This window comes from Mesorhizobium sp. M0030 (genome assembly GCF_040323695.1).
Lineage (GTDB): Bacteria > Pseudomonadota > Alphaproteobacteria > Rhizobiales > Rhizobiaceae > Mesorhizobium.
The window spans coordinates 1-110487 of sequence record NZ_JAMYVE010000013.1; the positions used below are offsets into that span (position 1 = coordinate 1).

The 110487-nt window shown below is 63.6% G+C and carries 113 protein-coding genes (1 of these 113 only partly in view); 48 read left to right on the plus strand and 65 right to left on the minus strand.

Features of this window, described 5'->3' with window-relative positions; translation table 11 throughout:
* Positions 1-201: 201 nt before the first annotated feature.
* The 12 genes from NKJ80_RS23505 to NKJ80_RS23560 form a co-directional block, all read right to left on the minus strand.
* Positions 202-477 (minus strand): sarcosine oxidase subunit delta, encoded by a 276-nt coding sequence (locus NKJ80_RS23505; protein WP_023732171.1) that lies wholly within the window; start codon positions 475-477, stop codon positions 202-204.
* A gap of 10 nt (positions 478-487) precedes the next feature.
* Positions 488-1741: a sarcosine oxidase subunit beta family protein gene (locus tag NKJ80_RS23510; protein ID WP_023732170.1), complete on the minus strand. Its 1254-nt coding sequence runs from the start codon at positions 1739-1741 to the stop codon at positions 488-490.
* 36 nt (positions 1742-1777) lie between these two features.
* Positions 1778-3085: a type III glutamate--ammonia ligase gene (glnT, locus tag NKJ80_RS23515; protein ID WP_023696631.1), complete on the minus strand. Its 1308-nt coding sequence runs from the start codon at positions 3083-3085 to the stop codon at positions 1778-1780.
* A gap of 32 nt (positions 3086-3117) precedes the next feature.
* Positions 3118-4446 (minus strand): FMN-binding glutamate synthase family protein, encoded by a 1329-nt coding sequence (locus NKJ80_RS23520; RefSeq protein ID WP_352498396.1) that lies wholly within the window; start codon positions 4444-4446, stop codon positions 3118-3120.
* 6 nt (positions 4447-4452) lie between these two features.
* The gene (locus NKJ80_RS23525) at positions 4453-5181 is read right to left on the minus strand and encodes a GltB/FmdC/FwdC-like GXGXG domain-containing protein (protein ID WP_352498397.1); all 729 of its coding nucleotides are present in this window, start codon (positions 5179-5181) and stop codon (positions 4453-4455) included.
* Positions 5182-5185: 4 nt separating this feature from the next.
* Positions 5186-6082 carry a class II glutamine amidotransferase gene (locus tag NKJ80_RS23530; protein ID WP_023668550.1) on the minus strand — a complete coding sequence of 299 codons (897 nt, stop codon included), beginning with the start codon at positions 6080-6082 and terminating at the stop codon, positions 5186-5188.
* Between the two features lie 84 nt (positions 6083-6166).
* Positions 6167-6490, minus strand: a complete 324-nt coding sequence (locus NKJ80_RS23535) for a hypothetical protein (protein WP_352498398.1) — start codon at positions 6488-6490, stop codon at positions 6167-6169.
* Positions 6487-7176 (minus strand): hypothetical protein, encoded by a 690-nt coding sequence (locus NKJ80_RS23540; protein WP_023704841.1) that lies wholly within the window; start codon positions 7174-7176, stop codon positions 6487-6489. Before NKJ80_RS23540 ends, NKJ80_RS23535 begins: the two co-directional genes overlap by 4 nt.
* Before the next feature lie 42 nt (positions 7177-7218).
* Positions 7219-8613, minus strand: coding sequence for an APC family permease (locus tag NKJ80_RS23545; RefSeq protein ID WP_023815207.1), 1395 nt, complete (start codon positions 8611-8613; stop codon positions 7219-7221).
* Positions 8614-8627: 14 nt separating this feature from the next.
* Complete coding sequence (locus tag NKJ80_RS23550; protein ID WP_023668546.1) at positions 8628-8789, minus strand: hypothetical protein; 162 nt, start codon at positions 8787-8789, stop codon at positions 8628-8630.
* A gap of 27 nt (positions 8790-8816) precedes the next feature.
* Complete coding sequence (locus tag NKJ80_RS23555) at positions 8817-9194, minus strand: hypothetical protein (protein WP_023668545.1); 378 nt, start codon at positions 9192-9194, stop codon at positions 8817-8819.
* A 28-nt stretch (positions 9195-9222) separates the two neighbouring features.
* Positions 9223-9510, minus strand: coding sequence for a hypothetical protein (locus NKJ80_RS23560; protein WP_023668544.1), 288 nt, complete (start codon positions 9508-9510; stop codon positions 9223-9225).
* A 283-nt stretch (positions 9511-9793) separates the two neighbouring features.
* On the opposite strand from NKJ80_RS23560, the gene NKJ80_RS23565 reads away from it, so the two are divergent.
* Genes NKJ80_RS23565 through NKJ80_RS23580 form a run of 4 tightly spaced genes read left to right on the plus strand, consistent with a single transcriptional unit; the run spans position 9794 to position 13578 of the window.
* Entirely contained in the window at positions 9794-10927 is a 1134-nt protein-coding gene (locus tag NKJ80_RS23565; RefSeq protein WP_023815208.1) for an aminomethyl transferase family protein, read from the plus strand.
* Between the two features lie 42 nt (positions 10928-10969).
* Positions 10970-11566, plus strand: coding sequence for a dimethylamine monooxygenase subunit DmmA family protein (locus NKJ80_RS23570; RefSeq protein ID WP_023668542.1), 597 nt, complete (start codon positions 10970-10972; stop codon positions 11564-11566).
* Positions 11563-12528, plus strand: a complete 966-nt coding sequence (locus tag NKJ80_RS23575; RefSeq protein ID WP_023815209.1) for a PDR/VanB family oxidoreductase — start codon at positions 11563-11565, stop codon at positions 12526-12528. The genes NKJ80_RS23570 and NKJ80_RS23575 overlap by 4 nt, the downstream gene beginning before the upstream one ends.
* 9 nt (positions 12529-12537) lie before the next feature.
* Complete coding sequence (locus tag NKJ80_RS23580) at positions 12538-13578, plus strand: heme-dependent oxidative N-demethylase family protein (RefSeq protein ID WP_023735617.1); 1041 nt, start codon at positions 12538-12540, stop codon at positions 13576-13578.
* A gap of 165 nt (positions 13579-13743) precedes the next feature.
* Here NKJ80_RS23580 and NKJ80_RS23585 read toward each other — a convergent pair whose 3' ends face one another.
* Positions 13744-14454 (minus strand): helix-turn-helix domain-containing protein, encoded by a 711-nt coding sequence (locus tag NKJ80_RS23585; RefSeq protein WP_023687066.1) that lies wholly within the window; start codon positions 14452-14454, stop codon positions 13744-13746.
* A 267-nt stretch (positions 14455-14721) separates the two neighbouring features.
* Between NKJ80_RS23585 and NKJ80_RS23590 the strand changes: the two genes are divergently transcribed.
* Positions 14722-16080 carry a trimethylamine monooxygenase gene (locus NKJ80_RS23590; protein WP_352498399.1) on the plus strand — a complete coding sequence of 453 codons (1359 nt, stop codon included), beginning with the start codon at positions 14722-14724 and terminating at the stop codon, positions 16078-16080.
* A gap of 41 nt (positions 16081-16121) precedes the next feature.
* Here NKJ80_RS23590 and NKJ80_RS23595 read toward each other — a convergent pair whose 3' ends face one another.
* The 11 genes from NKJ80_RS23595 to NKJ80_RS23645 all read right to left on the minus strand — a co-directional run bounded on the left by NKJ80_RS23595 (position 16122) and on the right by NKJ80_RS23645 (position 27801).
* Positions 16122-16916 (minus strand): hypothetical protein, encoded by a 795-nt coding sequence (locus tag NKJ80_RS23595; RefSeq protein ID WP_023754056.1) that lies wholly within the window; start codon positions 16914-16916, stop codon positions 16122-16124.
* A gap of 154 nt (positions 16917-17070) precedes the next feature.
* Positions 17071-17208 carry a hypothetical protein gene (locus tag NKJ80_RS23600; RefSeq protein ID WP_023726364.1) on the minus strand — a complete coding sequence of 46 codons (138 nt, stop codon included), beginning with the start codon at positions 17206-17208 and terminating at the stop codon, positions 17071-17073.
* 4 nt (positions 17209-17212) lie between these two features.
* Complete coding sequence (locus tag NKJ80_RS23605; protein ID WP_023738438.1) at positions 17213-18013, minus strand: hypothetical protein; 801 nt, start codon at positions 18011-18013, stop codon at positions 17213-17215.
* A gap of 7 nt (positions 18014-18020) precedes the next feature.
* The gene (locus NKJ80_RS23610; RefSeq protein WP_023735615.1) at positions 18021-20000 is read right to left on the minus strand and encodes an ABC transporter permease; all 1980 of its coding nucleotides are present in this window, start codon (positions 19998-20000) and stop codon (positions 18021-18023) included.
* Positions 19997-21076 carry a quaternary amine ABC transporter ATP-binding protein gene (locus NKJ80_RS23615; protein ID WP_023668534.1) on the minus strand — a complete coding sequence of 360 codons (1080 nt, stop codon included), beginning with the start codon at positions 21074-21076 and terminating at the stop codon, positions 19997-19999. The genes NKJ80_RS23610 and NKJ80_RS23615 overlap by 4 nt, the downstream gene beginning before the upstream one ends.
* 70 nt (positions 21077-21146) lie before the next feature.
* Positions 21147-22121 carry an ABC transporter substrate-binding protein gene (locus tag NKJ80_RS23620; RefSeq protein ID WP_023709181.1) on the minus strand — a complete coding sequence of 325 codons (975 nt, stop codon included), beginning with the start codon at positions 22119-22121 and terminating at the stop codon, positions 21147-21149.
* A 424-nt stretch (positions 22122-22545) separates the two neighbouring features.
* Positions 22546-23331, minus strand: a complete 786-nt coding sequence (locus NKJ80_RS23625) for a glucose 1-dehydrogenase (RefSeq protein ID WP_023696617.1) — start codon at positions 23329-23331, stop codon at positions 22546-22548.
* Between the two features lie 9 nt (positions 23332-23340).
* Entirely contained in the window at positions 23341-24105 is a 765-nt protein-coding gene (locus NKJ80_RS23630; RefSeq protein ID WP_023684416.1) for an SDR family oxidoreductase, read from the minus strand.
* Positions 24106-24211: 106 nt separating this feature from the next.
* Positions 24212-25720, minus strand: coding sequence for a sugar ABC transporter ATP-binding protein (locus NKJ80_RS23635; RefSeq protein ID WP_352498400.1), 1509 nt, complete (start codon positions 25718-25720; stop codon positions 24212-24214).
* Between the two features lie 29 nt (positions 25721-25749).
* Complete coding sequence (locus NKJ80_RS23640) at positions 25750-26688, minus strand: sugar ABC transporter substrate-binding protein (RefSeq protein ID WP_023684414.1); 939 nt, start codon at positions 26686-26688, stop codon at positions 25750-25752.
* A gap of 129 nt (positions 26689-26817) precedes the next feature.
* A complete protein-coding gene (locus tag NKJ80_RS23645; RefSeq protein WP_050588086.1) occupies positions 26818-27801 on the minus strand; it encodes an ABC transporter permease in 984 nt (327 codons plus the stop codon).
* Positions 27802-28085: 284 nt separating this feature from the next.
* Here NKJ80_RS23645 and NKJ80_RS23650 point away from each other — a divergent pair, with 284 nt between their 5' ends.
* Complete coding sequence (locus tag NKJ80_RS23650) at positions 28086-29048, plus strand: sugar-binding transcriptional regulator (RefSeq protein WP_352498401.1); 963 nt, start codon at positions 28086-28088, stop codon at positions 29046-29048.
* A 16-nt stretch (positions 29049-29064) separates the two neighbouring features.
* Here NKJ80_RS23650 and NKJ80_RS23655 read toward each other — a convergent pair whose 3' ends face one another.
* From NKJ80_RS23655 to NKJ80_RS23690, 8 genes are all read right to left on the minus strand, one after another.
* Entirely contained in the window at positions 29065-29658 is a 594-nt protein-coding gene (locus NKJ80_RS23655) for a hypothetical protein (protein WP_352498402.1), read from the minus strand.
* A gap of 97 nt (positions 29659-29755) precedes the next feature.
* The gene (locus tag NKJ80_RS23660) at positions 29756-31243 is read right to left on the minus strand and encodes a xylulokinase (protein WP_352498403.1); all 1488 of its coding nucleotides are present in this window, start codon (positions 31241-31243) and stop codon (positions 29756-29758) included.
* A gap of 20 nt (positions 31244-31263) precedes the next feature.
* The gene (locus NKJ80_RS23665; protein ID WP_023668524.1) at positions 31264-32586 is read right to left on the minus strand and encodes an NAD(P)H-dependent oxidoreductase; all 1323 of its coding nucleotides are present in this window, start codon (positions 32584-32586) and stop codon (positions 31264-31266) included.
* Positions 32587-32747: 161 nt separating this feature from the next.
* Complete coding sequence (locus NKJ80_RS23670; RefSeq protein ID WP_023726373.1) at positions 32748-33851, minus strand: mandelate racemase/muconate lactonizing enzyme family protein; 1104 nt, start codon at positions 33849-33851, stop codon at positions 32748-32750.
* Positions 33852-33868: 17 nt separating this feature from the next.
* Positions 33869-34576 carry a GntR family transcriptional regulator gene (locus tag NKJ80_RS23675; RefSeq protein WP_023687078.1) on the minus strand — a complete coding sequence of 236 codons (708 nt, stop codon included), beginning with the start codon at positions 34574-34576 and terminating at the stop codon, positions 33869-33871.
* 179 nt (positions 34577-34755) lie between these two features.
* Complete coding sequence (locus tag NKJ80_RS23680; protein WP_023740662.1) at positions 34756-35910, minus strand: efflux RND transporter periplasmic adaptor subunit; 1155 nt, start codon at positions 35908-35910, stop codon at positions 34756-34758.
* 14 nt (positions 35911-35924) lie between these two features.
* The gene (locus NKJ80_RS23685) at positions 35925-39113 is read right to left on the minus strand and encodes an efflux RND transporter permease subunit (RefSeq protein WP_023740663.1); all 3189 of its coding nucleotides are present in this window, start codon (positions 39111-39113) and stop codon (positions 35925-35927) included.
* Positions 39107-39367: a hypothetical protein gene (locus NKJ80_RS23690; protein WP_352498404.1), complete on the minus strand. Its 261-nt coding sequence runs from the start codon at positions 39365-39367 to the stop codon at positions 39107-39109. The genes NKJ80_RS23685 and NKJ80_RS23690 overlap by 7 nt, the downstream gene beginning before the upstream one ends.
* A 242-nt stretch (positions 39368-39609) precedes the next feature.
* Here NKJ80_RS23690 and NKJ80_RS23695 point away from each other — a divergent pair, with 242 nt between their 5' ends.
* Positions 39610-40191 carry a TetR/AcrR family transcriptional regulator gene (locus tag NKJ80_RS23695; RefSeq protein WP_023668517.1) on the plus strand — a complete coding sequence of 194 codons (582 nt, stop codon included), beginning with the start codon at positions 39610-39612 and terminating at the stop codon, positions 40189-40191.
* A gap of 440 nt (positions 40192-40631) precedes the next feature.
* Here the strand turns inward: NKJ80_RS23695 and NKJ80_RS23700 are convergent, their stop codons facing one another.
* The 7 genes from NKJ80_RS23700 to NKJ80_RS23730 form a co-directional block, all read right to left on the minus strand.
* Positions 40632-41654, minus strand: coding sequence for a LacI family DNA-binding transcriptional regulator (locus tag NKJ80_RS23700; RefSeq protein ID WP_023668516.1), 1023 nt, complete (start codon positions 41652-41654; stop codon positions 40632-40634).
* A gap of 136 nt (positions 41655-41790) precedes the next feature.
* Positions 41791-42585, minus strand: coding sequence for an ATP-binding cassette domain-containing protein (locus NKJ80_RS23705; RefSeq protein ID WP_023668515.1), 795 nt, complete (start codon positions 42583-42585; stop codon positions 41791-41793).
* A gap of 4 nt (positions 42586-42589) precedes the next feature.
* Entirely contained in the window at positions 42590-43576 is a 987-nt protein-coding gene (locus NKJ80_RS23710) for an ABC transporter permease (protein WP_023668514.1), read from the minus strand.
* A gap of 109 nt (positions 43577-43685) precedes the next feature.
* On the minus strand, positions 43686-44618 hold the full coding sequence (locus NKJ80_RS23715; protein WP_023687083.1) for a substrate-binding domain-containing protein: 933 nt from the start codon (positions 44616-44618) through the stop codon (positions 43686-43688).
* Positions 44619-44914: 296 nt separating this feature from the next.
* Positions 44915-45943: an ABC transporter permease gene (locus NKJ80_RS23720; RefSeq protein ID WP_196813737.1), complete on the minus strand. Its 1029-nt coding sequence runs from the start codon at positions 45941-45943 to the stop codon at positions 44915-44917.
* Entirely contained in the window at positions 45940-47484 is a 1545-nt protein-coding gene (locus tag NKJ80_RS23725) for a sugar ABC transporter ATP-binding protein (RefSeq protein ID WP_352498405.1), read from the minus strand. The genes NKJ80_RS23720 and NKJ80_RS23725 overlap by 4 nt, the downstream gene beginning before the upstream one ends.
* A gap of 137 nt (positions 47485-47621) precedes the next feature.
* On the minus strand, positions 47622-48779 hold the full coding sequence (locus NKJ80_RS23730) for a fumarylacetoacetate hydrolase family protein (RefSeq protein ID WP_023684401.1): 1158 nt from the start codon (positions 48777-48779) through the stop codon (positions 47622-47624).
* A 176-nt stretch (positions 48780-48955) separates the two neighbouring features.
* On the opposite strand from NKJ80_RS23730, the gene NKJ80_RS23735 reads away from it, so the two are divergent.
* The 6 genes from NKJ80_RS23735 to NKJ80_RS23760 all read left to right on the plus strand — a co-directional run bounded on the left by NKJ80_RS23735 (position 48956) and on the right by NKJ80_RS23760 (position 55131).
* Positions 48956-50233: an NAD(P)/FAD-dependent oxidoreductase gene (locus tag NKJ80_RS23735; protein ID WP_023747935.1), complete on the plus strand. Its 1278-nt coding sequence runs from the start codon at positions 48956-48958 to the stop codon at positions 50231-50233.
* A gap of 96 nt (positions 50234-50329) precedes the next feature.
* A complete protein-coding gene (locus NKJ80_RS23740; RefSeq protein WP_352498406.1) occupies positions 50330-51211 on the plus strand; it encodes an ABC transporter permease in 882 nt (293 codons plus the stop codon).
* Positions 51208-52041, plus strand: coding sequence for an ABC transporter permease (locus NKJ80_RS23745; protein WP_352498407.1), 834 nt, complete (start codon positions 51208-51210; stop codon positions 52039-52041). The genes NKJ80_RS23740 and NKJ80_RS23745 overlap by 4 nt, the downstream gene beginning before the upstream one ends.
* Before the next feature lie 23 nt (positions 52042-52064).
* Positions 52065-53171: an ABC transporter substrate-binding protein gene (locus NKJ80_RS23750; protein ID WP_352498408.1), complete on the plus strand. Its 1107-nt coding sequence runs from the start codon at positions 52065-52067 to the stop codon at positions 53169-53171.
* Positions 53172-53453: 282 nt separating this feature from the next.
* Positions 53454-54056: a helix-turn-helix domain-containing protein gene (locus NKJ80_RS23755; protein WP_352498409.1), complete on the plus strand. Its 603-nt coding sequence runs from the start codon at positions 53454-53456 to the stop codon at positions 54054-54056.
* Positions 54046-55131, plus strand: coding sequence for an ABC transporter ATP-binding protein (locus tag NKJ80_RS23760; protein WP_023687090.1), 1086 nt, complete (start codon positions 54046-54048; stop codon positions 55129-55131). Before NKJ80_RS23755 ends, NKJ80_RS23760 begins: the two co-directional genes overlap by 11 nt.
* A 440-nt stretch (positions 55132-55571) precedes the next feature.
* Here the strand turns inward: NKJ80_RS23760 and NKJ80_RS23765 are convergent, their stop codons facing one another.
* The gene (locus NKJ80_RS23765; RefSeq protein WP_023684394.1) at positions 55572-56276 is read right to left on the minus strand and encodes an SOS response-associated peptidase; all 705 of its coding nucleotides are present in this window, start codon (positions 56274-56276) and stop codon (positions 55572-55574) included.
* 186 nt (positions 56277-56462) lie between these two features.
* Between NKJ80_RS23765 and NKJ80_RS23770 the strand changes: the two genes are divergently transcribed.
* Positions 56463-56816, plus strand: coding sequence for a nuclear transport factor 2 family protein (locus NKJ80_RS23770; RefSeq protein ID WP_023684393.1), 354 nt, complete (start codon positions 56463-56465; stop codon positions 56814-56816).
* Positions 56817-56905: 89 nt separating this feature from the next.
* Here the strand turns inward: NKJ80_RS23770 and NKJ80_RS23775 are convergent, their stop codons facing one another.
* A complete protein-coding gene (locus NKJ80_RS23775; protein ID WP_023668501.1) occupies positions 56906-57385 on the minus strand; it encodes an SRPBCC family protein in 480 nt (159 codons plus the stop codon).
* Complete coding sequence (locus NKJ80_RS23780) at positions 57382-57738, minus strand: ArsR/SmtB family transcription factor (protein ID WP_023684392.1); 357 nt, start codon at positions 57736-57738, stop codon at positions 57382-57384. Before NKJ80_RS23780 ends, NKJ80_RS23775 begins: the two co-directional genes overlap by 4 nt.
* A gap of 165 nt (positions 57739-57903) precedes the next feature.
* Here NKJ80_RS23780 and NKJ80_RS23785 point away from each other — a divergent pair, with 165 nt between their 5' ends.
* On the plus strand, positions 57904-58251 hold the full coding sequence (locus tag NKJ80_RS23785) for an ArsC family reductase (RefSeq protein ID WP_023687095.1): 348 nt from the start codon (positions 57904-57906) through the stop codon (positions 58249-58251).
* Positions 58252-58389: 138 nt separating this feature from the next.
* Here NKJ80_RS23785 and NKJ80_RS23790 read toward each other — a convergent pair whose 3' ends face one another.
* The 3 genes from NKJ80_RS23790 to NKJ80_RS23800 form a co-directional block, all read right to left on the minus strand.
* Positions 58390-58746: a DUF488 domain-containing protein gene (locus NKJ80_RS23790; protein ID WP_023834820.1), complete on the minus strand. Its 357-nt coding sequence runs from the start codon at positions 58744-58746 to the stop codon at positions 58390-58392.
* Positions 58747-58761: 15 nt separating this feature from the next.
* Positions 58762-60018 (minus strand): aminopeptidase, encoded by a 1257-nt coding sequence (locus NKJ80_RS23795; protein ID WP_352498410.1) that lies wholly within the window; start codon positions 60016-60018, stop codon positions 58762-58764.
* An 86-nt stretch (positions 60019-60104) separates the two neighbouring features.
* Complete coding sequence (locus tag NKJ80_RS23800) at positions 60105-61019, minus strand: LysR substrate-binding domain-containing protein (RefSeq protein WP_023828028.1); 915 nt, start codon at positions 61017-61019, stop codon at positions 60105-60107.
* A 106-nt stretch (positions 61020-61125) separates the two neighbouring features.
* Between NKJ80_RS23800 and NKJ80_RS23805 the strand changes: the two genes are divergently transcribed.
* From NKJ80_RS23805 to sbmA, 3 genes are all read left to right on the plus strand, one after another.
* A complete protein-coding gene (locus tag NKJ80_RS23805) occupies positions 61126-61335 on the plus strand; it encodes a hypothetical protein (protein WP_023732136.1) in 210 nt (69 codons plus the stop codon).
* An 83-nt stretch (positions 61336-61418) separates the two neighbouring features.
* Positions 61419-62576: a YbfB/YjiJ family MFS transporter gene (locus NKJ80_RS23810; RefSeq protein ID WP_352498411.1), complete on the plus strand. Its 1158-nt coding sequence runs from the start codon at positions 61419-61421 to the stop codon at positions 62574-62576.
* A 115-nt stretch (positions 62577-62691) separates the two neighbouring features.
* Complete coding sequence (gene sbmA, locus NKJ80_RS23815) at positions 62692-63948, plus strand: peptide antibiotic transporter SbmA (protein WP_023668493.1); 1257 nt, start codon at positions 62692-62694, stop codon at positions 63946-63948.
* A 26-nt stretch (positions 63949-63974) separates the two neighbouring features.
* Here sbmA and NKJ80_RS23820 read toward each other — a convergent pair whose 3' ends face one another.
* Positions 63975-64979 carry a polysaccharide deacetylase family protein gene (locus NKJ80_RS23820; protein ID WP_352498412.1) on the minus strand — a complete coding sequence of 335 codons (1005 nt, stop codon included), beginning with the start codon at positions 64977-64979 and terminating at the stop codon, positions 63975-63977.
* Positions 64980-65172: 193 nt separating this feature from the next.
* On the opposite strand from NKJ80_RS23820, the gene NKJ80_RS23825 reads away from it, so the two are divergent.
* Positions 65173-65835 carry a tetratricopeptide repeat protein gene (locus NKJ80_RS23825; RefSeq protein WP_023729304.1) on the plus strand — a complete coding sequence of 221 codons (663 nt, stop codon included), beginning with the start codon at positions 65173-65175 and terminating at the stop codon, positions 65833-65835.
* 76 nt (positions 65836-65911) lie between these two features.
* Positions 65912-67342, plus strand: a complete 1431-nt coding sequence (der, locus tag NKJ80_RS23830; RefSeq protein WP_023692116.1) for a ribosome biogenesis GTPase Der — start codon at positions 65912-65914, stop codon at positions 67340-67342.
* A 221-nt stretch (positions 67343-67563) separates the two neighbouring features.
* Here the strand turns inward: der and NKJ80_RS23835 are convergent, their stop codons facing one another.
* A complete protein-coding gene (locus NKJ80_RS23835) occupies positions 67564-68472 on the minus strand; it encodes a LysR substrate-binding domain-containing protein (protein ID WP_352498413.1) in 909 nt (302 codons plus the stop codon).
* 117 nt (positions 68473-68589) lie between these two features.
* Here NKJ80_RS23835 and NKJ80_RS23840 point away from each other — a divergent pair, with 117 nt between their 5' ends.
* From NKJ80_RS23840 to NKJ80_RS23870, 7 genes are all read left to right on the plus strand, one after another.
* The gene (locus tag NKJ80_RS23840) at positions 68590-69885 is read left to right on the plus strand and encodes an MFS transporter (protein WP_023830309.1); all 1296 of its coding nucleotides are present in this window, start codon (positions 68590-68592) and stop codon (positions 69883-69885) included.
* 137 nt (positions 69886-70022) lie between these two features.
* The gene (locus NKJ80_RS23845) at positions 70023-71207 is read left to right on the plus strand and encodes a cell wall hydrolase (RefSeq protein ID WP_023668487.1); all 1185 of its coding nucleotides are present in this window, start codon (positions 70023-70025) and stop codon (positions 71205-71207) included.
* 265 nt (positions 71208-71472) lie between these two features.
* Positions 71473-71865 carry an AtpZ/AtpI family protein gene (locus tag NKJ80_RS23850; protein ID WP_352498414.1) on the plus strand — a complete coding sequence of 131 codons (393 nt, stop codon included), beginning with the start codon at positions 71473-71475 and terminating at the stop codon, positions 71863-71865.
* Positions 71866-71930: 65 nt separating this feature from the next.
* On the plus strand, positions 71931-72689 hold the full coding sequence (locus tag NKJ80_RS23855; protein ID WP_023696586.1) for a F0F1 ATP synthase subunit A: 759 nt from the start codon (positions 71931-71933) through the stop codon (positions 72687-72689).
* 65 nt (positions 72690-72754) lie between these two features.
* Positions 72755-72979 (plus strand): F0F1 ATP synthase subunit C, encoded by a 225-nt coding sequence (locus NKJ80_RS23860; protein ID WP_006206606.1) that lies wholly within the window; start codon positions 72755-72757, stop codon positions 72977-72979.
* 92 nt (positions 72980-73071) lie between these two features.
* Positions 73072-73671, plus strand: coding sequence for a F0F1 ATP synthase subunit B (locus NKJ80_RS23865; protein WP_023668484.1), 600 nt, complete (start codon positions 73072-73074; stop codon positions 73669-73671).
* Positions 73672-73681: 10 nt separating this feature from the next.
* Positions 73682-74173, plus strand: a complete 492-nt coding sequence (locus tag NKJ80_RS23870) for a F0F1 ATP synthase subunit B (protein ID WP_023668483.1) — start codon at positions 73682-73684, stop codon at positions 74171-74173.
* 221 nt (positions 74174-74394) lie between these two features.
* Here NKJ80_RS23870 and rnhB read toward each other — a convergent pair whose 3' ends face one another.
* Together rnhB and NKJ80_RS23880 are read right to left on the minus strand one after the other, a co-directional pair.
* Positions 74395-75090 (minus strand): ribonuclease HII, encoded by a 696-nt coding sequence (rnhB, locus tag NKJ80_RS23875; RefSeq protein WP_023745503.1) that lies wholly within the window; start codon positions 75088-75090, stop codon positions 74395-74397.
* 154 nt (positions 75091-75244) lie between these two features.
* Positions 75245-76399: a PA0069 family radical SAM protein gene (locus tag NKJ80_RS23880; RefSeq protein ID WP_023684378.1), complete on the minus strand. Its 1155-nt coding sequence runs from the start codon at positions 76397-76399 to the stop codon at positions 75245-75247.
* Between the two features lie 150 nt (positions 76400-76549).
* On the opposite strand from NKJ80_RS23880, the gene NKJ80_RS23885 reads away from it, so the two are divergent.
* Together NKJ80_RS23885 and NKJ80_RS23890 are read left to right on the plus strand one after the other, a co-directional pair.
* Complete coding sequence (locus tag NKJ80_RS23885) at positions 76550-77053, plus strand: glycosyltransferase (RefSeq protein ID WP_352498415.1); 504 nt, start codon at positions 76550-76552, stop codon at positions 77051-77053.
* A gap of 253 nt (positions 77054-77306) precedes the next feature.
* Positions 77307-78281: a hypothetical protein gene (locus tag NKJ80_RS23890; protein ID WP_023726392.1), complete on the plus strand. Its 975-nt coding sequence runs from the start codon at positions 77307-77309 to the stop codon at positions 78279-78281.
* Here NKJ80_RS23890 and NKJ80_RS23895 read toward each other — a convergent pair.
* The 7 genes from NKJ80_RS23895 to NKJ80_RS23925 form a co-directional block, all read right to left on the minus strand.
* Entirely contained in the window at positions 78271-78702 is a 432-nt protein-coding gene (locus NKJ80_RS23895; protein WP_352498416.1) for a GFA family protein, read from the minus strand. The genes NKJ80_RS23890 and NKJ80_RS23895 overlap by 11 nt on opposite strands.
* 126 nt (positions 78703-78828) lie before the next feature.
* Entirely contained in the window at positions 78829-79383 is a 555-nt protein-coding gene (gene moaB / locus NKJ80_RS23900) for a molybdenum cofactor biosynthesis protein B (protein WP_023726394.1), read from the minus strand.
* Positions 79370-80263 carry a 4-(cytidine 5'-diphospho)-2-C-methyl-D-erythritol kinase gene (locus NKJ80_RS23905; protein WP_023709896.1) on the minus strand — a complete coding sequence of 298 codons (894 nt, stop codon included), beginning with the start codon at positions 80261-80263 and terminating at the stop codon, positions 79370-79372. Before NKJ80_RS23905 ends, moaB begins: the two co-directional genes overlap by 14 nt.
* Positions 80264-80289: 26 nt before the next feature.
* Positions 80290-80475: a membrane protein gene (locus NKJ80_RS23910; RefSeq protein ID WP_023668475.1), complete on the minus strand. Its 186-nt coding sequence runs from the start codon at positions 80473-80475 to the stop codon at positions 80290-80292.
* 72 nt (positions 80476-80547) lie between these two features.
* Complete coding sequence (locus tag NKJ80_RS23915) at positions 80548-81405, minus strand: S49 family peptidase (protein ID WP_023668474.1); 858 nt, start codon at positions 81403-81405, stop codon at positions 80548-80550.
* 120 nt (positions 81406-81525) lie between these two features.
* A complete protein-coding gene (locus NKJ80_RS23920; RefSeq protein WP_023807504.1) occupies positions 81526-82320 on the minus strand; it encodes a tRNA1(Val) (adenine(37)-N6)-methyltransferase in 795 nt (264 codons plus the stop codon).
* Entirely contained in the window at positions 82320-82544 is a 225-nt protein-coding gene (locus tag NKJ80_RS23925) for a putative signal transducing protein (RefSeq protein WP_352498417.1), read from the minus strand. Before NKJ80_RS23925 ends, NKJ80_RS23920 begins: the two co-directional genes overlap by 1 nt.
* Positions 82545-82765: 221 nt before the next feature.
* Here NKJ80_RS23925 and NKJ80_RS23930 point away from each other — a divergent pair, with 221 nt between their 5' ends.
* The 5 genes from NKJ80_RS23930 to NKJ80_RS23950 all read left to right on the plus strand — a co-directional run bounded on the left by NKJ80_RS23930 (position 82766) and on the right by NKJ80_RS23950 (position 87979).
* Positions 82766-83782, plus strand: coding sequence for a polyprenyl synthetase family protein (locus tag NKJ80_RS23930; RefSeq protein WP_023668471.1), 1017 nt, complete (start codon positions 82766-82768; stop codon positions 83780-83782).
* A gap of 87 nt (positions 83783-83869) precedes the next feature.
* Positions 83870-84538 (plus strand): GntR family transcriptional regulator, encoded by a 669-nt coding sequence (locus NKJ80_RS23935; protein WP_023702055.1) that lies wholly within the window; start codon positions 83870-83872, stop codon positions 84536-84538.
* A 353-nt stretch (positions 84539-84891) separates the two neighbouring features.
* Positions 84892-85485, plus strand: a complete 594-nt coding sequence (locus NKJ80_RS23940; protein ID WP_352498418.1) for a biotin transporter BioY — start codon at positions 84892-84894, stop codon at positions 85483-85485.
* Between the two features lie 110 nt (positions 85486-85595).
* On the plus strand, positions 85596-86012 hold the full coding sequence (locus tag NKJ80_RS23945) for a DUF1284 domain-containing protein (RefSeq protein WP_023684368.1): 417 nt from the start codon (positions 85596-85598) through the stop codon (positions 86010-86012).
* Positions 86013-86203: 191 nt separating this feature from the next.
* The gene (locus tag NKJ80_RS23950; protein ID WP_352498454.1) at positions 86204-87979 is read left to right on the plus strand and encodes a tetratricopeptide repeat protein; all 1776 of its coding nucleotides are present in this window, start codon (positions 86204-86206) and stop codon (positions 87977-87979) included.
* A gap of 205 nt (positions 87980-88184) precedes the next feature.
* Here NKJ80_RS23950 and NKJ80_RS23955 read toward each other — a convergent pair whose 3' ends face one another.
* On the minus strand, positions 88185-88646 hold the full coding sequence (locus NKJ80_RS23955) for a GNAT family N-acetyltransferase (RefSeq protein WP_023687114.1): 462 nt from the start codon (positions 88644-88646) through the stop codon (positions 88185-88187).
* Positions 88647-88822: 176 nt separating this feature from the next.
* Between NKJ80_RS23955 and NKJ80_RS23960 the strand changes: the two genes are divergently transcribed.
* Positions 88823-89767 (plus strand): glycine--tRNA ligase subunit alpha, encoded by a 945-nt coding sequence (locus tag NKJ80_RS23960; protein ID WP_023687115.1) that lies wholly within the window; start codon positions 88823-88825, stop codon positions 89765-89767.
* Between the two features lie 3 nt (positions 89768-89770).
* Here NKJ80_RS23960 and NKJ80_RS23965 read toward each other — a convergent pair whose 3' ends face one another.
* Positions 89771-89941 carry a hypothetical protein gene (locus NKJ80_RS23965; protein ID WP_023702047.1) on the minus strand — a complete coding sequence of 57 codons (171 nt, stop codon included), beginning with the start codon at positions 89939-89941 and terminating at the stop codon, positions 89771-89773.
* Positions 89942-90164: 223 nt separating this feature from the next.
* On the opposite strand from NKJ80_RS23965, the gene NKJ80_RS23970 reads away from it, so the two are divergent.
* Positions 90165-90566 carry an endonuclease domain-containing protein gene (locus tag NKJ80_RS23970; protein WP_023692101.1) on the plus strand — a complete coding sequence of 134 codons (402 nt, stop codon included), beginning with the start codon at positions 90165-90167 and terminating at the stop codon, positions 90564-90566.
* A gap of 68 nt (positions 90567-90634) precedes the next feature.
* On the plus strand, positions 90635-92986 hold the full coding sequence (gene glyS / locus NKJ80_RS23975; protein WP_352498419.1) for a glycine--tRNA ligase subunit beta: 2352 nt from the start codon (positions 90635-90637) through the stop codon (positions 92984-92986).
* A 99-nt stretch (positions 92987-93085) separates the two neighbouring features.
* Here glyS and NKJ80_RS23980 read toward each other — a convergent pair whose 3' ends face one another.
* Positions 93086-93475 (minus strand): hypothetical protein, encoded by a 390-nt coding sequence (locus tag NKJ80_RS23980; protein ID WP_023754087.1) that lies wholly within the window; start codon positions 93473-93475, stop codon positions 93086-93088.
* 159 nt (positions 93476-93634) lie between these two features.
* Positions 93635-94093 (minus strand): hypothetical protein, encoded by a 459-nt coding sequence (locus tag NKJ80_RS23985; RefSeq protein ID WP_352498420.1) that lies wholly within the window; start codon positions 94091-94093, stop codon positions 93635-93637.
* A 372-nt stretch (positions 94094-94465) separates the two neighbouring features.
* Between NKJ80_RS23985 and NKJ80_RS23990 the strand changes: the two genes are divergently transcribed.
* The 3 genes from NKJ80_RS23990 (at position 94466) to NKJ80_RS24000 (ending at position 97631) form a co-directional block, all read left to right on the plus strand.
* Positions 94466-95431: an L-threonylcarbamoyladenylate synthase gene (locus tag NKJ80_RS23990; RefSeq protein ID WP_352498421.1), complete on the plus strand. Its 966-nt coding sequence runs from the start codon at positions 94466-94468 to the stop codon at positions 95429-95431.
* Positions 95432-95449: 18 nt separating this feature from the next.
* A complete protein-coding gene (locus NKJ80_RS23995) occupies positions 95450-96880 on the plus strand; it encodes an FAD-binding oxidoreductase (RefSeq protein WP_352498422.1) in 1431 nt (476 codons plus the stop codon).
* Between the two features lie 184 nt (positions 96881-97064).
* Positions 97065-97631 carry a DUF6101 family protein gene (locus NKJ80_RS24000; RefSeq protein ID WP_352498423.1) on the plus strand — a complete coding sequence of 189 codons (567 nt, stop codon included), beginning with the start codon at positions 97065-97067 and terminating at the stop codon, positions 97629-97631.
* A 173-nt stretch (positions 97632-97804) separates the two neighbouring features.
* On the opposite strand, the gene ubiA is transcribed toward NKJ80_RS24000, so the two are convergent.
* Both ubiA and NKJ80_RS24010 read right to left on the minus strand, forming a co-directional pair.
* The gene (ubiA, locus tag NKJ80_RS24005; protein WP_023692096.1) at positions 97805-98788 is read right to left on the minus strand and encodes a 4-hydroxybenzoate octaprenyltransferase; all 984 of its coding nucleotides are present in this window, start codon (positions 98786-98788) and stop codon (positions 97805-97807) included.
* Positions 98789-98839: 51 nt separating this feature from the next.
* Positions 98840-99751, minus strand: a complete 912-nt coding sequence (locus tag NKJ80_RS24010) for a LysR family transcriptional regulator (protein WP_023687123.1) — start codon at positions 99749-99751, stop codon at positions 98840-98842.
* Positions 99752-99842: 91 nt separating this feature from the next.
* Here NKJ80_RS24010 and NKJ80_RS24015 point away from each other — a divergent pair, with 91 nt between their 5' ends.
* Together NKJ80_RS24015 and purD are read left to right on the plus strand one after the other, a co-directional pair.
* Positions 99843-100637 (plus strand): phytanoyl-CoA dioxygenase family protein, encoded by a 795-nt coding sequence (locus tag NKJ80_RS24015; protein ID WP_023706642.1) that lies wholly within the window; start codon positions 99843-99845, stop codon positions 100635-100637.
* Positions 100638-100770: 133 nt separating this feature from the next.
* On the plus strand, positions 100771-102057 hold the full coding sequence (purD, locus tag NKJ80_RS24020) for a phosphoribosylamine--glycine ligase (protein ID WP_023735585.1): 1287 nt from the start codon (positions 100771-100773) through the stop codon (positions 102055-102057).
* 3 nt (positions 102058-102060) lie between these two features.
* On the opposite strand, the gene NKJ80_RS24025 is transcribed toward purD, so the two are convergent.
* Positions 102061-103173 (minus strand): glycoside hydrolase family 25 protein, encoded by a 1113-nt coding sequence (locus NKJ80_RS24025; protein WP_023806746.1) that lies wholly within the window; start codon positions 103171-103173, stop codon positions 102061-102063.
* Positions 103174-103621: 448 nt separating this feature from the next.
* Here NKJ80_RS24025 and NKJ80_RS24030 point away from each other — a divergent pair, with 448 nt between their 5' ends.
* Positions 103622-105391, plus strand: a complete 1770-nt coding sequence (locus NKJ80_RS24030) for an acyl-CoA dehydrogenase family protein (protein WP_286456335.1) — start codon at positions 103622-103624, stop codon at positions 105389-105391.
* A gap of 31 nt (positions 105392-105422) precedes the next feature.
* Positions 105423-106175 carry a crotonase/enoyl-CoA hydratase family protein gene (locus NKJ80_RS24035; protein WP_023738480.1) on the plus strand — a complete coding sequence of 251 codons (753 nt, stop codon included), beginning with the start codon at positions 105423-105425 and terminating at the stop codon, positions 106173-106175.
* 8 nt (positions 106176-106183) lie between these two features.
* Here NKJ80_RS24035 and pdxH read toward each other — a convergent pair whose 3' ends face one another.
* Positions 106184-106813 carry a pyridoxamine 5'-phosphate oxidase gene (pdxH, locus tag NKJ80_RS24040; RefSeq protein WP_081725434.1) on the minus strand — a complete coding sequence of 210 codons (630 nt, stop codon included), beginning with the start codon at positions 106811-106813 and terminating at the stop codon, positions 106184-106186.
* 28 nt (positions 106814-106841) lie between these two features.
* Between pdxH and NKJ80_RS24045 the strand changes: the two genes are divergently transcribed.
* Together NKJ80_RS24045 and NKJ80_RS24050 are read left to right on the plus strand one after the other, a co-directional pair.
* A complete protein-coding gene (locus tag NKJ80_RS24045; protein ID WP_023698503.1) occupies positions 106842-107303 on the plus strand; it encodes an RT0821/Lpp0805 family surface protein in 462 nt (153 codons plus the stop codon).
* 124 nt (positions 107304-107427) lie between these two features.
* Complete coding sequence (locus tag NKJ80_RS24050; RefSeq protein WP_023702031.1) at positions 107428-108357, plus strand: DnaJ C-terminal domain-containing protein; 930 nt, start codon at positions 107428-107430, stop codon at positions 108355-108357.
* A 19-nt stretch (positions 108358-108376) separates the two neighbouring features.
* Here NKJ80_RS24050 and NKJ80_RS24055 read toward each other — a convergent pair whose 3' ends face one another.
* Positions 108377-109012: a TetR/AcrR family transcriptional regulator gene (locus NKJ80_RS24055; protein ID WP_023692089.1), complete on the minus strand. Its 636-nt coding sequence runs from the start codon at positions 109010-109012 to the stop codon at positions 108377-108379.
* A gap of 186 nt (positions 109013-109198) precedes the next feature.
* Here NKJ80_RS24055 and mddA point away from each other — a divergent pair, with 186 nt between their 5' ends.
* Together mddA and fabI are read left to right on the plus strand one after the other, a co-directional pair.
* Positions 109199-109933 carry a methanethiol S-methyltransferase gene (gene mddA / locus NKJ80_RS24060; protein WP_023698505.1) on the plus strand — a complete coding sequence of 245 codons (735 nt, stop codon included), beginning with the start codon at positions 109199-109201 and terminating at the stop codon, positions 109931-109933.
* Between the two features lie 224 nt (positions 109934-110157).
* Positions 110158-110487 carry the 5' portion of an enoyl-ACP reductase FabI gene (gene fabI / locus NKJ80_RS24065; RefSeq protein ID WP_023727494.1) on the plus strand. It continues 492 nt past the right edge of the window, so 330 of the gene's 822 nt are visible here — the first part of the coding sequence; it begins with the start codon at positions 110158-110160; the stop codon falls past the right edge of the window.

Consider the following 110487-nt stretch of genomic DNA (forward strand, 5'->3'; position numbering starts at 1 on the left):
CCCCCCCCCACCTACCCATTTGGGCGTCCGCCCCCGCCCCCCCCCCCCCCCCACCCCCCCCCGTGGGGGGCGGCCCCGCGCCGCCGCGGGGGGGGGGGCCCGCGGCACCGACCCCCACCCGGACCTGCGGTCCGACCTCCCCACAAGGGGGAGGTAGGGGGCTGGCGCTTTTCGCGACGGCTACGATTTCGACAGGATAGCTCATTTCGCCACCTGCCTCGCCCCGGCGCCCGCCGCCGGCTCCACCGCCGAGATCTCGTGCGTCAGCGTGTTGCGGGTGACCTTCAGCCAGGCCCGGCAGCCACCGCCGTGATACCAGTTCTCTGCCATCACGCCGGCGATGTTGTCGCGCAGATAGACATAGTCGTAGACGGCATCTTCGCCGGCATCCGCCGCCGGCCGTACAGGCTTGGCGTCGCCGAGATAGCTGAACTCGCCGAGTTCGCGTTCGCCGCAGAAGGGACAGACAATACGCATCTCGCCAGCCTCAGTGCAGGTTCGGTTGGGCGCCCTGGCCCTTTTCGTCGATCATGGCGCCAGTCCGGAAGCGGTCGAGGCGGAAACGAGCCGCCTCCTTGTGCGTTTCGTCACGCGCCAGCAGATGGGCAAAGACCAAGCCCGACCCCGGCGTCGCCTTGAAGCCGCCATAGCACCAGCCGGCATTGAGATAGAGTCCGTCGACCGGCGTCTTGTCGATGATCGGCGAGCCGTCCATCGACATGTCCATGATGCCGCCCCATTGGCGCAACAGCCGCACGCGACCGATCATCGGGATCAGCGCCATGCCGCCCTCGCAGACATCCTCCATGACAGGCAGATTGCCGCGCTGGGCATAGGAATTGTAGCCGTCGATGTCGCCGCCGAAGACCAGCCCGCCCTTGTCCGACTGGCTGACATAGAAATGGCCGGCGCCGAAGGTCATGACGCCGGGAATGAGCGGCTTGATCGCCTCCGAGACGAAGGCTTGCAGCACATGGCTTTCGATCGGGAGGCGCAGGCCAGCCATTGCGGCGACGCGCGAGGAGGAACCCGCAACCGCCATGCCGACCTTGCCGGCGCCGATCTTGCCGCGCGAGGTCTCGACACCGGCCACCTTGCCGTTGCCATCCCGGACAAAGCCGGTGACCTCGCAGTTCTGGATAATGTCGACGCCGAGTTCGCTCGCCGCATGGGCATAGCCCCAGACCACCGCGTCGTGGCGCGCCGTACCGCCGCGGCGCTGCAGGAGGCCGCCCTGCACGGGAAAGCGCGCATGGTCGAAATTCAGGAACGGCAGCATCTTCTTCAGCGCCGCCTGGTCGAGCAGTTCGGCATCTATGCCATTGATGCGCATGGTGTTGCCGCGCCGCGCATAAGCGTCGCGCTGCGCATCGGAATGATAGAGGTTGAGGACGCCGCGCTGGCTGACCATGGCGTTATAGTTGAGGTCCTGCTCCATCCGCTCCCAAAGCTTCATCGAAAGCTCGTAGAAGCCGGTATTGCCGGGCAGGCCGTAATTGGAACGGATGATGGTGGTGTTGCGGCCGGCATTGCCGGAGCCGATCCAGCCCTTTTCCAGCACGGCGACGTTTCTGATGCCGAACTCGCAGGCGAGGAACCAGGCGGTGGCGAGCCCATGGCCGCCGCCGCCGATGATCACCACATCGTAGTGGTCCTTGGGCGGCGCATCGCGCCAGGTGCGCTGCCAGTTCTTGTGGCCGGAAAGGGCAGCACGGGCGAGCGAGAAGATCGAATATTTCATCAGGTCATTCCGAGGTCGCTCGCACAGCTGGGACGATTATATGTCCAGCGTGTGGTCGCGCTCCCATTGCGTGAAGTGCGAAGCATAGGAATTCCATTCCTGGTGCTTCAGCTTTAGATAAGCCGACGAGAATTCCTCACCCAGCGCCGCCTTGAGCGATTTGTCCTTGTCGTATTCGCGAAGCGCGTCGAGCAGATTGAGCGGCAGCTTCGGCGCGCCTTTCACCGTGTGGCCGTTCTGGTACATGTCGATGTCGTAGCGCTTGCCGGGATCGGCCTTGGAGCGGATGCCGTCGAGACCGGCGGCAATGATGACGGCCTGCAGCAGATAAGGGTTTGCGGCGCCGTCCGGCAACCGCAGCTCGAAGCGGCCGGGGCCGGGCACGCGCACCATGTGGGTGCGGTTGTTTCCGGTCCAGGTCACCGTGTTCGGAGCCCAGGTGGCGCCCGAAATGGTGCGCGGCGCGTTGATGCGTTTGTAGGAGTTCACCGTCGGGTTGGTGATGGCGGCCAGCGCCGAGGCATGTTTCATGATGCCGCCAAGGAAATTCTTGCCCTTAGCCGACAGGCCGAGCTCCATCGCATTGTCGGCAAAGACGTTGACCTTGCCGGCCTTGTCCCACACCGAAATATGGGCGTGGCAGCCATTGCCGGTCAGGCCCTGGAAGGGCTTAGGCATGAAGGTCGCGCGCAGGCCGTGCTTTTCCGCCACCGACTTGACCATGAACTTGAAGAACGAGTGCTTGTCGGCGGTCGCCAGCACATCGTCGAAGGCCCAGTTCATCTCGAACTGGCCGTTGGCGTCCTCATGGTCGTTCTGGTAGGGGCTCCAGCCCAGCGCCAGCATGTGGTCGCAGATCTCGGCGATGACATCGTAGCGGCGCATCACTGCTTGCTGGTCGTAGCAGGGTTTTGAAGCCGTGTCGTATTTGTCGGAGATGACGCTGCCGTCCGGCGAGATCAGGAAGAACTCAGCCTCGACGCCGGTCTTGACATGCATACCGTCAGTGGCGGCTTCCGCAATCAGCCGGCGCAGCGTGTTGCGTGGCGCCTGCTCGACTTCCTTGTCGTCCATGATGCAGTTGGCGGCGACCCACGCGACATCGCGCTTCCACGGCAGCTGGATCACCGAATCCGGATCCGGCACCGCCAGCATATCAGGATGCGCCGGCGTCAGGTCGAGCCAAGTGGCGAAACCGGCGAAGCCGGCGCCGTCCTTCTGCATGTCGGCGATCGCCTGCGCCGGCACCAGCTTGGCGCGCTGGCCGCCGAACAGGTCGGTGTAGGAAATCATGAAATATTTGACGCCGTTCTCTTTGGCGAATGCGGCGAGATCGTTCCCCATTATAGCTCCTCGCTTATTTTGATGTGATTTTGTTAGAAGCCGTTTTTCCCCGGTATCCAGTTGGTGCCGGCCAGCGGCACGCCTGCCATGGCGGCGGCTTCGATGGTGAGGGCTACGAGATCCTCGGGCTCGAGATTGTGCAGGCTGTTCTTGCCGCAGGCACGCGCAATGGTCTGCGCCTCCAGCGTCATCACCTTGAGGTAGTTCGCCAGCCGCCGTCCGGCGGCGATCGGATCGACCCGCTTCATCAGTTCCGGGTCCTGCGTGGTGATGCCCGCGGGGTCGCGACCCTCGTGCCAGTCGTCATAGGCGCCGGCGGTGGTGCCGAGCGCATTGTACTCCGCCTCCCAGCGCGGATCGTTGTCGCCGAGTGCGACCAACGCTGCCGTGCCGATCGACACCGCGTCAACGCCGAGCGCCAGCGCCTTGGCGACGTCGGCGCCGTTGCGGATGCCTCCGGAGACGATCAGCTGCACCTTGCGGTGCATGCCGAGATCCTGCAGCGCCTGCACTGCCGGCCTGATGCAGGCAAGCGTCGGCTGGCCGACATTTTCGATGAATACTTCCTGGGTGGCCGCCGTGCCGCCCTGCATGCCGTCGACCACGACGACATCGGCGCCGGCCTTCACCGCAAGTGCTGTGTCATAATAGGGGCGGGCGCCGCCGACCTTGACGTAGATCGGCTTTTCCCAGTCGGTGATCTCGCGCAGTTCGAGGATCTTGATCTCGAGATCGTCCGGCCCGGTCCAGTCGGGATGGCGCGAGGCCGAGCGCTGGTCGATGCCCTTCGGCAGCGTACGCATCTCAGCGACGCGGTCGGAAATCTTTTGTCCCAGCAGCATGCCGCCACCGCCGGGCTTGGCGCCTTGGCCGACGACCACTTCGATGGCGTCGGCGCGGCGCAAATCCCTGGGGTTCATGCCGTAGCGCGACGGCAGGTACTGGTAGACCAGTTGCTTGGAATGGCCGCGCTCTTCCTCGGTCATGCCGCCGTCGCCGGTGGTGGTCGACGTGCCTGAGAGTGTGGCGCCACGGCCGAGCGCTTCCTTGGCCGGGCCGGACAGCGAACCGAAGCTCATGCCGGCAACGGTGATCGGGATCTTCAGCTCGATCGGCTTCCTGGCGTAACGCGAGCCGAGCACGACGCTGGTGTCGCAACGTTCGCGATAGCCTTCCAGCGGGTAGCGCGAAATCGACGCGCCGAGGAACAGCAGGTCATCGAAATGCGGCAGCTTGCGCTTGGCCCCGGCGCCCCTGATGTCATAGATGCCGGTCGCCGCGGCGCGGCGGATTTCGGAAAGCGTGTAGTCGTCGAAGGTCGCGGATTTGCGCGGCGTCGTCGGCGGGTTCTTGTAGGTCATGCTGCCTCAATACGCGTCGGCGTTGTCGATATTGAAATTGTAGAGCGTGCGCGCCGAGCCGTAGCGCTTGAATTCCGACGGCTTGACGCCGGTGACGCCGGCGCGGTCGAGCAGTCCCTGCAGCAGTTCGATATGCTCGGGCCGCATCTCCTTGGCGATGCAGTCGGCGCCCAGGCTTTCGACCTTGCCGCGCACGAACAGCCGCGCTTCGTAGATGGAATCGCCAAGTGCGTCGCCGGCATCGCCCAGCACCACCAGATTGCCGGACTGCGCCATGAAGGCCGACATGTGGCCGATATTGCCGTGCACGACGATGTCGATGCCCTTCATCGAGATGCCGCAGCGCGACGAGGCGTTGCCCTCGATGACGAGCAGCCCGCCCTTGCCGGTGGCGCCGGCATACTGGCTGGCGTCGCCCTTGATGACGACCGAGCCCGACATCATGTTTTCGCCGACGCCAGGTCCGGCCGAGCCGTGCACGGTGATGGCAGCGCCGTCATTCATCCCGGCGCAGTAGTAGCCGACGCTGCCGCGCACATCGATGCTGACAGGCTGGTCGACGCCGACGGCAACCGAATGGCTGCCCTTCGGGTGCAGCACTTCCCACGCCGTCTCGTTGGAACCAGGCGTCAGATTGTGAAGCGCCTGGTTGAGCTCACGCAGCGACGACACATCGAGATCGAAGACCCGGGACGCCTGGTCTTGCGCCGCCTTCGAAAGTTTGGTTGCCGGCATGGGCTCAATGCTCCCAGAAATAGACGGTTGCGGGTTCCGGTTCCCAGACCCTCGCATTGTCTATGCCGGGCAGTTTGGTCAGCGCGCGATATTCCGAGCCGAAGGCGACATACTGGTCGGTCTCGGCCATGACGGCGGGCTTGCAGGCGATCGGATCGCGCACCACGCCGAAACCGTTCTTGGTGCCGACGACGAAGGTGAAGAAGCCGTCGAGGTCGGACAGCGTGCCTTCCAGCGCCTCACCGAGGTTCTTGCCATGCGCCATCTGCGACGAGAGATAGGCGGCGGCGACCTCGGTGTCGTTCTCGGTCTCGAATTTCATGCCCTCCCGCACCAGCTCACGCCGCACATTATTGTGGTTGGACAGCGACCCATTGTGCACCAGGCACTGGTCGGCGCCGGTCGAGAACGGATGCGCGCCCATAGTGGTGACGGCCGATTCCGTCGCCATGCGGGTATGGCCGATGCCATGCGTGCCGGTCATCGAGCGGACGTCGAAGCGGTCGACGACCGCTTCCGGCAGACCGACTTCCTTGTAGATTTCCACCGCTTCGCCGGCGCCCATGATGCGCACGTCGGGGCGGATTGACTGCAGCGCTTCGCGCGCGGCATCGACCTTGTCGGGCGCGGTTCTCAACACTGCATGGGTGGACTTCACCGCTATGCTCACCGGCGCGCCGATGGCCTTTGCGAGTTCGGCGTCGAGGCCGCGGAAATCGCGCTCGGGCTTCGCGGACTGGATGGTGATCTTGGCTTCATTCCTGGAAGGCGCGCCATAGATGGCAATGCCGGCGCTGTCGGGGCCGCGATCGCTGAGCGATATCAGCATCTGCGACAGCATCGAGCCGAGCTGCGGCTCAAGCGACTTGTCTTTCAGAAAAAGTCCGACGATTCCACACATGTCAGCCTCCCGACGTTACCACTAGACGATGATGTATCGAATGCGTCGTGCGAATTCAATCGTATGAAAAAAATATTCCTGTAGTTACGTATCCAGCTCGATGCGGCCTTGTGAACTATCGCCGCCGTCGCGGGCGCTGTGAATCCATGTGGCGGTGCGGATGCGGGCTATTCTGTAGGCATCGAGGATCGACAGCGCATAGATCAGGAAGCCGCCGGCGTGGCGGCCGACGAAGCTGGCATCGGCCGGCGCGATCTTGGCCGTCACCCAGGCGAGGATCACCATGAAGAACAGGAACTGCAGGCCGCGCACGGGCACGCCCAGAATGACGTGGCCGCTGGCCGGTAAGACGATGGCAGCGCCGAGCACCAGATACGGGTTTGTTGGAGCGGGAGAGGGAGCGCTCATGCGACCTGCCTTTCCTGTCGGTTGATGGCATCGCGCAGCACTGAGGCCGAGGTCAGCAGTCTCTCGACCAGCGTTGGATCCAGCCTTGCGCCGCCGAATGCGGCCTGCCGGAACACGCCGTAGCGCGCCCGCTCGGCCTCGGCCAGCAGCCAGACGATGCGCACGCCGTTCGGGGTGATCAAGAGTTCCTTGGCGCGGCCTTCGGCAAAGATGTCGAGATGGCTGGCGATCAGGTTCTGCGGAAAGCGCGCCGCCCTGAGGTCGGTTCGCAGCACGGCTTCAGCCGGAAATCCCGGAGCCTTCGGCAGCGTATGCTGAAGATGATCGAAATTGGAGAAGGTCGTCGGCGAGCCCGGCCGCATCATCATGTCGAAGGTCGCCGGCACCGCAACCGGCTCTGTGATCGTGACACTCAACCATCGCGCCGGCAGCTTTCGCGTTGCCAGCGTGTCGACGATGGTGCGCAGCTGCACGCGCTGTCCGTTCCATGTGCCGGCCCAGGTGACAACGCCGGCTGTGCCATCGGAGACATCAACGGCATCTGTGATGACGGTCCGGATGCTGGCTGCCTCGGCTGCAAGATCAGCCTTGGCCTTTTTGCGGCTGGCGCGCGTATGCCAGGCGAGGTGCAGGACGAGAGCCACGGCGACCGCCCCGGCCAGCAATGCTGTCGTCACGTCAGACACCTCGTCACGCCATGCCCGCCCAGACCGGCAGGCCCTCTCCTGTCAATAGCCCTGCGGCTTCGGCCACGGCATGGTGAACTGGTCGCCGCGGCGCACATAGCGGTAACGGTAGAAGTGGAACCACAGCGAGATCAGGAAGTAGAAGGCGACCATGGCGATCAGCTGCGTGCCGTAGCCGAGGAAGATCGCAAAGAAGGTCACCACGCAGAGGCAAAACAGCACGATCGCCGGGATCGGGTGGAACGGGTGCGTATAGCCGCGGCGGATCGTGCCCAGCGGCCACTTTTTGCGGAACATCATGATGTTTATGCTCATGAAGGTGTATTGCAGCACGCCCGACAGGATTGAGAAGGTGATCGCCTGGTTGAGGTCGGCGATGAAGGCGAAGGCGAGCGCGATCGGCAACAGGAACAGGATCGAGCGATAGGGCGTGCGGTATTTCGGGTGCACGGCCGAGAACCATGTCGGCAGATAGCGGTCGCGTCCAAGCGAGAACCACGCGCGGGCCGCATCGTTGATACAGCCATTGGCCGACGCCAGTGCCGCGAGCAGCGTGGCGACGAACAACAGGTTTTCCAGCAGCGGGCTGCCGGTCAGCTTGCCGGCGTCCCACAAGGGATAATAGGTGATACCGAGGTACTCCCAGGGCATCAGCGAGGCGCAGACATACCAGGTCATGGCGGCGGCGATCAAAAGCGTGATCATGCCGGCCATGGTGCCGTAAGGCAGCGAACGCGCCGGCGAGCGCACTTCCTCGGCGGCCTGCGTGGTGCCTTCGATGCCGAGATAGTACCAGATGCCGAACTGGAAGGCCGCGATGACGCCGATCCAGCCATAGGGCAGCGCATTGGCGGGGGTGACCAGTTCGTTGAGCTTCAGCACAGCACCCTGCGTCCAGGGGCTGACCGAGAAGAACAGGATAACGATCGAGACATAGGCTATCGCCGTGATGACGAAGTTGACGTTGAGCGTCATCAGCACGCCGCGATAGTTCAGCCATGCCAGCACGACGATGGTGGCGGCAATGAAGGAGTTGTGGGTGAGCCCTTCGACGCCGGCCTTGGCGACGATGGTGTCGCCGAGCAGGATGGCGTCCGAAACCTCCAGCATGGTGTAGGCAAAGACCAGGAACAGCGCGACGTTGAAGGCCATCAGCGGCCCGACAATGTGCTTGGCCTGCGCGTATTGGCCGCCGGCGGCGGCAACCGTCGATGTCACCTCGGAGTCGATCATGGCGACCGAAGTGTACAAGAGCCCGACCACCCAGCAGACGATCAGCGCCGCCAGTGCGCCGCCCTTGTCGGCCGAGAAATTCCAGCCGGTGAATTCGCCGACCAGCACGATGCCGACGCCAAGCGCCCAGACATGGGCCGGGCCGAGCACGCGTAGCAGTGAAACCCTGTCGCCGTGTATTGCCGGTTCAAGCGTGATCGTCATTGTTCAATCCCCACTCAGATCCGGTGTTTTTCGGAAGCGGCTTCAAGCTCGCCTTCGCGCGAGGAAGTCAGCACCTCCTCGGAATAGGTCGTGTCGATCTTGAACCAGTCGTAGAGCATCCACAGCGCAAGCACGACCGAGATGCCCCACGATGCGTAAGAGAGTGCGACCCACATGAGCGTGCTTCCCCAAAATCTCTGGCGTTACTTGTCGTCGAACTTTTCGTTGATGACGTCGCGATATTCGCGGTCGGAGGCGCGGAACAGGAAGACGAAATAGCCGATCAGCACCGCCGCCATGATGATCAGCGTCGGCCAGTCGATGATGTAGTGGAAGCGGTTCTGGATGATGTCGTGCGCGGTCTCCGGCGTATAGCCGAGCTTTTCCCAGATCGAGGCCATGGTCGGGTTCTGTCCCAACGCTTCCCAGGTTTTGGCATCGAGCGCGTCGATGGATTTCGCCGCACCCGCCAGGCCGAGTTTCAATGGCAGCCACAGCGCCACGAAAATGGCGACCACGACGACCACGATATCGAAAATCTGCCCGGCCTTGCCTTGTTCCGGCGGCGTGTAGCGCGACATGACTTCTACCCCTCAGGACGTTCTGTTTTCAGGACTTGCGGTTGCGGGCCGCGTCGGCGTTCTTGATGTCGAGACCGTAGATGAAGTCCTTGTCTTCCTTGTAGTGATTGACCATCGCCAGGATGGCGGCCGTATTGAAGATCAGCACGGCGGCGGCAGCGATAGCGACGACGATCTTGATCCCGGTGTCCGGGATGTAGGGCCATGTCATGACAAGCACGAAGAGGATCGTCGCCCAAAGGCAGATGATCAGGAGCGCGGATCCGCGCAGGTCGGAACGGTACAGCGCTTCGATGCGCTGCTGCAGGTCTGACATCGGTTTCCCCTTTTCCAGCGTCCGACCCCGAATTGGCCGCCCGCTGCCCTCTTTCAACAGAGTGAAATTTTTTTCATAAATTCGGGCCGAATCCAGCAATTGTCAAGCCGATTTTACGTTGGGTTAACCGTTTGTCCCCAGCCGCGAATTTTGCCTGACAATGAAATTATTTGCTTCCGGGTATTGCGGCATCAGGACGTTTGCGATCAATATTCGACCAAATGCTCCCGCCTCGCGCAGGGAGCCGGGAACACAATAGAATTTTCGAACGGAGGATTTGCGGATGACGGCATCCTGGAGATTTTCGACCCTGGCGGATCGCCATCGCGCGTTAGGCTCGAAGCTCGAAGACTGGAGCGGCATGGGCACCGCCTGGACCTACGACAAGGACGCCGACGAGGAATACACCGCCATCCGCACCAGGGCCGGGCTGATGGATGTGTCGGGCCTGAAGAAGGTTCACATCACCGGGCCGCACGCCTCACACCTCATCGACCTGGCAACGACGCGCGACGTGGAGAAGATCTATCCCGGCAAGTCGGCCTATGCCTGCATGCTGAACGAGGCCGGAAAATTCACCGACGACTGCATCCTCTACCGCACCGGGCCGAACGCCTGGATGGTGGTGCACGGCTCCGGCACCGGCCATGAGGAATTGCAGCGCGCTTCCGTCGGCCGCGACGTATCGCTGCGCTTCGACGACAATCTGCACGACCTGTCGCTGCAGGGACCGACCGCGGTCGACTATCTCTCAAAGCATGTGCCGGGCATTCGCGACCTCAACTATTTCCATCATATGCAGACGCAGCTGTTCGGCTTTCCCGTCATGATCTCGCGCACCGGCTATACCGGCGAGCGCGGCTACGAGATATTCTGCCGCGGCCAGGACGCCGGCACGATCTGGGACAGGATCCTCGACGAGGGCAAGAGCGCCGGCATCATTCCGTGCCGCTTCACCACGCTCGATATGCTGCGCGTCGAAAGTTATTTGCTGTTTTATCCCTATGACAACTCGCAGAAATATCCGTTCGAGAACGAAGGCCCCGGCGACACGCTGTGGGAGCTCGGCCTCGACTTCACCGTCAGCCCCGGCAAGACCGGCTTTCGCGGCGCCGAACAGCATTACCGCCTCAAGGGCAAGGAGCGCTTCAAGATCTACGGCGTGCTGCTCGACGGCAAGCAACCCGCGGATGAGGGCGCGCCGGTCTATCGCGACGGCAAAAAGGTGGGCGTGGTCACCTGCGCCATGTATTCGCCGCTGGTCGAGAAATCGATGGGCATCGCCCGCCTCGACGTCGACTGCGCGGTCAAGGACACCAAGCTCGAGATCCGCAACAAGAGCGGTTCGATCAGGGCGACGGCGCAGCCTCTGCCCTTCGACGATCCCAAAAAGACCAAGCGCACGGCGAAAGGCTGAGGCACAATCGACAGCGAGGGGTTTCGAGGTACGAAGTAGAGAATGGCAGCCAAAACGATCATCAGCCGGCCCATTTACGGAACCCTGTCCCCGCAGCCCGGCAAGCATCATCTTTTCGTGGCGGATGCGGAAGGCGCGCTGGCGATCGTCGATATGGCAAGGACGGCGCCCCCCGGCTTCTTCGACGGCGCCGAAATCGTCTTCATTCCCGGGGCCGACGGCAAGCACGTTGCCGCTCTTGAGGCACTGAAGTCCGCGCAATTTCATGTCGCGCCAACCTTCGCCAGCCTGCTGCCCCGGCTGAAGCAGACGCTTGCCAACGCGCATATGGGCCTGCGCCTCTATCTCGCCGGCACCGAAGGGCTGATCGGCCAGGCCATGCAGGTGGCGCTCGAAGCCGGCATCGATCATACCTCCATGCAGACCGAGCATCGCGGCTCATTGGCGCGGCGCATGCAGTGCGTGCATTGCAAAGGCATCACCGAAAATGTGACGACGCAGCCGGCCACCTGCGCGCATTGCGGCCTGCTGCTTCTGGTGCGCGATCATTATTCGCGACGGCTGGCAGCATTCCAGGGCGTCTGCATAAATGCCGAGGATCGCTCGGAGATCCCTCCCATAGAGGAGGTCTTCCCATGAGCACCGGCACCACCAAGCTCGATGTCGTCGTCAGCGACGTCGTCCCGGTCAACGAACTGGTGACGCGCTTCCATTTCCGCCGCCGTGACGGTGAGCTTTTGCCGACCTTTTCCGGCGGCGCCCATGTCGTGGTCGAGATGCGCGATGGCGACCGCACAAGGCTCAATCCCTATTCGCTGATGGGATCGCCGCTCGACACCCGCGAATACACCATCTCGGTGCGCCGCGACGATGTCGGCCGCGGCGGCTCGTTGTTCATGCACCGGAGCGTCAAGCCTGGCCTGGAGATGGTGGTCAGCTACCCCGTCAATCTGTTCTCGCTCGACCTCAGGGCAAAGAAGCATCTGATGCTTGCCGGCGGCATCGGGATCACGCCGTTCATGGCGCAGACCGCGCAGCTCGCCGGGTCCGGCGGCAATTTCGAGCTGCACTACACCTGCCGCACCGCCTCGCTCGGCACCTATGCCGATGTGCTGCAGGAGCGCTATGGCCGTCGCGTCCGGCTCTATCACGACGACCGCGACGAGCGCATCGAACTCGACCGTCTGTTGTCCTCGCAGCCGCTCGGCACCCATCTCTATGTCTGCGGCCCGGCCGGCATGATCAACTGGGTACGCGACCGCGCGGCCGCTTTGGGCTGGCCGGCGGAGACCGTGCACTACGAGCATTTCGCGGCACCCCAGCCCGGCCTGCCGTTCGACGTCACACTTGCCGTCAGCGCCAAGACCATCCGCGTCGGCGAGCAGCAGAGCCTGCTCGAAGCCATCGAGGCCGCCGGCGTCGATCCGCCCTATCTCTGCCGCGGCGGTGTCTGCGGCCAGTGCGAGACCAACGTCGTCTCGTATGACGGCAAGTTCATCCACAACGACCACTGGCTGAGTGAGGAAGACCACCGTTCCGGCTGCAAGATCATGCCCTGCGTGTCGCGCTTCGAAGGCGAGTCGCTGGTCCTGGAAAGATAGGAGGCGAGCTTGGGCATCACCTTTCGCAAGGAAACGTTTCGCGACGATTTCACCTTCAGGAACAGCCCGGAGCACATCAGGCGGTTTCCGTTCCCGTTCCACGAAGACGCCTACATGTATGCCGTCAACATCGAGCCGCATGTCGTCGGTCCCAAGGGCAGCGTTCTGGAAAACCTGATCGACGTCGACGAGCACTATGTCGCCGAGATGCAGGACCGTGCACTGGTGCTGGCCGACGATCCGCTGCGCTGCCAGTCGCTGCCGCATATGACGCTGGCCGGCTGGGACCTGCTCGAACTTTTGATGGAGCAACAGGCACTTGGCTATCCCGAGCATTTCACCCTGACCCGCGACGGCGACCGCTGGCGCTGGATCAACCGGCCGCTCGGCATCGACGACACCTTCACCTTCGGCGACACCTCGACACTGCCTTACGGGCCGATGGAGTACATCACCCGCCAGAGCCAGGGTGATTTCTGCATTCTCGATCAGCGCGACGGCAATCTTTGGATGGACGCCGGCATGGTCACCACTCAGGCCGACTGGTCGCTCGATTTCGACATCGGCATGAATTTCTTCGAATGGCACGCGCCGGTGCCGTTGGCGCATGAAAAGGGCATTTTCGTCAGGGCGCTGAAGTTCCTCACCAACATCCAGCAGGGCAAGCCGGCGCGGCGGCTGAACTGGACGATGACCATAAACCCGCGCCTCGACACCAGTCCGGAGAATTACCACAAATGGGGCCCGGACCGCGCGACGGTAACGCCCGAAAATGTCGCCGACAAGGTGCATCTGCGCGTCGAACTGCAAAGCTTCTGGCGGCTGCCGCGCTCGAACGGCATCGTCTTCCCGATCCGCTGCTATCTCATCAAGATGGACGAACTGGTGACACAGCCGAAATGGGCAAGGCGACTGCACCGGGTGATCCGGGATTTGCCGGAAGAGCTGGCCACCTACAAGGGCCTGACGCGGTATCGGCCGACATTGGTGGAATGGCTGTCGAAGCTGGATGATGGCAGTGCGACGTCACCGGGGTTCGGGCCGGACTAAAGGCCCCCTCATCCGGCCGCTGCGCGGCCACCTTCTCCCCGAGCGGAGAAGAGATCGCCAGCGCCGACGCCAGACTCCTCTCCCCTCGGGGAGAGGTCGGATTGCCCCGAATTGCTCTTGCAATTCGGCCTTGGCAATCCGGGTGAGGGGGCTGCGGCGGTCCGACTACCCCGCGCTCTGCGGATAGCAAATAATCGACAGATACCGCATCGGAAGTTTCGTCAGTTGCTCCGGCCCGTGCGGCGCGTCGGCGTCGAAGAACAGGCTGTCGCCCGGCTTCATCGGATAGAGGTTGCTGCCGTGCCGGTACACCACCTCGCCCTCCAGCATATAGAGGAATTCCATGCCCTCATGCTGGAAGGTCGGGAACACATCCGAATCCTCGGTCAGCGTAATCAGATACGGCTCGACGACGACGCCGCTGGTGTTGGAGCCGATATGGCCGAGCAGATTGTATTGATGGCCGGCGCGGGTGCCGCGGCGTTCGACATCTAGCCCTTCGCCGGCCTTGACGAAGACGGCGCTGCGCTCTTCCTCGAATCGGCGGAAGAAGGCGGTGACGGGAACGCCGAGCGCCCTCGACAGCGCCTGCAGTGTGGTCAGCGACGGCGAGGTGATGCCGTTCTCGATCTTCGACAGCATGCCCAGCGAAATATCGGTGGCGACGGCGAGATCGGCGACGGTGATGCCGAGCTTCTTGCGGAAGGCGCGCACCTCGCGCCCGATCGCCACCTCCAGCACTTTTTCGCGGGTGTCGCGAATGGCATGCGGGTTCTGCGTCAGCGGCGCGCGGATGGTTTTTCCGTCCACGGAGGCCTTTGCCGGTGGCTTTGCCCTTGTCGAAGCAGTCTTGGAGTCGGAACTTGTCTTCGCCATCTCGCCTCCGAATCCCCCTGATTATTTCACTCCAGGTGAACATATTCGGTGCCGATACAGAAACGCAACCGCGCAGCAAGCCCCTTAAGTCGAATGGTGTCCGAACAGGATTTACGCCGTCATCCGTTTTTCCGGAAATCCGCTGGGGCGAAACGCGGTTTCTCCACTAGGCCTGTTGACAGCATCCAAGAGGCAATTACTGTCCTGTGAGTGAAATTTGTTTCGTAAGAGCAATTCCAAAAATCGAATGACACCGGGAGGCCTGCCATGAAAACGCGCGTTGCCGTCATTGGAGCGGGGCCATCCGGTCTGGCCCAGCTCAGGGCCTTCAAGTCGGCTGCCGACAAGGGCGCCGAGATCCCCGAAATCGTCTGCTTCGAAAAGCAGTCGGACTGGGGCGGCCTGTGGAACTACACCTGGCGCACCGGCCTCGACGAGCATGGCGACCCCGTCCACGGCTCGATGTACCGCTACCTCTGGTCGAACGGACCGAAGGAATGCCTGGAATTCGCCGACTATACGTTCGAGGAGCATTTCGGCCGCCCGATCGGATCCTACCCGCCGCGCGCCGTTTTGTGGGATTACATCAAGGGTCGCGTCGAGAAATCAGGCCTGCGCAAATGGGTGCGCTTCAACAGCCCGGTGCGCATGGTCACCTTCTCGGACGAGAGCAGGAAATTCACTGTCACCGCGCATGACCGCACCAACGACGTCACCTACTCCGAAGAGTTCGACAATGTCGTCGTCGCTTCCGGGCATTTCTCGGTTCCCAACGTTCCCTATTTCGAAGGCTTTTCGACCTTCAACGGCCGTATCCTGCACAGCCATGATTTTCGCGACGCCATGGAGTTCAAGGGCAAGGACATACTGATCATCGGCCGCTCCTATTCTGCCGAGGACATCGGCTCGCAATGCTACAAATACGGCGCCAGATCGATCACCTCCAGCTACCGCTCCAAGCCGATGGGGTTCAAATGGCCGGAGAACTGGAAGGAAGTGCCGCTGCTGCAGAAGGTCGTCGGCAAGACGGCGCACTTCAAGGACGGCACCACAAAAGATGTCGACGCCATCATCCTGTGCACCGGCTATCTGCATTCCTTCCCGTTCCTCACGGAAGAGCTGAAGCTGAAGACCGCCAACCGCATGTGGCCGGACGGGCTCTATGAGGGCGTCGTGTGGGAGAAGAACCCGAAACTGTCCTATATCGGCATGCAGGACCAGTTCTACACTTTCAACATGTTCGACGCCCAGGCCTGGTTCGCCCGTGACGTCATCATGGGCCGCATCAAGCTGCCGTCGGGACAGGCGATGGCCGAGCACGGCGCCAAGTGGCGGGCACGCGAAGAGACGCTGGAAGACGCCGAGCAGATGATCTGGTTCCAGGGCGACTACACCAAGGAACTGATGGACCAGACCGACTATCCCGGCTTCGACGTCGAGGCGGTCAACCAGACCTTCATGGAATGGGAGCACCACAAGTCGGAAGACATTATGAGCTTTCGCGACCACGCCTACCGCTCGCTGATGACCGGCACCATGGCGCCATTGCACCATACGCCCTGGCTGCAGGCGCTGGACGACTCGATGGAAAGCTATCTCCAGGTGAAGGGCGTGGCGGCGGAATAGGTCGGCGTGATGCAAAACAATGCGCCGGCACCGGCCCAGTTTCAATTCAGAGGGTAGTCGGGAGCCGCATCGGTCTCCGTCACCTTGACCCACACCAATTCGCTATAATAGGCACCCTCCGGGCCGGTGCCGTACATAGACAGCCTGTCAGCCATCAGCAGATGTGTCATGTCGTTGAGTGCCCGGCCGGTCGGCTCCTCGGGCCAGGCGAAGACGCCGTCGGTTTTGGCGCCGAACCTCACATCGGTGCATCCGAAATCGATCTCGACCTTCCACGACAGCAACGGCCTGATATCGCTGAGCGGCGGGCGCGGCGGATCGGGCTGCTCGAAGTGATGGTCGACCGAGACTCTCGTCGGCACTGCCGGCGTGATGCCTTTGGCTTTGAAGGAGGCGATGGCGTCGTCGCCAAATCGTGCGAGCAGGCCAGCGTGCCATAACCGGTAGGTCGCGCGGAAAAAGCCGCTGACCCGGATAGATTTGCCATCGTTGTTGAAGACGTTCACAGCGGCGTAGAAACGGCGCAGTCGTGGCGCCAGCGCCCGCCAGTCGCATTCGGCCGGTGTCCCCGGCGTCGCGATGAAATCGTCAAGCAGATCGCTGCCGCGCACATTGGCGTTCAGCACCGTGCAATCCTCACCATGGATATGCCAGTGCCGCCGGAGCTCGGCTGCTGCGATGCCAGGCTTGCGCAGCTCTTCCACCGAGGCGCGAACCCGAGCAATCGCGTAGGACGTAGCCGCATCCAACGTCTCAAACCCCGAAACCACATGCTCGCCGGTTTTGGCCATGTCGAAGACGACGACAGTAAAAGGCGGTTTGCGCTGATCGGGCATTCGGCAGCAAGCTCAGGCTGGTCGAGGATGAAGCAGCTTTCCGCGCGAAAATGCGTCAAAGTCAAGAGCTGGAGCGCGGCCTGCCATTTCCAGAAGAGGCGAACTCCAGAAGAGGCGAAACCGTCTATCCGAGCCGTGCTTGAGCTTTCGCGGCTCAGGGGTCGAAGACCGACCGCGATGATGTCGATGGCAGGTTGTTGCCAGCCCGCGACAATGCCGCGACTTTGGACAGTGCGACCAACACTTCCTGGCCGAGATCGCGTGTGCCGGCCACGGGGCAGGTGATGATCATCACTTCAATCCAGCGGATAGTCGGGAGGCGCCTCCGTCTCGGTCACCTTGGCGGTTAGTATCTCGCAGTCGTTGGCCCAGTCGGGGCCATCGCCGCGCATGGCCATCATGTCGGCCATCAGCAGGAACTGCATGGTTCTGAGCGCCCAGTCGGTGGGCTCTTGCGGCCAGGCGAAGATTCCGGCGGCGTCGCCGCCGAACTTCACGTCATGGCAGACAAAACCGACCTCGACCTTCCAGGATCGCAGCGTCACGCCTGGCGGCGGGTAGGGCGGGTCGGGAAGCTCGAAGTAATTGGCGACCATGAGCTTCGTCGGCTCCGCCGGCTCGATCCCCTTGGCCTTGAAGGCGGCAATGGCGTCGTCGCCAAAGCGCTCGAGGAGGCCGTCTCGCGTCAGCCTGTAGGTCGAGCGAAAGAAGCCGCCCGCCCAGACGGATTCGTTGTTGCCGTTGGAGATCAGCAGCGAGGCGCGGAAGCGGCGCAGCCTTGGCGCGAGAACTTGCCAGTTGCATTCGGCCGGCATCGACGGCGTCGCAATGAAATCGTCGAGTAGATCGCTGCCGCGCCCTCCGGCGTTCAGCACCGAACAGTCTTCGCCATAGAGGTGCCAGAGCTGGCGAAGCTCAGCAGTGGCGATGCCGGGCTTGCGCAACTCCTCCACCGAGGCGCGAACCCGCGCAATGGCGTAGGACGTCGCCGCCTCCAGCGTCTCAAACCCCGAAACTACGTGCTCCCCGTCCGGCTCGCCGGTCTTGGCCATGTCGAAGACGAGTACGGCAAAAGGCGGTTCGCCGGGATTGGACATTCAACAATTATCCTAGTCTTGCCCGCGCCTTCGCCGTCCAGGCATTGAACAGCCGGTCTGCGACGATGCCGATGAAAGCGATGGCGAGACCCGCGACAATGCCGCGTCCGGAATCGGCCTTGGACAGCGCGATGAAGACTTCCTGGCCGAGGTCGCGTGTGCCGACCATGGCGCAGATGATGATCATCGCCAGCGCCATCAGGATCGTCTGGTTGACGCCCAGCATGATTTCGGGAAGCGCCAGCGGCAATTGCACGCGAAAGAAGGTCTGGCGCGGCGTGCAGCCGGAAACCTTCGCCGCCTCGATCAGCGCCGGCGGCACTTGCCGGATGCCGTGATTGGTGTAGCGGATCGCTGGCACCACGGCGAACGCGACCGTTGCGATCATGGCGGTGACGTCGCCGACCCGGAACAGCATCACCACGGGAATGATGAAGCAGAAGGACGGCAGCACCTGCAGCGTGTCGATGATGGGCGTGACGATCTTTTCGAAGCGGTCGCTGCGGGCGGCCGCGAGACCGATCGGAATGCCGATCAGGCAGGCGATGAAGGCCGAGATGCCGCAGAGATAGACTGTGGCCATAGTCTTTTCCCAAAGGCCGGTGACGGCGCAGAAGGCGGTCAGCGCCGCGACAAGGGCGGCCAAACGCAGGCCACTGAGCTGATAGCCGGCGAGGCCGAGCAGGGCCACCGCGCCGAGCCACGGAAAGCCTTCGCAGAAGGCGCGCAGCGGGTTCAGTACATTGAGGATGAGCGCCACGCGAAACGCTTCGATCACGTCGAAGAAGTTGATCGTCACCCAGCTCACCGCCGCCTTCCACAGTGGCGCGGTGGTGAAGGTGATCTCCTTCGGCACCGCTGCGAAGGCCGGTACGAACAGGCCGAGCAGCGTCGTCACGACCAGGATGGCGATGGCCAGCGACAGATTGGGATAGCGCCGCCAAACGCTCTGGTTCGCCTGCCGTTGAACGTGGCCTTTTGCCTGCTTATGCGCGATCGCCTGGCTCAGCCGGTCGAGCGCGATTGCGAGCGCCACAATGGCGAGCCCGGCTTCCATCGCTTCGCCGACCTTCAGCGCACGCAGCGCCAGCAGCACATCATAGCCGAGGCCGCCGGCGCCGATCATCGAGGCGATGATCACCATGTTCAGCGCCAGCATGATCACCTGGTTGACGCCGATCATCAGTGTCGGCCGCGCCGACGGCAGCTGCACGCGCCACAATTTCTGCCGCGCCGTGCAGCCGGCCATCTCTGAGAAATCGTCGATCTCGGAGGGCACCCGCGACAGACCCAGCATCGTTGCCCGCACCATGGGCGGCGTGGCGAAGATGGCGGTGGCGATCATCGCCGAGACCGGGCTGTTGCCGAACAGGAGCAGCATCGGGATGAGATAGGCGAAGGTCGGGATGGTCTGCATCAAATCGAGGGCAGGGGAGATGATCAGCCGCTCGGCCCATGGCTTGCGCCACGCCCAGATGCCGGCGAACAGGCCGGTGACGATGCAGAACGGCACCGCGATGGAAATCAGTGCCAGTGTCAGCATGGCGCTGGTCCACTGGCCGAACAGCGCGGTGTAGAGGAAGCAGCCGCCGACCAGCATGCCGAGTTTTCTACCGCCCACGGCGTGCCCGGCGATGAAGGCGGCTACGCAGACGCCGATCCAGGACAGGCGCGGCAGGACATAGGCATCGGCACCGTGACCAATCTTGAAATTCTTGGCCAGCAGGTCGAGCGCGAAATCGAGGGGAACGCCGAGCACCGCGGTGATCGAGCGGGTCAGCCAGGACAAGTTCGACTTGATCCAGCGCATCAGCGCACTGACCCAGTCGGCGACGGGAACGACCGCATCGGCCGGATAGTCGACCGCCCATGGCAGCCTCTCCTGCAGCAGGAATACCACCAGCACGGCGGCCAGCGCCAGCGCCCAGATCAGCAGCCAGCGCTGAACCGGTGGCCTCGTTTGGCTGGCGCTTGCAGTCACCGTCATGCGCCGGCTCTTTGCTTGTCGATGCCGGCCAGCAGTCCGATCACGGCTTGCGGCGTCACCTCGCCGATCGACTTGCCGCTGCCGTTGACCACCGCGAACGGTTTTCCCGAAGCGACGATGCTGGCCGAGAAGCTGGCGATCCTGGCGTCGGGCGAAACCGTGCCGCCATGCTCGGAGCCATCCAGGGCACGCATCAGGCTGCGCGCCGAAATCACCTTGGCGCGGTCGACATCCCGGGTGAATTCGGCGACATAGTCGGTCGCCGGATTGACCACCAGTTGCTCCGGTGTGCCGATCTGGATGACCTCGCCGTCCTTCATGATGGCGATGCGGTCGGCCAGCCTGATCGCCTCGTCGAAATCATGGGTGATGAAAACGATGGTCTTGTGCAGCATGGTCTGCAGCCGCATCAGCTCGTCCTGCATCTCGCGGCGGATCAATGGGTCAAGCGCCGAGAACGGCTCGTCGAGGAACCAGATCTCCGGCTTGGTCGCGAGGCTGCGGGCAATGCCGACGCGCTGCTGCTGGCCGCCGGAGAGTTCGCGCGGATAGAAATGCTCGCGGCCGCGTAAGCCCACGAGATCGATCACCTCCCGCGCTCTCGCTTCGCGCGTCGGCCGGTCTTGGCCCTGGATACTCAGCGGGAAGGCAATGTTCTCCAGCACGTTCAGATGCGGCAGCAGCGCGAAATTCTGGAACACCATGCCCATGCGATGGCGCCGCAGTTCGATCAGCGCCGAATCGGAAATCTTGAGCAGATCGTTGCCTTCGAATTCGACCTTGCCGTGGGTCGGCTCGACCAGCCGCGACATGCAGCGCACCAGCGTCGACTTGCCGGAGCCGGACAGCCCCATAATGATGAAAATCTCGCCCTGGCGGATTTCGAGATCGACGGCGCGCACCGCGCCGACCAGTCCGGCCGCGGCGATGTCGGCCATGCTGGCCTTGCCGTCACGCTCGCGGATGAAGCTGGCCGCGTTCGATCCGAACAGTTTCCAGACATTACGGCAGGCAAGCTTTATCGGCCGCACATCCTCCGGCGTGCCAGTTGCCTGCGGTTCAGTCGCTTCCGTCATCCAATGGTCCTTCTGGAAAATGGAGATAAGACCCGGCCGCTAGGGCCGGGTCTGGCTTCCAGTCAGGCGATCACTGCGCCCAGGCTTTCCAGTCTGCTTCGTGGGCGGCGATCCAGGCGGCGGCGACATCTTCGGGCGTCTTGCCGCCGAGGTCGATCTCGCCGCTCATCTTGTTGAGCTCATCGGTGTCGATCGTGTACGCCTTGGCCACCTTGTAGGCGACCGGCCATTTGTCCTTCATGCCGGACCAGGAGTATTTCCAGATTTCGCCATGCGGTTTGCCGCAATCATATTTGGCATCCGGGTTGGTGCCCCATTTCGGGTCGGTGTAGCACTCGGGCGTATACTCCGGGAATTCGACCCACTCGCCCTTGTACTTGGCCGGCGCCCAATGCGGCGAATAGATCCACAGCATGATCGGCGCCTTGCGCTGATAGGCCGAGTCCAACTCGGCGAACATCGCCGCGTCGGTGCCGGCATGGATGACGGTGAAGGGCAGCTTCAGCGCCTCGACGCGCTCGTCGTCAAAGCCTTCCCAGGTTACCGGGCCGCCGAGATAGCGGCCCTTCGGCGCCGTCTCCGCTGTCGAGAACGCCTCGGCGCATTTCGGGTCCTTCAGCGCTTCCCAATTGGGCAGGCCGGGGCATTTCTCCTTCATATATTCGGGAAACCACCATTCCTCCTTGGCCTTCGGCCCGAGCTTGCCGAGCCGCTCGGTCTGGCCGGTGGCGTCTGAAGCCTTCATCGCTTCGCCGGCCGTCGTGTCCCAGAACTCCAGGCCGACATCAAGGTCGCCATTGGTGAGGCCGGTGGTCAGGCTGGAGAGGTAGTCGGCTGTCGGATATTCGACGGTATAGCCGAGCTTTTCGAGGATACCGCCAAGGATCTTGGCGTTGAGGTTGACGCTGGTCCAGTCGAACAGCGCGATCTTGATCGGGTCGTTGGATTCAGGTGCTGCTGCGTGGACCGGTGATGTAAGCGCACTTGCGGCGGCAAGCGCCAAGGCTCCCATTGATAGGTTCGAAATCACACTGCGAAATGACATGCTTGTTCTCCTGTCAAACCATGTGGAAATTTCTTGATCGTTCCCTTCTTGCGTCTTTTCTTGATTGTGTTGGAAAGGCGGGTCGTTACGCAAGCTCGTTCGCACCAAGCCAGTGCCGCGGCCGCAACTTGCGCAGGCGAAATGGTTGCTCGACTTGGTGTTTATGTGATGCCGGGCGGGCCCGCGTCATGGCATCGGATGGATTGCTGCGTGAGCAATCGTCAACAGATCGATCGCCGCTCCAGCGGCGCTCTCAGACGTGCGAGCCATCAAGGTCCCATGGTCTCGGCCGGCGAGCCCCATCCCGCCAAGGCCGTTTCATGAGATGAAATTATATATACCAACGTTCATGCGGCGCAACGGCTGATGCCCTGTGCACTGCGGAATTTCAGACTGGTCGATTGCCAACCGCCAGAGCTGACGTTCACGACATGATCAGGCCGCCATCGACATTGATGGTTTGGCCGGTGATGTAGGTGGCGTCGTCGCTGGCGAGAAAGCTGACCAGGCCGGACACGTCCTCGCCGCTGCCGGCGCGGCCCATCGGGATGTTCTTCACCCATTCGGCCATCAGCTCGCCGGGCTTGTAGTCACCCATCAGCTTGCCCCACGCTGCGTCATTATAGGCCCACATGTCGGTGTCGATAATGCCGGGGCAGATGGCGTTGACGGTGATCTTTTCCTTGGCCACTTCCTTGGCCAGGCTCTGGGTAATGCCGACGACGCCGAACTTCGACGCCGCATAATGCGGCGTGTAGATGAAACCCTGCCGCGCCTGGCCCGATGCCGTGTTGATCAGCCGGCCGCCATCGCCATGCTTGCGGATGCGGGCGATCGCTTCCTGACAGCACAGGAACACGCCCTTGGTGTTGACCGCCATCACCTTGTCCCACTCGGCCTCGGTCATCGCCTCGATCCGGGCGATGGTGATGACGCCGGCATTCTGCACCGAAATGTCGACACGGCCGAATTCCTTCTCGGCGAGGTCGTAAAGCGCGGTGACCTCATCCTTCCTGGTAACGTCCATGCGCATCGACGCGACCTTGGCGCCTGCCGCTTTCAGGCCGGCGGCGACGTCCTCGACGCGGGTATCGATGGCGCTGACCACCACCGCGGCACCTTCCTCGGCGAAGCGCTTCGCCATCGCCGCGCCGATGCCACCGCTCGCGCCGGTGATGACCGCAGTCTTGCCTTCAAAACGCTTCTGCATCTTTTCTCCTTACCAGCAGACAAAACCGCCATCGACGATCAGGTCGATGCCGGTGACGTAACTCGCGGCGCGGCTGGCCAGGAACACGGTCGGGCCGACCATCTCTTCCGGCGTCGCCATGCGCCCCATGGGCGTGTCGCGTTCGAAGATCTTGATCTGTTCGGCGACCTCCGGCCGCTTGTTCATCGGCGTCAGCGTGTAGCCTGGGCTCACCACATTGACGCGCAGGCCGCGATCGGCCCATTCCATGGCGAGGCTTTTCGACATGTGGATGACCGCCGCCTTCGACGAATTGTAATGCGCCTGGGTCAGGCCGCGATTGACGATCGAACCCGACATGGAGGCGATGTTGATGATCGAGCCCTTGCGCCGCGTCAGCATGGCGCGCGCTTCGGCCTGGCAGGACAGGAACACGCCGCTGACATTCACGTCGTAGATTTTCTGCCACTTCTCCAGCGACAGCGTCTCGGCGGCCTCGGCTCCTGCAATGCCGGCATTGTTGACGGCGATGGTCAGCGCGCCGAGCTCCTTTTCCGTGCGCTCGACTGCGGTCGCTAGGTCGGCCTCCGACGTCACCGTCCCGGTCAGCACCACCGCCTTGCGGCCAAGCGCGGCGATCCTGTGCGCGGTCTCATCCAGCCCGCCTTTCGAGGCATGGCCGAAACAGGCTATGTCGGCGCCGGCTTCGGCGAGCCCGATGGCAATGGCCTGGCCAATGCCGCTGCCGGCGCCTGTTACCAGCGCTACGTCGCCGCTGAGATCGAATAGTTTCATGTTGTTCCCCCTCCTGAAATGAAGGGGCGCCAGTCTTTGCTGGCGCCCCGCGCGGTCCGGTCCTTGGGAGGATACCACCTGCTGCGCTTTGTTCCGACTCCTGTCCTCAGCTCGTGGCGAGTTCCATCACCGCGACATTGCTGGCCTCGCTGCGGCCGAGAATGCCGCGCTGGCGGCCGCGGCTCAGCACCAGCACCCGGTGCGACAGACCCAGCACCTCCTCGAGGTCGGAGCTCACCACCACCACCGCCATGCCGGAACGGGCGAGGTCGGCAATGACGTCGTAGATTGCCGCACGCGCACCGACATCGATGCCGCGCGTCGGCTCATCGAGGATGAACACCTTCGGCGGTCGCGACACCCATTTGGCGATGATCACCTTCTGCTGGTTGCCGCCGGAAAGCTTGCTGACCGCCTGGCCAGGTTTGCCCTTGACCCCGAGCCTTGCGATGCCGGCTTCGGCGAATTTCTGCACCGCTTTCGGAAACACCCAGCCTTTCGGCGCGACATGGTCGAAATTGCCGAACGCCAAATTCTCGCCGATGGTCTGGTCGAGAACGACGCCTTGCGCCTTGCGGTCTTCCGGCACCAGCACGACGCCGGCCTTGATGGCTGCCGCTGGCCCGCTGAGATGCACCGGTTTGCCGGCAACGCGCACCGAGCCCGACGAGATCGGATCGGCGCCGGCGATCGCCCGCACCAGTTCGGTGCGGCCGGCGCCGATCAACCCGGCAATGCCGAGGATCTCGCCTGCTTTGACCGAGAAGGAAACGTTGTTGAAGCTCTTCTCCGGCGAGGACAGGTTGTCGACCTCGAGCAGCGTCTCCTCGCGCGGCGGCGACAGATGCGGGAACATCCGTTCGACCGAGCGGCCGACCATCTGCTCCACCACTGTGCGCACGGGAATATCGGCGCGCTCGTGGCGGGCGACGATGCGTCCGTCGCGCATCACAATCACGCGGTCGGCAATCTGCGCGATCTCGTCGAGACGATGGCTGATGTAGATGAAGGACATGCCCTCCGCCTTGAGCTTGCGGATCTGCTGGAACAAAAGCTCCGTTTCCTCGCCGCCGAGCGCTGCGGTGGGTTCGTCGAAGATCAGCAATTCGGCATTGAGCGTCAACGCCTTGGCGATCTCGACCTGTTGCTGGGCGGCGATGCGCAGCGTGCCCACCTTGCGCTCGGGCGAGACGTCGAGGCCAAGCCGCTTCAACTGCGCCGAGGCCTTGGCGTTCATCTCGGCGCGGTCGATGCGGCCGCCGCGCATCGGCAGGCGCCCGACATAGACGTTTTCCGCCACCGACAGATCCGGCAGCAGCTTCAGTTCCTGATGGATCATGCCCACACCGGCATCGATTGCCGCGGCAGGCGAGGCGGGGGAATAGGGCTTCCCCCGCCAGATGATGGTGCCCGCGTCGGGCCGGGTCGAGCCGGCGATGATATTGGACACCGTCGACTTGCCGGCGCCGTTTTCGCCGAGCAGCGCCACAACCTCGCCCGGCCGCACCTCAAAGCTTGCATCGGCCAGGACCTGGACCGGTCCGTAGCTCTTGCAAAGGCCGTTGACGAAGAGCCCGTTGTGCGGGCTTTCGCTGTGGCGAGGATCAGGAGACATCGTGGTGCTCTCTTAAGCGGTGCCGGTCGTTACGGATGCTTGGCGATGAACTGCTCGACATTGTCCTTGGTGGTCAGCGTCGCATCCTGCAGCTGCTCGGCCGGAACGCTTTCGCCGGCCACCAGCTTGATCGCCGCATCGACGGCGAGACGGCCCATGCCTTGCGTCTGCTGCGTCGCGGTGACGTCGAACACGCCGTCCTTCAGCGCCTTGAGCGCGGCCACGTCGCCATCGAAGCCGGCAACCCAGACCTTGTGGCCGGGATTGGCGACCTTGACCGCCTGCGCCGCACCCAGCGCCAGCGCATCGGCCTGGCCGATGACGATGGAGACATCGGGATGCGACTGCAGCAGGTCCTGCGTCAGCTTGAAGCCTTCGTCCTGGTGCCAGCCTTCGCTCCACAATTCGCCGACCACCTTGATATCGGGATAGGCCTTGAGCGCTTCGCCGCAGCCCTTCGAGCGATCCACTTCCGGCGTGGTGCCCTTCTGGCCGTGGATGATGATCAGTTCGCCTTTGCCGCCGGCCTGCTTGGCGATGTAGTCGCACACCGCCTGCGCCGAGGCGACGCTGTTGGTGGCGATGAAGGTGTCGCCGGGCGCGCCGTCGGCGTTGCGGTCGACATTGACCACCGGAATGCCGGCGGCCTTGGCGGTCTTGGTCGGCACGGTGGCGGCTGTGGCGCCGGCCGGAATGTAGATCAGCGCGTCGATGTTCTGCGTGATCAAATCCTGTACCTGGCTGACCTGCGTTGCCGAATCGCCCTTGGCGTCGACGGTGACGATCTCGATGCCCTTCTCCTTGCCGTAGGCTTCGACCGACTGCTTGATCTGGTTGAAGAAGTCGGCCTGCAAATTGGCCACCGCGAGGCCGAGTTTCTTGGCCTCCTTGGCCGAGGCCATGTCGGTCAGGCCGAGCAGGGGAATGATTGCGGCAGCGGCGAGCAGCAGTGAACGTTTGGTGAGCATGTGTTTCCTCCGTTGATAGTCAAACTGTCCCGCCAGCGCATCGCGCCCCTTGGAACATCCCAGTTTCGGATCGACCGATCCGTCTATCGCCCGGACGTTCCGGGCGAATTCTCAATTGTGCCCCGCTCTCTATCGCGCCCTGCGCCGCCAGGTGTCGCTGGCGACGGCCAGCGCGATCACCACGCCGATCACCACCTGCTGGATGAAGGGCGAGACGCCGAGCAGATTGAGGCCGTTGCGCAGCACGCCGATGATGAGCACGCCGACCGCTGTGCCGCCGATCGAACCGACGCCGCCCGAGAGGCTGGCGCCGCCGATCACCACCGCCGCGATGGTGTCGAGCTCATAGCCGAGGCCGGAACTCGGCTGCACCGAATCCAGCCGCGCGGCAAGCACAATGCCTGCAAGACCCGCAAGCACGCCGCAGATGGCATAGACCCAGTTGGTCAGCGACTTCACCGGAATGCCGGAGAGCCGCGCCACCTCGGCGCTGCCGCCGATGGCGTAAAGGCTGCGGCCGGTGGCGCGGTAGTTGAGGAAGATGGCGAAGACGATCGCCAGCACCATCATCACCCCGACTGTGACCGACAGGAAGCCGAAATGGCGGATGATCGACAGGCTGGTGAACCAGTCGGGAAAGCCGACGATCTGCGAGCCGTCGGTGATCATGTTGGCAAGGCCGCGCGCCACCGACATCATCGCCAGCGTCGCGATGAACGGCGGCAGCCGGGTGACGGTCACCAGCAGGCCGGACACCAGTCCGCAAAGGCCGGCGACGACCAGTGCTGCAACGACGCCGGCCGCAAGGCCGAGATTGAGATAGTCGGGATGGGAGACAAAGCCCATCACCATGGCGGCCAGCGCCAGCACCGAGCCGACCGAGAGATCGATGCCGCCGATCAGGATCACCAGCGTCATGCCGATTGCCATGATGCCGAGCACGGTGATCTGGTCGAGCACGTTGAGGATGTTGCGCACGGTGAGGAACGTGTCGGTGGTCAGTGTCAGCGCCAGGCAGAGCAGCAGCAGTCCGATCAGCGGTCCCATGGTTCCGGCAAACAGTGCCGAAAGCTTCGCGGCCGTCGCACCTTGAGTGCCGGGCGCGGCTTTCAACTCGCCAGCCTTCGACTCGCTTGCATCATTACTCACGGCCACTTCGTCTCCTCCGTCAGCGAAACGGCGATGGCCTGCCGTCCGCTCTTGTTCACCAGGCACCTTGTGAACAATTTATCTTTGATATGCAATTTTGTTCAGCTAAACTGTTCATTAGAAAATTGTCAAGAGCCGTTGCGCCATTCGGCGGTGGTTTGCGCCACCGGGCGGTTTGTCCTAGGGAAGGCCAGGGGGCGGCGCTTTGCGGAAAAGATTTCCGAAATCTGCCGCGGGAGAGCACGAGCATGGCGACCGTCGAAAATGAGAAGGCCTCGCGCTTCCCCGATGCCGAGCTGAAGGCCCGCGCTGCCTGGCATTACTATGTCGAGGGCCTGACGCAGGAGCGCATCTCCGAGATTCTTGGCGTCGGCCGCATCAAGGTGCACCGGATCCTGTCGGCTGCCCGCGAGGAAGGCATCGTGCAGTTCCGCATTCGCGACAGTGTCGTCGAATGTGTGCAACTCGAGGAGAGCCTGAAGCAGCGCTTTGGGCTAAGCCAGGCGGTCGTGGTGCCGTCGGCCGCCGACCGCAGCAACGCGCCGCTGATGATCGGCCACGCGGCTGCCGCCTATCTCGCCGACAACGTCAATGCCGGCGACGTCATTGCGCTGGGCTGGGGCCGGACGCTGAAATTCGCCATCAACGAATTGCCGAGGCGGCCGATTGCCAGGACGACGGTCGTCTCGATGCTCGGCGGCCTCACCCACGCGCAGCCGCTCAACCCGACCGAAAGCGCCTGGGAGTTCGCCGAAAAGATCGGCGCTGAATGTTTCCTGCTGCCGGTGCCGGTCTATGCCGACAAGCCGGAACAGCGCGATGCCTTCATGAGCCAGCGCAGCGTTCAGGATGTCGTCTTCCGCGCGCGCCGCGCCAACATCGCCGTGCTCAGCGTCGGCTCGTTTTCCAAGGACAGCCCGATCGCCAATTACGGCTTCATCAAACCGAGCGAACTAGAGGAATTGCAGGCGGCCGGCGCGATCGGCGACCTCTTGTGCCATTTCATCGACGCCGAGGGCCACTCTGTCGACCATGAGGTCAACCGCCGCGTCTGCGCCTATCCGCTGCAGGATCTGTCCGATATTCCGAGCATCATCCTGGTGTCAGGCGGTCAGGAGAAGGTCGCCGTCATGCGCGCCGCGCTCGCCAACACCAGGATTTCGGTGCTCATTACCGATGAGGATGCGGCCAAGGGCCTGCTCAACCGTTGAGCGCTGTCGGCGTCGGTCAGAATTCGCAGGGCTCCGGACGACTGTCGTCCGACCAGTCGGCCAGTGCGATCGGCACGAATTTTCCCGCGACCGGTTTGCCGTCGTCCAGGTCCTTTGAAGCGGTGCCTTTGCCGGTGAGAAAATTGATGTCGCAGCCGCCCAGCGTCGTCTCGACCGAGCCGTCGGCTTTCTGCACATTCCAGTCCCAGTCGCGACTGTAGCCGGCGACAAGGAATTTACCGCCGCGCCAGACGATGGTCAGCGTTGTATCCCATGATTTGTTGGCGCCGCAGCCGAAGCACGAGGTGACGACAAGCGATCCCTTGCCCTTGCTTTCGAGCCCGAGAATACGGTCCTGCGTCAGCGCCTTTTTGACAAAGTCAGGCTTGCGCGAAGGATCGAGCTTTCCTTCGCCGGCAGCCAGATAGATCGAGAGATCCGCCAGCCCGCTGTCGGAATCCGCCGCGATCGCGGCCCGATCCATCCTGCCGTCATTGTCCATGTCGAGCGTGACCTCGAAGGGCGGCTCGTCCTGCGCACGCGCCGTCATCGGAGCTGCCGCAAGCGCGACAATCCAGGGCAGGGCGGCAAGGTGAAATACTGCTTTCATGAGCCCGATGAGTCTAGCATTGGCCGGGCAGGACGCAAAATCGGCAAGCTGGGCAGGTTGGGCATGGGAGCCTCACGCAGGCAAGCTGCGCTTGAACTCAGATCGCACCGAGCCGCGCGTGGATGTCGCGTGTCGCGTGATAGAGGTCGCGGTAGATCGCCTTGCGCGCCCGGTAAGCCGGCACCAGCGTCATATCCGGATCGACACGCCTGGCCGGCGCCGCCGCCATTGCCTTGGCGGCGTCTTCCGCCGAGGCGAACCAGCCGATCGCCGAAGCCGCCAGCATGGCCGCGCCAAGGGCCGCCGCCTCGTTGACCGGCGACACGAACAGCGGCCGCTCCAGCACGCTGGCCATGATCTTCATCAGCAGCGCCGAATTGGTGCCGCCGCCGGCGGCAATCATCTCTCCCGGCTTGCCGCCGCTTTCGGCCTCCATCGCCTCGCTGGCGATGGCCTGCTCCAAAGCGATGCCTTCCAGCGTGGCGCGGAAGAGATGCCTGGGCTCATGGTCGAGCGACAGGCCAACAACGGCGCCGCGCGCCGCGCCATCCCAATAGGGGCTCATGACGCCGGCCCAATAGGGCATGACCAAAAGACCGTCGCCGCCGGCCGCAACATCGACCGCACCCTTCTCCAGTTCTGCCGCGGAAGACGCGCCGGTGGTGCGCACGATCCAGTCGACCAGTTGCATGCCCGAGCGCAGCACGGTTTCCAGCATGAAGCCGGAGCCGGTCGGCGAGACCAGCGTGCGAAACGCGTCCGATGTGGTGACCGTGCCGGAATAGCAGCCGCTGACGACGCCGGAGCCGAGCGAGAGATAGCTCCTGCCGGCACCATAGACGCCCATGCCGAGACCCATAGCCTGGCCATCGCCGGCGCCGGCGACAATTGGCGTGCCCGCTTTGAGGCCAGTCAGCTGGGCAATGCTTTCGGCAAGGCCGCCGCAGATTTCGCCTGGGCCGATCAGCGCCGGCAACTGCCCTGGCTGCAGCCCTGCAGCCGCGACAAGCTCAGGGTGCCATTCGCCTGTCGCGACATCGAGCAAGCCGAGCGGGTCGGCACTTGCCGTGCTGGTAACCAGCCGTGCGGTCAGCCGGTGAACGAAGAAGCCATGAACATCGACCAGGGCGGCGGCGTTGGCCAGCACCTGCGGCTGGTGTTCGGCCAGCCAGGCGATGGCATAGAGCGCCGGCGTCGGATCCGGCGGCTTGCCGCTCCAGTCGCGGATCGTCTCGCGGCCAAGCTCGGCCGACAGCCTGGCGACTTGAGGCCGGGCGCGCTCGTCAAGCCACAGGATCGCCGGGATGAGCGGCGTGCCGGCCTGATCGATCAGGGTGAAGGTCTCGCGCTGATGGGCTATGGCAATTGCCGCCACGCGCGCGGCGCCGACCTTGTCGGCAACCTGCTTCAGCGCACTGATAAGGGCTGCCCACCAATGTTCGGCATCCTGCTCGAAATGGCCGGGCTTAGGATTGGCCAGTGGATAGGCCTCGCGCGCCTGGAACAGGTCCGCGCCGTCGCGGGTGAAGGCGATTGCCTTCACCGCCGTCGTCGAGGCATCGATCCCGATAACGACATCGTCCATCACAGGGAGATCCCGAAGGTTCAGGCGGCGTTGGTCACAAACTGTCCGTCCGACTGGTCGAGACGGCGGCGGATCTGCGTTATCACCATCGAATCGTCGGGTACACAATTTTCATAGGTGAGGAAGTCGCCGGTCTTGACCGGCTTGACCACCTTGGCGCGTTCGGCAATCCCGAGCGGCAGCGCGCCCTTGGCGCGGGCGTCCTCCCAGGTCATGGCGAAGCCGCGATAGTCGTTCTCGCCGATCATGCCGAGCGATTGGCCCGCGCCGAGATCGCTCTTGGCCACCGCCACCGCTTCGGCGACCGGATGGTCGAGGGGCTCCATGTCGGCGCGTTTGTAGACAACGGCGCGCGCCGCCGACAGTGGCACTTCAAGGCTTGTCAGGTGATAGGGACGGTAGATCGTGAAATAGGGGCCCTTGCCGACCTTGAGGTCGACCATGCGCTCCAGCACGCGCGGATGCCTCGTTTCGATGATGCAGAACACGCCGGGCGCCACGCCCTTGCCGATAGAATAGTCCACCACGCCCTTGCGGTGCAGCACGCCGCCATCCTCGCGCGGGCAAAGCACGCTGGCCAGTTCCTCCAGCGTCGCCGTCGGGCCGTGCATGCCCGGCACGTCGGGCACCAGCCCGGTGGCGTTGGCGATAGCCACCATCTCGATCGCCGTCTTGGAACCGTCGACGAACTCGACCAGCATGCGCGCATTCATGTTGCGCTCGGCCGCTTCCTTCTCGTAGTCGGCGGGCATGGCGTCGATCTTGAGCGGGTTGTTTTTGCCCTTGCCGGCGGCGATGATGTTGAAGCCGAGGCTCTTGGCGAAGCCGATGATCTCCAGCGTGCAGGCGGGTTCGTCGCCGGCCGCACCGGTGTAGACCACGCCGGCCTTGCGCGCTTCCTCCTTGAGGAAGCGGCCGATCGTAATGTCCGCCTCGACATTGAGCATAACGATGTGCTTGCCGTTCTTCATCACTTCGAGCGCAAACAGCGTGCCGATGTTGGGATTGCCTGTCGCGTCGATGATGACATCAATGCGGCCGGCCGCGGCCAGCGCATGCAGATCTTCGGTGACAGCGATCTTGCCGGCCTCGATGGCGCGGTCGATGGCAGAGGCGTTCGCAGCCTGGACGATGTCGGAGCGGTCATGGCCGGCGAGCAGTGCGGCATCGATCGCCGCTTGCGGCCGCACCTCGGAAATGGCACCGATCCGCATGCCCGGCATCAGCGCCACCTGGACGACGATGTCGGTGCCCATCTGCCCGGCGCCGGCGAGTCCGATGGTGATGGGCCCTTGGGCTTCAGCGCGCTGCAGAAGTTCCGCTGCAAATTGCGGATGGGCCATATCGCTTCCTCCAGTCACGACGCGCCGCAGCGTCAAATCATCATTTTGAACATTCCTATTTCCATCTGAAAAATATTTCAACCCACAAATCGGAGAATGGCTGCAGGACCAAATCTCCCACGGAGGATTCGTGGGGTGACAGCTTCATGCTGCGCTTGATCTCAGCCGATCTCTAGGAAAGGCTTGCCGAGCAGGTCGGGCACGACATCGATGCCGAGGCCGGGCCCGTCGGGAATGCCCATGTGGCTGCCGGTGACCGGTGGGGCGTTGGAGGCCGTGCGCACCGTCACCCACTCATGGAAGGCGATGGCGTGCAGCCGGCGTTCTTCCGGCGTCGACAGCGACAGATGCGCCATCGCCGCCGTGTCGATCTCGGCGCCGCCCGTATCCTCGACGGTGATCATGAAACCGAGATCGACGGCGACGTCGCGGATTTGCCTTGTCCTGGTTACGCCGCCCAGCCGCGAAATCTTCAGCGTCAGCCCATCGGCGGCGCCGAGGCGATGGATTTCCAGCATCGCCTCGAGCGAGATGACGCTCTCGTCCAGCACCATCGGCTTGTCGAGCATGCGGCGCACCGACATGTTCTCCTCGATCGTCGTGCAGGGCTGCTCGAACGTGTAGTCGATGCCGCGCGTGGCATCGGCGAACTGCCGCGCCTGGTAGGGTGTCCAGCCGGCATTGGCGTCGCAGAAAATCACCGTGCCTTTCGGCACGGCCGAAGCGACTGCGCTCACCCGGTCGATGTCGTCATGCACATTGCCGCCCACCTTGACCTGCAGCCGCCGGCAGCCTTCCGCGATGATCCTTTTGGCCAGTGCCGCCATCTGGTCGAGCGTGCCGTGGGTGACAACGCGGTAGGTCTCCGCCATGTCGCTCTCGCGGCCGCCAAGCATGGTCACCAGCGGCACGTCGGCGGCCCGGGCCGCCAGATCCCAGCAGGCCATGTCGAGCGCCGACTTGATGTAGGGATGGCCCTTGAACACCGTATCCATCAATCGGCCGATGCCGGCGAGGCCACGCGGGTCCTGGCCGATCAGGTGCGGCGCGATCTCGACCACGCCCGCGCGCGTTCCCGCCGGAAAGGCGGCCGAATAGAAATTGCCGAGCGGCGCCATCTCGCCCCAGCCGGTCACGCCGCTGTCGGAGGTGATGGCGACGATCACCGCATCGAAGCAGTCTGCAACCCGCCCCTTTGACATGCGGTAGGGCCCGTCCACGAAGGGCTGCACGACGCGATAGGCCTTGATGGTTTTGATCTGCACTTGTCTGTCCGTTGTCTCTAGGCGTTGAGGAGGGTCAGCCCTTCGATGTTCCGCTGATCGAGGCCACGCGCATAGGCAAGCAGCTCTTCGAAATCGAGGTCGATATGCTCGCGCGCATGGCGCTGGGCAGCGCGCATGTCGGCGCCCTTCAAGAGCCGCACATAGGTTTCGTGGAGATCTTCGGCCGGCACCGGCTCGTTGCGGGCCCGCTGGTGCAGGGCAAAGTACATCTGCAGCCGGCTGGTCAGCCGCTGCCAGGTTTCCAGCAACACCGAATTGTCGGCCCATTCATAGATCAGCCCGTGCAATTGCAGTGCGGTCTCGATCTGGCGGGTGGTGTCGCGCGCGCGCGTTGCCTGCTTCACCGCTTCGTGGCGGCGGTCGAGTTCATCGAAGAAGCGCTGGTCGCGCAGCTTCCATGTCCGCTCGATGGCGAATTCATCGAGCACCTTGTTCAGCGAGTAGGCGTCGTCAATGTCCTTGGCGGTGACATCGATGACGAAGGTGCCGGCATAGGGAATGCTGGTCAGGATGCCTTCCTGCACCAGCTCGCGCATAGCTTCGCGCAAAGGCGCGCGGCTGACCCGCATCTGCTCAGCGATCCTCAGCTCGCTCAGCTTTTGGCCGGGTTCCAGCTGGCCGGTCAGGATCGCCCGCCGCAACAGCGCAACGATCTCGGCTCGGCGTGTCGTATCCGCGATCGGATTGAAGTCCAGCTTGGCCATTCCGTCACTCCAGTGAGAGCCGGAAACAGACAAGCAGATTGTCGACAATCCTACAATATGTCTGTTCCGGATTCTTGTGCCTTGCGGTTACTCCAAAAACGGCGTGCGGCGCTCCATAAAAAACGGCGCCCTCGGCGTGGAAGCCGAAGGCGCCGCAGGACCGGGGCTGATGGGGGTTATCAGCTGGCCGGTTTCTCCTGGGGCAACGGCGAGATCGGCATTCCTGGTCCGATCTTCTGCAGATTGCCCGTTATCACCTGGTCGCCTTCGGCAACGCCGCTGAGGACCGCCACAAGGTCGCCGCTGGTCGCGCCAAGCGAGACGATGCGCTGGTCGACCGTGTTGCCCTTGCCGACGACATAGACATATTTGCCGAGCTGGCTCGAACCCAGCGCCACCTGCGGCACCATCAGCGCGTCGGGCAGCTGCTTGATGTGCAGCCGCACGCGGACATACTGGCCCGGCAGCAGCGAGAACTTCGCATTGCCGATGGTGGCGCGCGCCGTAATCGTGCCGGTCGAGTGGTCGACCGTGTTGTCGATGAAGGTGAGTTCGCCCTTCTGGCTGGCTTCGGTCTCGCCGGGCAGCAGCACCTCGACCTCGATCGGGCCGGCGGCGCGGGCCTGTTCGATTTCGGCCAGGTCCGTCTCGCTCGGATTGAAGGTGACGTAGATCGGGTCGAGCTGCACCAGCGTGTTCAGCACCGTGCCGGCGACGCTGACCAGCGTGCCGACCGAAGCCTGGTTGCGGCCGACGCGGCCGGCAAACGGAGCGTGGATTTCGGCGTAGCTCAAATTGAGCTCGGCCGTGCGCACCGCCGCCTGGTTGACGGCAAGCGACGCTTCGGCCTGGCGCAAGGTGCTCGTACGCTGGTCGAACCCATCCTTGGCCAGATAGCCGCTCTTGGCGAGTTCGGAGCCGCGGCCGAGATTGGAGCGCGCATAGTCGAGGCTCGCCTGGTCGCGCTGCACTTCGGCCTTGGCCTGGTCGAGAGCCGCCTTGAAGTCGTCAGGCGAGATCTTGTAGAGCAGATCACCCTGGCGCACATCCGCGCCGTCCTTAGCCGTCTGCTCCTGCAGATAGCCGGGCACGCGGGCCTGCAAGGTGACGCTGCGGATCGCCTCGATGCGGGCGGCGTAGTCAAGGTAGATCGGGATCGTCTTCTTGACCACGCTCGTCACCGGCACCGGCATGACGAATGCCGCAGGTGCTGCCGTCGCTGCCGCCGTGCCGGCATTGAGGCTGAGATTGCCCATGTCGAGGAAGTGGACGCTTGCCACCGAGATCGCTCCCAGGGCGACGGCCGTTCCCAAAGCTATTTTCCATTTACGCATTTTGGTCTCCAATTCTATTCGGCTGCTTCGGCCAGGCGCATCGGCGCTGGTTCGGCAGTCGGTTCATTATTGTCCTGGTCATGAGCAGCGTTCGGTTCGCTGCGCACGCGGCCTTCGCGCAGCTGTTCGATGACCGCGTAGAAGACTGGCACGAACACCAGCGACAGGATGGTCGCCGCGACCATGCCGCCAAACACGGTGGTGCCGATCGACTGCCGGCTTGCCGCACCCGCACCCGTCGCAAACATCAGCGGCAGCACGCCGAGGATGAAGGCGAAGGCCGTCATCAGGATCGGCCGCAGCCTCAGCCGCGCAGCTTCCATTGCCGCGTCGACAATGCTCAGTCCCTCCTCGCGCCGCCGCCTTGCAAACTCGACGATCAGGATCGCGTTCTTGGCGGCGAGGCCGATCAGCATGACGAAGCCGATCTGTGAGTAGACGTCGATCTGCATGCCGCGCAAGAACAGGGCTGCGAAGGCGCCGAACAGGGCCAGTGGCACCGCCAGCAGCACCATGAACGGCATCGCCCAGCTCTCATACTGCATCGCCAGGATCAGGAAGACGAAGACGATGGCGAGGCCGAAGACGACCGACGCGATCGATCCTGCCTTGAGCTCCTGGAAGGTGATGCCGGTCCATTCGAAGCCGAAATCCCTGGGCAAAGCGGTGGCAGCGGCCCGTTCCATCGCGGCAACCGCCTGGCCCGACGAGAAGCCGGGGGCTGCGCCGCCATTGATCGTGGCCGAGGCGTTGTTGTTGTAGTGCGGCACGGTTTCCGGGCCGACGAACGGCACCAGTTTGCCCAGTGTGCTCAGCGGCACCATGCCGCCGGAGGCGTTGCGCACATAGAGCCGCGAAAGGTCGCCTGCGTCGGCACGTGCATCCTTGTCGGCCTGGATGGTCACCCGGAAGGTGCGGCCGAACAGGTTGAAGTCGTTGACGTAGAGCGAGCCGAGATAGATCTGCAGCGTGTTGAAGACGTCGGGCAGGTTGAGGCCGAGCAGTTTGGCCTTGCTGCGGTCGAGGTCGTAGTTGAACTGCGGCGTCGAGGTCGAGAACGGCGAGAACAGCTGCTGCGGGTTGATTTCCGGCTGCTTGCGCGCCTCGGCGATCACGGCTTGCGTCGCGTCGTTGAGGGCTGAACTGCCGCGCCCGGTGAGATCCTCGACGACGAATTCGAAGCCGCCCGTGGTGCCGATACCCGGGATCGAAGGCGGATCGAAGGACAGCGCGAAGGCTTCCGGAATCTGCATCAGCTTGCCGCGCACGTCGGCGACGAGCTTCGACGCGCTCTGGTCGGGGCCGCGCTCTTCCCACGGCTTCAGGATGGCGAACTCGACAGCCGAGTTCGACTGCGCCGCACTGGTCAGGAAGTTCAGGCCGCTGATCGAACCGACAATCTCGACTCCGGGCGTAGCTTGGAGGATGTCGCGCGCCTTCTGCGCCACCGCATCGGTGCGTTCCAGCGAGGCGCCGTCAGGCAGCTGGATGACGACGAAGAAGTAACCCTGGTCCTCGACCGGAAGGAAGGTCGAGGGCAGCTTCTGCCAGACGAAGTAGGTGGCCACCAGGCCGGCCGCGAACAGACCGAGCATGATCCAGCGCAGCCGGATGAGGATACGCACGCCGTGCGCATAGGCATGCGACAGCCTGTCGAAGCCCGTGTTGAACCAGCGGAATGGGGCGAACTGCGTCTCGCCGCGATGGCGCAGGAAGGCGGCACTCAGCGCCGGGCTGAGCGTCAGCGAGTTGAAGGCGGATATGCCGACCGAAATCGCCACCGTCAGCGCGAACTGATTGTAGAGCTTGCCGGAGACGCCAGGAATGAAGGCGACGGGCACGAAGACGGCCATCAGCACCGCGGTGGTGGCGATGATCGGTCCGGTGACCTCGGCCATCGCGGCCTTGGTCGCCGCCAGCGGTTTGAGGCCCGCCTCCAATTGACGCTCGACATTTTCCACCACCACGATGGCGTCGTCGACGACGAGGCCGATGGCCAGCACCATGCCGAGCAGGGAGAGCATGTTGAGCGAGAAGCCCATCATTTCCATGACGACCATCGTCGCCACCAGCGACACCGGAATGGCGATGGTCGGGATGATCGTCGTGCGCCAGCTCTGCAGGAAGATGAACACCACGGCCACGACCAGCACCAGCGCTTCGCCAAGCGTGATCAGCACGTCGTGCATCGATGCCGACACGAAGCGCGTCGTGTCGTAGTGCATGGCGTAGCTGACGCCCTTGGGAAAACGGGCCGACAGTTCCTGCATCTTGTCCTTGACGTGCTGCTGCAGATCGAGCGCGTTGGAACCCGGCATCTGGTAGACGGCGAGCACCACCGTCGGGTCCTTGCCGAAGAAGGCCGACGACGAATATTGCAGCGCGCCGAGTTCGATGCGGGCGACGTCGCGGAGCCGCACCAGCGAGCCGGTGCCGGTGTTGGCGCGCACGACGATGTCGCCGAACTCCTTGGGGTCGCTCAGGCGGCCGACGGCGTTGACCTGCATCTCGAAGGCGGTGCCGGCGGGCGCCGGCGACTGGCCGATCTTGCCGGCGGCCACCTGGACGTTCTGTTCCGAGATGGCATTCTGGACGTCGACGGCGGTGATGCCAAGATTGGCGAGCTTGTCCGGGTCGAGCCAGACGCGCATCGAGTAGCGGCGCTCGCCGAATATCTGGACGTCGCCGACGCCAGGCAGCCGCTTCAGCGGATCGACGACCTGCAGATAGGCGAGGTTACTCAGCGCCACCGGATCGACCGAACTGTCGGGCGAGGTCAGGTTGACGATGAGGACGAAATTTGGGTTCTGCTTCTTGATCGTCACGCCGCCCTGGTTGACGATCGCCGGCAGCGAGGAGGCCGCTTGCGAGACGCGGTTCTGGACGTCGACGGCCGCGGTACTCAAGGAATAGCCGACATCGAAGGTGATGGTGATGGTCGAGGAGCCGTCATTGGAGCTCGACGACGACATGTAGGTCATACCTTCGACGCCGTTGATCTGCTGCTCCAGCGGCGTCGTCACCGTATCGGCGACCACTTGCGCGCTGGCGCCCGGATAATGGGCGCTGACTACGACCTGCGGCGGCGTGATGTCGGGAAACTGCGAAACCGGCAAAAGGAAATAACAAATCGTCCCGGCGAGCACCATGATGATGGCGATGGCCGAGGCGAAGATCGGACGATGGATGAAATAATTTACCACGACACGCAAACCTCTTTAGAAGGACCGGCCTCTTTAAAAGAATGGGCAGACCGGGACAGCCGCCTGCTGCGCACTGAGCCCGGGTCCTGCAAAAAATACGAAGACGGCGCCGCGCCGCTGAGGCCCTGCTCATCGGCCACGGTCCTCAGCATCGCTTCGAAGGCGCGCGGGTTGACGCGGTCCGCTTTCATCACCAGCCGGATCATCGGATCCCGGATGGCTTCATCGATGGTCAAATCCTTGCGCTGCGACATTGGAGCGTCTCCATTCCAGCGGCCCGCATCGGACGATCGCGAACCGGTTTTCATCTCTTCACCGGCCGGAGCCGCATGACCTGCAATTTTCACCCTTTGTGATCTGGCAGGACCAGTTCACGGCCTTGTTATTGACGGAAGGCCACATAGGTGTTACCAGTAAGTAACATTCGGATAGTTACAGACCGGTAACACCCTAGTCAAGAGGTGAACCGAATTTTTAGGGAGACAAGGAGACTGCGATGGCAGACGGCATTACCGATCGCGTGCGCCCCCGGGACCGAATCCTGGAGACGGCGCAGGACATGTTTCACAAGCATGGCATCAAGGGCGTCGGTGTCGACGCCATCACGGAAGCCGCCGGCACCAACAAGATGACGCTCTACCGTCATTTTGAGTCGAAGGACGAACTGATCGTCCAATGCCTGCGCGCGTCGGCGGCTAAAGGCGCCGCGATGTGGGACCAATTCGAGGCTGAGCATCCCGGCGACAAGCTCGCCCAGTTGCATGCCTGGATTCGCATGGCCGCTGCTTGCCTGGCGGCTGACGGTCGCGGCTGCGACATGGCCAATGCCGCCGCCGAGTTGACCGAGCCGGACCATCCCGCCAGGAGCGTGATCAAGGAGCTCAAGAGCGCTCAGCGCGATCGCCTCGTTGCGCTGTGCCGGGATGCGGGCATCGGTCAGGCCGAGCTTCTGGCCGATACGCTGTCGCTGCTGTTCGAAGGGGCGCGCGTCAGCGTGCAGACCATGGGCTGCCAGGGCCCCAGCACGCAGTTCGTGCGCATGGCTGAAGGCCTGATCAGCTCTTTCAGGGCGCGCTGAATTCCAGCTCACCGAGTTTGCAAGGCCCCCTCATCCGGCCGCTTCGCGGCTAGCTCCTCCCCGAGGGGAGAAGAGGCTGGCGCCGGCGCTGATGATCTCCTTTCGCTTTGGCGAGAGGTCGGATTGCAGCGAATTGCTCTTTGCAACTCGGTCTCGGCAATCCGGGTGAGGGGCTTTGGATATGCCAAGTTTCATTTGAGAATGAAAAAAGCCCGCTGCCGGGAGGAGGTGGCAGCGGGCTCGATTTCGAACGAGATGCGGGAGGAGGTGCACCGCGCTCAGCGTCGGCATCGCATCTGGGAGGAGTAGATGGCCGACACCCAGATGAGTACGGGTTGCCCAATGATTCGGCAACAATGAAAGTTGCATGGCTGCTGTGCAGATTTGCGGCATCTACCCCGACTTGTCGTACAAATCGGAGAAACCGCCACGGCGCGACTTCACTGCACCGGCACGTTTTCCTTGAAGATCAGCCGTGGCTCGATGAACTTCTTCGTCAGGTAGGGCGCGGCGGACGCGATCGAGCCGAGCAGGCGGATCACAGATTGCTCCGCGATCAGCCGCGCATTCTGGTCGATGACGACATCGGCGAGGTCGTCAACGAGATAGCCGCGCGTTTCCTTGGTCAGGTCGTGGCAGATGAAGACCGGCTTCTTCTTTGGCTTGGCCTCAAGCAGCGCTCTCGCCACACCTGAGCGCCCAGCGCCGACGCAGTAGATGCCGAGCAGTTCCGGCTCGTTGTGCAGCGCCTGCATCGTTGCGGTGTAGCTGCCCTCCGGTTCGTCATTGATCTCGACCGCACTCGAGACCGTGAGATTGGGGAATTCCTCTGTCAGCACCGACCGAAAGCCCATCTCGCGCTCCTCGTGCCCGCGATAGGAACGCGAGCCGACGACCATCGCCAGATGACCCTGGCGGCCATTGAGGAAGCGCCCCATCAACAGCGCCGCCGTGCGTCCGGCAACCCGGTTGTCGATGCCGACATAGGCCGAACGCGGGGCGGCTGGAACGTCGGAGACCAGCGTGACAAGGCGGATGCCTGCCTCGACCACATCGCGCAATATGTTGCGCGTTCGCGGATGATCGACGGCAATGACGCCGACGCCATTGGCCTTCAGCGACAGATTTTCAACCGCCGCCTGCAGCGCTGCCGGCGAGATGCCGCCGAGATTGTGGATCCGGCACGAGGCGACCAGCGGCAGGCGCCCCGCATAGTCCTCGATGTGCCCGGCGAGGTCGATCATGAAACCGTTGGCGCCGATCGGCAGGAAGAATTCAAGATGCGCCGGCCGCGACGGCAGCGTCACCTGATCGACCACCGGCAAATAGCCGAGCTGCTTGGCCGCCTCCATCACCCGTTGGCGGTTGGCGGCGCTCGCGCCGGCCCGGTTGTTCAGAACCCGGTCGACGGTCGCGGTCGACAGGCCGCAGCTCCTGGCTATGTCGGCAACGGTGGCTTTCATGGCTGTAGTCATAGAGCATGATCCCGAAAAGTGGGAACCGGTTTTCTCGGACAAACGGGAACCGTTTTGTCAAAAGGTCATGCTCTACAACGAGTTAGAGCGGATGCGTTTCCGTGCCAGACGGCGCGAAGACGGTTCAGCCGTGCGATGGCCCGCCTTCGATGATGGCGTCGCGGATCTCCTTGTCCGACATCCCGGTGATGATGCGTTCGACCTCGGCCACGCTGGTCTTCTTCGGGTCGATGTCGTCGGCCACCACCTTGCCCCGGCGCATGACGACGATGCGGTCAACCACCTGGAAGACATGGTGGATGTTGTGGGCGATGAAGATGCAGGAATGCCCGGAATCGCGCGCGTTGCGCACGAAGCTCAGCACGCCTTGCGTCTCGGCGACGCCGAGATTGTTGGTCGGCTCGTCGAGGATGATCAGGTCGCTGTCGAAGTGCATGGCGCGCGCGATGGCGACGGCCTGCCGCTCGCCGCCGGACAGGGAGCCGATCGGCGTCGTCGGCGGGATGTTCTTGGAGATGCCGACCTGTTTCAACAGGTCGCGCGCGACATTGTTCATCGCCTCCTGGTCCATGCGGTTCAAAAAGCGCGGCGGTTTGATCGGCTCGCGGCCGAGGAACAGGTTGCGTGCGATCGACAGCTGCGTCACCAGTGCCGAATCCTGGTAGATCGTCTCGATGCCGTGCGCGATGGCGTCGCTGGTGCTGCGCAGATTGACCTTCTTGCCGCGGATGAAAATGTCGCCGCTGGTCAGCGGCACCGCCCCCGACAACACCTTGATCAGCGTCGATTTGCCGGCGCCATTGTCGCCGAGCAGGCCGACGATCTCCCTTTCGTTGACATGAAAATTGGCGTCTTCGAGCGCCTGCACGCGCCCGTAGGACTTTTTGATGTTGGACATGCGGATGAGCGGTTCAGCCATGGTTCTAGGTCCCTGCCTGATGCCGGCGTTCCAGCCATGAGTGCAGCGCCATCATGCCGAGGATGATGGCGCCGATGAAGATGTTGTAGGCCAGCCCGGGCACGCCGATCAGCACGATGCCGTTGCGCATGACGCGCAGGATGAGGATGCCGAGCACCGTGCCGATGATGGTGCCGCGCCCACCGGTCAGCGCCGTGCCGCCGATCACCACCATGGCGATGACTTCGAGCTCGTAGCCGGTGCCGCTGTTGGGGTTGGCGGCCGACGTGCGCAGCGACGAGATGACGCCGGCAAGCGAAGCCATCACCGACGACAGCACGAACAGGCCGATCTTGACGCCGCTGACGTTGACGCCGCGCGCCCTTGCGGCGCCTGGATTGCCGCCGGCTGCCTGGATCCAGTTGCCGGTCCGGCTTTGCGTCAGCACGTAGCCCAGTGCGATGGCCGCCGCGATGAACCAGAAGAGCGACATGTAGATGCGGAACGGGCCGATGAAGAAATCACCGACCAGCGCTTCGGCCAGCCAGCTGCCCTCGGCGCTCCACGTCCGCTGCGGAAAGCCGTCGGTGACGAACAGCGCGGTGCCGCGCACCACCAGCAGCATGCCGAGCGTCACCAGGAAGGATGGGATTTTCAGCTGCGTGACGAACCAGCCATTGACCAGGCCGATGAAGGCCGCGATCAGCAGCGCGGCGAGGAAGCCGACCTCCAGCGAGGTCAGGCCGCTGTTGAACAGCGTCCACATCAGCACCGGCGAAAAGCCGAACAGCGAGCCGACCGACAGATCGAATTCACCCGACGTCATCAACAGCGTCATCGCCAGCGCGATCAGCCCGAGCTCGACGGTGAAGGCCAGCGTGTTGGAGATGTTCTGCGGCGACAGGAAATCGTGGTTGATGCTCCAGAACACCGCGATTTCGACGATGAGCAGAACGAAGGGCCCGAATTCCGGCCTCGCGATCAGGCGTTGGATGAGCGAACGGTTTTCCACTGATAACCTGCGACAGGAAGGGGAAGGCTGAGCCCAGCGCGCAACGCGAAGGGCTCGGCGAAAAGACAGTCGCGACCGCGGCTGCGGCCGCGACTGTTGAAGGTCTGGGTTATTTGCCCGACAGGATGTCGTCGTAGACCTGCGCGGTGTCCTTTTCATAGAGCGCGCCGGTGATGACGTTGAAGCCCGGAGGAATGCCTGACGCCGCCATGTTGGCCAGCGACAGCGCGACGTAGCTGGTCGCCTGCGGGTCCTGCCACTGGCCGGCATTGACGTAGCCGGTCAGCACTTCCTGGGTGGTGTCGAGCGAGTTGCCCCAGCCGACGACCGGGATTTCGCCCGGCTTGATGCCGGCCTGGTCGAACACCCGCTTGATCGAGCCGGTGACCAGATCGCCGAGGCCGATGATTGCCTTGACCTTGGCCTTGTTGGCGGTGAGATAGTCGACCATGCGGTTGATGGCTTCGGCCTGGTCGAGGGTCGCTTCGGTGATCTCATAGGTGATCCCCAGCGGTTCGAAGACGCTCTTGATGCCTTCCTCTTCCTGGACGCCGTAGGTGGCGCCGGGGATTTCGACCGGCATCCAGACGAAGTCGCCCTTCTTCACCAGGCCCTTGTCGACCAGATATTGCGCCCAGTGCTTGCCGAAGGTCACGTTGTCGCCGCCGACATAGGCGTCGAAGCTTGCCTTGGGATCGGGCGTGTTGAAGTTGATGATCGGGATCTTGGCCGTGTTGGCTTCCTTGGCGATTTCGATCAGGCTGCCCGGATCGGGGCTGGTGGTGACGATGCCGTCGGCCTTTGCCGAGATCGCGGCGCGCACGGCCTCCTGCTGCGAGGCAACGTCGCCATTGTGGAACGAGGTGTTGACGGTGTTGCCGGTGTCCTTCGCCCATTGCTTGGCGCCGGCCAGGAAGTAGGTCCAGACCGGGTCGGCCGGGCCGCCATGCGAAATCCAGTAGAACGTCTTGGCCTGTGCCGCCGCCGGAACGGCCAGCGCCACAATCAAGCCAAGCACGAGTAATCGTAGCCTCGTCAGCATTTGCTTTCCTCCCATGTTGAAAAACGACCTCCACGTCCGGCGATGATCCGGGCCATGCCCTTGATCCTCTCCTCCTGCCAGCGCCGACCCGGATGCGCAGAGCATCTTCTTTTGCGGCCGATGGCAAGCCTCCATCCGCCCAATGGATGGTGGCGCGATGCAACGCGCCATCATCGATCCCATCAGATCGCATCAGTTAGAGGGCGATTCCAGGAAAAGTGTGAAACGGTTTTCCGTCCGGAATTGCGTCAACCAAGAGATAGAGATATTTCCCGGCAAGCAGGCGGGGCTTAAACTCAGGCGCGCGGATTTTCCTGAAAGCGCTCGGCCTGGCGGTTGCGCAGCACCTTGGCCAGCCGGTCGAGCGCGAGCGCCAGCACCATCACCGCGCCGATCACGAAGGGGCTCCATGCGGCGTCGATGCCGAACAGGGTCACGCCGCTCAAGATGACCTGGACGATCAGCATGCCGATCACCGCACCGAAGACGGTGCCGCGCCCGCCGGAAAGCGAGGTGCCGCCGATGATCGCCGCGGCAATCGCCATCAGCACGAAACCGCCGCCTTGGTCGACGTCGGTAACGGGAGAGCCAAGCCACAGCGCGCCCGCCAGCCCCGAGACGATGCCCATCAGCACCAGCGTCTGCAGCCGCACAGCACCTGTCGGGATGCCGGCATAGAGCGCCGCCTGCGGATTGCTGCCGACGGCCTGGATCCGGTAGCCGAAGCGGCTGCGGTGAAGCACGAGGTGCATCACCACCGCCATTGTGACGAAGACAAAGACAGCCGTCGGCACAAGGCCGAACAGCTTGCCGTGAACGATCTCAAAGAAGTCGCCGCCTGGGCTGGCCGGAGCTGTCGCTTGCATCTTGACGGCCACCGCCGCCAGGCCCCGGAACATTGCAAAGGTGCCCAGCGTAACGACGATGGCCGGCAGTCGCAGCGCCACCACCAGCAGGCCGTTGACGAGGCCGAGCCCGGCGCCGAGCAGCACGCCGGAAAGGGCGGCAAGCCACGGGTCGATGCCGGCGGCCAGAAGGAATGCGGTGAGAAGGGCCGCGAGATGGAATATCCAGCCGACGGAAAGGTCGATCTCGCGGAGTGCGAGCACGAACACCATGCCGATCGCCAGCATGCCGGGATACGCAGCGGTTTCCAGCAACGACAGCACATTGGCCTCGTCGAGGAAATCCGGCCGGGCAAAGCCTGTAATCGCCACAAGGACAACGAGCCCGATGAGCGGCCTGAGTTCGACGGGCAGGTGAAGGCTGCGCTTCGGGTGGGCAGCCGAACCGGCAAGCTGTAGCATGGGATCCAATCGTGTCATGCCATGGCTCCCACGAGTTTCTTTTTCGGCCGCTCCGCCTCCGGCATCTCGCCGGTGGTGGTCAGTTGCAGCACTGTCCTTCGCTTCATCTCGGCGCCGGACAGCTCGCCGGCGACCCGGCCGCGGTGGAAGACAAGGACGCGGTTGCTGAGGTTGGTCAGTTCGGACGGCTCGACCGAACGCAGCAAAACGATACAGCCATTGGCCGCCATCTGCCGGATCAGCGCATAGATCTTGCGCTTGGCAGCCGCCTCGATACCGCCAGCCGGATTGTCTAGGAGCAGCACTTGCGGCGCCGTCTCCAGCCATTTGGCGATTACGATCTTCTGCTGATCGCCGGCCAGCAGCGAATTCACCGGCGCGTCCGGCAGGCCCTTGATGCGCAGCGCATCGATCTGCCTTGCGGCGGCGGCGATCGCGGCCTTGGGCGAGTAGCGGCGAGACCCCCAGTTGCGGGCGCCGGTAGCGATGTTGCCTATGTTGAAGGCCAGCGACCGGTCGGGCATCAGGCCGTTGCACAGGCGGTTGGCCGGCACCAGGCCGATGCCGCGCCGCGCCGCTTCGGTCGGATTTCCAGGCAAGCCGTAGCCGTCGGGGAGCCGCACCCTGCCGCTTTGCGCCTCGCGCAGGCCAAACAGCATCTCGAACAGGTCTTCAACGCCCGACCCCTCAAGCCCGGCCAAGCCGAGGATCTCGCCGGAGCGGGCGGTGAAGCTGACGCCGGAAATCCGGCCGCCGCTCAGACCCTCCACCGTGATCCGCGGCCTTATCGTGCTGGCATTGGCCGGCAGTGCAGGCGGGAACAGGCTGCCGCGCTGCTGGCCGATCATGGCGTCGATCACATCGGCTTCGCTCAACGCCGAGCGCCCACTTGTCAGCACGTCACGGCCGTTGCGCATCACGGTGACCTGGTCTGCGATCGCAAACACATCCTCCAGCCGGTGCGAGACATAGAGCACGCTCGTGCCCTTGGCCTTGAGGTCACTTAGTACGGTGAACAGGTGCTCGGTCTGGCGCCGGTCGAGCGCAGAATTCGGTTCATCGAGGATCAGCAGCCTCGGGCCTTCCAGAATTGCGCGGCCGAGTTCGACATATTGCCGTTCGCCCATGCCGAGTTGGCCCACAGGAGCGTGGACATCGACGTCGAGCTTGAGTTGCCGAAGCAAGGTGCGGCTGCGTGCCTCCATCTCGCGCCTGGAGACGAAGCCATTGCGCAACGGCTCGCGATTGACGAACAGATTGGCCAGCACCGAGCGGTCGGCAAACAGGCCGAGCCCCTGGTGGACGACGCCGAAGCTGTGCTTGCGTGCAGCGATCGGGCTGTCGACGGTGACCATCTGGTCGCCGACGCGGATGGTGCCGCTGTCGGGCCGGAGCACGCCGGCAAGCACCTTCACCAGCGTCGACTTTCCGGCGCCGCTTTCACCGACGACAGCATGGATGGTCCCCTGTCCGACAGACAGGTTCATATCCCTGAGCGCGACAACGCCGCCATAACGCATGGCGAGATTGCGCACCGATATCATCGGCAAACCGAGCATGCGATTCGGCCCCCACAGACCGCGCCCCGATCCTGGAGCGAATTTCCGATACAGTCACCCGGATTCCGCTAACAAACGGCTTACAGGGACCGGATACGAACGTTTATCGGCTATCCGTTCGTCCCGCTGCTCCGAAATCAGATCAGGTCGGCCTTGGCGAGGTCCCGCATGAGATGGCTGGCGCCGTAGGTCCAGTGCGGGCAATCGGGCGACAGAAGCACGCGGTTCACCAGCGCGCCGAATTTCTCCGACGAGATGGTGACGATGTCGCCGATCTTGTGGGTGAATCCCTTGCCCTTCTCGCCGCGATCCTTCGACGGCACGAACATGGTGCCGAGATAAAGCGCCAAGCCGTCGGGATACTGGTGGTGCGGCCCCATGGCGGCCGCGACCAGTTCTTCGGGCGAACGGCTGATCTCGGCCATCGAGCTCGCGCCCTCCAGCGAAAACCCGTCCTCGCCCTCGACCTTCAGCCGCACCGTGGCGCGCTTGACATCGTCGATGGAAAAGCTTGCGTCGAACAACCGGATGAAGGGCCCAAGCGAGGCCGAGGCATTGTTGTCCTTGGCCTTGCCGAGCAGCAGCGCCGAGCGTCCCTCGACGTCGCGCAGATTGACGTCGTTGCCGATGGTCGCGCCGACGATCCTGCCGGTGCTGGCGGCGATCATGGCGATCTCCGGCTCGGGGTTGTTCCAGGTGGAGACAGGATGCAGCCCGACATCGGCGCCGAAGCCGACGGACGCCATCGGCTGGCATTTGGTGAAGATCTCGGCGTCGGGGCCGATGCCGACTTCCAGATATTGCGACCAGGCGCCGCGCTGGATGAGCTTGGCCTTGATCTCCATCGCTTCGGGCGAGCCGGGCTTCAGCTTGGACAGATCGTGGCCGATCAGCCCGGCAATGTCGGCGCGGATGGCGTCGGCCTTTTCCGCCGAGCCGCGCGCCTGCTCCTCGATGACGCGTTCGAGCAGGCTGACCACGAAGGTCACGCCCGACGCCTTCACCGCCTGCAGGTCGACAGGCGAGAGCAGATAGGGTTTTGCCGGATCGCGGGTGGCCTGAAAACTGTTGGCGGCGATCGCGTCGAGCGAGCCGATCGGTTCGCCCTTGGCAGAGCGCACGTGTCCGGCCGGATCGGCCATCTCGCAGATGTCGCGCACTGTGGGTGCGGTGGTCGAGGTGACGTCGAAAACGATGCCGTCGCGCACGGTGACCACCAGCGGATGCGAGGCATCGCTTGCCCTGGCTCGGCCGATGAAGAGCCCGTCGGCGGGAAGCTGCGTTGGGTTCGTCATGGCTTACGGTCCTTCGATGATCGAGATGGCAGCTGGGCCGCTGCACTTTCACCGGATTCACGCCAAAGGTCTATCCCGTGGCGCAGGCAATTGTCGGTTCTGACATGAGGCCCGCTCTTTCAAAAAAATGAAACTGGCACTAGAATTTTCATTTTCCGCATACTCCAGGTGAAGCCTTGCCCGCACCGTTTTCCGTTCCGATCTGGCAGAAGCCGCAGACCGCATCCGCCTTCCAGTTGCTCGTCACTGCGCCGGTCGACGTTGCCATCGTCGGCGGCGGCTTCATGGGCCTGTCGACCGCCTTGCACGCAGCCCGGCTCGGTCTCGGTGTACAGGTGCTGGAGGCTGGCGAGATCGGCCAGGGCGCCTCGGGCCTCAATGGCGGCCAGGTCATTCCCGGCCTGAAATATGATCCCGAATGGCTGCTCGAGCATTTCGGCCCCGAGCGTGGCCAAGCGCTGGTCGATTTCGCCGCCTCGGCGGCGGATACGGTGTTCGATCTCATCCGCGACGAAAAGCTGGCGGTGCCGCTCACCCGCAAGGGCTGGATCCAGGCCGCGCATACCGAAACCGCATTGAAAGCGGCGGCGAACAGGGATGGTCAATGGCGGGCGCGTGGCGCCGATGTCCGGCTTCTGAATGAAAGCGAGATCGCCGATATGACCGGCGCGCAAGGCTATCTCGGCGGCTGGCTCGACCGCCGCGCCGGCATCATCGATCCGCTCGCCTATACAGTGGAACTGGCGCGCATCGCCGCCGCCGCCGGCGCCAGCATTGCCGAGCGGCAGAAGGTGGTGAAACTCCGCAAGGAGGCCGGCCTTTGGCGTGTCTCAACCGAAAGCGGCGCCGAGGTGCGGGCGAAAGCGGTTGTCCTGGCGACGAACGCCTATACCGATGGACTGCTTCCGGGCCTCGCGGAAACGATCGTGCCGCTGCATTCCTTCCAGGTCGCGACCGCGCCGCTGTCATCCAACCTTGCGGCGACGATCCTGCCGGAAGGGCAGGCGGTGTCCGACTCCAGGCGCATTCTCGTCTACTACCGCAAAACAGCCGACGGCCATCTGGTGCTTGGCGGCCGCGGCCGCATGGCGCGGCCGAGGAGCGAGGCCGACTGGGCGCATCTGCAGCACGCGCTGGTGCGGCTCTATCCGGCGCTCTCCGATGTCGTCATCGAGAAGCGCTGGTTCGGCCGCGTGGCGATGACACCGGATCACCTGCCGCACATCCATGAGCCGGAAAAGGGCCTGCTCGCCGTGGTTGGTTGCCAGGGCAGGGGCGTCGGCCTGATGACCGCGCTGGGAAAACGCATGGCGGGCTACCTCGCGGGCGGCGATGTCAATCAATTGCCGTTCCCGCTGTCGCCGGTCCGGCCGATCCCGTTCCACGCCTTCCGCCAGGTCGGCGTCGCCGCGACCATCGCCTGGTACCGGATGCTCGACGCCTTCGAGCGCTGATTGGGTGCCGGTCGCCTAGGCCTCGTGGATTCAGCTTGACAGTTTCACAAATATGAAAAAAGCTAAGCCGATTTCATATTTCCGTTGAGCAGTCCGATGTCGAGCATCGTTGCAACAGAAGCGCCGGCAGGGTCGTCCCGAGGCTTCCGCTTCGCCATGTTGCTGCCGGGCGGGCTGGTCACCTTGTTCCTGATCCTGTTTGCCCTTGGCCTTGTGCTCTTCCTCTCACTTCGCGGCAATGACGGTTCGCTGCTCGGCGCCGGCTTCAGGGCAGGCAACTTCATCACCGTGGTCTCCGATCCGCTCTACTGGACGGTGACGCTGCGCTCGCTGGTGATCGCCGGCCTGGTGACGCTGGCGACCGTCGTCACCGCCTATCCCGTCGCCTACTATCTCGCTTTCTATGCCGGCCGCCGCCGCAGCCTGCTTTTGTTTCTGGTGACCCTGCCGTTCTGGACCAGCTATCTCCTGCGCGTCTTCGCCTGGAAGATCGTGCTCGCCTACAACGGCGTCTTGAACTCGGCGCTGATCGACAGCGGCATCTGGTCGGAGCCGACGCTGGCCTTCCTCAACACGCCGGCGGCGGTGGTCGTCACGCTGGCGCATGCCTATGCGCCCTTCGCCATCCTGCCGATCTATGTGGCGCTGGACACCATCCCGAAATCACTGCTCGAAGCCGCCTCCGATCTCGGCGCCAGACCGTTCACGGCGTTTCGCCGCGTCGTCTTGCCCAATTCGATGCCGGGCGTTCTGGCGGCCGCCCTCGTCGTCTTTGTGCCGACGGTCGGCGACTATGTCACCCCGGCCATGGTCGGCGGTCCCGCCAGCACCATGATCGGCACATTGATCCAGTCGCAGTTCGGCAAGGCCAATGACTGGCCGTTCGGCGCCGCACTCTCGGTCTGTGTGATGCTGGTCATCCTCTGCGTGGTGCTGGTCGCACGCGGCGCCGACCGCAGATTCGGCAGCCGCACATGAGCGCGGCGCGGAGAGATGATGGCCGCGGCTGGCTCGGCGTCTATGTGCTTGCCTATCTCGTCTTCCTCTATCTGCCGGTGCTGTTGATCCCGCTGTTTTCCTTCAACAACTCCATCCAGGCCGCGTTTCCGCTGCAGGGCTTCACGCTCGAATGGTATGCCACGCTCTATGGCAATCCGGCGCTGTCCGGCGCGCTTTTGAACAGTCTCGTCATTGGCGTCGTGGCCGCCGCCGGCGCCACGCTCTGCGGCATCACCGTCTCCTATATGGACCTCTACGGTCGTTCGCCGCTCGCCGCCACCATCAGCGCCATCTCCAGGCTGCCGATCCTGATCCCCGGCGTCATCGTCGGCATATCGTTGCTGATCCTCGTCAATCTCATCGGCCTCGGCCCGTCGCGCATCGCCATCGTTCTCGGCCACATACTGGTGGCGCTGCCGACCACCGTGGTGATCATGCGCAGCCGGTTTGCCGCCATTCCGAAAACCATTCGCGAGGCCGCACTCGATCTCGGCGCCTCCGACTGGACGACCTTCCGGCGGGTGATGTTGCCGCTCTCGCTGCCGGCCATCGTCTCGGCCTTCATGCTGGCCTTTCTGATTTCCTTCGACGAGTTCATCGTCGTCTTCTTCCTCGCCGGCACCGAGCCGACGCTGCCGCTCTACATCTGGAGCCAACTGCGTTTTCCTCGCTCGCTGCCGACCGTGATGGCGCTGGGCACAGCTATCCTTGCTGTGTCCGTCATCATCGCCGGCATCGCCGAAATCCTGCGCCATCGCGGGCTGAGCACAGCCCGTCGGCCGGCGCCCACAGTCCAGCCTGAACCATAACAAAGCAAAAGAGGAGAACCGAAATGGCATTCGACCCGAAATCAAATAATGGGCTGAAATCGATCACTGGCCCGAAATCGATCACTGCAAAGACAGCCCGCACCGGGCTTGCCGCGCTTGCAATCGTCCTGTCGTCGACTGTCGCCTTCGCCGCCGACAAGCTGCAATATTTCACCTGGTCCGGCTATGAACTGCCCGACTTCAACAAGAGCTTCCTGACGGCCCATCCCGATGGCGTCGAGGCCTCGATCTTCGGCGACGACGACGATGCCTTCACCAAGGTCAAGGCCGGCTTCCGCCCCGATATCGCCCATCCCTGCTACGACAAGGTGGCGCGCTGGAACAAGGAAGGCCTGCTGCAGCCGATCGATACCAAGCGCATCAAGAACTGGGATTCGATCTTCCCGGTGTTCAAGAACCTGCCCGACATCCAGGCCGGCGACGGCAAGGTCTGGATGGTGCCGTGGGACTGGGGCAACACCTCGATCCTCTACCGCACCGATCTGGTGAAGAACCCGGAAGCGAGCTGGAACCTTCTGTGGGACAAGCAATATGCCGGCCGCATGGCGACCATCGATGCCGTGCATGACACCCCGATCGTTGCCGCACTTCTGGCCGGCGTAAACCCCTTCGACATGACGCCCGAGCAGATGGACAAGGTGGCGGAAAAGTTGCGCGAGCAGCGTCCCCTGCTCTCCAACTACACCACCGACATGACCTCGGTCGAACAGGCGCTGGCCAGCGGCCAGCTGGTCGCCGCCATGACCTGGAACGCGTCGGCAACCTCGCTGAAGAAGCAGGGCGTGCCGGTCGAGTTCATGAAGCCGAAGGAGGGCATGCTGACCTGGGCCTGCGGCTTCGTGGTGCTCAAGGACGCCAAAAACGTCGACCTCGCCTATGACTTCATCAACAGCCGGCTCGACGCCGACTCGGGTAAGTACCTGATCCAGGCCTACGGCTATGGCAGCTCGCTGAGCACCGCCTTCGCCGGCGTGGCGAAGGACGAACTGGACAAGCTGCAATTGCCGGCGGACCCGGAGGTGATGCTGAAGACCACCATCTTCACCGGCCCGATGAAGCAGAACGACGATGTGGCGAAGATGTTCGAGAAAGTGAAGGCGGGCGGGTGAGGGATCCATCGCCGACGGTTGCGCTGCCCTCACCTGCCTGCCGGCATCCTCTCCCCGTATAGTGACGGGGAGAGGGGGGATATCACCAGCGATTTCGCCAATCGCAAAACGTTGCAGAAAATGGCGCCGAGTTTGCGACCAGCCGCTTTCTCCCCGTCACTATACAGGGAGAAATGTCCGGCAGGACAATGAGGGGCAGCGCCGACGGCAGGTAATTGTGACTAATCTCCTGAAGCCCGCGGGTCTTGCCGCCGCGCCAAAGACTGCAACAAGGACCAACTGATGGACATGCTTGACGAAGCGAAACCAAAGGCCGACGCCGACATCCGCGTCGGCCGGCGCGTGCGGGCGCTGCGGCTGGAGCGCAATTTGTCGCTGGCCGAGCTGGCAGCAAAAGCCGGCGTCTCCATCGGTGCGCTGAGCCAGATCGAGCGCGGCCTGTCTTCGCTGCGCGTCAAGGTGATCTGGCCGCTTGCGGCCGCGCTCGACATCGAGCCTTCGGCGCTGATCACCGACGGCAACGAAGCCGCCAACGATCTCTATTGCGTGCGCGCCGACAAAAGGCGGCAGCTCCCGGTCAAGTCGGAAGGCATCGCCAAGGCGCTGCTGTCGCCGCCGGGCGCGGCGCTGACCGGCCTCTTGGTGACCGTGGAAGCCGATGGCGGCACGGCGGAAGCCTACGCGCATATCGGTCACGAGTTCGGCTATGTCCTGTCGGGCGAGGTCGAACTGGTGGTGGACTCGACAAAATACGTGCTGAAGAGCGGCGACTCCTTTGCCTTCAAGAGCACGCTTCTGCACGCCTTCCGCAATCCCGGCACCGAGCCTTGCCAGATCCTCTGGGTCAACACCACCAAGCCGTCCGAGGTTCGCGATGGCGCCTGATGCGCTGGTACGCCTGGACACGGTCTCGAAGGTTTTCCCCGGCGGCATTGTCGGGCTCGACGCCGTCGATCTCGACATTATCAGCGGCGAGTTCATCACCCTGCTCGGGCCCTCGGGCTGCGGCAAGACCACCAGCCTGCGCGTCATTGCCGGTTTCGAGAGCCCGTCGAGCGGCAAGGTGCTGCTCGATGGTCGCGACATCACCGCGCTCAGGCCGTTCGACCGTCCCGTCAACACCGTGTTCCAGGATTATGCGCTGTTCCCGCATATGAACGTCGCCGAGAATGTCGGCTTCGGCCTGTCGCTGCGCAAACTGTCCGGCGCCGAGCAGGCAAAGCGCGTCCGCGAAGCCCTCGACATGGTCGGCCTCGCCGACAAGCTCGGCGCCCGCGTTTCCGAACTGTCGGGTGGCCAGCGCCAGCGCGTCGCGCTCGCCCGAGCCATAGTCTGCGAGCCGCGCGTTCTGTTGCTCGATGAACCGCTGTCGGCGCTCGATGCGCATCTGCGCGAACAGATGCAGGTCGAACTGAAGCGGCTGCAGTCGCGGCTCGGCACCACCTTCGTCATGGTCACCCACGACCAGACCGAAGCGCTGTCGATCTCCGACCGCATCGTCGTCATGAACAAGGGCCGCATCGAGCAGATCGCGCCGCCGGCTACGCTTTACGACCGGCCGGCGACGAAATTCGTCGCAAGCTTCATCGGCACCATGAACCTCTTGCAATCGCGCTTCATCGGCCGCGACGGCGACCGCCTGCGCTTCGCCGCTGGCGGGCTTTCGCTGGAAGCAACATCTGAAACCGGCGACACACCCGGCGAAGGCACTGAGCGCACCATCGGCGTTCGCCCCGAGGACTTGCTGGCCACCACCGATGCCGCCGCCGGCACCGCGCCGGCGCGCGTCAACTCCATCGTCTTCCACGGCCGCACGCTGCGGCTGCATGCTGAGCTGGGGCAGGGATTGCCGGTGGTGATCGATGCGCCTCGCCAGGCCGAGGGCTTTCAATTCAGCGTCGGCGACGTGGCGCATATTAGCCTGCGCCGTGGTGCCAACTGCCCTATGCTGCCAAGCTGATCCAACCCAAACCCTTCATCGACGGTTGGATTTAACCTGCTGTGAAGATCGCCAAGGTGGAATTAAGTGTGAATTGACTCGCAAAGGAACATATTCCTACTTTGCGGGATGCCCGAACTAAGCACCCGACCGCGCCGAAATGTGCAAACCCTCTGCTTGGCGCATGAAGTCGGGCAGCTAATTCGTGTTCGATGTCGGAACTGCAACATCACTCGACACTATCTGCCTGGCGATCTCGCAAAGCTGTTTGGTGATATCCCCTTTTGGGATGTGGAGCGGCACATGCGGTGCGAGCGCTGCAAAGGTCGTGAGCTCGATGCAGGCATCATTCTGCCAAGCGCTGCTGAACGCCTTAAAATTCGCGTCAGACGTCTTGTCGAAATCCGCATGGTTCGCCGGGTAATCTGGCGAGACGACGATTGAGGAGAGCCGATTTCGGGCTAAAACAGAGACCCTTGGGCCGGGGCCTGTGGTGGGAACTTGATCTGTGTGGCTGGCTTCTCAACGATCACCAACGCGTCGTTGGGCGCCGTCCGCTGCAAACGCCGTGCTTCCGACCATGGCGCCGTCAGCCAAGCCTCGGTTTCCTCCGGCGTGGTGAGGATCACGGGCATAGCCTTCTCATGTATCGGCGCAATGAGAGCATTAGGCTTGGTGGTCATGAAGGCGTATAGCTCGAAGTCGCCGGGACCGTCCTTGACCTTTCGCACGCCCTGCCAAGACGTCCAGAAACCAGCGAAGAAGAACAGCGGCCGGCTCTCGCCACGGGCAAACCAGTAATTTCGCTGGATTCCTGTTTCCGGGTCTTTATCGTTCGCCGCAGGGCTGGGCTCGGCAAAGCTGGTCACCGGCACGACACATCTGTGCTCGACGCCCACATATTGCTGCCAGTGCGAATATTGCGGATTGCGAACGTTGGTGGTGCCGTAGTCGGCCTTACCTTTCATGCGCTCGGGCGGCGTTGGCAACCCCCAAAGCAGTTTCGCCAGTTCACGCTCCCCATCCGTCCTGTTGCGAACGACAAGCCCAGGTTGATTGGGATAGACATCAAGCGAAGGTTCGAGGTTGCCGCTGATATCGCGCAATGTGCGGGTCCATTGGCGGACCGCCTCTTGCGTCGTCGTGATGTTGTAGAGGTTGCACATGCACCCAGCATTGCGGAATTGGCTTTTGTCTGCAACCGAAGTCGCTGTCCGACGCCGCCGCAATCGTCGTCACACAGCCGCGCTATATCATCGTCCTGACACACCTTGTCAGCTGTCGTGCGGGTAAAGGTGGCGGGCCGGCAAGCGCTTCCCTACTTCAAACCAGTCTGAACAGGAGGAACACACATGACCATCGCGGATGTTGCCAAGGATTTCACTGAAATGCTCCAGCAGGGGGATCACCTGGGTGCTGGTGAAAAGTACAATGCCGATGATATCGTCAGCCTCGAAGCCATGGAGGGGCCGATGGCCATCGCCCGTGGCAAGGAGGCTCTCAGGCAAAAGGGCGAATGGTGGCAAGAGAACCACGAAGTCCATGGCGGCTCTGTCGAAGGCCCCTATGTCAACGGCGACCAGTTCGCGGTGCGCTTCAAGTTCGACATAACGCCCAAGGCGACCGGCGAACGGGTCACCATGGACGAGGTTGGCCTGTACACGGTCAAGAACGGCAAGATCACCGAAGAGCGCTTCTACTACTGAGCCCGGGTGCCGTAGGGTTCCGGCGCACTTCGCTGCACGACCCAAAAACCAGGCGGCCGGGACAAAGTCCTGGCCGCAGTGGGAAAAGCTCAAATGGTCTTCACATACTGCGCCAACTGATCGGCCACCGTGCCCCAGCCGTCGAAGAACCCCATCTCTTCATGATTGTTGCGGGTAGCCTCGTCGCGATGGATGGCCGTTGCCGTGTAGCGCGTGCCCTTGTCATCCGACTGAAGCGAAATGACTGCGGTGATGAAGGGCTCGCCGGAGGGCCGATAGCCCGGCAGCAGCGCATCGGTCCACACCAGCCGCTCGTTCGGCACGATCTCGAGATAGCAGCAATGGCGGTCGTTGACCTCCTTGCCGTCGGGCGATTGCATGCGCGTCCGGAACAGTCCGCCCGGACGAAGGTCGATCTCGCAATCGGTGATCAGCCAGGGCTTGGGCGTGAACCATTGCTTGACATGCTCCGGCACCGTCATCGCGCTCCACAAGAGTTCGCGCGGCGCGTCGAGCTTCCGCTCCAGCACAAGGTCCAGTCTGGGGTCGGGCTTGAAGGGATAGCTCACTTTTCTTGCTCCTTGAGGCTCATCACATAGGCGTCGAATTGATTGAGTCGGCGCTCCCACAGCGTGCGCTGTTCGGCCAGCCAGTTTTCGGCGAGCTGCAGCGGTTCGGGCGCCAGCTGATAGGTCCTGGTGCGGCCGATTTTTTCCGATCGCACCAGACCGCAGCCTTCCAGCACTTTCAGATGCTCGATGAAGGAAGGCAGCGCCATCTCGAAAGGCTGCGCCAACTCGCTGACCGAGGCCGGACTGCGGTTCAACCGCTCGACCACGCGCCGCCGCGTCGGGTCAGCCAGCGCGCGGAAGATGCCGTCGATCGGCGGGAGACTTGTAGTTGGGGCGTGGAGGCTTGGCATGGGCGATCCTGAGGTCCGTCGACGGGTATAGAAAGATACTTAGGAAAATTCCTTAGTATTGGCAAGCCCTAAAAATGGGCTGATGTGACCGGGGTGCTGGCAAAGCGGGAAGGACGGTTTTAGGCTGTCCGGCGGATTCGACCACCAGCCCAAGGGAAGTGCGTTTTGACGATCACCATGTACGGCATCACCACCTGCGACACGATCAGGAAGGCGCGCACCTGGCTGGAGGGCCACGATGTGCCTTACCGTTTTCACGACTACCGGGCCGAGGGGATAGAGGTGGGCAGACTGGATGGATGGATCGGCAAGGTTGGCTGGGAAAAGCTGCTCAACAAGGGCAGCACGACCTTCCGCGAACTGCCCGACAAGCACAAGCAAGGGCTCGACGAGAAGAAGGCCAGGAAGCTGATGCTGGCCAACCCGACGATGATCAAGCGCCCGGTGCTCGAGGTCGGGGATGAGATTTTGGTGGGGTTCAAGCCGGAGGCTTATGAAGGGGTGGTGAAGTAGCGTAGCCCTGCCTCGTCAGCCTATGGCGTAGCAAGGAGCGAAGCGACGCAGCGCAGACACGAGGATGACGAACGCGTGGAGGGCGATCGCTAATTGTGAAGGCTTTCGCTTGCGGCGTATGCAGCGGTTCGCTGTCTCTCAACCCGTCCCGCGCAAATACCCCGCCAACGCCACCGCATTGTTATGCGCCTCGTCATGCGCGCCATAAAGCAGCGTCACCTTGGCCTTGCCGAGCAAGCCACGCAGTTTCGCCACCGCTTCTCTATTCCCATCCAGCTCGACCGAATACCGCACCTGAAACTCCGCCCATCGCGCCGGCTCATGTCCGAACCACCTCCGCAATTCATCGCTCGGCGCGATCTCCTTCAGCCACAGCGTCAGCGCGGCATCCTCCTTGCTGATGCCGCGCGGCCAGATGCGATCGACCAGCACCCGCTGCCCGTCATCGGGCGCGGGTGCTTCGTAAATTCGCTTGACCGTCAGGTCGAAACCCATCCGCCCTCCGCGAGCTTACGCCCACTCGCCCTTGCGCATCACCGGCACCTTGCGGCCATCCTTGTGCACGCCGTCTATGTCGATCTTGTCCGAGCCGATCATCCAGTCGATGTGGATAAAACTCTTGTTGCCGCCGCGCTGGGCGATTTCGTCCTGGCTGAGCGAGGCGCCGTCGACGAAGCATTTTGAATAGCACTGCCCGAGCGCGATGTGGCAGGCGGCGTTCTCGTCGAACAGCGTGTTGAAGAACAGCAGGCCGCTGGCCGAGATCGGCGAGGAATGCGGCACCAGCGCCACCTCGCCGAGCCGGCGCGAACCCTCGTCGGTGTCGAGCACTTTCTTCAGCACGTCCTCGCCCTTCGAAGCCTTGGCCTCGACGATCCTACCCTCTTCGAAACGCACCGAGATATCATCGATCAGCGTGCCCTGGTAGGACAGCGGCTTGGTCGAGGAGACATGGCCGGAGACGCGCCGTGCATGCGGCGTGGTGAAGACCTCCTCGGTCGGGATGTTCGGATTGCAGGTGACGCCGTTCTTGGCGGTCGAGGCGCCGCCCATCCATTCATGGCCATCGGCCAGCCCGACGGTGAGGTCGGTGCCCGGGCCGCTGAAATGCAGATCATGGAAATTGTGCTCGTTCAGCCACTTTGTGCGGCCGCGCAGCGCTGCATTGTGCGCCGTCCAGTTTGCGATCGGGTCTTCCACATCGACCCGTGATGCCGAAAAGATCGCATCGGCGAGCTTCACCACGGCGACATCGTCGGCATCGCCGGGGAAGACCTGTTTTGCCCAGGCGAGATCCGGGTAGGCGACGATGTTCCAGTTGATGTCGAAGCCGGTGATCTTTTCCAGCGCCGGCTGGTAGGCCATCGAGTTCGCCTTGTTGGCGCGCGCCACTTTCGCCGGGTCCTGCGCCGACAACAGCGACGGGTCCTCGCCGCGCACGGCAAGCCGCGCCGCATTGTTGGAAAAGGCCTTCGCCATGCCTTCATACATCCAGCCGGCGGCGCGGTCGAAGCCGGCATCCGCCCCGTAGCGGAAGCGCGCCAGCGTGATCTCGTCATCGTTGAAGATCGGCGTTACCAGCCCGGCGCCGGCCTTGTAGGCGTGCTCGACGATGCGCCTGGTCAGCGGCAGGGCTGCGATCGACGAGGTCAGCACCAGATCCTGCCCCGGCTGCAATTGCAGCCCGACCTTGATGGCGACTTCCGCCAGCCTGTCGAGCTTCACCGGGTCGATCGTTGCGGAAACGCCGCGCGAATGTGTGGTCATGATCCTGCCTGTCTTGGTCTTGGGGGTGAAGCTTCCAACATAGGTCGGCGCAGCTGTGCTTTCCAGCACTGTCGCGACGGACAGCCCTAGGCAGCGCTTTCCAGCGCGCTGAACTGCGCCACGGTCGCCGCGATTTCCTCGCGGATCCAGATCTTGAAATCGCGCACCTTGCGGCTTTCGGTCTTGGTCGCCGAGGTCACCAGCCAGTAGCCGAGGCCGCTCTGCGCCCGCACGCCGAAAGGCGCGACGAGGCGGCCGTCGGCCAGCGCATCGGCGGCCAGCAATTGCCAGCCGAGCATGACGCCATGGCCGGCGATCGCCGATTCCAGGCACAGCATCGGGTCGGTGAAACGCGCACCCTTGCGGAAGGTGACTGGTTCGACGTCAGCGGCTTTGAACCAGCTCTCCCAATTGATCATCGCCCGCTCGTCGGTGATGGCGCAGGTCTGTGCGAGGTCTTCGATCGACGTCAGCTTTTTGGCGATCACCGGCGCACAGACCGGAAAGACCTCCTGCGCCAACAAAAGTTCCGCCCGGCCGCCCGGCCATTTGCCGTCGCCGAGCCGGATGGCGATGTCGATGTCGGAACGCTCGAGATCGGCGAGCCGCACCGAGGCGTCGATGCGCAGCAGCACGTTGGGATGGCGGTCGAAATGCCGCGACAATCGCGGCAGCAGCCATTTCGAGGCGAAGGCCGGCGCCACCGAAACCACCAGCGTGCACTGGCTTGCCTCGTCGGCCAGCGCCACCGCCTGCGCCAGCTCGCGAAAACCGGCGCCCAGCCGGGCGGAAAAAACCGTGCCGAACTCGGTCAGCACCAGCCCGCTCGCCGTTCGTTCGAACAGCGCCTGTCCAAGCTGCTTTTCGGTGCGGTTGATCTGCTGGCTGACGGCGCTGACGGAGACGTTGAGCTCGCCGGCAGCGGCCGCCAGCGAGCCGAGGCGGGCGACGGTTTCGACGGCGCGCAGGCCGTTGAGATGGACGCGGTTCAGCATAGCCATTCCAGTTTTTCTAAACCGGCGCGGCCGAAATCTCAATTGAAAGACGGCGGAATAGAGCAAATTTTAGCGGGACAGTCAGACCGGCGAGTGGGCCGAGGAGGCAAGGATGGTGACGATCTTATCATTGCTCAAGATCTTTGCGGCTGTTGGCGCGCGGCAAGGCCCGCGCCATGCCGGCGACGCCGTCAATTGGGTGATCGATCCCCTGTCGCATCCGGTGTTCGACACCATGTCTGAGCGCGAGCTTGGCGACATGCCGTTCCGGCTGACGGCGCGCCGCACCGCCTACGAGACCGGCGCAATCGGCTGTGGTTGAGATTCTTAGACATTAGTCGCGAGCCTACTGGCCCAACACAAAGCGGATTGTTTCGGCGGCCGCCAAATCTATTGTGCGCTGCAATGAACGCTGCGCCATCACCCTTGCGTCTAGCCGTAGCCGGCATGATCGCCATGGCCGTTGCCATGGGCATTGGCCGCTTCGTCTACACCCCGATCCTGCCCGGCATGATGGAGGAACTGCATCTGTCGCCGGCCGATGCCGGCTGGATCGCTTCGGCCAACTATCTCGGCTACCTCGCCGGCGCGCTTGCGGCGGCCGGCGGCTGGGCGCATGGGCGCGAGCGGCTGCTGATGTTTGGCGGCCTTGCCGCAAGTGCTGCGCTCGCCGGCCTGATGGGGCTGAGCGAGACGATGACCGCCTTTGTCGTCATCCGCTTCCTTGCCGGCCTGGCCAGTGCCTTCGTCATGGTGTTCATGGCCTCGATCGTCTTTGGTCATTTGGCAGCCGCCAACAGAAGCGACCTGCAGGCGCTGCATTTCGGCGGCGTCGGTCTCGGCATCGCGGCATCCTCGGCGCTGATGGCGGTTCTGGTCACCGAACATGCCGGCTGGGCGTCGGGCTGGCTGTGGTCGGCGGCGATTTCCGCCGGCGGCCTTGCGCTTGTCGCCTGGCTTGCCGGCGGCACCGCGCCCGCTACCGGCCTGGCCGGGCGCGAACCGGCGCTGCCCAAGGACCGGTCGCTGATAAAAGTTATCGTTGCCTACGGCCTGTTCGGCTTCGGCTACGTGGTGACGGCGACGTTCCTCGTTGCCATCGTGCGCCAGGGCGGCGACGGCCGCGTCTTCGAGGCGACCGTCTGGATGGTCACCGGCCTTGCCGGCTTCCCCTCGGTGTGGCTGTGGCAGAAGGTAGCGGCACGGATCGAGCTTTATGCCGCCTATGCCTTGGGCTGCCTGGTCGAAGTGGTCGGCGTCACCGCCAGCGTCGCCATGGGCGGCGCCGCCGGCCCGTTGCTCGCGGGCGTCCTGCTCGGCGGCACCTTCATCGCCGTTACAGCACTCGGCCTGCAGACCGCCAGGCAGCTCGTGCCGCAGGCGCCGCGCCGGATCTTCGCCATGATGACCGCCGCCTTCGGCATCGGCCAGATCGTCGGCCCTGTCGTCGCCGGCCTGCTGGCGCAAGCCTCGGGCAACTTCTTCCTCGCCTCGATCGTCGCTGCTGGCGTATTGGTGGTATCTGCTGGGATCACCTGGTCGGCCGCGCCAAAATCGCCATGATTGTGGTCTTGCTCGATGCCGGGCATCGGGCACGGGCATTTGCTTTCCACCTAATGTGTGACTTTATGCCCGCTGAACCCCGCTGATTTGCGCACCGACCGAGGATTTCACCACAGTGTTCGTATCCTTCTTCCCGCAGCCGAAGCTGTTTTTCACCTCGGCCGCCGTCTGGAGCCTTTTGCTCATCATAATTTGGTTTTTCGGCGGCCAAGAGCTGGGTACCCTGATTGGGCTTGCTCCGGTGGCAGCCGACACGCCCGTTGGCGTTGAAGTCTTTTGGTCTGACCCGTTCGTCTGGTTCTACCTATACTACGGCACGGGCGTAGCGCTTTTCGCTGGCTTTTGGAGGTGGTATTCACCCCATCCTTGGCAGAACTGGTCGATCCTTGGGTCCGCGCTCATTCTCTTCGTGATCTATTTCCAGGTTCAAGTGGATGTAGCCTTTAACGCTTGGTACGGACCGTTCTACGATCTCATACAGCGGGCGCTCGGCAAGGCGTATTCGACAACGCCGTGGGATTTCTACAGCCAACTGCTGACCATCTCCTGGGTCGCTGGATTGGCCGTTGCCGTGGGTGTCCTTAACCTATTTTTTGTGAGCCATTGGATCTTCCGCTGGCGCACGGCGATGAATGAATACTACATGTTCTATTGGGACAGGCTTCGCACTATCGAAGGAGCGTCGCAGCGTGTCCAGGACGACACCATGCGCTTTTCCACGACGATGGAAGCACTCGGTGTGAATTTGGTCCGCTCGGTAATGACGCTGATCGCATTCTTGCCCGTTCTCCTCGTTCTGTCGAAAAATGTAACTGAATTGCCAATCGTCGGAGAGGTCCCTTACTCCCTAGTGGTGGTAGCGATTGTTTGGTCGATTTTTGGGACTACTTTCTTGGCGCTCGTCGGCATCAAGTTGCCAGGCCTCGAATTCCGTAACCAGCGCGTCGAGGCTGCCTATCGAAAAGAACTTGTTTATGGTGAAGATGATCCGAATCGTGCTCGGCCGCCCACTGTCGCCGAACTATTTAACAATGTTCGGCGAAATTACTTTAGGCTTTACTTTCACTACATGTATTTCAATGTGGCTCGCATATTTTATCTTCAGATAGATAATATATTCCCTTATATAGTATTGGTCCCAACGATGGTGGCCGCCAAAATCAGTTTGGGTCTATTGAACCGAATTCTCGATGCCTTCGGGCAAGTGCGCTCCTCGTTCCAATATCTCGTCAATGCGTGGACAACGATTGTCGAGCTTCTGTCCATTTACAAGCGCCTGCGTGCCTTCGAGGCAATTATCCACGGCGAGCCGCTTCCCGATATCGATCGTCGTTTCCTCGCGCGCCAGGCAAAGGAACCCGACCCGGCTTGATCCTATCTGCATAGACGGTTGGCGGTTCAGCCGCCCACCGCCGCCTGCCTCTCGCTACCACGTTGCCGCTGCACATAATCGCGAAAACTGATGCATTCGACGTCGGCTTTCACGCACGTCTCGTCGGCAAAGCGCTCAAGCGCATTCCAATAGGCGCCGTCATTCATCAGCGTGAAATGGAAGCTCAGCACCAGCGGGATGCGCTTGCCCTGATATTGCCTGTCGAAGGCGGCGCGGAACGCCTGATAGGTCCGATCGCTGAACTCGGCTGCCTGGCTCGGCCGCTCGAAACCGCCGGAATGCCTGACATAGAGATTGTAGTCCATGGCGATCACCGGCCTTGAACTCGGGCCTTCCGGGATCTGTGGCAGCGAAAAGCGGGTCAAGCCGCCGCCGGTCGGCGGCTCGACCGGGCCGTTCGAGACGCCGCTGGCGTCATAGTGGTAGTCGGCTTCAGCCAGGGCCTCGTAGAGCCCTTTGCCGGTCGAGAGGTAGGGTGCGCGAAAGCCGACAACGGCATGGGCGATAGCGCGCCAGCCTGCCGGCTCGGGCGCTATGCCGTTGATCGCATAGGCGTTCTCCAGAATGCGCCCGAACGAGGCGAATTCCTTCAGCCAGTCGGCCTTGCTCCAGTCCTTGCCGTCGAAATGGCCGCAGCCATGGCTGGCGATGTCGTGGCCCTCCGCAGCGGCAAGCCCGATCTGGTCGAGTCGGTCCGCGACTTCCTGCTTCGAGACGGCAAAGCCGATGTTGGATTTGCCCGCGGACCTGGCCGGCGCGGTGTATTCGGCGCGTGTCTGCTGCGACAACAGGAACACGCAGGATAGGAAGTAGGTAAAATGCGCGCCGGTGCGCTTGGCTAGCGCCCGGCTGCGCTGCCATTGCGATATCTCACGGGCGCTGTCGAACGAGATGACGACGATCTGCTTCGGCTTTGCCGGGGATGGCGCCGCCGGCGGGTCGGCGTAAGCAACGCCCGCCGTGGCAAGCACAGCGGTGGAAAACGCGACAACGCGGGACAAACGTGGCATCGGCAATCTGGGCTTGATCTGAAGGCAGTCCAAGCCGGCTATCGGCAAAATGTGGCGTGGGTGCGATCAACGTCGGCAGCTATGCGCCCGGCGATTAGCCGATTTTCCTGCCGAGCCCCTTCCATGCCCGCGAAATTTCGCTAAAACGCGGGCTCAAGAAGCGCCCCTGTTAGGGCAGCAATGGTTTTGATTGATGTCCGACGACAGTTTTATCCGCGAAGTCAACGACGAGATCCGTCGCGAGCAGGCGCAGGCGCTATGGGACCGCTTTGGTCCGGCGATCCTTGGCCTCGCCATCCTGGTGGTTCTCGGCACCGCCGCCTTCGTCGGCTACCGCTATTGGGACGAGACCCGCGCCAACCGCTCCGGCGATGCCTTCTCGCAGGCGCTGAAGCTCGCCAATGACGGCAAGAGCGACGAGGCGCTGACCGCCCTCGAACAGCTGGAAAAGGACGGCTACGGCGCCTATCCGCTGCTCGCCCGCATGCGCGCGGCAACCGTCAAGGCCGACAAGGGCGACTTTGCCGCCGCCGTCGCCGATTTCGATGGCGTCGCCGCCGACAACGCCATTCCCCAAGGTATTCGCGACATGGCGCGCCTGCGGGCCGCCCTGCTGCTCGTCGATCACGGCTCCTTCGCCGACGTCTCCAGCCGCGTCGAGGCGCTGACCGCCGACAACAACACGCTGCGCCACACGGCGCGCGAAGCGCTCGGCCTTGCCGCCTGGAAGGAAGGCAAGACCCAGGATGCGCTGAAACTGTTCGACCAGATCGCCGCCGATGACGGCGCCCCGCGCAACGCGCGCCAGCGGGCGACGCTGATGTCGGAATTGATCCGCGGCTCGGGCGCGTCATGATACGCATCGCCCAAAGCCTGCCCTCGGGCCTGACCCAAGGGCGCGCTGCGGTTTGGGCGATGATATGGATAGCCGGATGAGCTTCAAAGTCGCCATTATCGGCCGGCCCAATGTCGGCAAATCGACGCTATTCAACCGATTGGTGGGACGGAAGCTGGCGCTTGTCGACGACACGCCGGGCGTCACCCGCGACCGTCGCGTCCACGCGGCCAAACTCTACGATCTGCATTTCGATGTCATCGACACCGCCGGTTTCGAAGACGCCGCCGCCTCGACGTTGCCCGGCCGCATGCGCGCGCAGACCGAGATCGCGATCCGCGAAGCCGACCTGATCTTCTTCACCATCGACGCCAAGTCCGGGCTTTTGCCCGACGACCGCACCTTTGCCGAGATCGTGCGCAAGTCCGGCAAGCCGGTCGTGCTGGTCGCCAACAAGGCCGAGGCCAAGGGCGCCCAGGGCGGCATGCTGGAGGCTTGGGAACTCGGCCTCGGCGAGCCGATCCCGGTCTCGGCCGAGCACGGCCAGGGCATGCCCGATCTGCGCGACGCGGTGATCGAGGCGCTGGGCAAAGACCGCGCCTTCGGCGAGGAAGAAGACGAGGCCGAGGACGTCGCCGCCAGCGAGGTGCTGATCGGCGAGGACATCACCGATCCCGACGCCGAACCCGCCTATGACGACACCAAGCCGATGCGCATTGCCGTCGTCGGCCGGCCCAACGCCGGCAAGTCGACGCTGATCAACGCGCTGATCGGCGAAGAGCGGCTGTTGACCGGCCCGGAAGCCGGCATCACCCGCGATTCCATCTCCGTCGACTGGGACTGGCATGGCCGCCGGCTGAAACTGTTCGACACTGCCGGCATGCGCCGCAAGGCCAGGATCCATGAAAAGCTGGAAGTGATGTCGGTGCAGGACGGCTTGCGCGCCATCCGCTTTGCCGAGATCGTCATCATCGTGCTCGACGCCACCATCCCGTTCGAGAAGCAGGACCTGCAGATCGCCGACCTGATCATCCGCGAGGGCAGGGCGCCGGTCATCGCCTTCAACAAATGGGACCTGATCGACAATCCGCAGGAACTGCTGGCCGAACTGCGCGAAAAGACCACACGGCTTTTGCCGCAGGTGCGCGGCATCCAGGCGGTGACGGTTTCGGCCGAGACCGGGCGCAGCCTCGACAAGCTGATGGATGCCGTCATCAAGACGCACAAGGTGTGGAACAGCCGCGTTTCCACCGGCAAGCTCAACCGTTGGCTGGAAAGCATTCTGGCGCATCACCCGCCGCCCGCCGTCGCCGGCCGCCGGCTCAAGGTCAAATATGTCACCCAGGCCAAGACCCGGCCGCCGGGTTTCGTCGTCCAATGCTCGCGGCCCGACGCGATGCCGCAATCCTATGTCCGCTACCTCTCCAACAGCCTGCGCGAAGCCTTCGACATGCCCGGCGTGCCGATCAGGATAGCGCTGCGGACTTCGGACAACCCGTTCGCGGGGAGAGCGAACAAGCGCAAGTGAGCGCAAATAAGCTTCAGGCTGGCGGGACAGCACCCCCCTCTGCCCTGCCGGGCATCTCCCCCGCAAGGGGGGAGATCAGTCGTTTCGTCTTTGGAGCCTCTCTTGCAACGTTGAAAATTGGCGAAAGCATTCGCGAGATCCAATCTCCCCCCTTGCGGGGGAGATGTCCGGCAGGACAGAGGGGGGTGTGACGGAACGCTACGCTGGACAGCCGCTTCCGTCTAAGCGACCTCTCTCAACCGCTCGTCCTGCGGCAGCGCCGCCACCGCCGCGTGCCACAATATATCCGCCAGCCGCGCCGCCACCGGGTCCAGTTCGGCGTCTTTCTGGTGCAGCACCAGCGCCATGGTCGGCAGCGCGGGTAAGCCCAGCGTTTGCGGCGCCATCGCCCTGACATTGGCCGGCAGGCCGATATCCGTGCGGATCGTCAGGCCGAGGCCGGCGGCGACCGCCGCCCAGATGCCGCCAAGGCTGGGGCTGGAGAAGGCCATCCGCCACGGCAGGCCGGCGCGGTCGAGCGTTTCCGTCGTCACCGTGCGCAGCAGGCATGGCGCTTCCAGCGCCACCAGCGGCAGTGCCTCGCCCTCGCGCAGCCTGGTCTCGATCAGCTTTGCCGGCCCGATCCAGCGCAACTGCGCGTCGCCGACATGCCGGCTGTAAGGCAGCGCCTGGCCGCTGTCCCAGGCCAGCGCAATGTCGAGATTGCCTGATGTGATCCGCTCGGCGAGTTCATAGCTGCGCCCGATCCGCGCCTCGATCTTGACCTTGGGGTGCGCGCGGGCGAAGCGTCCGAGCACCTCCGGCAGCACCGCCTCGCCGAAATCCTCCTGCAGGCCGAGCCTGACCCAGCCTTTCAACTCGACATCGTGGATGGCCGAGGCCGCCTCGTCGTTCAACTCGAGCAGCCGCCTGGCATAGCCGAGCATGGTTTCGCCGGCTTCCGTCAACGCCAGTCCGCGGCCCGACTTGCGGAAGATCGGCGTCGCCGCCTGGTCCTCCAGCTTCTTCAGTTGCGCGCTCACCGCCGAGGTCGAGCGTCCAAGCCGGTCGGCGGCCTTGGCGAAGCTGCCGAGTTCCATGCCGGTGACGAAGCTTCGGAGGACATCGAGGTCGAAGGTTACGCGGCGCATCATAACGATCCTGTTTTTCGGGAGAAATTGTCAAAAACTTCCCGATATTCGGGATGAAGTTATGGCGGTAAAGACGAGGCGTCAAGGTCCCGAAAGGGCATCAACAGGAGTCCCGCCATGTCGATTGCCGACGCAAATTGTGAGCCAGGCCGGGTTGGCCGAGCCGCCGCCGTCACGTCGAAGGCTGAACGATTTCGCGCCAATCATCGCTGGAAGGTGCTTGGCATCGGCGTTGCCGCCAATGCCAGTTTCTCCGCAACCTTCGCCGGCATACCGGCGGCGGCGGTGTTTCTGCGGTCGGGCTATCACTTGAGCAATGGCAATCTCGGTCTGGTCCTCGGCCTTCTCGGACTGGGCGTCGCCTTGAGCGAACTGCCTTGGGGCCTGCTCACCGACCGCTGGGGAGATCGCGGCGTGCTGTTGACCGGCCTTGGTGCGACCGCGGCGTGGCTCGCCCTGATGGGGTTGTTCATCGTGCCCTCAGTGACCTATGTGCCTGGCGTCGCAATGCTGGCCGCGTGCCTTCTGGTCGCCGGCCTGCTCGGCGGCAGCGTCAACGGTTCCAGCGGCCGCGCCATCATGGCCTGGTTCCACGAAGGCGAACGTGGCTTTGCCATGAGCATCAGGCAGACCGCGGTGCCGCTCGGCGGCGGGCTCGGCGCGCTGGTCCTGCCGTCGCTGGCATCGGTGCACGGTTTCGCGGCGGTCTTCGGGCTGCTGGCCGCCATGAACGCCGTCTCTGCGCTGTTTGCCTGGCGGTGGCTGCACCAGCCGCCGGAACTGGACAATGCCGGCAGCATGGCCATGGCAAAGTCGGGCGGTCCGGCGCCGCTGCGCAATGTCGAGGTCTGGCGCATCGCCACCGCCATCGGCCTGCTCTGCTTTCCGCAAGTGGCGGTGCTCACCTTCGCCTCCGTCTTCCTGCACGATTTCGCCGGCATGGCCACGCTCACGATCAGCGCCAGCCTTGCCGCAGTGCAGACCGGCGCGATGGTGATGCGCGTCTGGAGCGGCCGCTACACCGACCGCAACGGCAACCGCCGCTGGTTCCTGCGCCTCTGCAGCATGACGAGCGCGCTTGGCTTCGCGACCGTCGGCCTGCTGGTCCTGGCGGCAGGAGCCACGCCAGACGCCCATGCCGCGTTGATCCCGGCGATCGACGTGCTGCTGGTCGTTGCCGGCATTTCGGTCTCCGCCTGGCATGGCGTCGCCTACACCGAACTCGCCACGCTTGCCGGCGCCAGCCGCGCCGGAACCGCGCTCGGTCTTGCCAACAGCTTCGTCTTCATCGCCTTCTTCGTGGTGCCGACCGCCATTCCGGCTTTGCTGCTCATCTGGTCGTGGCCTGGCGTCTGGCTGGTGGGCGCGCTCTGCGCCATGATTGCATGGCCAATTTTCCTGCGGCCGAACTGACGGGTTGGCCGGCCTGCAAGCGGCGTCCCATTTCGGGCCGCTTCGGAAAAACACGATCAACCGCGTTAACCCCGCATCAAGGTTAATGCTTCACTTTGGCTCTCCAGTGGCTCAGTGGCGTTTCTGGAGAGTTCCCCGTGCATCGACGTGTCCTGAAGCGGCTGGCCGCCGCCGCCGGTGAGAAAAAACGTTCCTTCGTATCGCCATTGGTCATCGGGCTCGGCATCTGGATCGGCTTTCCAACTGTCGTCGCCTACCAGGACATGGGCAGCTTGATTTCCGGCCTCGAAGCCTCGGGCACCCGCTGGAACTCTTATGTCGAGCGCTCCGTCGCCGGCTCGGTTCATGCCGCCGAAATGCCTTTCATCGATTCCGTCACCACCGGTTCGCTCTCGGGTTCGGGCGTGCGCCTGCCCGGCGTCGGCAAGGTCTCGTTTCGCGGCAAGGGCAATGTCGCCGGCATCACGCCCGACGAGGACCGCATCATGCGCGCCGACAAGAAGGGCCGCATCATCCAGGTCTCGCCGGTGGCGCCGCCGAAGAACTTCAATGCCGGCTCGATCTTTCAGCGCACGTCCTCGCTGCTGCGGCCGAGCATGGACAGCGGCCTGAAGCTCGCCTTCGCCAAGCCCGGCATCAAGGGCAAGGAAATCCAGATCGCCCAGGCCTTCCACACCAACGTGGACAAGAAGCCCGATCCCGGCGTGCCGGCCATGCTTGCCGCGTTGGTCAACAATGACAGACCGGACGTGCTGGCCACCGCCTATGCCCAGGCCGAACCCGATTACGCCAAGGCCTCACCCTTCGAAGCGCTGCTGCAGGACGAGGAGCCGAGCAGCGGGCGCTTCATTCCGCCGATGGCCAAGGGTGACCACTCGTGGATCCAGAACCCGCTGCCGGCCAGCGTCTTCTCCACGAAGGAGCAGGCCTGCCTCGCCAACGGCATCTATTTCGAGGCGCGCGGCGAATCCGTGCGCGGCCAGGCCGCCGTCGCGCAGGTCATTCTCAACCGCGTCCGCAATCCGGCCTATCCGAACTCGATTTGCGGCGTCGTCTACCAGAACGACAACTGGCTGAACCGCTGCCAGTTCTCCTTCGCCTGCGACGGCCGCAAGAAGCGCATCGAGAGCCCCGCCCATTACAAGACCGCGCAGGACGTCGCGATGGCGGTCACCGCCGGCAAGATATTCATTCCCGAAGTCGGCTCATCGACCCACTACTACGCCAACTACGTCCATCCGGGCTGGGCGCGCACGATGCAGAAGATGACCAAGATCGGCCTGCATATCTTCTACCGCACCTATGGCGGCGGCTGGAGCTGAGCCCTTCGGCTTGCCTGTCGCAAACGAACCGCAAAGGCCCTGGAAGCCGAAATCGGACAGCGGTCGCCGGACGGATTCGGGGCATGTGCCGACCCGATAGTGCCGGGCACGATGTCGCACCTCGCCAAGTGATTGATTCCAACAGAAAAAATACATGGCTTTGAAGTCCCGACCGTGGCTTGACGGGCGCAAACCCTCTAACTATGTTGCCGGCGACTTTAGAAGCGGACGGACGGTGACGGTCTGACCGGGCAGGGGGGTTACGATGGCCGACAAGAACGGGCCAGACGGAACCGAAGAAACCGGCCGCGGCAGCAAGCACGAGGCCGACATCCGCGACGAAGATCTCGAACGCCGCCGGCGTGAGCTTGGAGCATCGCTTGCGACAAGACGGCCGGATCAGCTCGAGGGGAATGACGGCGCGAAGGCGACGGCCGGATATGGCCAGGCGCTCAAGCTGTCCAGCGAGTTCATCGCCGGGATAGTGGTGGGTGTGGGCCTTGGCTGGTTTCTGGATCGCGTGGCGGGAACCTCGCCATGGGGTCTGGTCGTCGGCTTGTTGCTGGGCTTTGGCGCCGGCGTGCTCAATGTCCTGCGTTCGTCAGGTGTTGTGGCGGAATTCGGAAAAAGCGAGAAGTCGCACGATCCGAAAGAATGAAATGGCGCGCCGCCAATGGCGCACAAGGACACTTAAGGCCGCTCGCGGTTTTGACGGGGATGTAAATGGCTGCTGACAAGGTCGATCCGATCCACCAGTTCCATATCGTCAAGCTGATTCCGATCAATATCGGCGGCTATGACCTGTCCTTCACCAATTCGGCTCTGTTCATGGTCGCGACCGTGGCCATTGCATCGGCGTTTCTTTACCTCTCGACCGCAAGCCGCAGCCTTGTTCCCGGCCGCCTGCAGTCGGTTTCGGAAATGGCCTACGAGTTCGTCGCGAACATGTTGCGCGATGCAGCCGGAACCCAAGGTATGAAGTTCTTTCCCTTAGTGTTCTCGCTGTTCATGTTCGTGCTTGTTGCCAATCTGCTTGGCCTTTTTCCTTATTTCTTCACCATCACCAGCCACATCATTGTCACCTTCGGCCTGGCCGCGCTGGTGATCGGAACCGTCATCGTCTATGGCTTCATGAAGCACGGTCTGGGCTTCCTCAAGCTTTTCGTGCCGAAGGGCGTGCCCATCCTGATGATGGTGCTTGTCGTTCCGATCGAGGTGATTTCCTTTGTCTCGCGTCCGGTCAGCCTATCGGTTCGTCTGTTCGCCAATATGCTCGCCGGCCACATTACCCTGAAGGTGTTTTCCGGGTTTGTGGTCAGCCTGAGTGCGCTCGGCGCGCTCGGCGTTGCGGGATCGATCCTGCCGCTGGCGATGGCTGTGGCGCTGACCGCGCTGGAGTTGCTCGTGGCGCTCTTGCAGGCATATGTGTTCGCCGTGCTCACCTGCATGTACCTGAATGATGCGCTGCATCCTTCGCACTAGATAGAATTTCCGGCATCTTTCGCCGGATGGAATTGCAACGAATTACAGATCCAAAGGAGTTTAAAATGGACGCAGAAGCAGCAAAGTACATCGGCGCCGGTATCGCTTGCCTGGGCATGGGCGGCGCGGGCATTGGCCTCGGCAACATCTTCGGCAGCTACCTGGCGGGCGCCCTGCGCAATCCGTCGGCCGCCGATGGCCAGTTCGGCCGCCTGATTTTCGGCTTCGCCGTGACCGAAGCTCTGGGCATTTTTTCGCTTCTCATCGCGCTTCTCGCCCTGTTCGGCTGAGCCCCTGTTCGGCCAATTATCGGTCGGACGAGCATTGGGAAGAATTGGCTGGCCGCATTCCTGCGGCCATGCCTGATATCAGGGGATAGTCCATGTTCGTGACATCTGCGTTTGCGCAAGAGTCCGCACCCGCCGCTGAAGGCGCCCATACCGGTACAGAAGGCGGCACGCATTCCGGCGCCGGCGTGCCTGCCGAGGCGCACGGCACGTTCCCGCCATTCGATCCGGCGACGTTTCCGTCCCAGCTTCTGTGGCTGGCGATCACGTTCGGGCTGTTCTATCTGTTCCTGAAGAAGGTGGTGATGCCGCGCCTTGGCGGCATCATCGACGTCCGCAGCGATCGCATCACGCAGGACCTCGACCAGGCCGCCAGGCTGAAGGGCGAGGCCGACGCCGCCGTTGCCGCTTACGAGCAGGAACTTGCGGAAGCCAAGGCCAAGGCCAACGCGATAGGCCAGCAGGCCAACGACGCTGCCAAGGCTGAAGCCGAGGCTGCCCGCAAGAAGGTCGAGGCCGCCCTCGACAAGAAGCTCGGCGAGGCCGAGGCCAGCATTGCTTCCATCAAGGCCAACGCCATGAAGGAAGTCGGCACGATTGCCGAGGACACCGCTTCAGCCATCGTCGATGCGCTTGTCGGCGGCAAGACGAGCAAGGCCGAGATCTCGGCTGCGGTCAAATCCGTGGCCCGGTGAGGAGCACATTATGGACGCCACATCTCTCGCAACGCTTTGGGCAACAGTTGCCCTCGTCATTTTCCTCGGCGTTGCCGTTTACATCAAGGTGCCAGGCCTGATCGCCAAGTCGCTCGACGCCCGTGCGACCAAGATCAGCGACGAGCTTGCGGAAGCCCGCCGGTTGCGCGAAGAGGCCCAGCAACTGCTCGGCCAATACCAGAAGAAGCGCAAGGAAGCAGAGCAGGAGGCCGCAGCCATCGTCGCTGCCGCCAAGCGCGAGGCCGACATGCTTGCCGCCGAGGCGCACAAGAAGACCGAAGACTATGTCACCCGCCGCACCGCGCTTGCCGAGCAGAAGATCGGCCAGGCCGAGCGCGAAGCCGTCGCCGAAGTGCGCGCCAGCGCCGTCGACATCGCCGTCGAAGCGGCCCGCACGCTGCTTGCCGGCAAGATCGACGCCAAGGCCGGCGCCGACCTGTTCAAGTCCGCGCTGCAGGACGTGAAGGCCAGGCTGAACTGAGCGGCGTTAACTCGCTGACATCAAGCCGCCCGGGCAACCTGGCGGCTTTTTTGTTGAGCGCGGACAATCTGCCCCCTTGAGGGGGAGATGTCGCCAAAAGCGACAGAGGGGTTCGGTGCGACCGGGCGCGACGCATTCTGCTGCGAAGAAGGGCTAGCGCTTCACGCGCGCGACCCCCTCTGGCCTGCCGGCCATCTCCCCCTCAAGGGGGGAGATTATCATTACTCCAACCCGGCGAAGCTCTCTTGCTCAACCACCTCAACTCCACCCAGCCTGAACGGCGCGAATGACGCCCGGTGCAGCCTTGCCACCGGACCATGCGCTTCGATCGCGGTGCGGTGCCGCACGGTGGCGTAGCCCATATGGACTTCGAACCCGTAGCGTTCGTGGTGGCTGCCGCAGCCGCACATCATGCGGTCGCGCATCACCTTGGCGACGATCGAGGCGGCGGCGATCGATTGCGAGCGCTGGTCGCCCTTGATCAGCGCGCGGCCTTCGCAGAGGAGGCCCGGCGGCACATCGCGGCCATCGGCCAGCGCCAGCTTCGCCTGGATCGGCAGGCCGGCAAGGGCGCGGCGCATGGCTTCCAGGCTGGCCTTGAGGATATTGCTGCCGTCAATGCCTTCGGCGCTGACCGAGGCCATCGACACGCCGAGCGCTGACCCCAGGATTTTCAGGAACAGCGCCTCGCGCTGCAAATGGTTGAGCCGTTTGGAATCGTCTAGCCCGTCGGGAATGTTGGCGGGATCGAGGATCACCGCCGCCGCCACCACCGGCCCGGCCAGCGGACCGCGGCCGGCCTCGTCCATGCCTGCCACCGGCCACAGGCCTTCAGCCATCGCCTTCGTCTCGAAGGAGAAGTCGGGCTTTTCGACGATTTCTAAAAGAAGCGGAGAATCGGAACGCGCGCGAGCCATGTTGCGGCGAGGTTCGCATCGGCTCCGATTCTCCGCAAGTCCCTCCAGGGTCGAGTGGGGCAAGACCGGGAGGGCACCGTCTGCAGGCCGGGGGACAGGCCGGACGGGATTCTTGGGTCGCCTGCCAACCACGAGGGCAGGGCAGGCGCTACTCTCAGAGCAGCATCAGCTGCTCGGTCGCCTTGGCGGCGGCGACAAACTGGTCGGTTCGGAGCGTGCGCCGCTCGGCGTTGAGGCCGAGCCGCTTGGCCGTGATCTCGAAGCGCCGGCCGATCTGCCAGGCATAGGGGCCGGCGCCTTTCATCCGCTTGCCCCATTCCGAATCATAGTCCTTGCCGTCGCGCATCGAACGGATCAGCGACATCACGTGCCGGTAGCGGTCGGGATAGTGGCGCAGCAGCCAGTCCTTGAAGATCGGCGCCACCTCGAGCGGCAGGCGCAGGATGACATAGCCGGCCTCGCGGGCGCCTGCGGCGCGTGCCGAATCGAGGATACGCTCCATCTCCTGGTCGGTCAGGCCGGGAATGATCGGCGCCACCATGACAGAGGCCGGGATGCCGGCATCGGAAAGCTGCCGGATTGCCTCAAGCCGCTTGGTCGGCGTCGACGCGCGTGGCTCCATGGTGCGCGCCAGCATGCGGTCCATCGTCGTCACCGACAACGCCACCTTGGCCAAGCCCCGTTCGGCCATGCGCGACAATATGTCGATGTCGCGCGTCACCAGATGGGATTTGGTGACGATGCCGACCGGATGGCCGCGCGCCTCCAGCACTTCGAGGATCTCGCGCATGATCCGGTATTGTTTCTCGATCGGCTGGTAGGGATCGGTGTTGGTGCCGATGGCGATGGTGCGCGGCTGATAGCCATCCTTCGACAGTTCCTTGTCGAGCAGCCGCGCCGCATCCGGCTTGGCAAACAGCTTCGCTTCGAAATCCAGCCCAGGCGACAGGCCCATGAAGGAATGCGTCGGCCGGGCGAAACAATAGACGCAGCCATGCTCGCAGCCGCGATAGGGGTTGATCGAGCGGTCGAAGGAAATGTCGGGCGATTCGTTGCGGGTGATGATGGTGCGCGGCTTCTCGACCTGCACTTCGGTCTTGAACGGCGGCAATTCCTCCAGCGAATTCCAGCCGTCGTCGAACACATGCCGGCTGACCGGCTCGAACCGGCCGGACGGGTTGATGCCAGCGGAACGGCCGCGGTTGCGATCCGGACGGACGCGCATGCCGCTCTGTTCGATCATCGCATTGGCCATCTCGGCTCGCCCTGCTCCGAAAGCAGCAATGTCCGCACGCACGATATGTTCCATTTTGGCCCTTTCCCAAGGACTGTCGGCTGGCTGTCGAATCGCTCTGTTCATGAAAATAATCCTATTTCGCTGATGAGAACAAATCAAGAACTTTTTAGTTGGACCATGCAAAACTGGCGCTGCGCCGGGCTTTCCGCTATTCGGCTAAAAATGCTCAGCGTTCTCATCGAAACCCGGGATGACGAAGAAGGCCTTGCCCGCACGCTCGCCTCATTGATCGGCGGCGCGGTCGAGGGCGTGGTACGCGATGTCATCGTCTGCGACACCGGCTCGACCGACCAGACGCATCGGGTTGCCGATCATGCCGGCTGCCATCTCGTCGCCGGCGGCATCGGCGCGGGAATCAGGCAGGCGAAGGGTGACTGGCTGCTGTTTCTCGAGCCGGGCGCAAGGCTGGCCGACGGCTGGATCGACGACGTCGTCGCTCACACGGCGCGGCAAACCATGCCGGCGCGCTTTTCCCGTGCGCGCGGCAGCCGCACGCCGTTCCTGTCACGGGTGTTTTCGGGCAACCGGGCGCTGGCCGAAGGGCTGGTCATCAGCAAGCGCCAGGCCGCTGCCCTGTCGAAGAACGCGCACAGCGCCGAAGCCCTTGCGCGCGGTCTCGCCACCAGGCGGCTCGACGCCGAAATCTGGCTGGCGCCGAAGAAGTGATGTTTCTCCCTTCTCCCCGTTCCCAGGGAGAAGGGTGCCCGAAGGGCGGATGAGGGGCAGCGTCGGCGTCCCCCCGGAATTGACACTGTCCGCTGCGCCGTCCGGCTTTTTCGCCGCAAAAACCTATTGTGCATTGCACAAAAGCTGACGCGGGATTAGCATTCCGTTGATGCGGGATATCGGGTTTGGGTAGTGCCGGAGCGGTAAGCAAGCGCCGCGTCGTCGTTGCTGCCGTTCATATCTGAGGACCCCGATGAACCTTTCGTCCCCTGACAAATCCGGCGCCCCCAGTCTAGAGGCCATTGCCCGCAACGGCAGCCTGCTCCGCCGCATCGCGGTGCGTATCCCGACCTATCTGTCCGACCTGCGCGAAAATCCCGCATGGCTGCCGATGTTCGTGCTTGCCCGCACCATGCCGGCGCGCAAACTGCACTGGCTTGGCGCCAAAGCCGCGCGCCCCGCGCAGAGTGCCGGAGCGACGATGTTCAGGGGCGTCGACCTCAAGTCGATCGTCGCGGCGCTGCGCGCCGATGGCCTGTTCTCCGGACTGGTCCTTCCGCAGGCAATCCACGAAGAGATCGCCAGCTTTGCTCAGAGCACGCCGTGCTTCGGCAATTTCGACCGCCGGCTCGAATTCATGCCCGGAGAACACGCAGAAGCCGAGAAGCGGTTCGGCCGCTCTTTGCTCAGCGGACACTATTTCGAGCGCATCCTCGGCTGCAAGGCGGCACTCGCCATCCAGAACGACCCGCTGCTGCTCGACATCGCCCAGCACTATCTGGGCGGGCAGGCAAAGCTGATCACCACGCGTGTCTGGTGGAGCTTTCCGACCGGCGAGGCTTCCGACGCCGACAAGAACCTTGCCTCGCTCGGCAAATATCATTTCGATCTCGACGACTGGCGGATGCTGAAATTCTTCTTCTATCTCAAGCCCTGCGATGCCGGCACCGGCCCGCATGTCTATGTCAAAGGCAGCCACAACAGGCGCAGCCTCAAGCACCAGTTGACGCTGCTGGTCGGCCATCCGGCGCAAGACGTGCTCAAGGTCTATGGCGACGACAGCCCGGTCACGCTGACCGGCGAGGCCGGCCTCGGCTTCGTCGAGGACCCGTTCGGCTTCCACATGGGCACCGTGCCGTCCACCACGCCACGGCTGATGATGGAGGTCGGCTTCGGCGTCTCGCCGCCCTCGCGCCGCCGCTTCCACGGCGAACCGGTCATCCGCTGAGGCCGGAGCGGATCTCGACCGGCATCCAGCGCGCTTGCCGCCGGGCAATGCGACCCTCTTTGTTCTCGGCATCATAGTCCATTGGGACCGGCTCGCGGTTGAACCGCGGCCGGTCATCCAGCGCATTGACGATGACGATCGCTCTCGGTTCGCCGTCGGTGGTCACAGCAGCGACATAGACGCCGCAGTCCCGGCAGATGAGATAATCGGCGGTGCGCAATCCGAACCGGTATCGGTGCAGCCGGGCCTCGTCCTCGACCGCGACGATCAATCGCCCCTGCGGATCGGCGGCGGCGCGCGAACCATGCCGGACACAGAACGCGCACTGGCAGGCGCGGATCTCCATCTCGGCCGGCTCAATTCCGGTTTCGAAGGTCAGGTGGATGTTGCCGCAATGGCAGCCGCCGCGGTGCGCGCTCATTGGATCTCTTCCGTCTTGACTTGGCGACAGACTATCCGCCCGACGACCCGGAGGAAATGACCTCTCGAAGGCGCAGCCGCCATTCTGCCTGACAAAGGCAGCACTTGGCCGGCACTTTGCCTTGGTTTACGAGGCGGCCTTGCCGCGCCGCAAATGCTCGTCCAGGCGCGGCATGATCTCGACGAAGTTGCAGGGCATGTGGCGGTAGTCGAGCTGCGGTTTCAGGATGCCGTCCCAGGCGTCCTTGCAGGCGCCGGGCGAGCCCGGCAGCACAAAGACGAAGGTGGCGTTGACGACGCCGCCCGTCGCCCGGCTCTGCACTGTCGAGGTGCCGATCTTGTCGTAGGAAATGCGGTGGAACACTTCGGAAAAGCCATCCATGCGCTTCTCGAAGATCGGCTCCAGCGCCTCCGGCGTCACGTCGCGGCCGGTAAAACCGGTGCCGCCGGTGGTGATGACGACATCGATGTCTTCGTCGCGCGACCAGCCCAGCACCTTGTCGCGGATTTTCTCCCGGTCGTCGGTGACGATGTCGCGCGCGGCCAGGACATGGCCGGCCTCGGCGATGCGATCAGCCAGCGTCTGGCCGGATTTGTCGTCGGCAAGGCTGCGCGTATCGGACACCGTCAGCACCGCGATGCGCACCGGGATGAACAGGCGGCTTTCGTCAATTTTGGTCATCGGCCCCCTCTGAAGCGATGCTTCGTGTCGCGGCGACAAACCACTCCGGTTCGCGGCTGCGGATCTCGGCGGCGGCGCGCTTGGCGACATTGCCGGTCTCGAACAGCCCGAAGCATGTCGCGCCGGAGCCCGACATGCGCGAGAATCCAGATCCGGCCCTGTTCAGCAGGGAAAGCGCTCTGCCGATGGGCGGCTGTATTGCTTGCGCCGGTTCCTCAAGATCGTTGCGGGTGATCTCCAGCCAATTGCGGACGCCGTGGAAATCGAAACCGCGCGGCAGCGGCGGCAGTCCTTCATTGTCGCGTTTTTCAAGTGCATTGAACACATCGGGCGTCGAGACGGCGACGCCGGGATTGACCAGCACCAAAGCGAGCGCCGGAAAATCCGGCACCAGCGACAGCTCGTCGCCGACGCCACGCGCAACCAGCGGTTTTGCCGCAAGACACATCGGCACGTCGGCGCCGAGCGTGAGACCGATCCGGCTCAGTTCGGCCTCGCCGATGTCGAGCCCCCAGGTCCGGACAAGACCCTGCAATACCGCCGCCGCGTCGCTCGAGCCGCCGCCGACCCCGGATGCGACCGGCAGGTTCTTTTCCAGCCGGATGGCAACCGGCGGCGTGCTCTGCTGGCCGGCCTGCCTGCGCAGCGCCTCGCGCGCCTTCACCACCAGATTGCTGTCGTCGATCGGCACGGAAGTCGCGTAACGGCCCGATACGGAGAACCGGTCGGCGTCGGCAGGCTCGATCTCGACCCTGTCGCCGAAGCGGGTGAAAACGACCAGGCTCTCGAGCAGATGATACCCGTCGGCGCGCCTGCCGCTGACGTGCAGCGCCAGATTTATCTTGGCGGGCGCAAGCCACGTCCGGGCTGCGGCATCCAAACTGTCGGCTGCTGACGGGATGATGCTCAGTCCTTGGCCAGGCGGTATTCGCCGGTCTTGGGATCCTGGACCAGCGTGCCGTTGGTGCCGTTGGCTGCCTGCTTTTCGGTGCGCCGCACCTTGGCGGTCACACGTTCGGCCTCGCGGACGAAGGTGCGGTAGCCGAAATAAGCGGCTGCGCCGACAACTGCGAAGAAAATGATCTGTGGCATTTCAAAGCTCCTCCCTCGCAAGGCGGCCAGGCAGACTGTCAAGCCCTCATGCTAGACGCTTTCCCTGCTTTTTCAAAGCCCGAAGCGCGCCCACAATGCGCGCTCTTCCGCCGCATCGATCACGCCGCTTGCGGCGGCGGCGGCAATATCGGGCGCTGAAAAGTTCGAGCCGAACAGGCCGATGCGGCCAAACAGGCCACGCGGCGCGGTGACCAGCCTGAGCTGGGTTTTCGCGCCGAAGCGGGTTTTCAGTACCGTGCGCATGTCGCTCAACGCATCGACGAGGCCAAGCTCCAGCCCTTTCTTGCCGGTCCAGAACAGGCCGGTGAACAGGTCCGGATCGTCCTTCAGCTTGGTGCCACGGCGTTCCCTGACCAGGTCGATGAAGGTCTCGTGCACTTCCAGCTGCAGCGCCTTCAGGCGCTCGACGTCTTCCCTCTTCTCCGGCTTGAACGGGTCGAGCACCGCCTTGTTCTGGCCGGCGGTGTGGACGCGACGCTCGACACCGATCTTCTTCATCAGTTCGGGAAAGCCGAACGAGGCCGAGACGACGCCGATCGAACCGACGATGGAGGACGGATCGGCAAAGATCTCGTCGCCGGCGACCGCGATCATGTAGCCGCCCGAGGCCGCCACATCCTCGACGAAGACCAGCACCTTCTTGTTCTTCTCGACCGCGAGGTCACGGATGCGCTTGAAGATCAGCCGCGACTGCACCGGCGAGCCGCCAGGCGAATTGATCGAAATGGCGACGGCGGGCGCATCGAACAGGAACGCCTTTTCGATGAGGGCGGCGGTGGACGCCAAGGACAGGCTCGGCCGGAACGGGCCGCCGCCGGCCATGATGGTGCCATGCAGCCTGATGACGGGAATGGTGACGACGCTGGATCGCCAGGATTTCGGCAGCAGGCGGTTGAAAAGGCGTTTCACGAGGTGGCTGTCTCCAAATGGCTTCAACGCATGTAGGGATTTGCCGGTCAACGGCAATGCTGCAATCCATGTCAGCCAACTGTGTGCCGGTTTTGCGGCAACGACACTGACGGGCCCAAATCAATCGCCAAACAGCGACGCCAGTCCGTTGTTGATCATCTCGGTTCGTTCCGACGGGCCGTCGCCCGTTTGCCCATGCAGCATCAAAGGCGGGCGGATCGACAGCTTGCCGCGCGCGCCGAGCGCTGCCCTGACGACAATGCGGATTGCGGCTGCTTCCGGGCGCGGATGCACCGCCAGCATCTCGGCGTCGCCGAAGCGGCCCGACAGGGCATCGAGGAGGTCGCCAAGCTGTTCCGGCCGTGCGATGACGGCCAGGCCGCCGCGCGGCTTGGCGACGGCAGCCGCACTCCGGATCCAGCTTTCGAACAGCCCGTCGTCCATGACATGCGCTTGCCGCCGCAGCGGATCTGGCGTGGCACGGTCTTGCGCCGCGTTGAAGGGCGGGTTCATGATGACGAAATCGAAGGAATTGTCGGCAAGGCCGGCTTGCGTCCGCGCCCGGCCCGACAGCGTGACGTCGGCGGTCAGCACCGAGGCGCGATTGCCGAGATGCGCATTGCCGGGATGGGCGAGCGTGGTTGTGGCGAAGCCTGCCATCTCGGTCGACCGTTCGACGAGCACGACCTGCGCCTCTGGGCAGCGCGACAGCACGGCGAGACCCGCCGCACCGGCGCCGGCGCCGAAATCGGCGAGGCGCCCAGAAAAGCCGGATGAAACTGCTGCCGCCAGCATCATGGCATCCATCCCGGCGCGATGCCCTGTCCTGGGCTGGACCAGCCAGAAGCGGCCGCGATGGAAGGCATCGACCGTGTGGGCCGGCGTATCGCTGGTAAGCGCGCTCGCTTCAGCCATTATGTCTGGCGGATTTCGTTCTCGATGCCGGCGTCTTTCAAGATGCGCCGCGCCTGATCGGCCTGGTCGGCATCGACCATGACGCGCTTCTGGAAAAGACCGATCGACCCTTCGAGAATGCTCATGTTCTGGTCGGCGACGAAGCAGGCAATCCCGGCATCGCGCATCAGCGATTCGACAAAGGAGATGATCACGGCATCGTTGGTGCGCACGAGTTCTATCATCGGACGAAGTTCGCAGGTTGCAGCGTTGATGTAAACGCTGGAGCATGGCGCCGAAAAGTGTGGAGCGGTTTTCGGGCAACGGCATGCGGTCGCTAAGGTTGACACGCCGTCACCGCAGCCGCGCCAATTCGCCTCTTGCCGTGCCCGTATGTGCCGCCCTAGAGTCCCAGGCGGGACCAGGGTGCCGTCGCACGCGTGATCAAAGACGGGAGTGTTTGTTGGTGGGTGTCGTTCTCAACATCGAAAACGGGAAGCGGGAACCCGCCTCCATCAAGGATCTCATCGACCTGACAGCAGCCGATATGGGGCGCGTCAACAAACTGATCCTGTCCAAGGCCGGCTCCGACGTCGAGATGATCCCGGAGGTCGCCAATCATCTGATCTCGTCGGGCGGCAAAAGGCTGCGTCCCATGCTGACGCTCGCGGCGGCCCAGATGTTCGGCTATTCCGGCGAGGGCCACGTCAAGCTCGCCACCGCGGTCGAGTTCATGCACACCGCCACGCTGCTCCATGACGACGTCGTCGACGAGAGCGGCATGCGGCGCGGCAAAAAGACTGCCCGCATGATCTGGGGCAACCAGGCGAGCGTGCTGGTCGGCGATTTCCTGCTCGGCCAGGCTTTTCGCATGATGGTCGATGTCGGTTCGCTGGAAGCGCTCGACATCCTGTCCAGCGCCGCCTCGATCATCGCCGAGGGCGAGGTGATGCAGCTGGCGGCCGCCAAGAACCTCGATACCACCGAGGACGAGCATTTCGCCGTCATCAAGGCCAAGACCGCGGCGCTGTTCTCGGCTGCCGCCGAGGTCGGTCCGGTCATCGCATCGGCGACGCGCAACGATCGCGCCGCATTGCGCTCCTACGGCATGAATCTCGGCCTTGCCTTCCAGCTCATCGACGATGCGCTGGATTATGGCGGCTCCAGCCAGGAGCTGGGCAAGAATGTCGGCGACGATTTCCGCGAAGGCAAGGTTACGCTGCCGGTCATCCTCGCCTACCGGCGCGGCACCAAGGCCGAGCGCACCTTCTGGAAGCGCGCCATCGAGGACAATGTCACCGACGATGCCGGACTGGAAAAGGCCATCGGCCTGATGACCCGCCATGGCGCCATTGCCGACACCATCGGACGCGCCCGCCATTTCGGCGAGATCGCCCGCGACGCGCTGGCGCCGCTGGAGGCGACGCCGCAGAAATCGGCGCTGATCGACGTCATCGACTTCTGCATCAGCCGGGTGAACTGACCCGCGCCTGGCGCCAAAGCAAGTTTGCATGCAAAATCGGGCAATCACCGCTCGACAATCGGCAGCAGTGCAAATTATCTATAAAACATGGCAAAGACCGCAGACGACACCATCGCCGTGCGCATCAGCAAGGTGCTGGCGGATCGCATCATATCGGGTGCGATCGAACCCGGCGCCCGGCTGCGGCAGGATCACATCGCCGAGGAATTCCAGACCAGCCATGTCCCGGTGCGCGAGGCCTTTCGGCGCCTGGAGGCGCAAGGGCTGGCGGCCAGTGAGCCCAGGCGGGGCGTACGCGTCGCTGCTTTCGATCTCGGCGAGGTAAGGGAAGTCGCCGAAATGCGGGCAGCGCTCGAAGTGTTGGCGCTGCGCCATGCCGCGCCGCATCTGACGGCTTCCATTCTCAATCTTGCCGAAGAAGCCACAAAGGCCGGCGACAAATCCCGCGATGTCCGCTCTTGGGAGGAGGCCAACCGCACCTTCCACCGGCTGATCCTGGCGCCCTGCGGCATGCCGCGGCTGATCGCCACCATCGACGATTTGCACGCAGCAAGCGCCCGCTTCCTGTTCGCCGCCTGGCGCTCGGAATGGGAAATCCGCACCGACCAGGATCATCGCGCGATCCTCAGCGCGCTGCGACAGGGCAATACCGAATCGGCCGCCGCCACGCTTGGCCGGCACGTGCAGTGGATCGGCCAGAAACCAGTCAAGACCGCGTCGGGCAAGATGCGCGAAGCGTTTGCCATCGTCGGGTAGGGACGAAGGGACAAGTCGTCGGATTCCGCGCGTAGCGATCCTTCACACCCCCCTCTGTCCTGCCGGACATCTCCCCCGCAAGGGGGGAGATCAACAGCTTTGCCGTTGCGTTAGTCCTGCAACGTCGGCCATTGGCGAAAGCAAAGGCGACATCCGATCTCCCCACTTGCGGGGGAGATGGCCGGCAGGCCAGAGGGGGGTGCTGTCCCGCCAGCCTTTCCAAATGTCCTTTATTCGACACGCAAGCCCAAGCCTTTTTAGGGGCGAGGGTTGCCATTCCCGCGCAAATATGGATTCGATAATAGATCGAACAACAAAATTATCTATAATTCAAACCAGCCAGGGAAGCCGCCATGACCGACATCGCCTTTTCGCCCTCCAAGCCCTCCTTCAGCCCGTTGCGCCTGCAAACCCGCTCGTATGCCTGGCAAGCCGCGGCCATCGTCATCGGCACGCTGTCCATTGCGCTCGCCTCCTACATGGAAGTGCCGATGCTGCCGGTTCCAATGAACATGCAGACCTTTGCGGTGACGCTGGTGGGCGCGCTCTACGGCTGGCGGCTCGGCGCGATCACCATCGCCGCATGGCTCGTCGAGGGCGCTGTGGGTTTGCCGGTGCTGTCGGGCGGAGCTGCCGGCATCCAGCATTTTGCCGGGCCGACCGCCGGTTATCTCTTCGCCTTCCCGCTTGTCGGCGCGCTCGTCGGCTGGCTGGCCGAGCGCGGCTGGAACGGCAACCGCGTGCTGCTCGCCTTCGCCGGCATGGTCCTCGGCAACCTCGCCTGCCTGGTTCTCGGCACGGCCTGGCTCGCCGTCATGATCGGCCTCGAACAGGCCATCGCCTTCGGCTTCTTGCCCTTCCTCGTCGGCGGCCTGCTGAAATCGGCGCTCGGCGCCGCGACGCTCAAGCTGTTTTGGAGCAACAAGGCGGACCCGGCAGGAGCATGATCCCGAAAAGTGGAGTCCGGTTTTCGGAAGAGATCATGCTCAAACAAAGAGATGGAGCCCCATCCCGATACCATCGGGATGGAACAGGCTCCGCTGGTGCGTCCTGACCGATGACCGTCCGGCTGCGCTCCCACCATCTTCTTTGCCTGCTGACCTATATCGGCGAAGGGTACAGCGCAGCCTTCGTCGCCAACTATGACGTGATCGCGAAACGTCTGGGCCGGGGCGAGGATATTCTGATCGTCTCCGGCCCCGACGACATCTGCCAGCCGCTGCTCGGCGGGGCGCAGCCCCACTGCTTGCGCGAAAGCGCCGCCGGCCGGGACGAGCTGGCAGCACGCGATGTCGGCAAGCTGCTGACCCGGCCGATCCGGGCCGGCGTCCGCTTCAGCCTCGACGCGGCAACGCTTGCCGGCTTGCGCGCCGCCTTTGCAGCCGGCGTGACGCGTGAGGCCTGCCAGGGTTGCGAGTGGGCCGGCCTGTGCAGCACTGTCGCGGCAGGCGGATATCGCGATGTCAGGCTGTAGCTCCCAACCCCGATCTGCTATTGCCGGAACCGATAGTGTCTGCGTCGCCATGGTTTGTTAATCGGGTGACCCGATTGTGAATTCGGCCCGGATTGAAGCCTGACCCCAAAAAGGCCATGCTTTGTCAGGAAACATCGAGTCTATGGCTTCTCCGCGCCGACGCGGGATGGCGCTTGGCTGAAAGGGATACGATGCGGCAAGGACGTGCGCGCTGGCTCGCGGGGCTGGCAATTGTGGCAGGGATGGCGATTTCTCCGCTGCCTGCCTACGCCAAGGAATCGACCGACCCGGTCAAGATCACCTCCTTCTCGGGCGCCTATCTCGCCGCCCGCATCGCCGAAGGCGACAACGACCTCGACAATGCCATCGCTTATTACAAGCAGGCGCTCGCCTTCAATCCCGGCGACAGCTCGCTGCAGCAAAGCCTGATGCTGTCGCTGATCGCGCAAGGCCGCTTCGAGGAATCGCTGGTCTATGCCGACAAGCTCAAGGCAGTTCCCGACGTCGAGCGCTTCTCGCGTCTGGCTCTGGCGGTCGATTCCTTCCACAAGAAGGATTTCACCAAGGCGCAGTACTGGCTCAAGCTGTCGCTCGAATCCGATCTCGACCGGCTGATTTCCGGCGTCATGTCCGGCTGGGCACAAGAGGGCGCCGGCGACCCCACCGGGGCGATGGCCTCGATCGACAAACTGCAGGGGCCTGACTGGTTCGGCCTGTTCAAGTCCTTCCACCGCGCGCTGATCGCCGATGCCGCAGGCCTATCGGACAAGGCCGACGCGCTTTATGACGCGACCCTGACCGACGTCACGGCCGGCGGTGCCGCGCCCGAGACATGGATGCGCAACGCCCAGGCCTACGCGTCTTTCCTGGCGCGCAAGGGAAACAAGAACAAGGCGCTCTACGTGCTCGACAAGGCCGAGGCGTTCGCGCCCGGCAAGCTCGACATCCAGGCGCTTCGCGACAGGATCAGCAAGGGCGACAAGATCGAGCCCTTCGTCGCCAGTCCCTCCGAAGGCGCCGCTGAAATCCTGCTCGACCTCGCCATCGCGCTCAATCGCGGCGGTGGCGAGCCGTTCGTGCGCCTCTATCTGCAATATGCGCTCGCGCTCAAGCCCGACAGCGACGCCGCTTTGGTGCAGCTTGCCGCCGTTGCGGAGCAGCTGAAGGACGGCGAAGGCGCCATTGCGCTCTATAGCCGCATTCCAGCCTCCTCGCCGCTGAAGGAGCTTTCCGACCTGCAGCTCGGCCTCAACCTTGCCGATCTCAACCGTCACGACGAGGCTATCGCCCATCTCAAGGCATTCGTCGAAGCTCACCCCGATGACATGCGCGCCTATCTGGCGCTGGGCGGGGTCTATGCCTCGAAGGAGGATTTCCGCTCCGCCGCCACTCTCTACGACAAGGCGGTCGCGGTGCTGAAGACGCCGACCAATGCCAACTGGAACATCTACTATCAGCGCGGCATCGCCTATGAGCGGCTGAAGGAATGGCCGAAGGCCGAACCGAACTTCCTCAAGGCGCTTGAGCTGTTCCCCGACCAACCGCAGGTGCTGAACTATCTCGGCTATTCCTGGGTCGACATGAACATGAACCTCAAGGAAGGCCTGGCGATGATCCAGAAGGCCGTCGACCTCAGGCCGAGCGACGGCTACATCGTCGATTCGCTGGGCTGGGCCTATTTCCGCATGGGCCGGTTCGACGACGCCGTGCGCGAAATGGAGCGCGCCGTGTCGCTCAAGCCGGAAGATCCGGTGCTCAACGACCATCTCGGCGATGCCTATTGGCGCGTCGGCCGCAAGCTCGAAGCCACTTTCCAGTGGAATCAGGCGCGCGACCTGAAGCCGGATCCCGATGTGCTTGCCATTTTGCAGCAGAAGCTGATGAAGGGCCTGCCGCCGATCGAATCCAACACGGCGCAGGAAACCCCGAAGGTCAAGCCGGCCACCCCGCCAGCGCCGAAGGGGTGATCGGGCAATACTTCTGATGAAACGGGGCTCGCTGAGCCCCGTTTTTTCGGCTTGGCGTCTTAGAGCAATTCCAGGAAAGTGTGCGCGGTTTTCCGTTCGGAATTGCGACAGAAACAAAGAGATAGAGACGCCCTATCGCGATCGTCATTCTATGGCGGAGCAAGGAGCGAAGCGACGCGACCCAGACCCAGCGTTGGCGCTCATTCTAGAACAGCTTTCGGTAGACGACGAACCCCGAGAGATCGCCGATCTTGTCGTAGAGCTTCATCGCCGTGTGGTTGGTTTCGTGTGTCAGCCAGTAGACGCGGCTGGAGCCTGCGGTTTGCGCCCTGGTATAGACGTCTTCGATCAGTGCCCGGCCGACGCCCTTGCCGCGCGACGCCTCATTGGTGAAGAGATCCTGCAGATAGCAGTTCGGCGAAATCGCCGTCGTGGTGCGGTGGTAGAGATAGTGGACAAGGCCGAGAAGCTTGCCTTCGCTCTCGGCGACCAGCGCATGCATCGGCTCATAGGCATCGAAGAAGCGCGACCATGTCATTGCAGTGATGTCACCGGGCAAGGCGGTCTCGCCCGAGCGGCCGTAAAACGCATTGTAGCCGTCCCACAGCGGCAGCCATTGCTCGTAATCCTCTCGGGTGACGGGGCGTACGGTGAACTGGCCTTGCATGGCTGAACCTTTGTCGTTGAAGCTGGGCGAGCAAACGGCCACCGGCACCGTCCGGCAATGGGCCAGTCCGAAGCAAAGCGTTCAACCTCTCATCAAGGCGGCGATGGGCGCTGCCTTGACGCCTACCGGCCCGGCAACTAGGGAATGGCATCATTTCAGCGCTTTCCGAGGCCGCCGTGACGTCAGACAGTCCAGCCCATATGCATCCCAGCCGCTCGTTCCAGGGGCTGATCCTGACCCTGCACAATTACTGGGCCGCCTATGGCTGCGTCATCCTGCAGCCTTACGACATGGAAGTCGGCGCCGGCACCTTCCATCCGGCCACCACGCTGCGCGCGCTCGGGCCCAAGGGCTGGAACGCTGCCTATGTCCAGCCCTCGCGAAGGCCGAAAGACGGCCGCTACGGCGAAAACCCCAACCGGCTGCAGCATTATTACCAGTACCAGGTGATCCTGAAGCCCAACCCGCCGAACCTGCAGGAGCTCTATCTCGGCTCGCTCAAGGCGATCGGCGTCGATCCGTTGCTGCACGACATTCGCTTCGTCGAGGACGACTGGGCAAGCCCGACGCTTGGCGCCTGGGGGCTCGGCTGGGAGTGCTGGTGCGACGGCATGGAAGTGTCGCAGTTCACCTATTTCCAGCAGGTCTGCGGCATCGAATGCGCGCCGGTGGCGGGAGAACTGACCTACGGCCTGGAGCGGCTGGCCATGTATGTGCAGGGCGTCGACAATGTCTACGACCTCAACTTCAACGGCCGAGAAGGCGCCGAAAAAGTCACCTATGGCGATGTCTTCCTGCAGGCCGAGCAGGAATATTCCAGGCACAATTTCGAATATGCCAACACCGCCATGCTGCTCAGGCATTTCGAGGACGCCGAAGCCGAATGCAAGGCGCTGCTCGCGGCCGGCGCCCCGGCTTCGAACGACAATCTGCCGATGCACCGCATGGTCTTCCCGGCCTATGACCAGTGCATCAAGGCCAGCCACGTCTTCAACCTGCTCGACGCGCGCGGCGTGATTTCGGTGACCGAGCGGCAGAGCTACATCCTGCGGGTGCGCAATCTGGCGAAAGCCTGCGGCGAGGCATTTTTGCAGACCCAGGCCGGCGGGCTCGCCGCCTGAGGCTCACTTCATCATTTCGGGGGAAATGTTGATTGGCGCCGAGAACTGGCCAGACGATCCCGCCATGGTCCGCATAGCCTGCCGCACACCCGGCATCGAGAAGGCGCCATGCACCTGCGCGGCGAAACAGGCGCTGAGCGCGATGATCTGGAGAAGTCTCGATGCCGTTTTCATGGTCGTTCAGCCAATAGGTCCCTGCCTGAGCGTTGGTCGCTTCAGCGCTGCGTTTGGTTCATGGAAATCTTTGATCAAAGGACGGGCGGGCTGGTTGCGGCCCGACAGGGGGGGTCAAAATTCCTGGAAACAGCGGTCAGCCGAGTTGCCATGCCCTCTTACCTCCCCCTAGATGGGGGAGGTCGCCGCGAAGCGGCGGGTGGGGGTGACAGCGCGACGTTCCATGCCAAAACTCGATCGATTCAAGCTGCAGTCTGCGCAAAGGCTTCGCGCGGCGATGACCGACGAGGAACGCATCCTGTGGCGGCATCTGTGGCGCATTCCAGTAGAAGGCACTCATTTTCGCAGGCAGGCGTCGGTAGGCGTTTACTTCCCTGATTTCATCTCCCACCGGCTGAAGCTGATCATTGAGGTGGACGGTGCCCATCACAGCTTCGATGACCAGCTGCGCCATGACGAGCGTCGAACGAAATGGTTCGAGAGCCAAGGCTACCGCGTCATTCGCTTCTGGAACCATGAAATCAAAAACGAACTGGATTCCGTGCTCGATACGATCTATGCGGCGGTGGAAGAACGAAAATCACACCTGCGTTTGCGCGATGGTGCCGAAGGTATCGGCGGCTGAGAGGTCGCCACCCCACCCCGGCGCTACGCGCCGACCCTCCCCATCAAGGGGAGAGTGGGAGCTTAACCATGCCAGACCTGCTCTTAGAACTTCGCTCCGAGGAAATCCCCGCCCGTATGCAGCGCAAGGCGGCGGGCGATCTCAGGAAGATGCTGACCGACGGTCTGGTCGAGGCGGGTCTGACCTATGACGCCGCGCGCGAATACTGGACGCCGCGGCGCCTGGCGCTCGATGTCAGGGGCCTGACCGCGCGCTCGAAGGATATCCACGAGGAGATCAAGGGGCCGTCGACGACGGCGCCGGAACAGGCGGTGCAGGGCTTTCTGCGCAAGGCAGGTCTTGCCTCGGCTGCCGAGGCGCATGTCCATTCCGATCCGAAGAAGGGAGATTTCTACGTCGCCCATATTTCGAAGCCGGGCAGGGCGGCGGAAGAAATCATCGCCGAACTGGTGCCGGCCATCATTCGCGGCTTCCCCTGGCCGACATCGATGCGCTGGGGGCCGGCTTCGGCCAAGCCCGGTTCGCCGCGCTGGGTGCGGCCGCTGCAGACGATTCTGTGCACCTTCGGCCCGGAGACCGAGGAGCCGGTGGTGGTCGATTTCGAGATCGATGGCATCCGCTCGGGCAATATCACCTACGGCCATCGTTTCATGGCGCCGGGAGAAATCACCGTGCGCCGCTTCGACGATTACGTGACCAAGCTGGAAGCGGCCAAGGTCGTGCTCGATGGCGACCGGCGCAAGGAGATCATCCTTGCCGACGCCCGCAACCTCGCCTTCGCCAACGGGCTCGATCTGGTCGAGGACGAAGGGCTGCTGGAAGAAGTGTCGGGCCTGGTCGAATGGCCGGTGGTGCTGATGGGCGAATTCGAGCAGGCCTTTCTTGCCATTCCGCCAGAAGTGGTCCGGCTGACCATCCGCGCCAATCAGAAATGCTTTGTCACCCGGCCGCAGGGCGACGGCGAAAACCTTTCCAACCGCTTCATCCTCACCGCCAACATCGAGGCGAAGGATGGCGGCAAGGAGATCGCGCACGGCAACGGCAAGGTGGTGCGCGCGCGCCTGTCGGATGCGCTGTACTTCTGGCGGACCGACCAGGGCGATCTGCCCGATCTGGGAGAGCTCGAGGCATCGGCAAAAAAGTTCGGGCTCGATCTGAAAAAGCCGCTCGACCAGCGCATGGCCCGCCTCGACCATCTCAACGTCACCTTCCACGCCAAGCTCGGCACGCAAGGCGAGCGGGTGCAGCGGATCAAGCGGCTGGCGGAGGAACTGGCGCCAACAGTGGCGCAGTCAATCTCCCCCCTTGAGGGGGAGATGGCCGGCAGGCCAGAGGGGGTCGCTTCGGCTGCCGCGACGCCGCCCGGTCTCTCGAAGAAAGAGGGAGTTGGCGCTCCACGCGAGACGACCCCCTCTGTCGCCTTCGGCGACATCTCCCCCTCAAGGGGGGAGATTACCGCGCTCGCCGGCCGTGCCTCCGTGCTGGCCAAGGCCGATCTCACGACCGAAGCAGTGGGTGAGTTTCCCGAACTGCAAGGCGCCATGGGGCGCAGATATGCGCTGCTGCAGGGCGAGCATCCGTCGGTCGCATCCGCCATTGAGGAGCACTACAAGCCGCAAGGTCCGTCTGATCGCGTGCCGACCGATCCGGTGTCGATTGCCGTCGCGCTGGCCGACAAGCTCGACACGCTGATCGGCTTCTGGGCAATAGATGAAAAGCCGACGGGATCAAAAGACCCCTATGCGCTGCGCCGGGCGGCGTTGGGCGTGGTTAGAATATTGATTGAGAATCGTATCCGGTTGGCGCTGACACCCATCTTTGGGAGCGCTTACGAGTGGGCGAACTATCTCGATAAGAATGCTGCTTCAACGCTGGAAGTGAGGGCGGAGCAGATTTATCGCTCCGACCTCCTCGCCTTCTTCCACGATCGCCTGAAGGTCTATCTCCGCGACCAGGGCGCCCGCCATGATCTCATCGACGCGGTGATCACTCCGCAGTCGGACGACCTCCTGCAGATCGTCCGCCGCGTCGAAGCGTTGGGCTCCTTCCTCGACACCGAGAATGGCAAGAACCTGCTCGCCGGCACCAAGCGCGCGGCCAACATTCTGGCCGCCGAGGAGAAGAGGAAAACGCTCGTCGCCGAGACTGTTGAGCCGGCGCTGTTTCGCGAGGAGGCCGAGAAATCGCTGTTTGCAGCGGTGAATCAGGCGGAGAGAGAAGCCGGCGAAGCGATTCAAAACGAAGACTTTTCCGCCGCCATGCTGGCGCTTAGCGTGTTGCGTGAACCGGTTGATTCATTCTTTGAACGCGTTCTCGTGAATGATGAGGACCAGGCCGTGCGCGCCAACCGCCTGGCGCTGCTGGCTCGCATCCGCACGGCCACCGATCAGGTCGCGGATTTTTCCAGGATAGCTGGCTAAAGGGCAGATAAGCCCGAAGACGGGGCGTTCACACGTCTTGTCCGGAACAACGTGTCAGTCTCGAGGCTGACTCCGTCAGTCCTCCCGAGGTTGACGAAGTCAATCCTCCAAAATGCTGACATGCACGCTGTCTGAATAGACGTCGACCTGGATCAGCGGCTCGCCATTGACGATGGCGTTCCGTGTCGAGGAGCTCATCGCGCCACTGCGCTTCAGCATGCGTTCCAGATACGCGCGATCATCGTTGCTGCGGAACCAGTCATCGCCCTGGTCGTCGGCATCGCGCCGGTGGAACTTGTGCCAGTTGGCGCGGTCCTGCCGCACCATCTGTGCTGCGCTGCTCAGCTCATAGCCGTCGCTGGCATGGTGGTCGCGATCGGAAATGCGCGCGACGTAGGACCCTAGCTCGTCACCGGCCTGCGCGCCGCCGACACCTATAGGTGACGCCAGCAACAGGCCGGCAATAGTCAAAGATTTCGTCATGTTCATGATAACCCCTCGCTCTCCTAGAACCCGGCGCGCTCATGCCAAACCCGATTGGCGAAATTGGGGCCGCCGCCGCCAAGCCGATCCTGCGCCGGGGCGTCGATCGGCGTCAAGCGGCATGGATCGGCCGACTGTCTTGGCCGACTGTTTTGGCTGAATGGCCTACTCGGCTTTGCCGACGCCCTCGATCGGCTGCTGCGGTGTTGCTGCCGGCTGCGGCGCTGCCGGTTGCGACTCGGGCTTGCCGTTCGATGCCGTTGCAGTTCCGGCTGGTGCGGTCTCTGCCGTCGGCTCAGTTGCCGGCGCCGCGGCGCTCGCCCTGGTCGGAGCCGGCGCGGCGAAGGCGCCGCCGACGATGCCGCCGCGAATGATCATCGGGTCCTGGCCGTGCCTAGGCTTTTGGGGGATCGCCGCGACCTCTTCATAAGTCACATCGGGCTGGGCATCGCCGAGCGCGACGATCGATGGCGTCGAGGCGGTCCTGACCGGTTCGGATCCGCCAACCTTGATGACCGATGGCGTCGAGGTCGAGACGCCGAGAAAGACGATCGACGAGGCGTGCGCCCCACCGGTCATCGCCGCCAGGGTGAAACCAAGCGCTCCAAGCACACGCATCGACATCGAAACCGTCCCCTTGCCCGACAAGCCGCCAGCCCTAACCGCAAATAGCCTTAACCCCAGTGGATTGATGCCGGCTTGCAGGGAAACGTAGCATTTTAGGCATTGATAATTCGCCAACGCCGGCTTGCCCGAAAACCACTGCCGTATTAGAGCAATTCCAGGAAAAGTGAGTAGCGGTTTTCCGTCCGGAATTGCGCAAAAACAAATACTTAGAGCGTTTCAGCGAACCGCTGAACCGCTCTAATGCATGTCGCTCAAAAGTGGCCCCGGTTTTGAGAGAACGACATGCATCAAAACAAAGACCTAAAGCGCGTCGCATGAATCCGGTTCAGCGCGACGCGCTTTAGGTCCGGTGCCTGTGAGGTGAAGCGAGTGGCTGAGATACTATCCGTCGGCGCAGCGATGGAGCAGGCGTTGGCGCTGCTCGAGGGCGGCGACGTCGTCGCTATCCCGACGGAGACCGTCTATGGACTGGCCAGCGACGCGACCAATGGCGTCGGCGTCGCCCGCATCTTCGAAGCCAAGGGCCGGCCGCGCTTCAACCCGCTGATCGCCCATGTCGCCGATCTCGCGATGGCCGAGCGCATTGCGATCTTCGACCCGCTGTCGAAGCGGCTGGCCGAGGCGTTCTGGCCGGGGCCGCTGACGCTGGTGCTGCCGCTCCGACCCGGCAACGGCATCCATCCGCTGGTCACCGCCGGGCTCGATACGATCGCGCTGCGCATGCCGAGGGGCTTCGGCGGAGAGCTGATCGCCAGGCTCGGCCGGCCGCTGGCCGCGCCCAGCGCGAACTCTTCGGGCAAGATAAGCGCGACGACGGCGCAAGCCGTGGCGGCCGATCTCGGCGCCAAAATCCGGCTGGTGGTCGATGGCGGCGCCACCCCGGTCGGGCTGGAATCGACCATCGTCAAGGTCGAAGGCAACAGCGTGCGGCTGCTGAGGCCAGGCGGCATCGCTGCCGCCGATATCGAGGCCGTCACCGGCATCAAGCTGCAGCGCGGCGCGACAGCCGGCATCGAGGCGCCAGGCATGCTGGCGTCGCATTACGCGCCGGGCGCCGGGGTGCGGCTCAATGCGCAAAGCGTGGGCGCGGGCGAGGCTTTGCTGGCCTTTGGCGAGCAGCGCGCGGAAGGCTGGCAAGCGGCCGCGGCCTTGCGCAACCTGTCCGCATCGGGCGATTTGCGCGAAGCCGCAAGCAATCTGTTCGCGTATCTGCAGGAACTCGACCGCAGCGGCGCGGCGACGATCGCCGTCGAGCCGATCCCGTTCGATGGGCTCGGCGAGGCGATCAACGATCGGCTGTTTCGTGCCGCTGCCCCCCGTGACAAGCTCGACTGAGCGCCATAGTTTGCGCCCATGAACGACTCCCCCTTCGATCTCGACCCCGCTCTCATCGCCCGCTTCGCGGCAATCGTCGGCGACAAATTTGCGCTGCGCGACCAGGCCGATATTGCGCCGTATCTTACCGAGCGGCGCGGCCTATGGCACGGCAGGACCGCCTTGGTGTTGCGTCCCGGCAGCGTCGACGAGGTCAGCCGGATCATGCGCCTGGCGAGCGAGACGGGAACGCCGGTCGTGCCGCAAAGCGGCAACACCGGGCTGGTCGGCGCCCAGGTGCCTGACGCATCCGGCCGCGAGATCGTGCTTTCTTTGTCGCGGCTGAACCGCATTCGCGAGATCGACGTCTTCTCCAACACGGTAACCGTCGAGGCCGGCGTTATCCTGCAGACGCTGCAGGAAGCGGCCGATGCCGCCGACCGGCTGTTTCCGCTGTCGCTCGCCGCGCAAGGGTCCTGCCAGATCGGCGGCAATCTCTCGTCCAATGCCGGCGGCACCGGCGTGCTTGCCTATGGCAATGCGCGCGAACTCTGCCTCGGCGTCGAAGTGGTGCTGCCGACTGGCGAGGTCTTCGACGATCTGCGCAAATTGAAGAAGGACAACACCGGCTACGATCTGAAGAACCTGTTCGTCGGCGCCGAAGGCACGCTCGGCATCATCACCGCAGCGGTGCTGAAACTGTTTCCCAAGCCCAAGGGGCGCGAAGTGGCCTTTGCCGGCCTGTCGTCGCCGGAAGCAGCGCTTTCGCTGTTCAGCCTGGCGATGGACCGGGCAGGGGCGGCACTCACCGCCTTCGAGCTGATCGGCCAGCGTCCGTATGATTTCACGCTGCGCCATGCGCAGGGCGTCACGCGGCCGCTGGTGCAGCGTTGGCCATGGTATGTGCTGATGCAGGTGTCGTCGGGCCGTTCGGCCGAGGACGCCAGGGGGCTGATCGAAGAAGTGCTGTCGGCAGGCCTCGAACAAGGCATCGTCGGCGACGCGGTGATCGCGGCAAGCCTGGCGCAGGGCGACGCTTTCTGGAATTTCCGCGAGGTGCTGCCGGATTCGCAAAAGCCCGAAGGCGCGTCGATCAAGCACGATATTTCGGTGCCGGTGGCATCCATCCCGGCGTTTATCGAAAAGGCGGCCGGTGCAGTGGCTTCGGTCAGTCCGCAGGCGCGCGTGGTCTGCTTCGGTCATATGGGCGACGGCAATCTGCACTACAACATCTCCCGGCCGGAGGGCGGTGACGACGAAGCGTTTCTCGGCCTCTACCACGCCATGAACCATGCCGTGCACGATGTCGTGCGCTCCTTCCACGGTTCGATCTCGGCCGAGCATGGCATCGGCCAGTTGAAGCGCGACGAGCTGATCGCCACCGCGCCGCCCATGGCGATCGAGCTGATGCGCCGGGTGAAGGCCGTCTTCGATCCGGCCGGCATCATGAATCCCGGTAAGGTTATCTGATCCTTTCAACATTTTGTGGCTGGTCTCATTCCGATAACCATCGCCTGAGATCAGCAAAATTTAACTGACTTTCTTAAGCCGGGCGGCAGAAGCTCGCGCTAATGTTTCACACAACGAGGCCGGGAAAACTGGCCCGGTGGGATCCGTGAAAGCGGCTCTCAGGAGAAACACAGGAAGGCAGCAGATGAACAGTGTATTGAAGCCCGTCTGGGCCGGGCGCAACATGCGCCTCGACCCATTCCGCCTGCCGCAAGTGGTGAGCTATGCCACGCGCGACGACTATGGCGACGTTACCTTCACCATCGACCAGCGCGGCGCCGTCATCCGCCGCACGCTCGAGATGAGCGGCGTGCCGGCGATCATCGCGCTGCCCGCCAACGCGTTTCGCGGCGTCGCCGCCCGCGCGATGGAGGATCCGGAAGGCAATGTCACGGTAACCCTGGAACTCCTACACAACGACCCGATGCTGTCGGTGCCGCTGCTGGTGGCCGACGATCTCGAAGACGTCGCCGCCGACTGGCGCGCCTGGGCCGATGCCTATCGGCTGCAGATGCTTTTGATCGAATCCGACGGAATTGCCCGCACGCTTGAGGAATCGCTGGGCGCCGCCATCAAGGCGCTGCCGGCCAAGGATCGCCGCAAAGGCCGGGTCTCGACCACGCGCCGCCCGCGCTTCCTCGCCCGCCGCAGGGCCGGCAATCTCGGGCTGAGGCTGGTGATCGACGGCCAGGAGATTATTTCGAGAGAATAGAGCGCTCTTCTCCTTCCCCCCTTGTGGGGGAAGGTGGATTGCCGCGAAGCGGCAAGACGGATGAGGGGTGTTCCAGGGAACGCCAACGCCTAACTCCGCTGGAGCACCCCTCATCCGTCTCGGCGCTGCGCGTCGATCCACCTTCTCCCACAAGGGGAGAAGGAAGAGGGAGCCTACACCAGCGGCTTTAGCGCCACCCACAGCGCACCGCCGATCAGGCCGATGAAGATCAACCAGCCGACCTGGTTGTTGGATTTGAACAGCCGCAGGCATTGATCGGGATCGTCGATATCCAGAACCGCTATCTGCCGCGCCATATGGGCGCCGGCGGCGATCAGCCCGGCCAGCGCCACCACCGGCGCCTGCGCCGAGGCGAAGGCGATTGCGAAGCAGACCAGCGTGCCGCCATAAAGCCCGACCAGCCAGGTCTTGGTGTTGTCGCCGAACAGCCGCGCCGTCGAGCGCACGCCGACGATGGCGTCGTCTTCCTTGTCCTGATGTGCATAGATGGTGTCGTAGCCGATCACCCACAGGATCGAGCCGATATAGAGCATGACGGCCGGGCCATCGAGATCGCCGAACTCGACCGCCCAGCCCATCAGCGCACCCCAGGAGAAGGCGAGCCCGAGCACCAATTGCGGCCAGTTGGTGAAGCGCTTCATGAAGGGATAGACGGCAACGATGACCAGCGAGACGATGCCGAGCGGAATGGCGAAGTCGTTGAACTGCAACAGCACGACCAGCCCCAGCAACGCCTGGATGACCAGGAATATCCAGGCTTGGCGGCGCGTCACCTTGCCGGCCGGCAATGGCCGTGAGCGCGTGCGCTCGACCTTGTTGTCGATGTCCTGGTCGACAATGTCGTTATAGGTGCAGCCGGCGCCACGCATGGCGACGGCGCCGACAAAGAACAGGAACAGGAACCACGGCGACGGCAGTAATGTCAGCAACGGGTCTGCCGGGCGGGGATAGGCGCTGGCCGCAAGCGCTGCCGACCACCAGCAGGGCCACAGCAGCAATTGCCAGCCGATCGGCCGGTCCCAGCGCGCAAGCTGCGCGTAAGGCCACAGCCAGCGCGGCAATATCTTGTAGACCCAATGGCCGCTCGGCGCGTCGGCGACGCGGCCCTGTGCGGCTTTCGACTGGATGGTTTCCATCGTGCTGGAGTGGCAGCAGCGGCGTGCCCCGTCAAGCGGCCGCATTGTCGCTCAGGCGGTGAAAATATCGTGGCTGGCAAACCATTCCTTCGCCACCTCCGTGAAGGCCAGCGCCGCCTTCGACAGCCTTTGCCTTGTGTCATGGGTGAGGATGATGCGCTGCATAGGCAGCGGATCGGACAGCGGCTTGCAGACCAGCGGCAGCCCGTCATAACTCCTGTCGCCATAAGGCCTGGTGTAGCTCACCGCGACGCCGAAGCCGTTGGCGACCATGCTGCGCTGCAGTTCGAACGAACTCGCCGTCGATTGCGAGACCGGCGACAGGCCGCGGCTGAGGAACAGGTCCAGCATATGCTGCCAGCTGTGCGGCTGGTCGGTGGTGATCAAGGGATGGGTCGCCAGCTCCGCCAGGCTGACACTGGCCTGGCTGGCCAGCGCGTGGCCTTGCGGCAGAAGCGCGTGTGGCCGCAGCTCATGCAGCAGGATGCGGGCGAAGTGCGAGGGCAGGCCGAGATCGTAGGTCAGGCCGAGATCGATTGCCGCATCGCCGAGCCGCCGGCCGAGCGTCTCGAAGGTCTCGTCGCGGACCACCACGGTGACCGCCGGGCAGCGTTGCGAAAAAGCGCGGATCAGCGCCGGCGCGAAATAGGGCGCCAGATCCTCGAAACAGCCGAGCACAAGTTCGCCCCCGACATCGGCGTCGCGCGTCCCGAGCCCAACCAGTTCGTCCGCTTCGGCCAGCACCTGCTTTGCCTTCGCCACCGCGCTGCGGCCGAACGAGGTCAGCGCGATGCCGCTGCCGCGCTGGCGCACGAACAGTTTCTGGCCGAGCGTCGCTTCGACATTGTCGATCGCCACCGAGATCGAGGGCTGCGAGACGTTCAGCATCCGGGCGGCCACGGTGACGCTGCCGTGACGGGCAACAGTGACGAGGTAGCGCAACTGGGTGAGGGTCAGGTTCATAGAGTAAAGCTATAAGGGAGATGAGAAGTTATTATTTTACGCGATGTGCGGCGGCTGCGATAGTCGGTCATCGAAACAGGGAAGACATGAGATGGCCGCCAGACATATTGATGCCGCAGCGATTGCCGACTACCAGCGCGACGGCGCGGTCTGCATACGCGGCGCCTTCAAGGACTGGGTCGGCACCATCGCCGCCGGCATCGAGCGCAACATGCAAAACCGCAGCGCCACGGCCTCGGACATCGCCAACGGCAAGGGCAGCTTCTTCGACGATTACTGCAATTGGGAGCGCATTCCCGAATTCGTCGACGTGGTGCGCAATTCCCCGGCCGCGGAACTCGCGGCAGCGGCGATGCAGTCGCGCAGCGCCCAGTTCTTCCACGACCATGTGCTGGTCAAGGAACCGGGCACGCAAAAGCCGACGCCTTGGCACCAGGACATCCCGTATTACTTCGTCGATGGCACCCAGACCGTCAGCTTCTGGATTCCGATCGATCCGGTCAAGGAAGCGACGCTGCGGCTGATCGCCGGCTCGCACAAATGGGACAAGATGATCCTGCCGGTGCGCTGGCTCGATGACAGCAATTTCTATGCCGGCGAGGGCGATTATCTGCCCGTGCCGGATCCAGACAAGGACCCGTCGCTGAAGGTGCTCGAATGGGAGATGGAGCCGGGCGACGCCATCCTGTTCGACTTCCGCACCGCGCATGGTGCGCGCGGCAATCCGACCGCGGCGCGTCGCCGGGCGCTGTCGCTGCGCTGGGTCGGCGACGATGCGCGCTATGTCGAGCGCCCCGGCCGTACCTCGCCGCCCTATCCCGGCCATGACATGAAGCCCGGCCAGAAACTGCGCGAGGACTGGTTCCCGGTCGTCTTCCAGAGCTGATACCGGCCGGGGACGCCGTGCTCTCGGCGCGACGTTCCCGTGCGCAACCGGTATGGCGCAAGGTAAAACTCTTGACCCGCGCCGCCCGGGGCAATAGCGCAGTCCCTGTCGTGAAATGACAAGGGACATCGGCATGCGCGTTTTGTTGATCGGCTCCGGCGGCCGTGAACATGCCCTGGCCTGGAAGATCGCGGCCTCGCCGCTTTTGACCAGGCTCTATGCCGCGCCCGGCAATCCGGGCATCGCCCACGAGGCCGAACTGGTCAAGCTCGACATCGCCGACCGTGCCGCTGTTGCCAGCTTCTGCCAGGACAACGCGATCGATCTCGTCGTCGTCGGGCCGGAAGGGCCGCTGGTCGCCGGCATTGCCGACGATCTGCGTGAGCAGGGCATCCGCGTCTTCGGCCCGTCGAAGCGGGCAGCGCGGCTCGAAGGCTCGAAAGGTTTTACCAAGGACCTTTGCGCCAAATACGGCATCCCGACCGCCGCCTATGGCCGCTTCACCGATCTTGCCTCGGCGAAAGCCTATGTCGAAAAGGTCGGCGCGCCGATCGTCATCAAGGCCGACGGGCTTGCCGCCGGCAAGGGCGTCACCATCGCCATGACGCTGGACGAGGCGCGCGCCGCCCTCGATGCTTGTTTCGACGGCGCATTCGGTGACGCCGGCGCTGAGGTAGTAGTCGAGGAATTCATGACCGGCGAGGAGGCGAGTTTCTTCTGCCTGTGCGACGGCACGACCGCACTTCCCTTTGGCACCGCGCAGGACCACAAGCGCGTCGGCGATGGCGATACCGGCCCCAACACCGGCGGCATGGGCGCCTATTCGCCGGCGCCGGTGATGAGCCCCGAAATGGTCGAGCGCACCATGCGCGAGATCGTCGAGCCGACCATGCGCGGCATGGCCGAGCTTGGCGCGCCGTTCGCCGGTATTCTGTTTGCCGGGCTGATGATCACCGACAAGGGGCCGAAGCTGATCGAATACAACACCCGCTTCGGCGATCCCGAGTGTCAGGTGCTGATGATGCGGCTGAAGGACGATCTGCTAGTGCTGCTCAACGCCGCCGTCGACGGCCAGTTGGCGCACAGTTCGATCCGCTGGCGCGACGATGCCGCGCTGACCGTGGTGATGGCGGCGCAGGGCTATCCCGGGACGCCGGAAAAAGGCTCGGTCATTCGGGGTCTCGACGAAGCCGCTGGCGAAGGCGTTGAGATTTTCCATGCCGGCACTGCCATCAATGGCGGCGCGCTGGTCGCCAATGGCGGCCGCGTGCTCAACGTCACGGCATCAGGCAAGACGGTGGGCGAAGCGCAAAGCCGCGCTTACGCCGCGCTCGACCGTATCGACTGGCCGCAAGGCTTCTGCCGCCGCGACATAGGCTGGCAGGCGGTGGCGCGGGAAAAGGCCAGCGCCGCCACATAAGCCTCAGCGCTCGCGAACCAGTTCCGTCGAAGCGGTGCTGACCGGGTCGGCGGCCTGCGAGAAGGCGGCCTCGAGCAGAGCCTCCGAACGATACGTGGTCCGCTTCCAGGCGACATACTCGGCAATGCCGAAGCGCGCGCGGCGCGGCACCGTCTTGACCACCGGCATGCGGAAGGCGGCGCGGAATGTCTGCCAGCGCGCGCCGAGCACCGCCACCATTTCCTCGACCGTCGGTGGCGTCGCCACATCGGCGTATGTGATGGTGACTTTGCCGGCGAGCCCGGCCGCGCGCGACACCGGCACCGGTATCGAGGCGAGGTAGTCGGGCGGCACGTCGATCAGGCCGCCGAAGGGCCATTGCTGGCGCAGTGCCGCCGCGTCCATCGGCGCGACGTTGACGTCGATGTCGTTGGGCGTGCCGGCGACGCGGTAGGGGCAGCGCAGGCGCCCGCAATTGGCCTGCGCCGAGAACTGCCACAGCGCATAGCCCTGCCAGTTGCCCATCGGAAAATGCACGTCGATGTCGGGCTTGTAGCGCGCATACCAGAGCGGCAGCCGCGACAGCAGACGGTATTGGTAGCGGTTGTCGGCGATGTACTGGGCGGTCTTGCCGTTGGTGTAGAGGATCGGGAAACGGCCGAGCCGCCGGTGCACCTGGCGCACGAATTCCTCGGCATCCTCGAGCGACATCCATTGCGAGGGGTCGTTGCCTTCGAGATCGAGGGCGAGCAGATCGTCAGGGGCTGGCTCGGCGAAATCGATGAAACTGTTGGCCTGCTCGAGCGGATTGCCGGGGCGGGCAAGATGATACGCGCCCCATCTCAGGCCGAGCGCCTTGGCCACCACCTTGCGCGTCTGAAACAGCTCGCGCGTCACCGCAAAGCGTTTCCACAATGTCTTGCAGAGTTTGACCGTAGGCTCGTCGCCGTAGCAGAAATAGGGCGGCGGCAGCCCGTCGGAGGCCTTGTTGATGAAGCCGACAATGCGCTTGTCGGTGGCAAGCTGCGCCCAGTCGATGGAATTGTATTCATAGGCGTCGACCACCAGCGCGCGGTCGCCATCCCGCCAAGGCTCGGAAAAGTCCGAGGCTGTAGCCGCTGACGTCAGCGCCATCATCGCCGCGAGAGCGATCGCTGAGCGGCGAAGAAGATGCGCCGGCGTTTTCAAACAGGGGATCCCCGCTGACCAAACACCGATGGTGGACCGGTATGGTTAAGGAAGTGCTTTCGGGCAGGAGTCCTGTCGCTCTCGCGATTTCGTCATTCTATGGCGAAGCAAGGAGCGAAGCGACGCGGCGCGGACCATAGTATGCATTCCGCGACTTCGAAGCGCTGCCACGGCGCGGAATTCTGCACCGTTGCGCCCCTAGCGCGAGGTCGCGACATGGTACTCGGCGTCCGCTACGCTCCCGCTCCACCTGTGGACGACGAAGTTCGATGAAAATCCGCGTGACAAAGTTTGACGTTTACGTAAAAAGAAGGTCGGAGGCCGCCCAGAGGCGGATGGTTTTGCATCGGCCCGGGTCCTAGGATCGAGCGGCCGGAGCAGCGGAGGAGAAAGCGGCATGTACAAGGCCCCGGTCGGCGACATTTCGTTCACGCTCAAGCATGTCGCCGGGCTCAAGCCGGCGCTCGACCGCGGCACGTTCGGGGACCTCGGCGAAGACCTTGTCGACGCCATCCTGTCCGAGGCCGGCCGCTTCGCCAGCGAGGAAGTGGCGCCGCTCTACAAGATCGGCGACCAGCATGGCGCGGTGCTGAAGGATGCGACCGTGACCACGCCGCCCGGCTGGAAGGCGCTTTACCGCAGCTGGATCGACGGCGGCTGGAACGCGCTGTCGGGACCGGAAGAATTCGGTGGCCAGGGCCTGCCGACCATGGTCGGCGTTGCCGCGCTCGAAATGTGGAACTCCGCCGCCATGGCCTTTGGCATCGGCCCGACGCTGACCATGGGCGCGGTCGAGGCGCTCGACAAGCATGCTTCCGAAGCGCTGAAGGCAAAGTATCTGGCAAAGCTCGTCTCCGGCGAGTGGATGGGGACGATGAACCTGACCGAGTCGCAGGCCGGTTCCGATCTCGCCGCCTTGCGCAGTCGCGCCGAGCCTGCCGGCGACGGCACCTACCGCATCTTCGGCCAGAAAATCTTCATCACCTATGGCGAGCATGATTTCACCGACAACATCATCCATCTGGTGTTGGCGCGGCTGCCCGACGCACCGGCCGGCACGCGCGGCATCTCGCTGTTTTTGGTGCCGAAATTCCTGGTCAATGATGACGGCTCGCTCGGCGCCCGCAACGACGTCTTCTGTTCCGGCCTCGAGCACAAGCTCGGCATCCATGCCTCGCCGACTTGCACCATGATCTATGGCGACGGGTTCCAGGGTGCTGCGCCCGGCGCCATCGGTTGGCTGATCGGCGAGGAGAACAAGGGGCTCGCCTGCATGTTCACCATGATGAACAACGCGAGGCTTTGCGTCGGCATGCAGGGCGTGGCAGTGGCCGAAGCCGCGACGCAGAAGGCGATCGCCTATGCCAATGAGCGCCGCCAGGGCAAGGCATCGGACTTTTCAGGCGCCGGGATGGCGCCGATCGTCCATCACCCCGACGTGCAGCGCAATCTCTTGACCATGAAGGCTTTGACCCAGATCGCCCGCGCCATCTCGTATTCCTGCGCCTATGCCATCGACTTCGCGCGTGTGTCGACAGGCGAGGAGGCCGCGCATTGGCGCGATCGCGCCAATCTGCTGACGCCGCTGGCCAAGGCCTTTTCCACCGATATCGGCGTCGATGTCGCATCGCTCGGCGTCCAGGTCCACGGCGGCATGGGCTTCATCGAGGAGACGGGCGCGGCCGCGCTCTATCGCGACGCCCGCATTGCGCCGATCTATGAAGGCACCAACGGCATCCAGGCGATCGACCTTGTAGCCCGCAAATTGCCGCTTGGCGGCGGCGAGCATGTGCATGGCTATATCGCCGAACTGAAGGCCATCGCCGACGAGGTGCGGACCTCGAACCTGCAGGGCTTCGGCCGCACCGCCGAAGCGCTTGACCAGGCGTTCGACGATCTCACCGAGGCGACGCGCTTCCTGCAGAAGCTGCTGGCCGACGGCCGTCTGGACGAAGCGCAAGCCGGTGCGACCCCCTATCTCAGGCTGATCTCGCTTGCTGCCGGCGGCGCTTATCTGGCGCGTGGCGGACTTGCCCAGCAGAGCCGCATCGCCCTTTGCCGCTTTTTCGCCGAAAACCTGCTCGGCGAAGTCAGCGCCTTGAAGGAACGCGTCATCGATGGCGCCGAGAGCCTCGCTACCGCCGGCAAGGCGCTGATAACGGCCTGAATACCAGAGCGCTCACCAGGGAAGAATGACCGTGACAGACCATATTCTCGTCGAGCGCCAGGGCGCCATCCAGATCATCCGCATGAACCGTCCCGACAAGAAGAACGCACTGACGCGCGCCATGTACGCGACAATGTCCAAGGCGCTGGCCGATGGCGATGCCGACCCGGCGGTTCGCGTCCATGTCTTCCTCGGTGTGCCTGGCGCCTTCTCTTCCGGCAACGATCTCGCCGATTTCCTGGTCATCGCCACCGGCGGTGAGGGCGGCAACGAGGTCTGGGACTTCCTGATGGCGCTGGCCAAAACGGAGAAGCCGATGGTCTCCGGCGTCGACGGCATTGCGGTCGGCATCGGCACCACGCTCAATTTGCATTGCGACCTGACTTTCGCCACGCCGCGCACGGTGTTCCGCACACCCTTCGTCGACCTCGGCCTGGTGCCGGAGGCGGGCTCCAGCCTGCTGGCGCCGCTCATCCTCGGCAGGCAGGGCGCCTTTGCGCTGCTTGGACTCGGCGAAGGTTTTTCCGCCGAACGCGCCAAGGCCGCCGGCCTGATCTATGAGGTGGTCGAGGAGGACGGGCTAGAAGCCGCGGCACTCGCCGCGGCCGGCGCGATCGCCGCCAAGCCGCCGCAGGCGCTGAAGATCGCTCGTGACCTGATGCGCGCCCCGCGCGACGAGCTTGTCGCCCGCATCAAGGTGGAGAGCGAGCGTTTCTCCGAGCGGCTGAAGTCCGACGAAGCGCGCGCCGCGTTGACGGCCTTCATGACGCGCAAGAAGGCCTGAACTTATCCTCAGGGATAAAGCCGTGTCTTGTCCCAGCCGCCTTCGGCGTTGCGCGAAAAGACCAGCCGATCGTGCAGCCGGAATGGCCGGTCGTGCCAGAACTCGATCGCCTGCGGCACGATGCGGAAGCCCGACCAGTGCTTTGGCCGCGGGATTTCGCCGATAGGGTAGCGCGCCGTGTATTCGGCCACCGCCTTCTCCAGGGCAAAGCGGCTTTCCAGCGGCCGCGACTGTTTCGAAGCCCATGCGCCGATCCGGCTGCCGCGCGGCCGCGTCGCGTAATAGGCGTCGGCTTCAGCGTCGCTGACGATCTCCACCGGACCGCGTATGCGCACCTGGCGGCGCAGCGATTTCCAGTGGAAGCACATCGCCGCCTTCATGCTGCCAAGAATCTCGCGGCCCTTGGCGCTCTCGAAATTCGTGTAGAAGACAAAGCCGCTTTCATCGAAACCCTTGAGCAGCACCATCCGCACATCCGGCATGCCGTCGGCATCGACGGTTGCAAGTGCTACGCCGTTGGCGTCGTTGATTTCGCTTTTCTTGGCGTCCTCCAGCCACTCGGCAAAGAGCCGGAACGGCTCGGCGGCTTCGGTAAAGTCACTACTTGTTAACTCAGTGTCACTCATAGTTTTTCTCAAATTGTCTCGAGCTTCAGGAGGTTGCCGATTGTCGCGTATCGCGCAAGCTTTTGACAGCGGGCAATGGAGCGTTATCGCTTCGGCCAGTTCGAAAGCCGTGATCGTGATTATCGCACTGCCGCTTGCCGCCTGCGGCGCCGGCGGCTTCAGCCTGGAAAAGGCCGAGGTCGATCGTTCCATCGTCACCTCAAGCGCGCCGGCCAGGGTGACATCGACGGACGCCGACAGCGCTTCCGACCAGACCACGATCGGCAATGCGGTGTCTTCGGCCGACATCGAGGAGCTTCGCGGCCAGGCCGTGCCGTGGGCGAATGCCGACACCGGCTCGCGCGGCTCCATCACCGAACTCGCCGAAGTGCAGGACAACGGCCAAGACTGCCGCAGCTTTACCGCCTCGCGCGAAAGCTTCGACGGCGTCGCTTTGTTCAAGGGCCAATTGTGCATCGCCGCGGCCGGCGGCTGGCACATGCAGGACTTCAAACCGCTCTGATTTTCCAGGGTTTGCGGGCGCCGCAATTTCAGCCTCGATAAGCCTGCGCGCCACTGGAATTTCTTCCTATGGGAGCGCATATAAGGGCCAACGTGGATTTAACTCATTTTCCAGGGCAGGACGCATGCGCGACCCCTATGAGGTGCTGGGCGTTGCCAAGAACGCATCGGCCAAGGACATAAAATCGGCCTACCGCAAGCTCGCCAAAAAGTATCATCCGGACCAGAATCCGAATGATCCCAAGGCCAAGGACCGTTTTGCCGCCGCCAATCAGGCCTATGAGGTCGTCGGCGACGAGAAGAACCGTGCGGCCTTCGACCGCGGCGAGATCGACGCCGACGGCAAGCCGAAATTCCAGGGCTTCGAGGGCGCAGCCGGCGGCGGCGATCCGTTCGGTGGCTTCCGCCGCCAGCAGGGCGCCGGCGGCCCGCGCTTCGAATTCCGATCCGGGCGTCCGGGCGGCGATCCGTTCGACGGCAACAGCGATATCTTCAGCCAGATCTTCGGCGACGCCTTTTCAGGCGCGCGTGGCGCCGGAACAGGCGACCGCCGCCAGCAGGCGACCGCCGCCGATCTCAACGTCACGCTCGACGTCACCATCGAGGAGATAGCGACCGCAGAAAAGGTGACGGCGATGTTCCCCGACGGCCGCAAGATTGCGGTCAAGCTGCCGGTCTATGTCGAGGACGGACAGACCATCCGGCTGAAGGGCCAGGGCGAGCAGGGGCCGGGACAGCCGGGCGATGCGCTGGTCAAGATCCGTATCCGCAGGCACCCGCGCTACCGCATCGAGGGCCGTGACCTGCATGCCGATCTGGAGGTAGCGTTGGCCGACGCGGTGCTGGGCGCCAAGGTGCCGGTCGACACGCCGACCGGCAGGCTGGCGGTCAACATTCCGGCCTGGTCGAGCTCCGATAAGGTGCTGCGCCTGAAGGGCAGGGGCTTGCCGGAAAAGGCGGGTGGCCATGGCGATCTCTACGCCCATGTCCGCATCATGCTGCCGGAAGGCGGCGACAGCGAACTCGAAGCGCTGATGCGCAGCCGCAAAGGCTGACGCGGCTGGACTTGTCTGGCTAGCTGCCGGGCGCTGCTTCCTCCATCCGCCGGATGGTTTCGCCGAAGCGGCGCAACGCCTGCCGCACCGGGACATGCGGGCTCTCGATCTCAAGCAGGATCATCGTCTCGCTGCCGAGGAATGCGGCGCTGACCAGGCTGGTCACTTCGGCGGCGGAGAATGGCCCGAGGCCGCCGAACCGCCGCTCCGCCTCTTGCGCCAGTCCGTCCAGCAGTTCGAACCAGCCGCGCAGGTCGCGGCGCACCGCCTTGGCGATCTCGGGGCTCGACAGGCTTGCCGCGATCATCTCGTGCAGGATCCGGACATAGCCGGACGCCAGATCATCGTCGAGGAAATCGCAAGCGCGCTCCCAGCGTTGCCACAGCGGCATAGGTGCCGCAAAAGTCTCCGCCTGGCGCTTCAGCAGGCCCTCGTTCAGATGGTCGAGCAGGGCCAGGAACAGCCGTTCCTTGGAGCCGAAATGGTAATGGATCTGGCTGAGCGGAACGCCGGCGATCTCGGCAACGCGGCGCGTCGACAGATCGGCATAACCGCCTCGATGGAGGCATAACTCGGCAGCCGAAATCAGTTCGGCGCGCGTGTCGCGCTTTTGCTTGTTCTGCGGCGGGGTAACGGCTTCGGCAGCGTCCGTCATGCGGCGTGGCTGCCGCTGGTAGCGATGCAATCTGGGCGGATCATAGCTTCTCCTGTCCGGGGCTGGACGTCCCTCCACTCTATCTCGGTCGAGCGACCGATCAAGTTGACTCGCCAGAAAATTTATGGTTTTTGACGCTGAATTCGGTCGACCGACCGAATCCTGATGCTTGCATGGAGGGCACTCATGGCGGGCGTAATCACCCTTATCTACGGCGTTGCCGCATACCTGATTTTTCTCGGTTCGTTTCTCTATGCGGTCGGTTTCGTCGGCAACATGGTCGTGCCGAAATCGATCGATTCCGGAGTCGCTGGAAGTCCGGCCGAAGCCGTCATCGTCAATGCGCTGCTGCTCGGTCTTTTCGCCGCCCAGCACAGCATCATGGCGCGGCCGGTTTTCAAGCGCTGGTGGACACGGATTGTCCCGCACGCGGCCGAACGCAGCACCTATGTGCTTCTGGCCAGCCTCATCCTGCTGCTCCTCTACTGGCAATGGCGGCCGATTCCCGGTCTCGTCTGGACGGTCGAGAACCCGGTCTGGGTCGCCGTCATCCATGGCGTGTTCTGGCTCGGCTGGGCGGTATTGTTGACCAGCACCTTTCTGATCAACCATTTCGAACTGTTCGGCCTGCGCCAGGTTCTCGCCGCTTTGCGCAAGAGCGAACCGGCGCCGCCCGTGTTCAGGACGCCGCTGTTCTACAAATGGGTCCGGCACCCGCTCTATGTCGGCTTTCTCCTGGCCTTCTGGGCGACGCCGTCCATGACATGGGGCCATCTTCTGTTCGCGGCGGGCAGCACCGGCTACATCCTGCTCGGCATCTTCCTCGAGGAACGCGATCTCGTCGCGATGTTCGGTGACCAGTACCGCCTCTACCGCAAGCAGGTGGGAATGCTCATTCCCTGGCGCAAAATGGCTGGATAGGGCCGATGCGTTGCCGACCAGCCGATTCGGCTGGTCGGCCGGGCCTGGGCCATCAAGGCGCGCTGGCCGCAGTGAGGCGTTCAAATCTCACAACAACGTTATTATCCCCCATTCGTTGTCACGCCGAGTGTCTGAATTGAACGCGCGCCCCGTCTGCGCTTGATGCGCCTTTCTGCCTGTGCGATAGGCACTCCAAAGCAGAAAATCTTTCGGAGAGCGCTGACATGGCGGGTGGACAGGGCCTTATGGCCGGCAAGCGCGGCCTTATACTGGGCGTCGCCAACAACAGATCGATTGCCTACGGCATCGCCAAGGCCTGCGTCGACCATGGCGCCGAGATCGCGCTGACCTATCAGGGCGAGGCGTTCAAGAAGCGCGTCGAGCCGCTGGCTGCGGAATTGGGCGCCTTTGTCGCCGGTCATTGCGATGTCACCGATCCGGCGAGCCTCGACGAGGTGTTTGCCAATGTCGCCAAGCATTGGGGCGGCAAGCTCGATTTCCTCGTCCATGCCATCGCTTTTTCCGACAAGGACGAGCTGACCGGACGCTATGTC

What these genes read in the sequence shown, in the direction of transcription:
- NKJ80_RS23585 (WP_023687066.1), bottom strand. Translation starts at nt 14,454, where the DNA reads ATGGCGAAGACAAGTTCCGACTCCAAGACTGCTTCGACAAGGGCAAAG.
- NKJ80_RS24000 (WP_352498423.1), top strand. Translation starts at nt 97,065, where the DNA reads ATGAACAGTGTATTGAAGCCCGTCTGGGCCGGGCGCAACATGCGCCTC.
- NKJ80_RS23590 (WP_352498399.1), top strand. Translation starts at nt 14,722, where the DNA reads ATGAAAACGCGCGTTGCCGTCATTGGAGCGGGGCCATCCGGTCTGGCC.
- NKJ80_RS23965 (WP_023702047.1), bottom strand. Translation starts at nt 89,941, where the DNA reads ATGAAAACGGCATCGAGACTTCTCCAGATCATCGCGCTCAGCGCCTGT.
- NKJ80_RS23825 (WP_023729304.1), top strand. Translation starts at nt 65,173, where the DNA reads ATGTCCGACGACAGTTTTATCCGCGAAGTCAACGACGAGATCCGTCGC.
- NKJ80_RS24055 (WP_023692089.1), bottom strand. Translation starts at nt 109,012, where the DNA reads ATGACGGACGCTGCCGAAGCCGTTACCCCGCCGCAGAACAAGCAAAAG.
- NKJ80_RS23860 (WP_006206606.1), top strand. Translation starts at nt 72,755, where the DNA reads ATGGACGCAGAAGCAGCAAAGTACATCGGCGCCGGTATCGCTTGCCTG.
- mddA (WP_023698505.1), top strand. Translation starts at nt 109,199, where the DNA reads ATGGCGGGCGTAATCACCCTTATCTACGGCGTTGCCGCATACCTGATT.
- NKJ80_RS23755 (WP_352498409.1), top strand. Translation starts at nt 53,454, where the DNA reads ATGGACATGCTTGACGAAGCGAAACCAAAGGCCGACGCCGACATCCGC.
- NKJ80_RS23880 (WP_023684378.1), bottom strand. Translation starts at nt 76,399, where the DNA reads ATGGAACATATCGTGCGTGCGGACATTGCTGCTTTCGGAGCAGGGCGA.
- NKJ80_RS23885 (WP_352498415.1), top strand. Translation starts at nt 76,550, where the DNA reads ATGCTCAGCGTTCTCATCGAAACCCGGGATGACGAAGAAGGCCTTGCC.
- NKJ80_RS23925 (WP_352498417.1), bottom strand. Translation starts at nt 82,544, where the DNA reads ATGATAGAACTCGTGCGCACCAACGATGCCGTGATCATCTCCTTTGTC.
- NKJ80_RS23935 (WP_023702055.1), top strand. Translation starts at nt 83,870, where the DNA reads ATGGCAAAGACCGCAGACGACACCATCGCCGTGCGCATCAGCAAGGTG.
- NKJ80_RS23850 (WP_352498414.1), top strand. Translation starts at nt 71,473, where the DNA reads ATGGCCGACAAGAACGGGCCAGACGGAACCGAAGAAACCGGCCGCGGC.
- NKJ80_RS23600 (WP_023726364.1), bottom strand. Translation starts at nt 17,208, where the DNA reads ATGATCATCACCTGCCCCGTGGCCGGCACACGCGATCTCGGCCAGGAA.
- NKJ80_RS23510 (WP_023732170.1), bottom strand. Translation starts at nt 1,741, where the DNA reads ATGAAATATTCGATCTTCTCGCTCGCCCGTGCTGCCCTTTCCGGCCAC.
- NKJ80_RS23545 (WP_023815207.1), bottom strand. Translation starts at nt 8,613, where the DNA reads ATGACGATCACGCTTGAACCGGCAATACACGGCGACAGGGTTTCACTG.
- NKJ80_RS23575 (WP_023815209.1), top strand. Translation starts at nt 11,563, where the DNA reads ATGAGCACCGGCACCACCAAGCTCGATGTCGTCGTCAGCGACGTCGTC.
- NKJ80_RS23700 (WP_023668516.1), bottom strand. Translation starts at nt 41,654, where the DNA reads ATGAAAGCCACCGTTGCCGACATAGCCAGGAGCTGCGGCCTGTCGACC.
- NKJ80_RS23555 (WP_023668545.1), bottom strand. Translation starts at nt 9,194, where the DNA reads ATGTCGCGCTACACGCCGCCGGAACAAGGCAAGGCCGGGCAGATTTTC.
- NKJ80_RS23840 (WP_023830309.1), top strand. Translation starts at nt 68,590, where the DNA reads ATGTCGATTGCCGACGCAAATTGTGAGCCAGGCCGGGTTGGCCGAGCC.
- NKJ80_RS23835 (WP_352498413.1), bottom strand. Translation starts at nt 68,472, where the DNA reads ATGCGCCGCGTAACCTTCGACCTCGATGTCCTCCGAAGCTTCGTCACC.
- NKJ80_RS23950 (WP_352498454.1), top strand. Translation starts at nt 86,204, where the DNA reads ATGCGGCAAGGACGTGCGCGCTGGCTCGCGGGGCTGGCAATTGTGGCA.
- NKJ80_RS23995 (WP_352498422.1), top strand. Translation starts at nt 95,450, where the DNA reads ATGAACGACTCCCCCTTCGATCTCGACCCCGCTCTCATCGCCCGCTTC.
- glnT (WP_023696631.1), bottom strand. Translation starts at nt 3,085, where the DNA reads ATGGGGAACGATCTCGCCGCATTCGCCAAAGAGAACGGCGTCAAATAT.
- NKJ80_RS23855 (WP_023696586.1), top strand. Translation starts at nt 71,931, where the DNA reads ATGGCTGCTGACAAGGTCGATCCGATCCACCAGTTCCATATCGTCAAG.
- NKJ80_RS24030 (WP_286456335.1), top strand. Translation starts at nt 103,622, where the DNA reads ATGTACAAGGCCCCGGTCGGCGACATTTCGTTCACGCTCAAGCATGTC.
- NKJ80_RS23980 (WP_023754087.1), bottom strand. Translation starts at nt 93,475, where the DNA reads ATGAACATGACGAAATCTTTGACTATTGCCGGCCTGTTGCTGGCGTCA.
- NKJ80_RS23750 (WP_352498408.1), top strand. Translation starts at nt 52,065, where the DNA reads ATGGCATTCGACCCGAAATCAAATAATGGGCTGAAATCGATCACTGGC.
- NKJ80_RS23505 (WP_023732171.1), bottom strand. Translation starts at nt 477, where the DNA reads ATGCGTATTGTCTGTCCCTTCTGCGGCGAACGCGAACTCGGCGAGTTC.
- NKJ80_RS23790 (WP_023834820.1), bottom strand. Translation starts at nt 58,746, where the DNA reads ATGGGTTTCGACCTGACGGTCAAGCGAATTTACGAAGCACCCGCGCCC.
- moaB (WP_023726394.1), bottom strand. Translation starts at nt 79,383, where the DNA reads ATGACCAAAATTGACGAAAGCCGCCTGTTCATCCCGGTGCGCATCGCG.
- NKJ80_RS23640 (WP_023684414.1), bottom strand. Translation starts at nt 26,688, where the DNA reads ATGCTCACCAAACGTTCACTGCTGCTCGCCGCTGCCGCAATCATTCCC.
- NKJ80_RS23525 (WP_352498397.1), bottom strand. Translation starts at nt 5,181, where the DNA reads ATGCCGGCAACCAAACTTTCGAAGGCGGCGCAAGACCAGGCGTCCCGG.
- NKJ80_RS23570 (WP_023668542.1), top strand. Translation starts at nt 10,970, where the DNA reads ATGGCAGCCAAAACGATCATCAGCCGGCCCATTTACGGAACCCTGTCC.
- NKJ80_RS23665 (WP_023668524.1), bottom strand. Translation starts at nt 32,586, where the DNA reads ATGGCCCATCCGCAATTTGCAGCGGAACTTCTGCAGCGCGCTGAAGCC.
- rnhB (WP_023745503.1), bottom strand. Translation starts at nt 75,090, where the DNA reads ATGGCTCGCGCGCGTTCCGATTCTCCGCTTCTTTTAGAAATCGTCGAA.
- NKJ80_RS23565 (WP_023815208.1), top strand. Translation starts at nt 9,794, where the DNA reads ATGACGGCATCCTGGAGATTTTCGACCCTGGCGGATCGCCATCGCGCG.
- NKJ80_RS23940 (WP_352498418.1), top strand. Translation starts at nt 84,892, where the DNA reads ATGACCGACATCGCCTTTTCGCCCTCCAAGCCCTCCTTCAGCCCGTTG.
- NKJ80_RS23560 (WP_023668544.1), bottom strand. Translation starts at nt 9,510, where the DNA reads ATGTCAGACCTGCAGCAGCGCATCGAAGCGCTGTACCGTTCCGACCTG.
- NKJ80_RS23610 (WP_023735615.1), bottom strand. Translation starts at nt 20,000, where the DNA reads ATGACGGTGACTGCAAGCGCCAGCCAAACGAGGCCACCGGTTCAGCGC.
- NKJ80_RS23625 (WP_023696617.1), bottom strand. Translation starts at nt 23,331, where the DNA reads ATGCAGAAGCGTTTTGAAGGCAAGACTGCGGTCATCACCGGCGCGAGC.
- NKJ80_RS23535 (WP_352498398.1), bottom strand. Translation starts at nt 6,490, where the DNA reads ATGAGCGCTCCCTCTCCCGCTCCAACAAACCCGTATCTGGTGCTCGGC.
- NKJ80_RS23795 (WP_352498410.1), bottom strand. Translation starts at nt 60,018, where the DNA reads ATGACCACACATTCGCGCGGCGTTTCCGCAACGATCGACCCGGTGAAG.
- NKJ80_RS23530 (WP_023668550.1), bottom strand. Translation starts at nt 6,082, where the DNA reads ATGTGTGGAATCGTCGGACTTTTTCTGAAAGACAAGTCGCTTGAGCCG.
- NKJ80_RS23730 (WP_023684401.1), bottom strand. Translation starts at nt 48,779, where the DNA reads ATGACGAACCCAACGCAGCTTCCCGCCGACGGGCTCTTCATCGGCCGA.
- NKJ80_RS23870 (WP_023668483.1), top strand. Translation starts at nt 73,682, where the DNA reads ATGGACGCCACATCTCTCGCAACGCTTTGGGCAACAGTTGCCCTCGTC.
- NKJ80_RS23680 (WP_023740662.1), bottom strand. Translation starts at nt 35,910, where the DNA reads ATGCGTAAATGGAAAATAGCTTTGGGAACGGCCGTCGCCCTGGGAGCG.
- NKJ80_RS23715 (WP_023687083.1), bottom strand. Translation starts at nt 44,618, where the DNA reads ATGCTGACGAGGCTACGATTACTCGTGCTTGGCTTGATTGTGGCGCTG.
- NKJ80_RS23920 (WP_023807504.1), bottom strand. Translation starts at nt 82,320, where the DNA reads ATGGCTGAAGCGAGCGCGCTTACCAGCGATACGCCGGCCCACACGGTC.
- purD (WP_023735585.1), top strand. Translation starts at nt 100,771, where the DNA reads ATGCGCGTTTTGTTGATCGGCTCCGGCGGCCGTGAACATGCCCTGGCC.
- NKJ80_RS23675 (WP_023687078.1), bottom strand. Translation starts at nt 34,576, where the DNA reads ATGGCCAAGCTGGACTTCAATCCGATCGCGGATACGACACGCCGAGCC.
- NKJ80_RS23635 (WP_352498400.1), bottom strand. Translation starts at nt 25,720, where the DNA reads ATGTCTCCTGATCCTCGCCACAGCGAAAGCCCGCACAACGGGCTCTTC.
- NKJ80_RS23970 (WP_023692101.1), top strand. Translation starts at nt 90,165, where the DNA reads ATGCCAAAACTCGATCGATTCAAGCTGCAGTCTGCGCAAAGGCTTCGC.
- NKJ80_RS23605 (WP_023738438.1), bottom strand. Translation starts at nt 18,013, where the DNA reads ATGTCCAATCCCGGCGAACCGCCTTTTGCCGTACTCGTCTTCGACATG.
- NKJ80_RS23740 (WP_352498406.1), top strand. Translation starts at nt 50,330, where the DNA reads ATGTCGAGCATCGTTGCAACAGAAGCGCCGGCAGGGTCGTCCCGAGGC.
- NKJ80_RS23780 (WP_023684392.1), bottom strand. Translation starts at nt 57,738, where the DNA reads ATGCCAAGCCTCCACGCCCCAACTACAAGTCTCCCGCCGATCGACGGC.
- NKJ80_RS23595 (WP_023754056.1), bottom strand. Translation starts at nt 16,916, where the DNA reads ATGCCCGATCAGCGCAAACCGCCTTTTACTGTCGTCGTCTTCGACATG.
- NKJ80_RS23650 (WP_352498401.1), top strand. Translation starts at nt 28,086, where the DNA reads ATGGCGACCGTCGAAAATGAGAAGGCCTCGCGCTTCCCCGATGCCGAG.
- NKJ80_RS23705 (WP_023668515.1), bottom strand. Translation starts at nt 42,585, where the DNA reads ATGGCTGAACCGCTCATCCGCATGTCCAACATCAAAAAGTCCTACGGG.
- NKJ80_RS24015 (WP_023706642.1), top strand. Translation starts at nt 99,843, where the DNA reads ATGGCCGCCAGACATATTGATGCCGCAGCGATTGCCGACTACCAGCGC.
- glyS (WP_352498419.1), top strand. Translation starts at nt 90,635, where the DNA reads ATGCCAGACCTGCTCTTAGAACTTCGCTCCGAGGAAATCCCCGCCCGT.
- NKJ80_RS23760 (WP_023687090.1), top strand. Translation starts at nt 54,046, where the DNA reads ATGGCGCCTGATGCGCTGGTACGCCTGGACACGGTCTCGAAGGTTTTC.
- NKJ80_RS23800 (WP_023828028.1), bottom strand. Translation starts at nt 61,019, where the DNA reads ATGGCTATGCTGAACCGCGTCCATCTCAACGGCCTGCGCGCCGTCGAA.
- NKJ80_RS23655 (WP_352498402.1), bottom strand. Translation starts at nt 29,658, where the DNA reads ATGAAAGCAGTATTTCACCTTGCCGCCCTGCCCTGGATTGTCGCGCTT.
- NKJ80_RS24050 (WP_023702031.1), top strand. Translation starts at nt 107,428, where the DNA reads ATGCGCGACCCCTATGAGGTGCTGGGCGTTGCCAAGAACGCATCGGCC.
- NKJ80_RS23985 (WP_352498420.1), bottom strand. Translation starts at nt 94,093, where the DNA reads ATGTCGATGCGTGTGCTTGGAGCGCTTGGTTTCACCCTGGCGGCGATG.
- NKJ80_RS23770 (WP_023684393.1), top strand. Translation starts at nt 56,463, where the DNA reads ATGACCATCGCGGATGTTGCCAAGGATTTCACTGAAATGCTCCAGCAG.
- NKJ80_RS23630 (WP_023684416.1), bottom strand. Translation starts at nt 24,105, where the DNA reads ATGAAACTATTCGATCTCAGCGGCGACGTAGCGCTGGTAACAGGCGCC.
- NKJ80_RS24025 (WP_023806746.1), bottom strand. Translation starts at nt 103,173, where the DNA reads ATGATGGCGCTGACGTCAGCGGCTACAGCCTCGGACTTTTCCGAGCCT.
- NKJ80_RS23690 (WP_352498404.1), bottom strand. Translation starts at nt 39,367, where the DNA reads ATGTCGCAGCGCAAGGATTTGACCATCGATGAAGCCATCCGGGATCCG.
- NKJ80_RS23695 (WP_023668517.1), top strand. Translation starts at nt 39,610, where the DNA reads ATGGCAGACGGCATTACCGATCGCGTGCGCCCCCGGGACCGAATCCTG.
- NKJ80_RS23725 (WP_352498405.1), bottom strand. Translation starts at nt 47,484, where the DNA reads ATGCTCGGTTTGCCGATGATATCGGTGCGCAATCTCGCCATGCGTTAT.
- NKJ80_RS23805 (WP_023732136.1), top strand. Translation starts at nt 61,126, where the DNA reads ATGGTGACGATCTTATCATTGCTCAAGATCTTTGCGGCTGTTGGCGCG.
- NKJ80_RS23550 (WP_023668546.1), bottom strand. Translation starts at nt 8,789, where the DNA reads ATGTGGGTCGCACTCTCTTACGCATCGTGGGGCATCTCGGTCGTGCTT.
- NKJ80_RS23720 (WP_196813737.1), bottom strand. Translation starts at nt 45,943, where the DNA reads ATGACACGATTGGATCCCATGCTACAGCTTGCCGGTTCGGCTGCCCAC.
- NKJ80_RS23890 (WP_023726392.1), top strand. Translation starts at nt 77,307, where the DNA reads ATGAACCTTTCGTCCCCTGACAAATCCGGCGCCCCCAGTCTAGAGGCC.
- NKJ80_RS23520 (WP_352498396.1), bottom strand. Translation starts at nt 4,446, where the DNA reads ATGACCTACAAGAACCCGCCGACGACGCCGCGCAAATCCGCGACCTTC.
- NKJ80_RS23615 (WP_023668534.1), bottom strand. Translation starts at nt 21,076, where the DNA reads ATGACGGAAGCGACTGAACCGCAGGCAACTGGCACGCCGGAGGATGTG.
- NKJ80_RS23820 (WP_352498412.1), bottom strand. Translation starts at nt 64,979, where the DNA reads ATGCCACGTTTGTCCCGCGTTGTCGCGTTTTCCACCGCTGTGCTTGCC.
- NKJ80_RS23910 (WP_023668475.1), bottom strand. Translation starts at nt 80,475, where the DNA reads ATGCCACAGATCATTTTCTTCGCAGTTGTCGGCGCAGCCGCTTATTTC.
- NKJ80_RS23955 (WP_023687114.1), bottom strand. Translation starts at nt 88,646, where the DNA reads ATGCAAGGCCAGTTCACCGTACGCCCCGTCACCCGAGAGGATTACGAG.
- NKJ80_RS23945 (WP_023684368.1), top strand. Translation starts at nt 85,596, where the DNA reads ATGACCGTCCGGCTGCGCTCCCACCATCTTCTTTGCCTGCTGACCTAT.
- NKJ80_RS23745 (WP_352498407.1), top strand. Translation starts at nt 51,208, where the DNA reads ATGAGCGCGGCGCGGAGAGATGATGGCCGCGGCTGGCTCGGCGTCTAT.
- NKJ80_RS24010 (WP_023687123.1), bottom strand. Translation starts at nt 99,751, where the DNA reads ATGAACCTGACCCTCACCCAGTTGCGCTACCTCGTCACTGTTGCCCGT.
- der (WP_023692116.1), top strand. Translation starts at nt 65,912, where the DNA reads ATGAGCTTCAAAGTCGCCATTATCGGCCGGCCCAATGTCGGCAAATCG.
- NKJ80_RS23865 (WP_023668484.1), top strand. Translation starts at nt 73,072, where the DNA reads ATGTTCGTGACATCTGCGTTTGCGCAAGAGTCCGCACCCGCCGCTGAA.
- NKJ80_RS23660 (WP_352498403.1), bottom strand. Translation starts at nt 31,243, where the DNA reads ATGGACGATGTCGTTATCGGGATCGATGCCTCGACGACGGCGGTGAAG.
- NKJ80_RS23895 (WP_352498416.1), bottom strand. Translation starts at nt 78,702, where the DNA reads ATGAGCGCGCACCGCGGCGGCTGCCATTGCGGCAACATCCACCTGACC.
- NKJ80_RS23810 (WP_352498411.1), top strand. Translation starts at nt 61,419, where the DNA reads ATGAACGCTGCGCCATCACCCTTGCGTCTAGCCGTAGCCGGCATGATC.
- NKJ80_RS23620 (WP_023709181.1), bottom strand. Translation starts at nt 22,121, where the DNA reads ATGTCATTTCGCAGTGTGATTTCGAACCTATCAATGGGAGCCTTGGCG.
- NKJ80_RS23765 (WP_023684394.1), bottom strand. Translation starts at nt 56,276, where the DNA reads ATGTGCAACCTCTACAACATCACGACGACGCAAGAGGCGGTCCGCCAA.
- ubiA (WP_023692096.1), bottom strand. Translation starts at nt 98,788, where the DNA reads ATGGAAACCATCCAGTCGAAAGCCGCACAGGGCCGCGTCGCCGACGCG.